At 44.1% G+C, this 111,736-nt stretch carries 132 protein-coding genes, 9 tRNA genes and 1 other annotated feature (2 of these 142 only partly in view); of the genes, 125 read left to right on the top strand and 16 right to left on the bottom strand.

Annotated features, from left to right (window positions below; all coding sequences use genetic code 11):
• From QGT46_RS02580 to QGT46_RS02545, 8 genes are all read left to right on the top strand, one after another.
• A protein-coding gene (locus tag QGT46_RS02580; protein ID WP_301589437.1) for a helix-turn-helix domain-containing protein crosses the window boundary here: on the top strand, positions 1–1,067 show its 3' portion. Its footprint begins 43 nt before the window's first position; only the last 1,067 of its 1,110 coding nucleotides appear in the window; its start codon lies off the left edge, out of view; the stop codon is at positions 1,065–1,067.
• Positions 1,068–1,069: 2 nt separating this feature from the next.
• The gene (locus tag QGT46_RS02575; RefSeq protein WP_024726904.1) at positions 1,070–1,270 is read left to right on the top strand and encodes a PLDc N-terminal domain-containing protein; all 201 of its coding nucleotides are present in this window, start codon (positions 1,070–1,072) and stop codon (positions 1,268–1,270) included.
• Positions 1,270–2,187, top strand: coding sequence for an ABC transporter ATP-binding protein (locus QGT46_RS02570; protein ID WP_024726905.1), 918 nt, complete (start codon positions 1,270–1,272; stop codon positions 2,185–2,187). The genes QGT46_RS02575 and QGT46_RS02570 overlap by 1 nt, the downstream gene beginning before the upstream one ends.
• Positions 2,184–2,948 carry an ABC transporter permease gene (locus QGT46_RS02565; protein WP_270430302.1) on the top strand — a complete coding sequence of 255 codons (765 nt, stop codon included), beginning with the start codon at positions 2,184–2,186 and terminating at the stop codon, positions 2,946–2,948. Before QGT46_RS02570 ends, QGT46_RS02565 begins: the two co-directional genes overlap by 4 nt.
• A gap of 202 nt (positions 2,949–3,150) precedes the next feature.
• Positions 3,151–3,681 carry a dihydrofolate reductase family protein gene (locus tag QGT46_RS02560; RefSeq protein ID WP_024726908.1) on the top strand — a complete coding sequence of 177 codons (531 nt, stop codon included), beginning with the start codon at positions 3,151–3,153 and terminating at the stop codon, positions 3,679–3,681.
• Between the two features lie 165 nt (positions 3,682–3,846).
• On the top strand, positions 3,847–4,542 hold the full coding sequence (yqeC, locus tag QGT46_RS02555) for a selenium cofactor biosynthesis protein YqeC (protein ID WP_024726909.1): 696 nt from the start codon (positions 3,847–3,849) through the stop codon (positions 4,540–4,542).
• Between the two features lie 10 nt (positions 4,543–4,552).
• Positions 4,553–5,311, top strand: a complete 759-nt coding sequence (locus tag QGT46_RS02550) for a threonine/serine exporter family protein (RefSeq protein WP_024726910.1) — start codon at positions 4,553–4,555, stop codon at positions 5,309–5,311.
• The gene (locus QGT46_RS02545) at positions 5,308–5,793 is read left to right on the top strand and encodes a threonine/serine exporter family protein (RefSeq protein ID WP_148459958.1); all 486 of its coding nucleotides are present in this window, start codon (positions 5,308–5,310) and stop codon (positions 5,791–5,793) included. Before QGT46_RS02550 ends, QGT46_RS02545 begins: the two co-directional genes overlap by 4 nt.
• 95 nt (positions 5,794–5,888) lie before the next feature.
• On the opposite strand, the gene QGT46_RS02540 is transcribed toward QGT46_RS02545, so the two are convergent.
• Positions 5,889–7,310, bottom strand: a complete 1,422-nt coding sequence (locus QGT46_RS02540) for a phospholipase D family protein (protein ID WP_148459959.1) — start codon at positions 7,308–7,310, stop codon at positions 5,889–5,891.
• A gap of 197 nt (positions 7,311–7,507) precedes the next feature.
• On the opposite strand from QGT46_RS02540, the gene QGT46_RS02535 reads away from it, so the two are divergent.
• The 6 genes from QGT46_RS02535 (at position 7,508) to QGT46_RS02510 (ending at position 12,353) form a co-directional block, all read left to right on the top strand.
• Positions 7,508–8,125 (top strand): TetR/AcrR family transcriptional regulator, encoded by a 618-nt coding sequence (locus QGT46_RS02535; RefSeq protein WP_024726913.1) that lies wholly within the window; start codon positions 7,508–7,510, stop codon positions 8,123–8,125.
• Positions 8,122–9,012 carry an ABC transporter ATP-binding protein gene (locus QGT46_RS02530; protein ID WP_148459961.1) on the top strand — a complete coding sequence of 297 codons (891 nt, stop codon included), beginning with the start codon at positions 8,122–8,124 and terminating at the stop codon, positions 9,010–9,012. Before QGT46_RS02535 ends, QGT46_RS02530 begins: the two co-directional genes overlap by 4 nt.
• On the top strand, positions 9,005–9,814 hold the full coding sequence (locus tag QGT46_RS02525; RefSeq protein ID WP_148459962.1) for an ABC transporter permease subunit: 810 nt from the start codon (positions 9,005–9,007) through the stop codon (positions 9,812–9,814). Before QGT46_RS02530 ends, QGT46_RS02525 begins: the two co-directional genes overlap by 8 nt.
• Before the next feature lie 81 nt (positions 9,815–9,895).
• Positions 9,896–10,771: a methionyl aminopeptidase gene (locus QGT46_RS02520; RefSeq protein ID WP_148459963.1), complete on the top strand. Its 876-nt coding sequence runs from the start codon at positions 9,896–9,898 to the stop codon at positions 10,769–10,771.
• Positions 10,772–10,782: 11 nt separating this feature from the next.
• Positions 10,783–11,769, top strand: a complete 987-nt coding sequence (locus QGT46_RS02515) for an XdhC family protein (RefSeq protein ID WP_301589427.1) — start codon at positions 10,783–10,785, stop codon at positions 11,767–11,769.
• Positions 11,770–11,771: 2 nt separating this feature from the next.
• Complete coding sequence (locus QGT46_RS02510; RefSeq protein WP_148459964.1) at positions 11,772–12,353, top strand: nucleotidyltransferase family protein; 582 nt, start codon at positions 11,772–11,774, stop codon at positions 12,351–12,353.
• 47 nt (positions 12,354–12,400) lie between these two features.
• Here QGT46_RS02510 and QGT46_RS02505 read toward each other — a convergent pair whose 3' ends face one another.
• Genes QGT46_RS02505 through modA form a run of 3 tightly spaced genes read right to left on the bottom strand, consistent with a single transcriptional unit; the run spans position 12,401 to position 14,924 of the window.
• Positions 12,401–13,450, bottom strand: a complete 1,050-nt coding sequence (locus QGT46_RS02505) for a sulfate/molybdate ABC transporter ATP-binding protein (RefSeq protein ID WP_148459965.1) — start codon at positions 13,448–13,450, stop codon at positions 12,401–12,403.
• A complete protein-coding gene (gene modB / locus QGT46_RS02500; RefSeq protein ID WP_148459966.1) occupies positions 13,447–14,130 on the bottom strand; it encodes a molybdate ABC transporter permease subunit in 684 nt (227 codons plus the stop codon). Before modB ends, QGT46_RS02505 begins: the two co-directional genes overlap by 4 nt.
• The gene (gene modA, locus QGT46_RS02495; RefSeq protein WP_148459967.1) at positions 14,130–14,924 is read right to left on the bottom strand and encodes a molybdate ABC transporter substrate-binding protein; all 795 of its coding nucleotides are present in this window, start codon (positions 14,922–14,924) and stop codon (positions 14,130–14,132) included. Before modA ends, modB begins: the two co-directional genes overlap by 1 nt.
• 154 nt (positions 14,925–15,078) lie before the next feature.
• On the opposite strand from modA, the gene QGT46_RS02490 reads away from it, so the two are divergent.
• From QGT46_RS02490 to QGT46_RS02430, 14 genes are all read left to right on the top strand, one after another.
• Positions 15,079–16,830 carry a S8 family peptidase gene (locus tag QGT46_RS02490; protein WP_148459968.1) on the top strand — a complete coding sequence of 584 codons (1,752 nt, stop codon included), beginning with the start codon at positions 15,079–15,081 and terminating at the stop codon, positions 16,828–16,830.
• Positions 16,831–16,862: 32 nt separating this feature from the next.
• Positions 16,863–17,378, top strand: coding sequence for a restriction endonuclease subunit S (locus QGT46_RS02485; RefSeq protein WP_148459969.1), 516 nt, complete (start codon positions 16,863–16,865; stop codon positions 17,376–17,378).
• The gene (locus tag QGT46_RS16830) at positions 17,359–18,597 is read left to right on the top strand and encodes a DEAD/DEAH box helicase family protein (protein WP_330655707.1); all 1,239 of its coding nucleotides are present in this window, start codon (positions 17,359–17,361) and stop codon (positions 18,595–18,597) included. Before QGT46_RS02485 ends, QGT46_RS16830 begins: the two co-directional genes overlap by 20 nt.
• 17 nt (positions 18,598–18,614) lie before the next feature.
• Positions 18,615–20,468, top strand: coding sequence for a type I restriction endonuclease subunit R, EcoR124 family (locus QGT46_RS16825; protein WP_330655706.1), 1,854 nt, complete (start codon positions 18,615–18,617; stop codon positions 20,466–20,468).
• A 16-nt stretch (positions 20,469–20,484) separates the two neighbouring features.
• Positions 20,485–21,258: a RhuM family protein gene (gene rhuM, locus QGT46_RS02475; protein WP_148459970.1), complete on the top strand. Its 774-nt coding sequence runs from the start codon at positions 20,485–20,487 to the stop codon at positions 21,256–21,258.
• 466 nt (positions 21,259–21,724) lie between these two features.
• The gene (locus QGT46_RS02470; protein WP_148459971.1) at positions 21,725–23,104 is read left to right on the top strand and encodes an MATE family efflux transporter; all 1,380 of its coding nucleotides are present in this window, start codon (positions 21,725–21,727) and stop codon (positions 23,102–23,104) included.
• A gap of 239 nt (positions 23,105–23,343) precedes the next feature.
• Positions 23,344–24,000, top strand: coding sequence for a tetratricopeptide repeat protein (locus tag QGT46_RS02465; RefSeq protein ID WP_024726929.1), 657 nt, complete (start codon positions 23,344–23,346; stop codon positions 23,998–24,000).
• 218 nt (positions 24,001–24,218) lie between these two features.
• A complete protein-coding gene (locus QGT46_RS02460) occupies positions 24,219–24,641 on the top strand; it encodes a PTS sugar transporter subunit IIA (protein ID WP_148459973.1) in 423 nt (140 codons plus the stop codon).
• Positions 24,641–25,114 (top strand): mannose/fructose/sorbose PTS transporter subunit IIB, encoded by a 474-nt coding sequence (locus QGT46_RS02455; protein WP_024726933.1) that lies wholly within the window; start codon positions 24,641–24,643, stop codon positions 25,112–25,114. Before QGT46_RS02460 ends, QGT46_RS02455 begins: the two co-directional genes overlap by 1 nt.
• Before the next feature lie 27 nt (positions 25,115–25,141).
• Positions 25,142–25,972: a PTS mannose/fructose/sorbose transporter subunit IIC gene (locus tag QGT46_RS02450; RefSeq protein ID WP_148459974.1), complete on the top strand. Its 831-nt coding sequence runs from the start codon at positions 25,142–25,144 to the stop codon at positions 25,970–25,972.
• A 20-nt stretch (positions 25,973–25,992) separates the two neighbouring features.
• Positions 25,993–26,835: a PTS system mannose/fructose/sorbose family transporter subunit IID gene (locus QGT46_RS02445; protein ID WP_024726935.1), complete on the top strand. Its 843-nt coding sequence runs from the start codon at positions 25,993–25,995 to the stop codon at positions 26,833–26,835.
• A 23-nt stretch (positions 26,836–26,858) separates the two neighbouring features.
• Positions 26,859–28,121: a zinc-binding dehydrogenase gene (locus QGT46_RS02440; RefSeq protein ID WP_148459975.1), complete on the top strand. Its 1,263-nt coding sequence runs from the start codon at positions 26,859–26,861 to the stop codon at positions 28,119–28,121.
• Between the two features lie 13 nt (positions 28,122–28,134).
• The gene (locus tag QGT46_RS02435) at positions 28,135–28,983 is read left to right on the top strand and encodes a MurR/RpiR family transcriptional regulator (protein WP_024726937.1); all 849 of its coding nucleotides are present in this window, start codon (positions 28,135–28,137) and stop codon (positions 28,981–28,983) included.
• A 144-nt stretch (positions 28,984–29,127) separates the two neighbouring features.
• A complete protein-coding gene (locus QGT46_RS02430; RefSeq protein WP_148459976.1) occupies positions 29,128–29,943 on the top strand; it encodes an SDR family oxidoreductase in 816 nt (271 codons plus the stop codon).
• Positions 29,944–30,159: 216 nt separating this feature from the next.
• Here QGT46_RS02430 and QGT46_RS02425 read toward each other — a convergent pair whose 3' ends face one another.
• Positions 30,160–30,534: a DPCD protein gene (locus QGT46_RS02425; RefSeq protein ID WP_148458953.1), complete on the bottom strand. Its 375-nt coding sequence runs from the start codon at positions 30,532–30,534 to the stop codon at positions 30,160–30,162.
• Between the two features lie 551 nt (positions 30,535–31,085).
• Between QGT46_RS02425 and QGT46_RS02420 the strand changes: the two genes are divergently transcribed.
• The 13 genes from QGT46_RS02420 (at position 31,086) to QGT46_RS02360 (ending at position 43,553) form a co-directional block, all read left to right on the top strand.
• Positions 31,086–31,505, top strand: a complete 420-nt coding sequence (locus tag QGT46_RS02420; protein ID WP_148458954.1) for a transcriptional regulator GutM — start codon at positions 31,086–31,088, stop codon at positions 31,503–31,505.
• 40 nt (positions 31,506–31,545) lie between these two features.
• Positions 31,546–32,784 (top strand): GTPase HflX, encoded by a 1,239-nt coding sequence (gene hflX / locus QGT46_RS02415; RefSeq protein WP_148458955.1) that lies wholly within the window; start codon positions 31,546–31,548, stop codon positions 32,782–32,784.
• An 8-nt stretch (positions 32,785–32,792) separates the two neighbouring features.
• Positions 32,793–33,287: a CAT RNA binding domain-containing protein gene (locus tag QGT46_RS02410; RefSeq protein ID WP_024726943.1), complete on the top strand. Its 495-nt coding sequence runs from the start codon at positions 32,793–32,795 to the stop codon at positions 33,285–33,287.
• Between the two features lie 205 nt (positions 33,288–33,492).
• Entirely contained in the window at positions 33,493–33,756 is a 264-nt protein-coding gene (locus QGT46_RS02405) for an HPr family phosphocarrier protein (protein ID WP_006568975.1), read from the top strand.
• Positions 33,757–33,789: 33 nt separating this feature from the next.
• Positions 33,790–35,499, top strand: coding sequence for a phosphoenolpyruvate--protein phosphotransferase (gene ptsP, locus QGT46_RS02400; protein ID WP_024726944.1), 1,710 nt, complete (start codon positions 33,790–33,792; stop codon positions 35,497–35,499).
• Positions 35,500–35,644: 145 nt separating this feature from the next.
• On the top strand, positions 35,645–35,866 hold the full coding sequence (locus QGT46_RS02395; protein ID WP_148458956.1) for a zinc ribbon domain-containing protein: 222 nt from the start codon (positions 35,645–35,647) through the stop codon (positions 35,864–35,866).
• Entirely contained in the window at positions 35,863–36,771 is a 909-nt protein-coding gene (locus QGT46_RS02390) for an SPL family radical SAM protein (RefSeq protein WP_024726946.1), read from the top strand. Before QGT46_RS02395 ends, QGT46_RS02390 begins: the two co-directional genes overlap by 4 nt.
• Positions 36,772–36,783: 12 nt before the next feature.
• Positions 36,784–37,536: a copper homeostasis protein CutC gene (locus QGT46_RS02385; RefSeq protein WP_148458957.1), complete on the top strand. Its 753-nt coding sequence runs from the start codon at positions 36,784–36,786 to the stop codon at positions 37,534–37,536.
• A 101-nt stretch (positions 37,537–37,637) separates the two neighbouring features.
• Positions 37,638–38,222: a TVP38/TMEM64 family protein gene (locus QGT46_RS02380; protein ID WP_148458958.1), complete on the top strand. Its 585-nt coding sequence runs from the start codon at positions 37,638–37,640 to the stop codon at positions 38,220–38,222.
• 150 nt (positions 38,223–38,372) lie between these two features.
• A complete protein-coding gene (gene hydF / locus QGT46_RS02375) occupies positions 38,373–39,560 on the top strand; it encodes a [FeFe] hydrogenase H-cluster maturation GTPase HydF (protein WP_148458959.1) in 1,188 nt (395 codons plus the stop codon).
• A gap of 78 nt (positions 39,561–39,638) precedes the next feature.
• Positions 39,639–41,099, top strand: coding sequence for a glutamate--tRNA ligase (gene gltX, locus QGT46_RS02370; protein ID WP_148458960.1), 1,461 nt, complete (start codon positions 39,639–39,641; stop codon positions 41,097–41,099).
• Positions 41,096–42,952 (top strand): ATP-dependent helicase, encoded by a 1,857-nt coding sequence (locus tag QGT46_RS02365; RefSeq protein ID WP_148458961.1) that lies wholly within the window; start codon positions 41,096–41,098, stop codon positions 42,950–42,952. The genes gltX and QGT46_RS02365 overlap by 4 nt, the downstream gene beginning before the upstream one ends.
• 1 nt (position 42,953) lies before the next feature.
• Entirely contained in the window at positions 42,954–43,553 is a 600-nt protein-coding gene (locus QGT46_RS02360; protein WP_148458962.1) for a DUF1653 domain-containing protein, read from the top strand.
• A 38-nt stretch (positions 43,554–43,591) separates the two neighbouring features.
• Here QGT46_RS02360 and QGT46_RS02355 read toward each other — a convergent pair whose 3' ends face one another.
• From QGT46_RS02355 to QGT46_RS02345, 3 genes are all read right to left on the bottom strand, one after another.
• Entirely contained in the window at positions 43,592–44,860 is a 1,269-nt protein-coding gene (locus tag QGT46_RS02355) for an HlyC/CorC family transporter (RefSeq protein WP_148458963.1), read from the bottom strand.
• Between the two features lie 228 nt (positions 44,861–45,088).
• Positions 45,089–45,709, bottom strand: coding sequence for a response regulator transcription factor (locus QGT46_RS02350; RefSeq protein ID WP_148458964.1), 621 nt, complete (start codon positions 45,707–45,709; stop codon positions 45,089–45,091).
• Positions 45,706–46,794, bottom strand: coding sequence for a sensor histidine kinase (locus QGT46_RS02345; protein WP_148458965.1), 1,089 nt, complete (start codon positions 46,792–46,794; stop codon positions 45,706–45,708). The genes QGT46_RS02350 and QGT46_RS02345 overlap by 4 nt, the downstream gene beginning before the upstream one ends.
• A gap of 243 nt (positions 46,795–47,037) precedes the next feature.
• On the opposite strand from QGT46_RS02345, the gene QGT46_RS02340 reads away from it, so the two are divergent.
• The 3 genes from QGT46_RS02340 to QGT46_RS02330 are packed head-to-tail and all read left to right on the top strand — an operon-like array spanning position 47,038 to position 50,271.
• A complete protein-coding gene (locus QGT46_RS02340; RefSeq protein ID WP_148458966.1) occupies positions 47,038–47,979 on the top strand; it encodes an ABC transporter ATP-binding protein in 942 nt (313 codons plus the stop codon).
• A gap of 11 nt (positions 47,980–47,990) precedes the next feature.
• Positions 47,991–49,133, top strand: a complete 1,143-nt coding sequence (locus tag QGT46_RS02335) for an ABC transporter permease (RefSeq protein WP_148458967.1) — start codon at positions 47,991–47,993, stop codon at positions 49,131–49,133.
• A complete protein-coding gene (locus QGT46_RS02330; RefSeq protein ID WP_148458968.1) occupies positions 49,120–50,271 on the top strand; it encodes an ABC transporter permease in 1,152 nt (383 codons plus the stop codon). Before QGT46_RS02335 ends, QGT46_RS02330 begins: the two co-directional genes overlap by 14 nt.
• Positions 50,272–50,350: 79 nt before the next feature.
• Here the strand turns inward: QGT46_RS02330 and QGT46_RS02325 are convergent, their stop codons facing one another.
• The gene (locus tag QGT46_RS02325; protein WP_148458969.1) at positions 50,351–51,361 is read right to left on the bottom strand and encodes an ABC transporter substrate-binding protein; all 1,011 of its coding nucleotides are present in this window, start codon (positions 51,359–51,361) and stop codon (positions 50,351–50,353) included.
• 144 nt (positions 51,362–51,505) lie between these two features.
• On the opposite strand from QGT46_RS02325, the gene QGT46_RS02320 reads away from it, so the two are divergent.
• Positions 51,506–51,793 (top strand): YerC/YecD family TrpR-related protein, encoded by a 288-nt coding sequence (locus QGT46_RS02320; RefSeq protein ID WP_006568955.1) that lies wholly within the window; start codon positions 51,506–51,508, stop codon positions 51,791–51,793.
• A 16-nt stretch (positions 51,794–51,809) separates the two neighbouring features.
• On the opposite strand, the gene QGT46_RS02315 is transcribed toward QGT46_RS02320, so the two are convergent.
• Positions 51,810–52,418 carry a DUF1836 domain-containing protein gene (locus QGT46_RS02315; protein ID WP_148458970.1) on the bottom strand — a complete coding sequence of 203 codons (609 nt, stop codon included), beginning with the start codon at positions 52,416–52,418 and terminating at the stop codon, positions 51,810–51,812.
• 229 nt (positions 52,419–52,647) lie between these two features.
• Between QGT46_RS02315 and pcrA the strand changes: the two genes are divergently transcribed.
• The 9 genes from pcrA (at position 52,648) to QGT46_RS02270 (ending at position 56,260) form a co-directional block, all read left to right on the top strand.
• On the top strand, positions 52,648–54,855 hold the full coding sequence (gene pcrA / locus QGT46_RS02310; protein ID WP_148458971.1) for a DNA helicase PcrA: 2,208 nt from the start codon (positions 52,648–52,650) through the stop codon (positions 54,853–54,855).
• A gap of 68 nt (positions 54,856–54,923) precedes the next feature.
• Positions 54,924–55,187, top strand: a complete 264-nt coding sequence (locus tag QGT46_RS02305) for a DUF4366 domain-containing protein (protein WP_095142895.1) — start codon at positions 54,924–54,926, stop codon at positions 55,185–55,187.
• Between the two features lie 374 nt (positions 55,188–55,561).
• Positions 55,562–55,636: transfer RNA gene (locus tag QGT46_RS02300), tRNA-Pro, on the top strand.
• A gap of 4 nt (positions 55,637–55,640) precedes the next feature.
• Positions 55,641–55,711, top strand: a tRNA-Gly gene (locus tag QGT46_RS02295).
• 38 nt (positions 55,712–55,749) lie between these two features.
• Positions 55,750–55,823 (top strand) — tRNA-Arg (locus QGT46_RS02290).
• Positions 55,824–55,871: 48 nt separating this feature from the next.
• A tRNA-His gene (locus QGT46_RS02285) sits at positions 55,872–55,945 on the top strand.
• Positions 55,946–55,991: 46 nt separating this feature from the next.
• Positions 55,992–56,063, top strand: a tRNA-Gln gene (locus QGT46_RS02280).
• 3 nt (positions 56,064–56,066) lie between these two features.
• A tRNA-Lys gene (locus QGT46_RS02275) sits at positions 56,067–56,139 on the top strand.
• 41 nt (positions 56,140–56,180) lie between these two features.
• Positions 56,181–56,260, top strand: a tRNA-Leu gene (locus tag QGT46_RS02270).
• A gap of 31 nt (positions 56,261–56,291) precedes the next feature.
• Here the strand turns inward: QGT46_RS02270 and QGT46_RS02265 are convergent.
• The 5 genes from QGT46_RS02265 to QGT46_RS02245 form a co-directional block, all read right to left on the bottom strand.
• Positions 56,292–57,392 (bottom strand): site-specific integrase, encoded by a 1,101-nt coding sequence (locus QGT46_RS02265; RefSeq protein ID WP_148458972.1) that lies wholly within the window; start codon positions 57,390–57,392, stop codon positions 56,292–56,294.
• Between the two features lie 157 nt (positions 57,393–57,549).
• On the bottom strand, positions 57,550–57,900 hold the full coding sequence (locus QGT46_RS02260) for a PH domain-containing protein (RefSeq protein ID WP_148458973.1): 351 nt from the start codon (positions 57,898–57,900) through the stop codon (positions 57,550–57,552).
• 16 nt (positions 57,901–57,916) lie between these two features.
• Entirely contained in the window at positions 57,917–58,447 is a 531-nt protein-coding gene (locus tag QGT46_RS02255; RefSeq protein WP_148458974.1) for a DUF5067 domain-containing protein, read from the bottom strand.
• 48 nt (positions 58,448–58,495) lie between these two features.
• A complete protein-coding gene (locus QGT46_RS02250; RefSeq protein ID WP_301589398.1) occupies positions 58,496–58,927 on the bottom strand; it encodes an ImmA/IrrE family metallo-endopeptidase in 432 nt (143 codons plus the stop codon).
• A gap of 12 nt (positions 58,928–58,939) precedes the next feature.
• Complete coding sequence (locus QGT46_RS02245; RefSeq protein ID WP_148458975.1) at positions 58,940–59,356, bottom strand: helix-turn-helix domain-containing protein; 417 nt, start codon at positions 59,354–59,356, stop codon at positions 58,940–58,942.
• 186 nt (positions 59,357–59,542) lie between these two features.
• Here QGT46_RS02245 and QGT46_RS02240 point away from each other — a divergent pair, with 186 nt between their 5' ends.
• From QGT46_RS02240 to QGT46_RS17175, 57 genes are all read left to right on the top strand, one after another.
• Entirely contained in the window at positions 59,543–59,752 is a 210-nt protein-coding gene (locus tag QGT46_RS02240) for a helix-turn-helix domain-containing protein (RefSeq protein ID WP_148458976.1), read from the top strand.
• 250 nt (positions 59,753–60,002) lie between these two features.
• Positions 60,003–60,230, top strand: coding sequence for a hypothetical protein (locus tag QGT46_RS02235; protein ID WP_148458977.1), 228 nt, complete (start codon positions 60,003–60,005; stop codon positions 60,228–60,230).
• A 9-nt stretch (positions 60,231–60,239) separates the two neighbouring features.
• Complete coding sequence (locus tag QGT46_RS02230) at positions 60,240–60,362, top strand: hypothetical protein (RefSeq protein WP_270433514.1); 123 nt, start codon at positions 60,240–60,242, stop codon at positions 60,360–60,362.
• A gap of 11 nt (positions 60,363–60,373) precedes the next feature.
• Entirely contained in the window at positions 60,374–61,096 is a 723-nt protein-coding gene (locus tag QGT46_RS02225; protein WP_148458978.1) for a hypothetical protein, read from the top strand.
• Positions 61,097–61,225: 129 nt separating this feature from the next.
• Complete coding sequence (locus QGT46_RS02220) at positions 61,226–62,062, top strand: DUF1351 domain-containing protein (RefSeq protein WP_270433516.1); 837 nt, start codon at positions 61,226–61,228, stop codon at positions 62,060–62,062.
• 2 nt (positions 62,063–62,064) lie between these two features.
• Positions 62,065–62,700, top strand: coding sequence for an ERF family protein (locus tag QGT46_RS02215; protein WP_148458980.1), 636 nt, complete (start codon positions 62,065–62,067; stop codon positions 62,698–62,700).
• A gap of 3 nt (positions 62,701–62,703) precedes the next feature.
• On the top strand, positions 62,704–63,264 hold the full coding sequence (locus QGT46_RS02210; protein ID WP_148458981.1) for a hypothetical protein: 561 nt from the start codon (positions 62,704–62,706) through the stop codon (positions 63,262–63,264).
• Complete coding sequence (locus tag QGT46_RS02205) at positions 63,251–63,547, top strand: phosphoenolpyruvate carboxykinase (RefSeq protein WP_148458982.1); 297 nt, start codon at positions 63,251–63,253, stop codon at positions 63,545–63,547. The genes QGT46_RS02210 and QGT46_RS02205 overlap by 14 nt, the downstream gene beginning before the upstream one ends.
• Positions 63,538–63,879, top strand: a complete 342-nt coding sequence (locus QGT46_RS02200) for a hypothetical protein (protein ID WP_270433519.1) — start codon at positions 63,538–63,540, stop codon at positions 63,877–63,879. Before QGT46_RS02205 ends, QGT46_RS02200 begins: the two co-directional genes overlap by 10 nt.
• A gap of 67 nt (positions 63,880–63,946) precedes the next feature.
• The gene (locus QGT46_RS02195; protein WP_148458983.1) at positions 63,947–64,660 is read left to right on the top strand and encodes a hypothetical protein; all 714 of its coding nucleotides are present in this window, start codon (positions 63,947–63,949) and stop codon (positions 64,658–64,660) included.
• Position 64,661: 1 nt separating this feature from the next.
• Positions 64,662–65,066, top strand: a complete 405-nt coding sequence (locus tag QGT46_RS02190; protein ID WP_148458984.1) for a hypothetical protein — start codon at positions 64,662–64,664, stop codon at positions 65,064–65,066.
• Positions 65,067–65,264: a transposase gene (locus tag QGT46_RS02185; RefSeq protein WP_148458985.1), complete on the top strand. Its 198-nt coding sequence runs from the start codon at positions 65,067–65,069 to the stop codon at positions 65,262–65,264.
• An 88-nt stretch (positions 65,265–65,352) separates the two neighbouring features.
• Positions 65,353–65,484 (top strand): hypothetical protein, encoded by a 132-nt coding sequence (locus QGT46_RS02180; RefSeq protein ID WP_301589391.1) that lies wholly within the window; start codon positions 65,353–65,355, stop codon positions 65,482–65,484.
• A gap of 125 nt (positions 65,485–65,609) precedes the next feature.
• On the top strand, positions 65,610–66,536 hold the full coding sequence (locus QGT46_RS02175) for a hypothetical protein (RefSeq protein WP_148458986.1): 927 nt from the start codon (positions 65,610–65,612) through the stop codon (positions 66,534–66,536).
• Between the two features lie 64 nt (positions 66,537–66,600).
• Positions 66,601–66,798: a hypothetical protein gene (locus tag QGT46_RS02170; protein WP_148458987.1), complete on the top strand. Its 198-nt coding sequence runs from the start codon at positions 66,601–66,603 to the stop codon at positions 66,796–66,798.
• Between the two features lie 335 nt (positions 66,799–67,133).
• Entirely contained in the window at positions 67,134–67,316 is a 183-nt protein-coding gene (locus QGT46_RS02165; protein ID WP_148458988.1) for a hypothetical protein, read from the top strand.
• Between the two features lie 42 nt (positions 67,317–67,358).
• Entirely contained in the window at positions 67,359–68,108 is a 750-nt protein-coding gene (locus QGT46_RS02160; RefSeq protein ID WP_270433541.1) for a crAss001_48 related protein, read from the top strand.
• Entirely contained in the window at positions 68,056–68,406 is a 351-nt protein-coding gene (locus QGT46_RS02155) for an HNH endonuclease (protein ID WP_148458989.1), read from the top strand. Before QGT46_RS02160 ends, QGT46_RS02155 begins: the two co-directional genes overlap by 53 nt.
• Positions 68,407–68,424: 18 nt before the next feature.
• On the top strand, positions 68,425–68,685 hold the full coding sequence (locus QGT46_RS02150) for a hypothetical protein (protein ID WP_148458990.1): 261 nt from the start codon (positions 68,425–68,427) through the stop codon (positions 68,683–68,685).
• Positions 68,686–68,705: 20 nt separating this feature from the next.
• Entirely contained in the window at positions 68,706–69,359 is a 654-nt protein-coding gene (locus QGT46_RS02145; RefSeq protein WP_148458991.1) for a hypothetical protein, read from the top strand.
• A complete protein-coding gene (locus tag QGT46_RS02140) occupies positions 69,356–69,820 on the top strand; it encodes a hypothetical protein (RefSeq protein ID WP_148458992.1) in 465 nt (154 codons plus the stop codon). The genes QGT46_RS02145 and QGT46_RS02140 overlap by 4 nt, the downstream gene beginning before the upstream one ends.
• A 561-nt stretch (positions 69,821–70,381) precedes the next feature.
• Positions 70,382–70,465, top strand: a tRNA-Ser gene (locus tag QGT46_RS02135).
• 29 nt (positions 70,466–70,494) lie between these two features.
• On the top strand, positions 70,495–70,926 hold the full coding sequence (locus tag QGT46_RS02130) for a transposase (RefSeq protein WP_148458993.1): 432 nt from the start codon (positions 70,495–70,497) through the stop codon (positions 70,924–70,926).
• Positions 70,901–72,184, top strand: coding sequence for a PBSX family phage terminase large subunit (locus QGT46_RS02125; RefSeq protein WP_148458994.1), 1,284 nt, complete (start codon positions 70,901–70,903; stop codon positions 72,182–72,184). The genes QGT46_RS02130 and QGT46_RS02125 overlap by 26 nt, the downstream gene beginning before the upstream one ends.
• 12 nt (positions 72,185–72,196) lie before the next feature.
• The gene (locus QGT46_RS02120) at positions 72,197–73,564 is read left to right on the top strand and encodes a phage portal protein (protein ID WP_301589380.1); all 1,368 of its coding nucleotides are present in this window, start codon (positions 72,197–72,199) and stop codon (positions 73,562–73,564) included.
• Positions 73,561–73,734: a hypothetical protein gene (locus tag QGT46_RS02115; protein ID WP_301589378.1), complete on the top strand. Its 174-nt coding sequence runs from the start codon at positions 73,561–73,563 to the stop codon at positions 73,732–73,734. The genes QGT46_RS02120 and QGT46_RS02115 overlap by 4 nt, the downstream gene beginning before the upstream one ends.
• Positions 73,721–75,298: a minor capsid protein gene (locus tag QGT46_RS02110; protein WP_301589376.1), complete on the top strand. Its 1,578-nt coding sequence runs from the start codon at positions 73,721–73,723 to the stop codon at positions 75,296–75,298. Before QGT46_RS02115 ends, QGT46_RS02110 begins: the two co-directional genes overlap by 14 nt.
• Positions 75,299–75,300: 2 nt before the next feature.
• Positions 75,301–75,468, top strand: coding sequence for a hypothetical protein (locus QGT46_RS02105; RefSeq protein ID WP_301589374.1), 168 nt, complete (start codon positions 75,301–75,303; stop codon positions 75,466–75,468).
• A 67-nt stretch (positions 75,469–75,535) separates the two neighbouring features.
• The gene (locus QGT46_RS02100) at positions 75,536–76,042 is read left to right on the top strand and encodes a DUF5067 domain-containing protein (RefSeq protein ID WP_148458996.1); all 507 of its coding nucleotides are present in this window, start codon (positions 75,536–75,538) and stop codon (positions 76,040–76,042) included.
• A gap of 168 nt (positions 76,043–76,210) precedes the next feature.
• Positions 76,211–76,846 (top strand): DUF4355 domain-containing protein, encoded by a 636-nt coding sequence (locus tag QGT46_RS02095; RefSeq protein ID WP_148458997.1) that lies wholly within the window; start codon positions 76,211–76,213, stop codon positions 76,844–76,846.
• A gap of 15 nt (positions 76,847–76,861) precedes the next feature.
• Complete coding sequence (locus tag QGT46_RS02090; protein ID WP_148458998.1) at positions 76,862–77,791, top strand: hypothetical protein; 930 nt, start codon at positions 76,862–76,864, stop codon at positions 77,789–77,791.
• A gap of 13 nt (positions 77,792–77,804) precedes the next feature.
• A complete protein-coding gene (locus tag QGT46_RS02085; protein ID WP_148458999.1) occupies positions 77,805–78,053 on the top strand; it encodes a Rho termination factor N-terminal domain-containing protein in 249 nt (82 codons plus the stop codon).
• Positions 78,040–78,393 (top strand): phage head-tail connector protein, encoded by a 354-nt coding sequence (locus QGT46_RS02080; protein WP_148459000.1) that lies wholly within the window; start codon positions 78,040–78,042, stop codon positions 78,391–78,393. The genes QGT46_RS02085 and QGT46_RS02080 overlap by 14 nt, the downstream gene beginning before the upstream one ends.
• Positions 78,350–78,637 (top strand): phage head closure protein, encoded by a 288-nt coding sequence (locus QGT46_RS02075; protein WP_301589368.1) that lies wholly within the window; start codon positions 78,350–78,352, stop codon positions 78,635–78,637. The genes QGT46_RS02080 and QGT46_RS02075 overlap by 44 nt, the downstream gene beginning before the upstream one ends.
• A complete protein-coding gene (locus QGT46_RS02070) occupies positions 78,634–79,158 on the top strand; it encodes an HK97-gp10 family putative phage morphogenesis protein (protein WP_148459002.1) in 525 nt (174 codons plus the stop codon). Before QGT46_RS02075 ends, QGT46_RS02070 begins: the two co-directional genes overlap by 4 nt.
• A 3-nt stretch (positions 79,159–79,161) precedes the next feature.
• Positions 79,162–79,524, top strand: coding sequence for a hypothetical protein (locus tag QGT46_RS02065; RefSeq protein WP_148459003.1), 363 nt, complete (start codon positions 79,162–79,164; stop codon positions 79,522–79,524).
• An 18-nt stretch (positions 79,525–79,542) separates the two neighbouring features.
• Positions 79,543–79,977, top strand: a complete 435-nt coding sequence (locus QGT46_RS02060) for a phage tail tube protein (protein WP_148459004.1) — start codon at positions 79,543–79,545, stop codon at positions 79,975–79,977.
• A gap of 11 nt (positions 79,978–79,988) precedes the next feature.
• Positions 79,989–80,444 (top strand): hypothetical protein, encoded by a 456-nt coding sequence (locus QGT46_RS02055; RefSeq protein ID WP_148459005.1) that lies wholly within the window; start codon positions 79,989–79,991, stop codon positions 80,442–80,444.
• Between the two features lie 22 nt (positions 80,445–80,466).
• A complete protein-coding gene (locus QGT46_RS02050) occupies positions 80,467–80,754 on the top strand; it encodes a hypothetical protein (RefSeq protein ID WP_148459006.1) in 288 nt (95 codons plus the stop codon).
• Positions 80,755–84,525, top strand: coding sequence for a hypothetical protein (locus tag QGT46_RS02045; protein ID WP_148459007.1), 3,771 nt, complete (start codon positions 80,755–80,757; stop codon positions 84,523–84,525).
• A gap of 45 nt (positions 84,526–84,570) precedes the next feature.
• On the top strand, positions 84,571–84,933 hold the full coding sequence (locus tag QGT46_RS02040; RefSeq protein WP_148459008.1) for a DUF6711 family protein: 363 nt from the start codon (positions 84,571–84,573) through the stop codon (positions 84,931–84,933).
• A gap of 7 nt (positions 84,934–84,940) precedes the next feature.
• Complete coding sequence (locus QGT46_RS02035) at positions 84,941–87,229, top strand: hypothetical protein (RefSeq protein WP_301589360.1); 2,289 nt, start codon at positions 84,941–84,943, stop codon at positions 87,227–87,229.
• Between the two features lie 14 nt (positions 87,230–87,243).
• The gene (locus QGT46_RS02030; protein WP_148459010.1) at positions 87,244–87,777 is read left to right on the top strand and encodes a hypothetical protein; all 534 of its coding nucleotides are present in this window, start codon (positions 87,244–87,246) and stop codon (positions 87,775–87,777) included.
• 12 nt (positions 87,778–87,789) lie between these two features.
• Complete coding sequence (locus QGT46_RS02025; protein ID WP_148459011.1) at positions 87,790–88,509, top strand: hypothetical protein; 720 nt, start codon at positions 87,790–87,792, stop codon at positions 88,507–88,509.
• A gap of 132 nt (positions 88,510–88,641) precedes the next feature.
• Positions 88,642–88,905 (top strand): hypothetical protein, encoded by a 264-nt coding sequence (locus QGT46_RS02020; protein WP_148459012.1) that lies wholly within the window; start codon positions 88,642–88,644, stop codon positions 88,903–88,905.
• A complete protein-coding gene (locus QGT46_RS02015) occupies positions 88,902–89,099 on the top strand; it encodes a holin (protein ID WP_148459013.1) in 198 nt (65 codons plus the stop codon). The genes QGT46_RS02020 and QGT46_RS02015 overlap by 4 nt, the downstream gene beginning before the upstream one ends.
• 36 nt (positions 89,100–89,135) lie before the next feature.
• Complete coding sequence (locus QGT46_RS02010; RefSeq protein WP_270430375.1) at positions 89,136–89,930, top strand: N-acetylmuramoyl-L-alanine amidase; 795 nt, start codon at positions 89,136–89,138, stop codon at positions 89,928–89,930.
• A gap of 1,064 nt (positions 89,931–90,994) precedes the next feature.
• Complete coding sequence (locus tag QGT46_RS02005) at positions 90,995–91,675, top strand: F0F1 ATP synthase subunit A (protein WP_024726978.1); 681 nt, start codon at positions 90,995–90,997, stop codon at positions 91,673–91,675.
• 42 nt (positions 91,676–91,717) lie between these two features.
• Complete coding sequence (gene atpE / locus QGT46_RS02000) at positions 91,718–91,936, top strand: ATP synthase F0 subunit C (protein ID WP_006568949.1); 219 nt, start codon at positions 91,718–91,720, stop codon at positions 91,934–91,936.
• 22 nt (positions 91,937–91,958) lie between these two features.
• Positions 91,959–92,444 (top strand): F0F1 ATP synthase subunit B, encoded by a 486-nt coding sequence (atpF, locus tag QGT46_RS01995; protein ID WP_024726980.1) that lies wholly within the window; start codon positions 91,959–91,961, stop codon positions 92,442–92,444.
• Positions 92,441–92,944 (top strand): ATP synthase F1 subunit delta, encoded by a 504-nt coding sequence (atpH, locus tag QGT46_RS01990; protein WP_148459014.1) that lies wholly within the window; start codon positions 92,441–92,443, stop codon positions 92,942–92,944. The genes atpF and atpH overlap by 4 nt, the downstream gene beginning before the upstream one ends.
• Positions 92,945–92,949: 5 nt before the next feature.
• On the top strand, positions 92,950–94,449 hold the full coding sequence (gene atpA, locus QGT46_RS01985; RefSeq protein WP_301589349.1) for a F0F1 ATP synthase subunit alpha: 1,500 nt from the start codon (positions 92,950–92,952) through the stop codon (positions 94,447–94,449).
• 10 nt (positions 94,450–94,459) lie between these two features.
• Complete coding sequence (gene atpG, locus QGT46_RS01980) at positions 94,460–95,347, top strand: ATP synthase F1 subunit gamma (RefSeq protein ID WP_006568945.1); 888 nt, start codon at positions 94,460–94,462, stop codon at positions 95,345–95,347.
• 37 nt (positions 95,348–95,384) lie between these two features.
• Positions 95,385–96,785: a F0F1 ATP synthase subunit beta gene (gene atpD, locus QGT46_RS01975; RefSeq protein WP_148459016.1), complete on the top strand. Its 1,401-nt coding sequence runs from the start codon at positions 95,385–95,387 to the stop codon at positions 96,783–96,785.
• 9 nt (positions 96,786–96,794) lie between these two features.
• Entirely contained in the window at positions 96,795–97,208 is a 414-nt protein-coding gene (gene atpC, locus QGT46_RS01970) for an ATP synthase F1 subunit epsilon (protein WP_148459017.1), read from the top strand.
• Positions 97,209–97,459: 251 nt separating this feature from the next.
• On the top strand, positions 97,460–100,072 hold the full coding sequence (locus QGT46_RS01965; RefSeq protein ID WP_148459018.1) for a cation-translocating P-type ATPase: 2,613 nt from the start codon (positions 97,460–97,462) through the stop codon (positions 100,070–100,072).
• A 300-nt stretch (positions 100,073–100,372) separates the two neighbouring features.
• Positions 100,373–100,621 carry a transporter substrate-binding domain-containing protein gene (locus tag QGT46_RS17175; RefSeq protein WP_287517924.1) on the top strand — a complete coding sequence of 83 codons (249 nt, stop codon included), beginning with the start codon at positions 100,373–100,375 and terminating at the stop codon, positions 100,619–100,621.
• Positions 100,622–100,694: 73 nt separating this feature from the next.
• On the opposite strand, the gene QGT46_RS01955 is transcribed toward QGT46_RS17175, so the two are convergent.
• Positions 100,695–100,928, bottom strand: a complete 234-nt coding sequence (locus QGT46_RS01955; RefSeq protein ID WP_024726986.1) for an HPr family phosphocarrier protein — start codon at positions 100,926–100,928, stop codon at positions 100,695–100,697.
• A 157-nt stretch (positions 100,929–101,085) separates the two neighbouring features.
• Here QGT46_RS01955 and QGT46_RS01950 point away from each other — a divergent pair, with 157 nt between their 5' ends.
• From QGT46_RS01950 to QGT46_RS01885, 14 genes are all read left to right on the top strand, one after another.
• A complete protein-coding gene (locus tag QGT46_RS01950; protein ID WP_148459019.1) occupies positions 101,086–101,265 on the top strand; it encodes a hypothetical protein in 180 nt (59 codons plus the stop codon).
• A gap of 141 nt (positions 101,266–101,406) precedes the next feature.
• Positions 101,407–102,366, top strand: a complete 960-nt coding sequence (gene bioB / locus QGT46_RS01945; RefSeq protein ID WP_148459020.1) for a biotin synthase BioB — start codon at positions 101,407–101,409, stop codon at positions 102,364–102,366.
• Between the two features lie 8 nt (positions 102,367–102,374).
• Complete coding sequence (locus QGT46_RS01940; RefSeq protein WP_148459021.1) at positions 102,375–102,932, top strand: biotin transporter BioY; 558 nt, start codon at positions 102,375–102,377, stop codon at positions 102,930–102,932.
• Positions 102,933–103,051: 119 nt separating this feature from the next.
• Positions 103,052–103,966: an ABC transporter ATP-binding protein gene (locus tag QGT46_RS01935; RefSeq protein ID WP_148459022.1), complete on the top strand. Its 915-nt coding sequence runs from the start codon at positions 103,052–103,054 to the stop codon at positions 103,964–103,966.
• Complete coding sequence (locus QGT46_RS01930) at positions 103,960–104,724, top strand: ABC transporter permease (protein WP_148459023.1); 765 nt, start codon at positions 103,960–103,962, stop codon at positions 104,722–104,724. Before QGT46_RS01935 ends, QGT46_RS01930 begins: the two co-directional genes overlap by 7 nt.
• Positions 104,725–104,768: 44 nt before the next feature.
• Positions 104,769–104,993, top strand: a binding site (T-box leader).
• Positions 104,994–105,026: 33 nt separating this feature from the next.
• Positions 105,027–105,710, top strand: a complete 684-nt coding sequence (gene epsC / locus QGT46_RS01925; protein ID WP_024726993.1) for a serine O-acetyltransferase EpsC — start codon at positions 105,027–105,029, stop codon at positions 105,708–105,710.
• Positions 105,707–107,107: a cysteine--tRNA ligase gene (gene cysS / locus QGT46_RS01920; RefSeq protein WP_148459024.1), complete on the top strand. Its 1,401-nt coding sequence runs from the start codon at positions 105,707–105,709 to the stop codon at positions 107,105–107,107. The genes epsC and cysS overlap by 4 nt, the downstream gene beginning before the upstream one ends.
• Positions 107,092–107,523 carry a Mini-ribonuclease 3 gene (locus tag QGT46_RS01915; protein WP_024726995.1) on the top strand — a complete coding sequence of 144 codons (432 nt, stop codon included), beginning with the start codon at positions 107,092–107,094 and terminating at the stop codon, positions 107,521–107,523. Before cysS ends, QGT46_RS01915 begins: the two co-directional genes overlap by 16 nt.
• Positions 107,520–108,260 (top strand): 23S rRNA (guanosine(2251)-2'-O)-methyltransferase RlmB, encoded by a 741-nt coding sequence (gene rlmB / locus QGT46_RS01910; protein WP_148459025.1) that lies wholly within the window; start codon positions 107,520–107,522, stop codon positions 108,258–108,260. The genes QGT46_RS01915 and rlmB overlap by 4 nt, the downstream gene beginning before the upstream one ends.
• Before the next feature lie 7 nt (positions 108,261–108,267).
• Positions 108,268–108,846: a sigma-70 family RNA polymerase sigma factor gene (locus QGT46_RS01905; protein WP_024726997.1), complete on the top strand. Its 579-nt coding sequence runs from the start codon at positions 108,268–108,270 to the stop codon at positions 108,844–108,846.
• 21 nt (positions 108,847–108,867) lie between these two features.
• On the top strand, positions 108,868–109,572 hold the full coding sequence (locus QGT46_RS01900; protein WP_024726998.1) for a metallophosphoesterase: 705 nt from the start codon (positions 108,868–108,870) through the stop codon (positions 109,570–109,572).
• Between the two features lie 49 nt (positions 109,573–109,621).
• A tRNA-Thr gene (locus QGT46_RS01895) sits at positions 109,622–109,694 on the top strand.
• A 731-nt stretch (positions 109,695–110,425) separates the two neighbouring features.
• The gene (gene trpS, locus QGT46_RS01890; RefSeq protein WP_148459026.1) at positions 110,426–111,433 is read left to right on the top strand and encodes a tryptophan--tRNA ligase; all 1,008 of its coding nucleotides are present in this window, start codon (positions 110,426–110,428) and stop codon (positions 111,431–111,433) included.
• A 278-nt stretch (positions 111,434–111,711) separates the two neighbouring features.
• On the top strand, positions 111,712–111,736 hold the 5' end (the start) of the coding sequence (locus tag QGT46_RS01885) for a BMP family ABC transporter substrate-binding protein (RefSeq protein ID WP_148459027.1). Its footprint extends 1,130 nt past the window's final position; only the first 25 of its 1,155 coding nucleotides appear in the window; its start codon is at positions 111,712–111,714; its stop codon lies beyond the right edge, outside the window.

Raw genomic sequence — 111,736 nt, 5'->3', positions numbered from 1 at the left:
AAGAAAAAGGAATAACCCAGGATCAGCTGGCAGCCTATATCGGTGTCTCCAAAGCATCGGTATCCAAGTGGGAGACCGGGCAGAGCTACCCGGATATCACGTTTCTGCCCCAGCTGGCGGCCTATTTCAACATGAGTGTCGATGAACTCATAGGATATAAGCCGCAGATGACAAAGGAAGACATACGGAAACTCTATTTAAGACTGGCAAAGGACTTCAGTCAGAAGCCGGCGAAAGAAGTATTTGAGGAATGTGACGGGATCTTGAAAAAATATTATTCCTGTTTTCCTCTTATTATGCAGATGATTATTCTGTACATGAATCATTTTGTCCTGCTGGAGAAACCGGAAGAACAGAAGACCGTAATGAAAACGGCGGCGGATCTCTGCCGAAGAGTGAAAGAAGAAAGCGGTGATGTCCTTCTCTCCTCCCAGGCAAACTCTCTGGAAGCCAGAATGGAACTGCTGGAGGGACATCCTGAAAAGGTGCTGGAACTTCTGGACGAGGAAGTCAGGGCGAATTATTTTGATGAGGGCATCTTGTCGGAGGCGTACCGCATGCTGGGAAATGAGGAAAAGGCCAGGGAGACAGTACAGATCAGTCTGTATCAGAATCTGGTGGGCGTGATGTCATTTATGATACAGGAACTGACCCTGTATGAAAAAGATGAAGAAAAGTTTGAAATGCTTGTCCAGAGAGGCAGTCAGATCGCAGAGGCATTTGAACTGGACCTTCTGTACGTAAATGCAATGGCACAGTTATACTTTGCGGCCGCAGTGGGGTATATGGGACAGAAAAAAGAAGAAAAAGCACTCGCCATGCTTGAAAACTATGAGAGAGTCTGCCTGAACAATCTTCTGCCGTACACACTGCATGGAGATGATTTCTTTGATCTGGTCGATCCATGGCTGAATGAAATGTGTCTGGGAGTCCAGGCACCGCGGGAAGCAAAGCTGATCAAACAGTCAGTGATAGACGGGTTCAAACATCCGGCATTCGAGCCGCTCACAGGAAACCCCAGGTTTGAAGAGATTGTAAAACGCATACAAAAAGAATGGAGGTTATGACGATGAATGAGTTGATGGAATATATGCCTTTTTTAATCCCTGTGATCATATTGGAACTGGTGCTGATGGTGACCGCCCTGGTACATGTGGTGAGACATCCGGATTACCGGTTTGGGAACCGCATATTCTGGATATTAATTGTCATGTTTATACAATTTTTAGGACCGGTCGTGTATTTTGTGTTTGGAAGAGGGGATGAATGATGAATGTGCTGGAGATTCAACATCTTTCAAAACAGTTTGGAACCCATCAGGTGTTAAGGGACTTAACTTTTCAGGTGCCGGAGCACTCTGTATATGGATTTTTAGGCCAGAACGGAGCTGGAAAGACGACGACCATGAAGATCATCCTCGGGCTTTTAAAAGCTGACAAAGGGGAAGTGAAGGTGTTGGGAGAAACGGTTCGCTACGGTTTCGCAAAGACAAACCGCAGAGTGGGATATCTGCCGGATGTGCCTGAATTTTACGGGTATATGAAGGCAGAGCAGTACCTGCGTCTGTGCGGGGAGATCACAGGGCTTTCAGCAAAAGAGATTTGTTCAAGAAGCGAAGAACTTCTCAGTCTGGTAGGACTTTCAGAGGAAAAGAAAAAAATTCGCGGATACTCCAGAGGTATGAAACAGCGTCTGGGCATTGCACAGGCACTGCTCAACGAGCCCGGGCTTTTGATCTGCGATGAGCCGACTTCCGCCCTGGACCCTCTGGGACGAAAGGAGATCCTGGATATCCTTTCAAAAGTCAGAGAAAAAACAACGGTATTATTTTCAACCCATGTGCTGTCCGATGTGGAGAGAATCTGTGACCGGGCGGCAGTGCTCAAAGACGGAAGCCTGGCCCTTTCGGGGAGCCTTGAAGAACTGAAGGCACAGCACAGGAAAGACAGCCTCTGTCTGGAGACGGGCACACCGGGAGGACAAAAACTGCTGGAATCTGAATTTCAGAAGAAGGGCTATGTTTTCGGGGTAGAGAAAAAGAATGGAGTTTTAATTTTCCACACATCGGATATGGCCCGTTTGGAGACAGAGCTTATGATCTGCATGACAGAGCACAATATATGTCCGCTGAAAATGGAAGTGCAGAAGCCGACCCTGGAAAACTTATTTATGGAGGTGATATCATGAGGGCGTACTGGGCGTTTACGAAAAAAGAGCTGCTGGAAAGTATCTGCACTTATAAATTGCTGATCCTCGGATGTATTTTTCTGATGTTTGGTTTTATGAATCCTTTTATAGCAAAGATTACCCCGGAGCTTGTGAAAAGCTTTATGCCCGGAGGCATCAGCATTGATCTTCCGGCTCCCTCGGCGGCGGATTCCTGGATGCAGTTTTTCAAAAATGTACCTCAGATGGGGCTTGCGGTTTTAGCCATTCTCTTTTCCGGAATGATGGCAGGCGAGATCCAAAAAGGAACTTTGATCTTAATGGTCACCAAGGGGCTTTCCCGGACGGCGGTGCTCTGTTCAAAGTTTACGGTGGCAGTCCTTCTGTGGACAGTATCCTATGCGGTGTGCACGGGAGTAACCTATGGATATACAGTTTATTTCTGGAAAACGAAAGACATTGATCATCTGATGCCTGCGCTCCTGGGGGTATGGCTGTTCGGGGTACTGCTGCTGGCCTCAGACCTTTTGGGCAGCGTGATTTCAAAGAGCAGTTATTCTAGCCTTTTATTTACCGGAATTATGGTAGCTGTGATGTTTCTGCTGAATATCGTTCCCAGGATCCGGAAATTTAATCCTATGCGTCTGGTATCCGAGCCATACGGATTGATTACCGGGGCTCTCAAAACCTCGGATTTTTCCAGGAGCTTTCTGATGACGGGAGTACTCCTCCTGATCCTTTTGGTTTTATCGGGCATTGCCTTTCAAAAAAAACAGCTTTAAGGGAAAGCAGATGAATAAAGAAGGCTTTTGGAGAATAGCCCATTTTATTCGAAGAACACCTTTCCTGCAGATATTATGTCCATTTTCTACATGATTGGAGTGAGGCATTCTAAGAGCCAAACGGAAATCATGTGGAAAATGTCATGGGTTTTTCAAGGACTGTTGAAGAAAGAGCAATCAGAATTTGGTGAGGTAAACAGATATGAGAAGAGTTAGTTTGTTTATTGCAATGAGTCTTGACGGATATATTGCAGATAGCAATGGCAAAGTTGATTGGTTAGAAGGACAAGGCAGCAACAATGAAAATATTGATACTTATTCAGAGTTTGTAAAAGACATTGATACGATTTTGATGGGGTGGAATACTTATCATCAAGTAGTTACTGAACTTTCTCCAAATAAATGGATATATGACGATTATACAACCTATGTCATTACACATAACGAGCTTGCTTCATCTGAGAAAATCAGGTTTATAAATGAAAATCCTGTTGAGTTAATACATCATTTGAAAGAAGGAAATGGAAAAGATATTTGGATCTGCGGTGGTGCAAACCTGATTCAACAGTTCATAAATAAAAACTTGATTGACCGTTATTATATTACTGTAATTCCAACACTCTTGGGTTCAGGTACGCGTCTATTTGAAAATGGGAAACAGGAGATAAAGCTGAAGTTACTTAAAACACAATCATATAATGGCATCATAGATTTGGATTATATACGAAGATAAACTCCGATTTGCCGAGTAAAAAATATGAATTAAGCTACAAATAATGAACAATCATAAGTACACCCATAGGGCACACCGTATTTTATACCCTTCGGGTGGACGCGTTCCGCGCAATAAGCTAAAGTAAAAGGGAGGTTAGAAAATAAAACTTGGGAGAAACTAAGAATGAAAAGGATAGGAAAAGAGGAGCCGCTGTCCGAAGCCTTTGGAATCCGCGACGGTATCCTTTCCGTAGTGGGAGCCGGGGGAAAGACGACATCGGTATTTAAGATCGCAGGAGAACAGGAAGAGATGGGAAAAAGGGTCCTGGTGACGACCACCACTCACATGGAAATTCCGGGGAGGGAGACCGTGCTTTCCGGAGATGCGGATGATATTATACCGAGACTGAAGCCGGGCCGGACCGTTACAGCAGGACTCCGTGACGGAGAAAAGATGAAGGGGCTGCCAAAAGAAGTCTTTAAGGCAGCCTCCTCTTTTGCTGACGTTACCATAGTGGAGGCGGACGGAGCAAAGAGAATGCCGGTAAAGGCCAGAAATGAAACAGAGCCGGTCATACCGGAGGAAACGGACCAGATTCTGATCGTGGCAGGGATGAGTGCTCTCGGGAACCCAATAAAGGATGTGTGCCACCGGCCGGAACACGCGTGTAAAATTCTTGAAAAATCTGATGAAGAATTTCTTAATTATGAGGATATTATGAAGCTGATCCGTATGGAATATGTTATAATGCTCAGAAAACAATATCCGGATGCGGACCTTCTTATTCTGCTGAACCAATGTGACACAAAGGAGCGGATGGATCAGGCTGCCCGCATCGGTATCTGTTTTGACAGCCAATATCCGGTCATTTTACGTTAGAGGAGTTCACATGTTTTTAAAGCAGGTATTGATCCAGGCCATGGATCTCGGAAAAATGATGTTGATAAGCGGAGCCGGTGTTTCCAGAGTGGAAGACACTATCGAGCGCATCTGCCTTGCATACGGGGCGAGGGAAGTTGAGGCGTTTACGATCACATCCAGCATAGTGGTCACGGTGACTACGGAAGACGGAGATGTGTTTACCCAGACTAAAAGAATTAAATACTACAAGACGGATTTTCATAAATTAGACCGGTTAAATGATCTTTCCAGATATGTGTGCAGGGAGAAGCCGGATATTTCTTATCTGGAGGAAAAGCTTTCGGACATTCGTCAGGAGCACATTTACAGCCTGCCGGTGCAGTGTCTGATTGCATCTCTGATCGCAGGAACATTTGCAGTCTTTTTCGGCGGAGGATTTGTGGAAGGGATCATAGGGGCCCTATGCGGTGCGGCAGTCTGGTGGCTGATGGCTTTTCTTCAAAAGCTGGATTCCAATATTATGTTTTCAGACTTTACTGCAGCTTTTATGGTGGCCACTATTGCATATATACTGGCGCATCTGGGGGCCACCAGAGATTACGGCACGATCATCATAGGAAATATCATGCTTCTTGTGCCCGGGGTGGCTTTTGTCAATTCTATCCGGGATATTATAGGAGGAGACGTGATGGCGGGTATGATACGGCTTTGTGAAGTGGTGGTGACCGCTGTATTTCTTGCGGCTGGTTCCTTCACCGCACTTGTACTGTGGGGAGGTGTCTTATGATAGTACAGGCAGTCCAGATTCTTTCTTCGTTTATCGGAGCTCTCGGATTTTCTATTTTATTTAATATGAGAGGAAAAAAGTTATTCTTTGCAGGCCTGGGAGGCCTCGTCTCATGGACGGTCTATTTGGTCATGGCTTCCCTGACCACGAGTACATTTCTGCCGAACTTCGTCGCATCCATGGCGGCGACCGTTTATGCGGAGGCACTTGCCAGACTGGCCAAGAGCCCAGCCACTATATTTTTGATCGGGGCCATCATTCCCCTTGTGCCGGGAGGGCAGCTTTACTATACGATGAATTATGCAGTTGCAAAAAACTGGGGGCTGTTTGCCATGTATGGGCAGAGAACCCTGATCATCGCCATGGCAGTGTCCGGTGGGATTATGATGGTATCCTCCGTTTACCGATTGTACAATGGCCTGGTATTCAGCCGGGTCAAAAAGAAGAAACAGACAGGCAAAAAAGAAAATAATCCCGAATGACAGGGGTTGTTTTTTTTCTCAGGAAAGACCTTGTCACGCTAGTGCATGAAAGTCTTTCCCGAGAGATGAAGCGGGCTTGCCCACTTTCTTCTCCGCTACGCTAAGTACCGGAAAAGCTGAATAAACAGGGAACTGAATTTAAACAGCAGCTTTTTGGAATTCTCTGGTTCTTTTTGGGGCACTCCCTGTTTCGGAAAATACTGTTCTTTTTTATTTATTTCAAGGGACTGGTCCTTCAACTTGTCCATGTTTGTTCTGAGTTCTCTGTTTAATTCGGGGCTGTCCAGCACGAGCATAGTCTCAGTGTCCAGATATGTGCTCCTCATGTCAAAGTTATAGGAGCCGATCACTGACAGCCGGTCATCGATGGCAATGGACTTGCCGTGGCAGGAGTGGTCTCCGAAAAATTCGTAGACCCTGGGGCCTGTTTTAAGGACCTTTGAACGGTTTCTTGTATAGTCTGAGGAAGCGATGAAATTATCACCCACGGCTGTGGAGTTCACCAGCATTTCTACGTTCGGGACTTTCCCGGTCAGTTCCTCCATTCCCTTATACATATCTTTGGAGAAAACCGCATATGGTGTCTGGATCGTGACGTCTTTTTTTGCAGTCAGCATGAGCTGCTGCATCGTATACCACACATAAGGCTCCTTATTGCCGATATGGACCGGGTTTGTCACAAAGGAAGCCTTTTTTACAGGAACGGTCTGTTTTACCCAGTCCGTTTTCGAAGGAAGCTTCTTTTTAATGGACTGGTAACGACGAGAGAGATATTTGATCTCACTCTTTGTCTTTTCTCTCTGGGGATCTCCCTCAAAAACTGTCTTGCAGTCTGAGGAATTCCAAACTCTTTTAAAATAAGAAAGGACCTGTGGAATAGCCCCGTTCTTTTGTTCCGGTTTTTTGGAATACAGAAGCACTTCCCGGTCATAGCCGATGCTTCCCCGGCTGTCATCTCCGATGAAATAGTCAAACATGTTCCGCCCTCCCATCAAAAGGAGCGAATCGTCCGCAACCACATACTTGTCATGAAGCCTTCCATTGATTGTCCACGGCTTTAAAAAATTCGGTTCGTTATAAAACCGGATTTCTATGTTTGGATGGCTTCCTGCTGCCTGGAATACTGATTTGCCGTTCATGTGCAGCATTCCGTAGAGCCCGTCCACTAAAATCTGTACTTTGACCCCGCGGTCGGCGGCATTAATGAGAGCCGCAAATGTATCGTCAGTGCTCTTTCCTTCCCGTATGTCGAAGGTAGAGATGATGATGTTCTTTTTTGCTTCCCGGAACATGGCAAGTCTTGTGTCCAGAGCGCCCATGTTTGTCTCGACTATGCCGGCCCGCTCCCTGCCGGGGCCCGAACCGTAAAACGCCGGGACATCGACTGTTTTTTTGTAGGAATCGCTAACTGTCTTCTGGAATGCAAAGGGCAGGCATGCCCCTGCCGCCTCATAAAGAAGGATCAGCAGTATGAAAAGCAGAATCCATCTGCCTGTTTTTCTTTTTGTCTTCGTCATATGTTCACCTTTTTCTTTCGCATATTTTTCATCTATTGTACCGCACCGGATATGGTTTTACAATATTCCAAAAAAATGAGCTTTACAGCTTTGGCCTTATCTTTGTTTCTGGATAATACAGGGGGTTGTTTTTTTGAGTCAATGGCATATAATCAAACTAACTCATGAACCGGAACAGACAATGGAAGGAGGCTGTTTTGAACGAAAAGTTTTTGAAACTTCCCGAAGAAAAACAAAGAAAGATCATTTATGCGGCGATCCGGGTATTTGCGGAGAAAGAATATAAGCATGCCTCCACAGACAGGATGGCAGAACTGGCCGGCATATCAAAGGGACTGCTGTTCTTCTACTTTAAGAATAAAAAATCATTGTATCTTTATGTCTATGATTATCTGATTGGCCTGATCGTGAGGCAGCTGGAGGATATGGATTTCAAAGAAGAACATGACTTTTTTAAACTGTTTGAACTTTCGATACGGGTGAAATCCACTCTGCTGAAGGATAACCCATATATCCACGGGTTCCTTCTGAAGGCCAGATATGAAGAAAATGAGGCGGTGAGGCAGGAACTTTCAGATAGAAACAAAACCTTTTTAGAGGAGATGTTTCCGCGGTGGTTTCCGGAGGTGGATTTTTCGAAATTTAAGGAAGATGTGGACCCCTGGGACGTGTTTATGCTGCTCTACTATTTGGGAGACGGATATTTGAGAGAGGCGGTGTGCAGAAAAGATTTTGATCTTGACCGGGTGTGCGAAGACTATGAGCGCTGGATGGACTGGATAAAGAAAAGCGTCTACCGAAAGGAGTATCTATGAATACGATTGAAATGAAACACCTGACAAAGGATTATGGAAATCAGAGGGGTATCTTTGATGTCACATTTTCCGTGAAAAAGGGAGAAGTGATGGGATTCCTCGGTCCCAACGGAGCCGGAAAGACTACGACGATCCGTCATCTCCTTGGTTTTTCCACCCCGAATCACGGAACCTGTACGATCAACGGAATGGACTGTTTTCATAAGGCAAAGGATATTCACAGATCCCTCGGTTATCTGCCGGGAGAGATCGCATTTATGGATGATATGACGGGAAAGCAGTTTCTGAAGTTCGCCGCGGACCTGAAAGGCATGAAGAATAAGGGCAGGATGCAGGAGCTCATGGATATGTTTTCTCTGGACCCGGGAGGCAGGATCAAAAAAATGTCCAAGGGAATGAAACAGAAGATCGGCATTGTATGTGCATTCATGGATTCTCCGGATCTCTACATATTGGATGAACCTACGAGCGGGCTGGACCCTCTGATGCAGAATCAGTTTGTGGAACTGATCCTGGAGGAAAAGAAGAGGGGAGCGACGGTTCTCATGTCCTCCCATATGTTCGAGGAGGTGGAGAGGACCTGTGACCGCACGGCGATCATCAGAGAAGGAAGGCTTGTCGCCGTGGAAGACATGGGAACACTTGGAAAGAGCAAGCAGAAGGTCTTTACGGTCACCCTGGGTTCGAAAGCGGAGGCAGAGGCATTTTCCAGGGAGATGAACGGGGTGAGGCAGACCGGGGAGAACCGGGTCACGGTCGGTGTCAGGGGAGAACTCTCGGAGTTCATCAGATGTTTAGGAAAATACCGGGTCTTAAACCTGACGGAACAGAAGCAGACCCTGGAAGACTTGTTCCTGCATTTTTACGGAGGTGATTCTCATGAATAATATATTTGTTATGCCGCTCTTGAAACGGGAAATAAAATCCAATTACAAAGTGTTTCTGATCATCGCAGCCGTGGCCTCCATGTATATCAGCGTCATGGTCTCCATGTTTGAACCCGATCTCGGGAAAATGCTGGCGGAGTTTGAAAAGGCGATGCCGGGGCTCATGTCAGCCGCAGGGATGACAAATCCCGGGACGACTCTTCAGAGCTTTTTAAAAACCTATTTATACGGCTTTTTTATGTTTGTGCTGCCTATGATATATGAGCTGTTTACTGCCAATAAGCTGGTGGCCGGATATGTGGACAGGGGTTCTATGGCATCCATCCTCTCCGCGCCTCATTCCAGGAGAAAAGTCGTCCGAACACAGGGGTTCTTCCTGACAGCCAGCGTGTGCCTGATGATCTTATATATCACGGTGCTGGGCATTGTCTGCTCTGAGATGATGTTTCCGGGGGACTTGGGAATCGCAGAATTTCTCAGTTTAAATGCGGGTCTGCTCTGTCTTCATATATGTATCAGCGGATTTTTCTTTTTTATGTCCTGTATCTGCAATGATACTCGCAGGTCCACAGGTATTGGAGTCGGGGTATTTCTTGGTTTTTATCTTGTACAGATGCTCTCAAATATGGGGGATAAGCTGGAAAATCTCAAATATGCCACAATTTTTACTTTATTTGATGGAGATGCTCTTTTAAGAGGAGAAAGCCGGGCAATTGTCATGTCAGGGATTCTGCTGATGATTGGGATTCTGTTTTTTGAATTGGGGAAATACCGGTTTCAAAAAAGAGATCTGCCGCTTTGACAGAAGATATTTTCTTAACACGGCAGGACTCCAGTGATATAATAGGGGACAGAAAACAAATTTTAGAAAAGAGGAACTGACATGTTAGGAAAATTGGGAAGAAATGATGCCTGCTGGTGCGGCAGCAATAAGAAATATAAAGCCTGCCATATGGCTTCGGACGAAAAAATAGAGGCATTCGCGCGGCAGGGACATATTGTGCCGCCGAGATTTATTCTCAAAAACAGGGAACAGATCGAAGGAATCCGGGAAAGCGGAAAGATCAATACCGCAGTCCTCGACTATGTAGCAGAACATATCAGGGAAGGAATGACCACAGAGGAGATCGACCGGCTGGTTCACGATAAGACTGCGGAACTTGGGGGTATCCCGGCCCCTTTGGGATATGAAGGTTTCCCGAAAAGCGTATGCACTTCCATCAATGAGCAGGTGTGCCATGGCATCCCTTCTGAGGATATTGTGCTGAAGGACGGAGATATCATCAATGTGGATGTGTCAACGATCTATCATGGATATTTTTCGGATTCATCAAGGATGTTCTGCATCGGAAATGTAAGTGATGAAAAGAAGAAGCTTGTGGATGTGACGAAAGAGTGTGTGGAACTTGGGCTTGCACAGGTGAAACCGTGGGGCTTCATGGGAGACATGGGCCAGGCGGTCCACGATCACGCAGTCAAGAATGGATATTCGGTCGTGCGGGAGATCGGCGGACACGGTGTCGGGCTGGAGTTTCACGAGGAGCCGTTTGTCAGCTACGTCACGAAAAAGGGCACGGAGATGCTTTTGGTCCCGGGCATGGTATTCACCATTGAACCCATGGTCAACATGGGAACCGATGAAGTCTACACTGATGGAGGAGATAACTGGAGCGTCTACACGGCAGACGGCCGTCCGTCCGCCCAGTGGGAGATCCAGGTGCTCGTGACAGAGACGGGATATGAAGTACTGGCTTATTAGGAGGTGTCTGTTTGTCTGCATATGAATTGTTGTTTGAAATGCTCGGAGAGAGGGGAAAAGTTTTGAGTGCCACCATTGTCTCCGGCCCGATGGCAGGAGAAAAATGTATTTACACTCAGGAGGAGATGCATGGAGAGCATTTCTGGAAGGAATTTCTTCCTGAACTCAGGAGGGTGGAGCAGACAGAGACTGTTTCGATTGGGAAACGTGAGATTTTTGTGGAGCTCTTTCAAAAAGCCCCCAGGCTCGTTATTTTAGGAGGAGGCCATGTGTCACAGCCGGTCTGCCAGATCGGAAAGATTCTTGGATTTGACATAACGGTGGTGGATGACAGAGAAGAGTTTGTCACGAAAGACAGGTTTCCGTGGGCAGACCGGCTGCTCTGCTGTGATTTTGACTGTCTGCCGGATGAACTGTTCAGATATGAGAATACATTTTATGTGGCGGTGACCAGGGGACATCAGGGAGACCGGGCCTGCGCAAGAAAGGTCTTATCTCATCCCCATGCATATTTCGGCATGATCGGCAGCCGCACGAAAGTAAAGATTACAAAAGATGCCCTGTTAGAAGAAGGGTTATCCGGCGAGAAGGTAGAGTCTATGCACTCACCGATCGGTCTGCCCCTTGGTGGACAGCTGCCGGAGGAGATCGCCGTGAGTATCATGGCAGAGATCGTGAAAGAAAAGAACCGCCGCTATACCGGCTTTGCGGATATGGATGTGGCAAATGCGGTCCTTGGAGGAGAACACGGAGTCATGCTGACGATACTTTCAAAGAGTGGATCTTCCCCGAGAGGAACAGGCAGCAAGATGTTCCTGGGAGAAGGGGGAATATCTTATGGAAGCATCGGGGGAGGCAGTGTAGAGTTTACCGCATGCAGAGACGCCAAACACGTATCTGACGTACAGGTAAAGGAATATGACCTCTCGGCAAAAGATGCCTCTGACCTTGGGATGATCTGCGGCGGGCATGTCCGGCTCCTTTTTGAAAGGATATAGAGATGAAGATTCATATGATCCTGCTGGCCGCAGGGTTTGGCCGCCGCTTTGGGTCCAATAAGCTTTTATATGAGATCGGCGGTAAACCTATGTACAGGCACACACTGGATGTGATGCTTTCGCTGGCCCGGGAATTGAAAGACGCAGACGTGACTGTGGTGACCCGCTATGAAGAAATTTACCTGGATGCAAAAGAGAGCGGTGTGCTCTGTCTGATGAACCGACACAGTGAACAGGGGATATCGTCCTCTGTTCAGATCGGGCTGAAAGCCAATCTTCATCCACGGGAGGATGCATACTATCTTTTCTTTACGGCCGACCAGCCGGAACTGAAAAAGGAGACGGTCAGGGAATTCCTGTCTGCTTTTTGGCGGGCGGGAAAAGGAATCGGCTGTCTCTCGGAAGATGGAATTCCGAAAAACCCGTGTGTGTTTCACAGCTGTTACGTGAAGGAACTTCTCTCCATACAGGGAGACCGGGGAGGCAAGCAGGTCGTAAGAAGCCATCCTGAAGATGTGTTTATATTTGAGGCCGGAGGACAGGAACTGAGGGATATCGATACATTGGATCAGCTGGAAAATTAAAAAGTGGATTTTACAAAGGATAAAAGCCGTGTAAAATCCACTTTTGTTTATTTCATAAAAAGAAATTTGTCTTTCGGAAACCTGAGAAAGATCGTATCCTTTTTTATCTGGTCGTTCCAGAGAGTTTTAGGTAGTTCAAAGCGCAGTCCCGTCCAGTCTCCGGACTTTTTATTCTGCTTTTCCCGAAACAGAAGGATCATGGAGAAGGTATCTTCAATGATGTCCGTAACCGTACATTCTATCGTGTTGGGCAGAGATGCATCCGGTGCAATGGAAAAGTAATGGGCCCGGAAACCGGCGTATTTGATGTCTTTTGGAACAGAGACGGAAGATGTCAGGACAATGTTCCAGTCGGACGCAAAAAATGTGTGGTCATCGATATACTCTGCATGAGAAATATTTTTGCATCCTGTAAGAAGCGCGGCTTCCAGAGATTCCGGATTCTGAAACAATTCTTTTTTGCGCTGTACGGTCTTTAGGCGGCCATTTCCCATGACGGCGATCCGGTCGGACATCCGGTAGACTTCGTCTCTGTTGTGCGAGACGAACAGGGCGGTTCCGGGAAAGTCCCGTATGATGTGCATCAGTTCCTGCTCCAGCTGCCATTTCAGATAATCATCCAAAGCCGAAAAAGGTTCGTCCAGCATGATCAGAGAAGGCCTGGATGCCAGCATCCTTGCCAGGGCCGTGCGCTGCTGCTGGCCGCCGGAAAGCTGGGAGGGATAATGGTCTTCGAGGCCGGATAAATAGAACTTTTCAACCCATGAGCCCACAAAAGACCTGTCCCTGGAAGTCAGCCCACAGGCAATATTTTCACGCACCGTCATGTGGGGAAATAAGGCATAAGTTTGAAACAGATATCCTATCTTCCGGTCCCTCACGGGCAGATTGATACGCTTTTGGGAGTCAAATAAAACTCTGCCGTCCAGAACGATCCGTCCCCGGTCCGGTGTCTCGATTCCGGCAATGCATTTCAGAGTCAGGCTTTTTCCACAGCCCGAAGCCCCCAGAATAGAAAGTATTTCATTGCCTGCTTCAAAAGAAGTCCTAAGATGAAACCCAGGCAGATGTTTTTCAATATCTACATAAAGACTCATTTTGCTGCCCCTTTCCGCCGTGCAAAGCGCACCTGGAAAGATGTACAGAAGTTCATGGCGAGCATCATCACAAAGGAAAAACAGACGATGATCATGACCCAGAGATAGGCACTCTCACGGTCGCCTGCCTGCACTGCCGTGTATACGGCTACGGACATGGTCTGGGTTTTTCCGGGGATATTGCCTGCGATCATGATGGTGGCTCCGAATTCGCCGAGAGCCCTTGCAAAGGAAAGAATTGTTCCTGCAAGGATGCCCGGCCATGCCAGGGGGATGATGATCTTTCGGAATATTTTTCCCTCTGTCATTCCCAGGGTCCTGGCTGCATACAGATATTCCTGATCGATCTGTTCAAAGGCGCCGCGGACCGTGCGGTACATCAGCGGAAATGAAACTGCAGTTGAGGCGACGACCGCACCCTGCCAGGAAAATATAAAGGAAAACCCAAACTGAGAAAAGAACTGCCCTACCAGGCTGTTTTTTCCGAAAGCCAGCAGCAGGAAAAAACCTACGACTGTTGGGGGCAGGACTAAAGGCAGAGTAAACAGGCCGTCGATGACAGCCTGTCCGTGTTTCAGCTTTACAACGGTCCGGGCAGCACAGATACCCAGTACAAAGGTAAATATGGTAGCTGGAAGGGCTACTTTTAGAGAAATCCACAGTGGTGACAGATCGAACATTATTTTATCCTTTGGAAGCCGTAAGACTCGAACAGCTTCAGTATTTCATCGGTTTTTAAGTAATCTACAAACTTCTGGGCCTCTTTCTGATGTCTGCTGTCTTTTAACACGGCCACCGGATAGATCACAGGGTCGGCGGCTTTCTTCGGAGCCTCACAGACTACTTTGATCTTCTTCGATATTTTCGCATCCGTCATATAGACGACTCCGCAGTCCACTTCGCCGCTTTCTACCCATGTGAGAACCTGGCGGACATCGCTTCCATAGTTTGTCTTCTTCTTTATTTTATCCAAAATGCCAAGTTTTTGAAAGACTCCTTCTGAATATTGTCCGACCGGGACTGCTTTTGGCTCACCCAGTGCCACTTTTTTTACGCTTGAATCTGCCAGGTCTTCAAAGGTTTTAACGGATGTCTCGCTGCCTTTTGGGACGATCAGTACAAGCTTGTTTTCCAGCAGATCTGCCCGGGATTTTTTATTGATCAGGTTCTTTTTTGAGAGAGCATCCATCTGTTTTTGGGCAGCCGACATAAAAACATCTGCGTCCGCGCCCTCTTCAATTTGTGTCTGAAGTGCGCCGGAACTCCCATAGGAAAAGCGGAGTTCTACATTGGGTTCCTTTTCTTTATATTTCTCGGCGATGTCCTTTGTCACATCCGTAAGACTGGCGGCTGCGGGAATGGTCAGTGTGGCAGTTTTTTTCCCGGAAGTATTTTTGTCTTCGGAACTGCATCCGGACAGGGCCGCAGTTCCCAGCACTGCGGCAGCCAGCACAGCAAATATTTGTTTTTTCATTTAATATTGTATCCTCCTGTACTTCGTTTTTACATCTTTACTTTACCTGAAAAAGGAAAGCTGTTTTATTTAAAAAGTAAATAAAAGGTTGAAACTTCTTTTGGGAGGGAGACGCTGTGGTGAAATTCCAGCTATTCATAGATAAAAACTATAAATGAGTGAGGAGGCCGGGTTCATAGATTCAAATAACAGGGAAATTGCGGGGATTGATATGGACGAAAAAATAGAAAATCAGCTGAACCTTTCTCTGAGTCTGACTCCTGAAGAACGGGAGAAGAGCAGAGACTTGGATGTGGGTTATGACAGGCAGCAGAATCTGTGGGAATTGATTATCAGGTATATCGGTGATATTAGTCAAATTCCGGTTCCGGAAGGGGGAAGACTGGAAGCCTTGAGCAATGAATATGCCATAGTTTATCTGCCTGAGGAATCTATCGATACTTTTTCAAATCTTCCTCAGGTTATTTATATGGAAAAGCCTAAGAACCTTCTGCTGAGCGATCAGGCTGGGATTGCGGCCTCCTGCATCCTGTCGGTAAGGGATGGACAAAAGGGTCTCCACGGCGATGGAACTTATGTGGCCGTGATCGACACGGGCATTGATATTTTTCATTCGGATTTCATCGATGACCAGGGGAATACGGTGATTGAAACTTTGTGGGATCAGACGATTCCGGGACATCCGCCGGAAGGCTTCTATGAGGGAAGTGTATACACAAGGGAGGATATTAACCGCGCGCTGAAGGCACCGGCGGCAGAGGGCAGGGATATTGTACTAAGCAGAGATACTAACGGGCACGGGACCCATGTGGCTTCCATCTGTGCGGGAAGACAGGGAGTTGCAGACAGAGCCTCTCTAATCGTGGTGAAGCTTGGAAATGCGACGGAACAGGGCTTTCCCAGAACGACACAGCTGATGACGGCTCTGGAGTATGTGATCCGTTACGCTGAGACAAAGGGAAAGCCGGTCAGCGTAAATTTAAGTTATGGGAATAATTACGGAGACCACAGGGGAAATACTCTGCTTGAAACATATATCAGCCAGATGGCCGGTCAGTGGCAGACTGCCGTCTGCATCGGAACAGGCAACGAGGGAGCATCAGGCAGGCACAGACAGGGATGTTTAAGGCAGCCGGAAGATGTGATCTTTGCAGTGGCGCCTTACGAACAGAGCCTGAACCTGCAGCTGTGGAAAAACTATGTGGATGAATTCAGATTGTGGCTTCAAAGTCCCTCAGGAGAGCGAAGGGAGATTCAGGACCAGGAGGGAAGGACTGACTACCGGTTTGGGACGACAACGGTCTATGTCTATTATGGCTCTCCGACTCCGTATAACAGGCTTCAGGAAATCTATTTTGCCTTTGTACCGCAGGGCGGCGAAATCGAGAGCGGTCAGTGGACCATTGTGATGGAACCGGGAAGGATCGTCAGGGGGGACTATTACATGTGGCTGCCTGTATCCGCCGGGACCAATGAGGGAACCAGATTTTTAGAACCCAGCCTGGATCTGACTCTGACGATTCCTTCTACGGCAAGAAGTGTTATATCTGTGGGAGCCTACGATGTATTTTATAATTCTTATGCATCTTTTTCCGGAAGGGGAGACCTGAATATCTGCATGGAAAAACCGGATGTCACGGCACCGGGAGTGGGAATTCTGGGGGCAAGTCCCGGCGGCGGGAATACAAGAATGAGTGGAACTTCCATGGCAACGCCGTTTGTGACGGGCAGCGCGGCTCTTTTGATGGAGTGGGGGATTGTGAGAGGGAATGATCCCTTTTTATACGGAGAGAAGATCAAAGCATATCTGCAGAAGGGAGCAAGGGAACTTCCTGGATTTAGTGAGTATCCGAATTCGCAGGTGGGGTATGGGAAACTGTGTGTGAGGGACAGTCTGCCGATATAGAGTTTGTTTGTAAAAAGTCGGGGGGAAGGGGAATGACAGGAATAAAACGGGACAGTAAAGGAAATGATTTGACAGATGACTTGGTAGGGATAAATTTATTATCAGGGGAACCGAAAAAGATTAGAACCAGAGACGAAGTATCTATAGTATTCCCGCAGGATATCATATTCAGTTTAATATCAGGTACAGCAAGCATAGTTGGAAAAGACCATCAAGGTTACTTGTATACACAGAATTATGTTAGAATAAAACCCGATAAAAATATCGCTCCTAAATATTTGATCTATTTGCTAAATGAAAATAGAGCCATTAGAAAACAATTTCAATTAGGCTTACAAGGGACGACCGTTTTAAAATATACATTAGCCCAGTTAAAAGAAATTGAACTTCCATCTTTGCCGTCGTTACATGAGCAGCAAATAATCGGAGAAGTTTATTTCAAACAGTTACGGGTGCAGGCTTTGAGAAAACGGGTGGCAGATTACAAGATGACAGTTTTACTGAACAAATTAGAGGGGGTACTAGAGGATGAAAGAAGCTCAGTTTGAATCAGAATTAATTCAATATCTTTCAGGTGAAACAGATACAGATGTTGCAAAAGCTTCTGTTATGTGGGAAACACCAAGTTATATTGTAAAAACAAAATTTTGGGAATACAAGCCGGAAATAAAAACAACAGACGCACTTTGGGAGAACTTCAAGCAAATTCTGGAACAGCATAACCAAAAAACGTTAGAGCATCCATTAAGTGTTGTAGAGTTTAACCAGGTTAAAAAGATTATAAGTAATCTGCATACACCATATAAAGCCGGGCAGTTTTTATATGGTTTAAATGGCGTTTCTCAAATAGAAATTGATTTGGATGATGGCAGACACGTGTTCCTGACCGTATTTGATCAAAAGCAAATTGGAGCAGGCGATACCATATACCAAGTGGTGAATCAAATAAAACGTCCGGCAGTTATAGCAGGAAAAAAGGATAGGATATTTGATACGACATTGCTGATTAACGGACTGCCCATTATTCAAATTGAGGAAAAAAACGACCACCGGGATGTGGATGAGGCCTTAAATCAGATGGAACAGTATGTGGCCGAGAATCAATACCGGGATATCTATTCTACAGTACAGATATTGGTTGCCATTACTCCGAATAACGTGAAATACATGGCAAATACTACGGCGGATAAGTTCAATAAAGACTTTGCATTTCATTGGCAGAGACGGGAAGACAATACCATTGTCCGCAGCTGGAAAGAGTTTGCGGACAATGTGCTTAGTATTCCTATGGCACATCAGATGGCAACCAATTATATGATTCTGGACGGAACGAAGAATAAGGAAACGTTAAAGGTTATGCGTCCTTATCAGGTATATGCCACTCAAAAAGTAGTGGAAGGGATTAAACGGACAGATTTTGAAGCGGGAAATAACAAGATTGGGTATATATGGCATACAACAGGATCTGGCAAGACAATTACAAGCTTTAAGACTGCCTGGCTGGCAAGCCGTATGCCGAATGTGGACAAAGTCGTTTTTGTTGTAGATCGAATTGCTCTTACAAGGCAGACGAGTGAGGATTATAAGGCATATGACCCAGACGGTGAAATCGGCGATGAGACACGATTGGGAAGTGTCCGGGATACAAATAACACCAATGACTTAAGCCGCAAATTAAAAAGTAAAGATAATAATATTATAGTAACGTCTGTTCAAAAGCTGGGGACTCTGGTCAGCCGTAAGCTTTTAAGCAGTCCGCATGGATAGGATATACAGGGACGCCTATGTTTGATGAAAACGCTATAGGTATGAATACAGAGAGTATTTTTGGTCCGCTGCTTCACGCATATACCATTCGGGAAGCCATTGCGGATAGAAATGTACTGGGCTTTAAAGTAGACTTCGAGACAACAATTGATGAAGAGAAAATGAAGGAAGAATATCTTCCTGAATTTTATCGCCAACGATACCCTAAGTGGAGCGAGAAACAGATCAGAAATAAAATTCTAAATCTAACGGAAGAGGATATAGATGATGCGATAGAGCCCAGCTTCTATGATGAAAATATAGAGCACATAAAATTAGTGGTCGAAGATATATTCAAAAACTGGAAAAACCGTTCCGGCGAGGGAAAATATAATGCAATATTAACCACCCATGTAGGAGGCGGCAAAGCCAGTACACCAATGGCCATGATGTATTTTCGTGAATTTCAAAGAGTGAATAATAAGAATAAAAAACAAGGGAAACCGACATTAAAGGTGGCGATTACATATAGCCTTAATACCACAAATAATGACAGTCAGTTAGAGAGTAACCAGGGTCTTCATGAAGCCATGAAGGTATATAATGAAGAGTTTGGGACATTATTTGGCATGGACGATGTGTCAGGATATATAGAGGATGTAACAAGCCGGTTAAATAAGACCACAAAAGATAAAAATTATCTTGATCTTGTTATTGTAGTGGATCAATTGTTGACAGGCTTTAATGCACCGGAACTGAATACATTATATGTGGACAGAATTTTGAGAGGAGCAGGTTTGATACAAGCCTATTCCAGAACGAATCGGATTGCGGACATGCAGAATAAACCGTGGGGAAATATTGTAAACTACCGTTGGCCGTCATTAAATGAAACGCTTATGAACAAGGCACTTGCAGTTTATGCAAATAAGGATTCGGCAAATATTTCTGAAGAAGAACGAAAGCAGCAAAATGAAGAAGACGGAATTATTGCCCATTCTTTCCAGACAACCCATGAAGAAGTGAAAAAGGTGGTACAGGAGCTTAGAGCTATTACAAATCAATTTGAAAGGGTGCCGCCAAGTGAAAAGAAGAAAGAAGAAATGCTGCAGCTGTTACGACAGTATAACAGCGGTATGGCAAAATTAAAACAGTATGCCCCGGAAGTAGTGGATGGGAAAGAGGAAGGCTTTGATTATGAACAGCCGGATCAACTGCTGAAGTCGCTGGGAATGGAGCCGGAAGAAGAGATTATGCTTACTACCGTTCTGAGTAATGAACTAAAACAGCAACTGGCAAAAGAGAAGAAAATATCAATTCACCAAATTGAGTTGAAGATGACACATGTAAAAGACATAAAGGTTGACTATGATTACTTGACAGAGCTTGTGGAGAAACTTCTGAATCAGGTTCATGAAAGAGATGAACAAGGAGCCTGTGAAACAAAAGAAAAGATTTACCAGTTTGCGAATGGACTGGAAGATAGAAGATATGCGGGGAAAATTATCAATGCTGCAGAAGCGATCGCAAAAGGATTGTATCCAACAGATCCGGATTTTAAGTATCCGGCCAAACTGAATGCGGGAAGTGAACAGATCATTCAGGAGGCAAACGACATAAGTCTGGATCGGTTATTACAGGAATTTAGAATCAAGTGGGGAATTATCGATGTTGTCACAAGCGCTGAAATGCGTACATTCTTCGCCCGCCATAAATATGGGATACAAGATTTAGATGATACCGGCAGAATTCGGGATATTATTGCAAAAGGAAGCAGAGATTATGCCGTTTTATCCCATGATAAAGAGATACAGTCACTTTCCAGAATAAAATACCGCAACAAATTAAGGGAAGCTATCTATGATCTTGCAGACAGATTAGTAGAGAACTAAGATAAAGGAAAACAATATGAATGAAATTGAGTTTTTAATGTATGAGGCAGATGCAAAAATAGAAGTCATAGTTAAGGATGAAACAATCTGGGCAACACAAAAAGCAATTGCAGGACTATTTGATGTGGGCGTGCCAGCAATCAGTAAACATTTGAAAAACATTTTTGAATCGGGTGAACTGGATGAAAAAGTGGTTGTTTCCATTTTGGAAAATACCACTCAACATGGAGCTCTGCAGGGGAAAACGCAGACAAAGAATGTAAAATACTATAATTTAGATGCGATTATATCGGTGGGTTATCGTGTGAATTCAATTAAGGCAACTAGATTCAGGGTGTGGGCAACGAACATTTTAAAAGAGTACATTCAAAAAGACTTGGATACTGTAATTGGATTGCCTCCTAACCTGTTTTATGGGACAAGTATCCCGACAATTATATTGGTGTTAAAGAAAAACAGGAAAAAGAAGGATGTATTGTTTATTGACGCCAGCAAAGAGTTTGAAAAAGGGAAAAATCAAAACTACATCAGTGATGAAAATATAAATAAAATTTTAGAAACATACCGGGCACGTAAAGATGTCGATAAGTATGCCCATGTTGCATCTAATGAAGAAATAAAGGAAAATGAGTACAATCTAAATATTCCAAGGTATGTAGATACCTTTGAGGAAGAAGAACCTATTGATTTGCAGGAGGTAATCAAGCAAATAGAGGAAGATAATAAAGAAATTGAGCAGTTGGAAAGGGAAATTGCAGAGCAGCTTAAAATACTAGGGGTAGAAATATAATAAGATATCATTTTTCAGAGGTAAAAATGGTGCCATTTTTAGTAAAGGAAATGAAGTGATTATTCCTGTTTCAGGGGAAACAGTAGCGGATATAGCAAGAGCGTCAACCGTTATAAAAAAGTGGAAGTTACTTTTTCATTTAAGGGATACTAAATTTATTTCTCTTAGTTCTTGTTCAATCAATCCAAATGTAATATAATTCCTAAGTGGAGCATTATACCCGGAGCAGTAAAATTAAAATAGCAGCACATACAAAAGATAAAGCTGTTCCGGGTATAATTTCCCATGAATGTACAGGCACAGATAAAAAGTCGGAGAAGGATTTTCATTTGTTTTTTTTGTTTCATGCTTGACAGCTTCTTTTACTATATGCTATTCTGTCCCTGCTGTAAAAAAGCTATATATTTTTCTGTTTCTGATCACAAACAGAAAAATATATAGCTTTTTTACATGGAAAGGAGAAATTATGGATACTATTGCAAACCCAATGGGTACGAAAAAGGTATTTCCTCTGCTGATTTCTATGGCCGTGCCTCCTATGATCTCAATGCTGATCCAGTCGCTTTATAATATCGTAGACAGTATGTTTGCGGCCAGGCTTGGGGTGAATGCCATTACAGCCATCTCATTGGCCTATCCGCTGCAGAATCTGATCTTATCCGTCGGTGTAGGACTGGGAGTGGGCATAAATGCCTGTATTGCCATGAGTCACGGAACAGGGGATACCAAAAAAGCAGATCAGGCAGCTGCCCACGGACTGGTGCTGGCCGGTCTTCATGCATTGATTTTTATCGCTGCCGGCCTCCTGGGAATCCGTGCATATCTTGGAATGTTTACAAAGGACCCGGAAGTTCTGGCTCTTAGCAGCCAGTATACATATATTGTGGTGCTGCTGTCTGCCGGTTCCCTTGTTCACATATCGATCGAAAAGATTTTTCAGGCCATGGGAAACATGAAGGTGCCGATGTTCCTCCAGGGCATGGGTGCACTGATCAATATTATCTTAGATCCCCTGTTCATCTTTGGATGGGGCATCTTTCCCAAAATGGGAGTGGCCGGTGCAGCCATCGCTACGGTGATCGGACAGTGGAGCGCCTGTCTGCTCGCTGTTTTTCTGCTGTTTCGGAGAGAACATACCATCCATATCCGGTTTGGAGGATTTGCATTTGACAGAGAATTGCTGAAAAAAATTTATATGGTAGCAGTTCCGTCCGCCATCACCATGTCTCTGCCGTCTATATTGATCTCGATCCTGAATGGGATACTGGCCGGAATTTCAGAAGTGGGAATTGCAGTACTCGGCATTTATTTTAAAGTACAGACATTTATCTATATGCCGTCCAACGGTCTGATCCAGGGAATGAGGCCTATCATCAGTTTTAATTACGGGGCAGGAAGAGATGACAGAGTGAAAGAGACGATTCGGGACAGTCTTCTTGTCACCGGTGGGATTATGGCCGCAGGAACCGTCTTATTTGTTGTTTTTCCTGTGCAGATCATGGGATTGTTCCACGCAGGGGGTACGCTTTTTAAGATGGGAATCATGGCATTTAGGATCATCAGCATTGGTTTCCTGTTTTCTGCTGTGGGAGTAGTGTATTCCGGTGTCTTTGAGGCGCTGGGAAAAGGGAGTGCATCTCTGGCCGTGTCTACATTGAGACAGTTTTTCATCATTCCGTTTCTTTCTTTATTTCTGGTTTCTCGCATGGGGGTCAATGGAATTTGGGCTTCTTTTCCGGCAGCAGAGGCGGCAGCGGCTCTGGCAGCAGTCCTTTTATACCGGAAATACAGCTATAAGAAGAAAAAAACTGAAGATATACAGAATGCTGTAAGCAGACGGCAATAAAAGATGACATTTTGGCCAGTTTTCCGGATTGCTGTCTCAGAGATGTAAGATTTTCTGACTTTCATGAAAGCCTCTCCAGAAGTATCCATCGAACAAAAGAAGCCATTCAACGATCGTTTTTTATCACTATTGGAGGAGCGCATTTTAAAGCGTGACGGAAATAGTGGTAAAAAACTCATGAATTTTCGGACGTGTTGTGTTAAAATCTAAATGACTTGAAGTGAAAAGGAGAATATGACATGGATAAGAAATTAAAAGCAGTCCTGATCGCGGTCCTGGTTATTGTCGTCGGCGGTGCGGGATTTCTCGGATATGAGTATGTGACTCAGAAACTTACGGCAAATGACGGAATTGAGCTGCTCTCCAAGGGTGAATACCAGAAAGCGTATGAAGCATTTGAAAAAGCAGGCAGTAAAAAGACTCTTTTGTGGACAAACCAGAAAAATGATGTGATGTTTTATCAGGCGGAAGCTCTCTGCCGGCTGAAGCGTTATAAAGATGCCATTCGCATTTATGACCGGATCATAGAGAAAAAGCCGCAGGGCAGGGCTTATGAATGGAAAGCACTTTGTTACGTGGGATTAGGACACGAAGAACAGGCACTGGAGGTCTGCAGTGAAGGGATACGTTCTCTCCCCTCAGAAGGAGAAAGTTATTATGCCAAGTATAGTATTCTTGCAAAGCAGAAGAAGTACGATGAAGGACTTTCTGTTGTAAGTGAAGCTTTGAAACAGAATCTTACCACCAAGAAAAAAGAGCTGATGTTTGCAAGGATCAGCCTTTATGAAGCTAAATTTGATTTTAAAACAGCATACCATTATGCAAAAGAATATGTAAAAGCCTATCCGGACGATGAAAAAGGAAAAAAAGAGGCTACATTTCTGGAGACCAGATAGATGATCTTCAAAGCAGTGTAAAAATGGAGTTCCGTAAACGGAGCTCTTTTTTTGTGCAAAAACGACAAATTCCATGGATAAAATTTGTGTGAAATAAAGTTTTGTTTCTTGAATAAAAGTATTGACAAAATAAAATTTTATCGTTAAAATATAAACATAAAATAAAGTTTCACAAAAAGTGATGAAGCAAAACTAAGTTACTCTAAAGGAGGATATGTATGAAACTGATCATCGCTGCCCACGGGCAACTGGCACAGGAAGTGGTCAATTCAGCGAATATGGTTTTCGGCGGAATTGAAAATGCTGAAGCTGTTACCTTCGTTCCTGGTGAAAATGTCGACGATCTGAAACAAAAGTACGAGGAATGTATGACAGAGGGAGAAGATGTACTGTTTTTGGTGGATCTGTTCGGAGGAAGCCCGTATAATGCGGCATTTCAGATCACAGCACAGACTGAAAACACAGATGTGATTTCCGGACTGAGCCTTCCGATGCTCCTTGATGTGGTTGGCATCAGAGAGACATGCAAAGAGATCCGTCCATGGGAAGTGTATGACAAACTTGGAAAAGACACTTACATAAAATCATGCAGAAGTTTATTAAAACAACAAAAAGAGGAAGAAGAGGAGGATGAATTATAATGAAGATTAATTTATGCAGAATCGACGACAGACTGATCCACGGACAGGTCGCAACTGTCTGGGCAAAAGAGGCAAATGCGGAAAGAATCATCGTGTGCAGTGATGAGGTGGCAAAGGATGATATCAGAAAGACCCTGCTTTTACAGGTGGGACCTCCGGGAATCAAAGTCAGCGTAGTTGATATCGCCAAAGCAATCCGTGTTTACAACAATCCTAAATATGAAAATGATACTGTGTTTTTATTATTTACATGTCCGCAGGATGTGCTAAGGATGATCGAAGGCGGGGTTCCGATCACGAGTGTCAACATCGGAGGAATGGCTTTCAAAACAGGGAAAGAACAGATTACAAAAGCTGTTTCTGTGGATGAAAGCGATAAGGATGCTTTCCGCAAGATGCATGAGAGAGGCGTAGAACTGGAAATTCGTCCGGTAGCTACAGACAACAGAATCGACTTAATGACTAAAATCTGATAGAGGAATGAAAAGGGAGGAACTATTATGGGATTATCAGGAATTCAAATTGTATTGCTGTTTATCGTATCTTGTATCGTAGGAATGGGAAGTGTGCTGGATTCTTTTCAGACACACAGGCCACTGATTGCATGTACATTGGTGGGAATCATTCTCGGTGATGTGAAGACCGGAGTTATGCTTGGGGGTACTCTTGAGATGATCGCTCTCGGATGGATGAATATCGGAGCAGCACAGTCTCCGGACTCTGCACTTGCCAGTGTTATTTCTACCATTCTCGTTATCGTAGGAAATCAGTCTGTATCTGCAGGAATTGCCATCGCCCTTCCGGTTGCAGTTGCAGGACAGGTGCTGACTGTGCTGGCAAGAACCGTCACAATCTTCTTCCAGCATGCGGCAGATAAATATGCGGAGGATGCAAACTTTAAGATGATTGACATCTGCCATATCACTGCTCTTGCAGTCCAGGCACTTCGTGTTGCGGTTCCATGTCTTTTAGTATCTATGGTTGTCAGCCCGACAGGGGTTCAGAGTATGCTGAACATGATCCCTGACGTGATCACAACAGGACTTTCCGTAGCCGGAGGATTCATCGTAGTCGTTGGTTATGCAATGGTGCTGAACATGATGGGAGCAAAATATCTTATGCCGTTTTTCTTCCTTGGATTCGTCATTGCGGCATTCACAGACTTCAACTTAGTTGCTTTTGGAATCATGGGTATCGTATTCGGGCTTATTTACATACAGCTAAATCCAAAATTCAATATGCCGAAAGCTGTGCCGGCAGCCGCTGCTCCGGCAGGAGGGGCATCCATGGATGCAGATTTAGATGACGACTTAGACGACGAATTAGATTAGGAAAAGGGAGGAAACAGGATATGAGTGAAGAAATCAAGAACACAGAAAATACATTGACAAAAAAAGACCGTGTCAGCATGTTTTTAAGGAGTAATTTCCAGCAGGCATCCTTCAACTTTGAGCGTATTCATGCTCTCGGATTTGCATTCGACATGGTGCCGGCCATCAAACGGCTTTATCACACAAAAAAGGAACAGTCAGAAGCATTAAAGCGCCACATGACCTTCTTTAATGTAACACCGGGCTGTGTCGGACCGGTACTCGGAGTAACCGCGGCCCTGGAAGAGACAAAGGCAAATGGTGCAGACATCGACGAGGGAACGATCGGAAGCATCAAAATCGGTCTGATGGGACCTCTGTGCGGAGTCGGCGATCCGATCTTCTGGGGAACCCTTCGTCCGATCACAGCAGCGATCGGTGCATCTATGGCATTGACTGGAAATATTTTAGGACCTGTATTATTCTTTGTACTTTTTAACGCTGTCCGTCTGGCCGCTTTATACTTTGGATTGGAGTTCGGTTACAAAAAGGGACTGGATCTTGTAAAGAATCTGGCAGGAAACATGCTCCAGAAAGTTACAGAATGTGCTTCCATCTTAGGACTGTTCGTCATGGGTGCTTTAGTTTCAAAGTGGACCACGATTAATGTGCCGTTGGTAGTGTCTAAAGTCACTGCAAACGGAAAGACAACGGTCACAACGGTCCAGAATATTTTAGACCAGCTTATGCCGGGACTGTTAGGACTTGTTTTGACTTTAGTTGTATGCCGTCTGTTAAAGAAGAATATCAGCCCGATTCTGATCATCTTTATCTTATTTGCAGTCGGTATCATCGGCTATGGATTGGGCATTTTAGGAGCATAAAGATTCTCTGGGAGGAGTGAAGAATGAAGACAAAAGCAGTAAGACTGTATGGACAGGAAGATATAAGACAGGAAGAATTTGAACTTCCTCCGATCAAAGAGGATGAGATTCTTGCTGAGGTTGTGACAGACAGCCTGTGCATGTCCAGCTATAAGGCAGCGATACAGGGCGAAAAACATAAAAAGGTGCCGGAAGATATCAAGGAGCATCCGATCATTCTGGGACACGAGTTCTGCGGGGTAATCCTTGAAGTAGGAGAAAAGTGGAAAGACCGGTATCAGGCAGGAGATAAGTTTGTGATCCAGCCGAACATCGGGACAAAAAACGGATACGCGCCGGGCTATTCCTATCCTTATGCAGGCGGAGACGCAACAAAGATCGTACTGATGAATCAGATCATGGAAAACGGTTCTCTTTTGAAATACAACGGGGAGTCCTTCTTTGAAGGCTCCCTGGTGGAACCGCTGTCCTGTGTGGTGGGGGCTTTCAACGCACAGTACCACCACAAGAAAATGTACAGCTATGAACATGTCATGGGGGTCAAAGAAAATGGAAATATGGCGATCTTAGGGGCTACCGGTCCCATGGGATTCCTGGCCATTGACTTTGCGCTGCACGGCCCGAAGAGACCGAAATTGTTAGCGGTTACCGGCAGGACTGAGTCTAAACTGGATCTTGCGAGGAAGCTGTATACAGAAGAAGAGGCGGAAAAACAGGGAATAAAACTTGTCTACGTCAATACGGGACAGATGGAAGACTTCAGCGGACCTTTGCGGGAATTAACAGAAGACGGACGGGGTTTTGACGATGTCTTTGTCTTTGCACCGAATGAGCAGATGGTAACCCAGGGAGAAAAGCTTCTGGCCTTCGACGGATGTCTGAATTTCTTCTCCGGACCTGCCGATACCGGATTTACGGCTCCTGTGAATTTTTACAATGTACATTATAATTCCACACATTTCATCGGTACAAGCGGAGGGAATACGGATGATATGAAGCAGTCTGTCGAGCTGATCGAAAATAAGACTGTAAATGTGGCAAAGATCGCAACCCATGTGCTTGGACTCGACCAGGTGGCTGAAACGACGAAGCGGCTTCCGAACCTTGGGGGAGGGAAAAAGGTCGTCTATACGCACAGGAAGTTTCCGCTGACCGAAGTTGACAAGCTCAGCGAAATAAGTGACAATAAATTAAAAGAAGGACTCGGTCCGATTCTTGAAAAACATGGTCACTTATGGAGCGCAGAAGCAGAAGCATACTTTTTAGAAAACGCTCCAAAGATTTGAAAGGGAGAGTTTTATGGCAAAGGAAGCAACGGTAAGGAATCAGATATTTTCCGCATATGACAGCTTGTTTGATGCCGAGAAGAAGGTTGCGGATTATCTGATGAACCATCAGGAAAAGGCGATTGAGATGTCAGTTTCGGAGCTGGCGGGTGCATGTGAGGCCAGCCAGGCGACAATTGTCCGTTTTTGCAAGAAGATCGGCTGCAACGGCTATCATCATCTGAAGATCAAGATGGCGAAGGAGATGCGGGAACAGGATAACCATGAGTTTTCTAACGAGATCAGCATCGACAATATCGAGCAGTCACTGATGAATATCATGGCCAGCAAGATGGAAGAACTGAAAGAGACTCTGAGCAGCATTGACGGAAAGATGCTCAGGGAGATCATAGATCTGATACTGAACGCCAATGTAGTGGAGTTCACGGCCATGGGAAATACGATCCCGATCGCGCTGGACGGGTCTTATAAGTTCAATCAGCTCGGAATCCCTGCAGTCGGCTCTACCATTTGGGAGACTCAGGAAGCTTATGCAAGGACCATGAGAAAAGGTGATGTCATGATCGCTGTTTCCGCCTCCGGAGCTTCCAGACATCTGCTCAATATGGCTAATATTGCCAAAGAAAACGGAGTGAAAGTGGTGGCTATTACCAACCAGGCAAAGTCACCCCTTGCGGAGGCAAGTGACTATACGCTGGTGACCGCAACAAGGGAACAGGTATTCCACGACCAGGTCAGTTTTACAAGAATGGCTGCCATGGCGGTGATTGACAGCCTTTTCCTGCTGCTGTTCTCAACAAAATGGGACTCTTTCAAAAACTTGACAGAACATGAGCAGTCAGTGGCGGAAGATAAGATTTAAGTTTTTTATCACGGTTTTCGTTTCATTTTAAAATCCCTCCTCCAATGAGTGATAAAAAACTTTTTATCATAAGATGTATTTTTACGGCATCAGAGCAAACAGAATGTAGTACGAAAAATAAGCTTTTAATTGGAGGATTTTTTTATGAACGAATCATGGTTGGGCCTTAACGGCAAAACAGTCATCGTAACCGGCGGAGCATCCGGAATCGGGAAAGCAGTTGCCCAGGAATTTTTAAACGTGGGATGCAATGTGGTTGTTTCCGACATGGCGCCGGAAGCGCCGGAGTTTGACACTGCAGCCGGCAGGTTCCATTACGTGAAGACAGACGTGACCAGTGCAAAAGATGTGGATGCCATGGCAAAAGAAGTGGTGGATACATTCGGAACCGTGGATGTACTGGTAAACAACGCGGGGATCAATATCCCGAGACTCCTGGTAGACCCGAAAGAGCCGAAAGGACAGTATGAACTGGACGAAGCAGTATGGGATAAAGTATGCAGCGTCAATTTAAAGGGAGTGTTCTTCTGTGCACAGGCGGTCGGAAGACTTCTTGTGGAAAAGGGAGAGGGAGTCATCATCAACATGTCTTCAGAGAGCGGACTGGAAGGGTCCGAGGGACAGAGCGTGTACGCGGCGACAAAGAACGCAGTGAATTCCCTGACGAGGAGCTGGGCAAAAGAATTAGGGAAACAGGGAGTGCGCGTAGTAGGCGTGGCACCAGGCATCATGGAAGCGACGGGATTAAGGACACTGGCGTATGAATCAGCGCTGGCGTACACAAGAGGGATCACAGTGGATGACTTAAGAGCGGGCTACAGCAAGACGTCAACAACACCGCTCGGAAGATCCGGAAAGCTCTCCGAAGTGGCAGACATGTGTGTATATCTGGCAAGCAAAAGATCTTCTTATGTACACGGTGTGACCATCAATGTAGCCGGCGGAAAGACCAGAGGATAAGAACAAAAATATATTTGAATAGCATTTATTTTTAAATAGGTGCCGCATGTTTAAATGTGGCACCTTTAGTAATTGTTTAGTTTATCAATCTATTTTCATATATAAAAATGAGGGAATCATAAATATGTCGGTTTTATTTATGATTCCCTTATAAACTATATTTGTAGCATCCCTATTGTATTAAAGATTATATTGTTATTTACATCAAATATTTTTTCATAAAGCATCTCCTTTCTTGGTGAAGTGAGAAATAATAGTATTTAGATATCCCCCTAAATAAAGGAAGAAAACTAAAAAATAATTATCAAAATTGCCGACAAAATTAGTTCTTATAAGGTAAATCCAAAGAATGATAGGAAGGAAGATGCTAAGCAAACATAATATAATTGTCATATTGTGCTTTAAAATAAATGGCAAACGTTTGGAAAAAAAGCAGATAAATAAACCCAGCAAAATAATAAAAATATACTTTAGAATATATATTTTAATAACAGATTCAGAATATAATGGAATTTGATCTTCTAAACCTGTAATTATATATGCCAATATATAAGAAATAATAGGAATAATAAATAAATATAATTTTTTCATAGAGATACCTCCTTATCTATTAAAGTGAAACCATTGTCATCTCACTTCAATCTAAACGAATAATAGTTAAAAATTTAAAAAACAACTAAATGGATAATTCAGTCTTTTTATTATTATATGAGATATGGGGAAATATTGCAATAGATTAGAATAAATTTGTAAGTTATTACAAAATAAATTTAATTAAATTAATTTATGGAATATTAATATATGTAATAAGTAATCGATCTATTAGGCTTAAGACATGGTAAATGTTTATAATTATACTTTCAATTTTTGTAATAATTGAAATGAAAGAAATCTACAAACAAAAAAAATTAAAGTGATTGTGAATATTGCCTAACTATGTAGTTATAAATTTGAATGATATATCTATTTTAAAAGATTAGATGTTGTTATTTTTAACCCTCTATTCTATAATCATAAACAAAAGTAAGATTAGAATGATATTTAAGTGCACAGGTAAAAACAGAATAGTTGTTATTTACACTCAGTATATTAGGAATTTGGAGATGATTACATTTAGAGGAATAAAAAAGGGGAGGCAATATATGATTATGGAAATAGTGATAGGAATCATTATAGTCGTGGGAATTCTGGCATTTATCGGATATTCTTATATGATCAAGCAGCAGTCAGATGAGGTGAGAAAACTGTACGCAGATTTCAGGGAGACTTATGGAAAAGATTATCAGATTGGGTTTGGGTTGTGTAAGGGAACCATTTTTAACAAAGAATACATAGTGATCCTTGCTGCAGACAAGGACAAAAAAGTGATTGATGCCGTGTCGGCGGAAGGATCCGGAATGGAATGGAGCCATGGGACCGCTTCTGAGTATATTGGCATGGATATCTCAAAATATAAAACAGAGCAGGAAGAAAAGAAAAAGAAGCAGACGCTGTATGAAAAAGGGGAACAGGAAATGACTCCAAAGGAAAAAGCATTGACGATGGCTGTGAAAAATATTTAAAATTTGAGTGTTAGAAGCAAAGCGGCAGGAAAGGAACAGAATGGAAGAAATACTGGAGCAGAAAAAAGAAAGAGTGATCCTGGTGGGTGTGTGTCTGGGAGAACCCAGGGAAGCCGAGGAATCCCTAGAAGAGTTAGAAGAACTTACAAGGACCGCAGGAGCTTTAGTGGAAGGAAGCATTCTCCAGGCCAGAGAACAGGTCCACCCCGGTACTTATGTGGGAAAAGGTAAGATAGAGGAGATCCGGGATCTTTTATTTGAGACAGAGGCAGACGGTATTGTGTGTGACGATGAGCTCTCACCGGCACAGCTTGCAAATCTCTCACAGATATTGGATATCAAGGTGATGGACCGGACACTGGTGATCCTGGACATTTTCGCTAAGCGTGCCAGGACAAAAGAGGGAAAGATCCAGGTGGAACTGGCCCAGCTCAGATACCGCGCCACAAAGCTGACCGGAAAGGGAGTAAGCCTTTCAAGGCTAGGCGGCGGTATCGGCACGAGAGGGCCGGGGGAAAAGAAGCTTGAGATGGACAGGCGTCTGATCCGCACACGGATATCCCATTTAAAAGCTGAACTTTCCGGGGTGATCAAACACAGGGAAGTCCAGAGAAAGCAGCGGCAGAGAAACCATACACCTGTGGTCTGTATTGTCGGTTATACCAATGCCGGGAAATCCACGCTGTTAAATTACTTTACGGATGCCGGAGTCCTGGAAGAGGACCAGCTGTTTGCCACACTGGATCCCACCACAAAAAGTGTTGTGTTAAACAGCGGGCAGACCATCCTTATGACGGATACGGTTGGATTTATCAGAAAGCTTCCGCATCATCTGGTAGATGCATTTAAGAGTACACTGGAAGAGGCTAAGTACAGTGATGTGATCCTTCACGTGGTTGACTGCTCCAATCCATGTATGGAGCAGCAGATGGAGGCTGTCTATGAGACATTAAATCAGCTCGGCATCAAGGATACGCCTGTGATCACGGCATTTAATAAGATAGACCAGGCAGATAAAGGCATTCTTTTGAAGGATGTCCATGCGGATGAAACTGTAAAGATTTCCGCCAAAGAGGGTACAGGAACCGGGGATCTCTTAAATGTGATCGAAGACGTCCTGAGCAGACAGAAAATTTATTTAGAGAAAAAATACGGTTATGACGAGGCGGGAAAGATCCAGGCCATCAGAAACCACGGACAGCTTATAAAAGAGGAATACCGGGATGACGGCATTTACGTGGAGGCTTATATACCAAAAGAAATATTAGGAATGGTGTAGGAGGACGTATGATTATACAGAAAGTGATTAACAATAATGTGGTCAGTACCTTTGATACGAACAACCATGAGGTTATTCTCATGGGAAAGGGCATAGGATTCCGGAAAAAGGCAGGGGATGAACTCGACAAGACAAAGATCGAGAAGATTTTTACACTGGATCAGCGGGAAAAAAGTCCATTTATCCAGGAAGTGCTCGCTATTATCCAGGAATTTTATGAGATCAGTTTCAAGACAGAGCTGCCTGCCTATCAAAGATTTATTACGCATCTGGAATATCTGGAAAACAGCATCAAATCCGGAGAGTCACATTCTGTGGAAGATGAAGAGGATGATGTGGAGTTTTATGAGAGAAATCAGAAGAAATATCCGGAGGCTTATATATGCAGCCAGAAAATTGTCGAGCATATTGAAGGACATTACGGCTATACCCTGTCCGTAGATGAAAAAATGTACCTGATCATCTATGTAAAACGGCTGATCCTGGAAGCCGGCATCCAATAGGAATTTGTTGTGGTTTCAGTTGACATTTGGACGGGTTTTTGATAAGATTTAGACATTGAATATTGGATTGTGACTGGTAATGCAGGCAAGACCTTTTTGATAGATGTAAGCTGAGATTCGCGCATTTATTAAGGGGTCTTTTTGTTTTTTTCAGCTCAGTCCGTCATTTATTAACTAAAATTTACAGAATGAAGGAGATTTTATTATGGTATCTAAGAAGTTTGTAATTGAAAACGAGCAGGGATTACACATGAGACCGGCAGGAGTTTTAGCAAAGGCAGTAACAAAGTTTGAATCTGATGTCACCATCGTTTTCGAGGACAAGAAGATCAATGCAAAGAGTCTTCTGAACATCATCGGAGCATGTATCAAATGTGGTTCAGAGATTGAACTTGTATGTGAAGGTCCTGATGAGGAAGCAGCTTTAGCTCATGCGACAGAATTAATTGAATCTGGTTTAGGTGAATAATTAATCTCATTTTACAAAGGGGACAGGTGGCATATGTATAAAGGTATTGGAGCATCTGCGGGAATCGGCATCGGTAAAGTTGTTGTGATAAAGGAACAGAGCCTGGATTACAAAAAGGAGACAATTACAGACGCCGAAGCAGAAAAGAAAAGATTAAGCGAAGCGATCGAAGTGTTCATCGATAAGACAACCAAGATGGTGGAAGCCATGAAGGTGACTGCCGGGGAACAGGAATCTGAGATTCTGGAGGGACATATCCTCATGATCCAGGACCCTGCGATCAAAGAGCAGATCGATGCGAAGATCGATGACGAAAAGATCAATGCGGAAGCTGCCGTCGAGGAAGCATGTGATTTCTTTGCACAGATTTTTGCCATGGCTGAAGATGAATTGACCCAACAGAGAGCATCTGACTTAGGAGATATTAAAACAAGATTAATCAAGATCTTATTAGGGATCGAGGAAGTAGATATCAGCGCTGTTCCGGAAGGAACTGTCCTGGTTGCGGAAGATTTGACCCCGTCCATGACTGCCGGCATCAACCCGGCCAATGTCGAGGGTGTACTGACAGAGATCGGAGGCAAGACTTCCCACTCTGCGATCATCTGCCGTTCCATGGAGATCCCGGCAGTACTTAGTGTTGAGAATATCGTTTCCATCGTTAAAGACGGAGATGTTGTCGTATTAGACGGAGCGACAGGAGAAGCATATGTAAATCCTGAAGATTCTGTCCTGGAAGATTACAAGGCTAAGAAAGCGGCATATCTGGAAGAGAAAGCGGCTCTGTCCAAGTTCATCGGACAGGCGTCTCAGACTGCTGACGGACGTGTAGTTGAACTGGTTGCCAATATCGGCGGGCCGGACGAGGCTGCAAGAGTTGTTGAGTGCGACGGAGAAGGTGTGGGACTGTTCCGTACAGAGTTCTTATTCATGGACCGTGACAGCGTTCCTACCGAAGAAGAACAGTTCAAAGCATACAAAACAGTTGCAGAGACTCTGGAAGGAAAACCTGTGATCATCCGTACTCTGGATATCGGAGGAGACAAGGCACTTCCTTATCTCGGATTAGAGACAGAGGAAAACCCGTTCCTTGGTTTCCGTGCAGTGCGTTTCTGCCTGAAACGTCCTGACATTTACAGACCTCAGCTGAGAGCTTTATTGAGAGCCAGTGCATTCGGAAAGATCCGCATCATGGTTCCGCTTGTAACATGTGTGGACGAACTCCGTGCTGTAAAAGCACTGCTTGAAGAAATCAAAGGAGAATTAGACGCAGAAGGCATTGCATATAACAAAGACGTAGAAGTCGGCGTTATGATGGAAACTGCTGCTGCAAGCTTAATTGCCGACATTTTGGCAAAAGAAGCAGATTTCTTCAGCATCGGTACCAACGACCTGACAGGATATACTATGGCGGCTGACAGAGGAAACTCTGACGTGGCTTACCTGTACTCAGCATATAACCCGGCAGTACTCCGTTCAATAAAGAACATCATCGGGGCTGCAAATAAAGAGGGTATTATGGCTGGTATGTGCGGTGAAGCTGCCAGCGATCCGCTGCTCGTACCGGTACTTCTTGCATTCGGACTGAACGAATTCTCTGTTAGTGCAACTGCGATCCTTGCCACAAGAAAAGTAATGTCCTTATGGACTATGGACGAAGCAAAAGCTTTGGCAGAGGAAGTTATGCAGCTGACAACAGAAGCAGAAGTAAAAGCTTTATTGGAAGAAAGAGCCAGAAGCTAGGCTTTATAATGTATGATAGATTCTCAGGAGATATGATCTGTATACAGACATATCTTCTGAGAGTTTTTTTGTTTACGCGAACCTGTTTTTTTACTATAATAGATAGTAAGAAATAATTAGAAAAGCTTTGAAGGGAGCATTAATTATGGATCAAAATATTGAGAGAAGACAGTTTGTCTGTCCCAAATGCGGATGCAACTCCTATGAACATGATCAGTTTCAGGCCACCGGAGGGAATTTTGCCAAGATTTTTGATATACAGAATAAAAAGTTTATTACCATCAGCTGTACCCGCTGCGGATTTACCGAGTTATATAAGAGCCAGACTTCAGAAGGTATGAACATTCTGGATTTTCTTATGGGATGACCGGAAAAGTGCAGGAGAACGAATACAGAGAGATTCAATGTTCCGCGGCCTGCAACCGGGTCCGTGGAAGATTTCCTTACCACTGGGATTTGAATATATACAGGGGATGTGCCCACCGCTGCCAGTATTGCTTCGCTCTTTATTCCCATCAATATATGGAGTCGGATGATTTCTACCATGAGATTTTTGTCAAGACGAACATAGCAGAGCGGCTGGAACGCCAGTTAAAGAGCAGGAACTGGGATCATCAGGTTATTAACCTTGGAGGTGTGACAGACAATTACCAGCCGGCAGAGGAGCAGTACAGGATCATGCCGGAGCTTTTAAAGCTTTTGATCCGATTTGAGAATCCGGCTATCATTTCTACAAAGTCTGATTTAATATTGAGAGACTATGACCTGATCGATCAGTTATCCAGAGTAGCCTACGTAAACATTGCGGCGACGGTCACCACCATGGACGAAGACATAAGGAGCGTATTGGAGCCGGGAGGGGTTTCTTCCTCACGGAGGTTTGATGTTCTCAGTGAATTTCGAAAGACAAATGCGTCCACGGGTGTCCATATGATGCCTGTTATTCCAGACATTACAAGCACCAGAGAGAATCTGGAGGCTGTATTTTCTGAGACAAAACAGAGAGATATCCATTATCTGATCACATCGAATTTGAATTTAAAGGGACCAACCCGCGCCGTATTTTTTAACTTTGTAAGAGAAGAATTTCCGCAGTATGAACAACGTCTGACCAGGCTGTTCAGTTATGGAAAAGAATATAAGGATTATAAAAAAGATTTATTTCAAAGGATTTCGGAGGTCCGCACCAAGTATGAAGTCCAAACGGATTTCAGAAGCATTATAAAAGAAAAAAATGCCCAGTTTGAGGCAGAACAGCTGTCATTTTTCTAGGAGGTAATGACTATGGGAGAGATTATGTTGGAATGTTGTGTAGACTCTTTTGAGTCCGCAAGGGCAGCAAAAGAGGCAGGGGCAAAGAGGCTTGAACTCTGTGCTGACCTGATGATCGGCGGGATCACACCCAGTCCTAAATTATTGGAAATGATCAAGATACGGCTCGACATCCCAGTCCATGTGCTCATCCGGCCAAGGTTCGGAGATTTTTTATACACTGATGATGAGTTTTCTCTCATGAAAAGTGAGATCCACCATTTCCGGGAACTTGGGGCAGACGGCGTGGTGTTCGGATGCCTTACAAAAGACGGACGGCTGGATATGAGACGTATGGAAAGCCTGATGCAGAAGACGATGGGGATGTCCGTCACACTGAACAGGGCATTTGATATGTGTGTGAATCCCTATGAGGCGATGATCCAGGCGATTGAACTGGGCATTGACGCCGTACTTACATCCGGGCAGAAAAATTGCTGTACTGATGGAAAGGAACTTCTGAAAAGCCTTCTGGAAGTGGCAGGAAAAGATATCACAGTTATGGTCGGATCAGGAGTTAACGCAGCAGTGATCGAAGAATTTTTAAAAGAAGCTCCTTTTGAAGCATTCCATATGTCTGGCAAGAAGACGGTTCAGAGCGGGATGGAATACCGAAAACCGGATGTCAGCATGGGACTGCCGATGATGAGTGAGTATGAACGTTTTGTCACCGATACAGAGGAGATTAAAAAAGCTGCGGCTGTGATAGAGAAGTATATTTCATAGCTGATCCGATAGAATTGTAAGAATTTTGTTATGTATTTGTCTGCCGGATTTCAGAACTGTCCGCTATGATAGAGATAGTAAAAGAAAGGCGGTGTCAGTTTATGAGCAGACAAGCAGTAAAAAAAGCGACAAATTTCACAACTCTGGTGTTGATCGGAGCGTTGATCATATTTTCAGTTTACGGTTATCAAAAAGGAATTTTTACAAACAGAGATCAGCTGGAACTGTTTATACGGCAGAGCAGTTTTTGGGGACCGCTTCTGTTTATTGTGATCCAGCTCACACAGGTTGTCATAGCGGTAATTCCGGGAGGACTGACCTGTCTGGCAGGAGTCGTCTTTTTCGGACCCTGGTATGGTTTTTTATACAGTGCTGTCGGGATACTCATCGGTTCCTGCATTAATTTTTACCTGGCAAGACGATATGGAGAAAAATTCATCAGGCTTTTTGTAAACGATGAGACATATGAAAAGACCAGGAAAAAGTTTTTGACCGGAAAAAAGTTTGACGTTGTGTTTACAACTGCGATCCTTCTTCCGTGTGCACCGGATGATGTACTGTGTATGCTGGCGGGGCTTACGGATATGTCATGGAGAAAGTTTTTAACGATTCTTTTTCTGGGGAGGCCGGTCACGATCGTGGTATACAGCCTGGGAGGCGCCATGCTCCCGCTGCTGCTGCGGTAGACTCAAAATCAATAAAGATAAAAGGTAACAGGCGGGACAGCATAAGACTGTTCGGCCTTTTATTATTTTTGTTCTATTGATTCAAAACATCCGGTGGTATATACTGAAAAAGAAATCAGCCGACGAAGAAAGAGATAAAGGAGACAGACGATGGGTTTAAACGAGACGCCGAGAGGAGACAGAATTCATATCGCATTGTTTGGAAGGAGAAACGCAGGAAAATCCAGCATAGTTAATGCATTGACCGGTCAGGAGCTGGCTATTGTTTCAGATGTGAAAGGTACGACCACAGATCCGGTCTGCAAGGCAATGGAACTTTTGCCCCTGGGACCGGTTGTGATGATCGACACCCCTGGGCTGGATGATGAGGGTGAACTGGGAGAAAAGAGGGTGAAGAAGGCGAAAGAAGTGCTGAGAAAGACAGACATCGCCCTGGTCATAGCGGATGCGAAAACAGGCCTTACGGAGTTTGAACAGGGAATCCTTGATCTGATCAGGGAGAGAAAGCTGCCCTATCTGATCGTATATAACAAGACGGATCTGGCAGGCAGAGACAGGGTGGAAGATACAGATCATACCTGTTTTGTCAGCGCGGTGACAAAAGAAGGCATCTTTGAGCTGAAAGAGGCTATCGGAAAGCTTCTCCCAGAAGAAGAACAGCCAAGACAGATCGTGGGCGACCTGATCTCGCCGGGAGACTTTGTGGTTCTTGTCGTGCCCATCGACTCGGCGGCTCCAAAAGGGCGGCTCATCCTTCCGCAGCAGCAGACGATCCGGGATATTCTGGAGCATGATGCCTGCTCTGTTGCAGTCAAAGAATCTGAACTGGAGCACACACTTAAGCATCTTGGGAGAAAGCCTTCTCTGGTTATTACAGACTCTCAGGCATTTGAACAGGTGGCCGCCATCGTGCCGGAAGATATTCCTCTGACATCTTTTTCGATCCTTTTTGCCAGATACAAAGGGGATCTTTTGGAGGAAGTGAGGGGAGCGAGGGCTGCCAAGCATTTAAAGGACGGTTCCAGGGTCCTGATCGCGGAAGGCTGCACCCATCACCGTCAGTGCGATGATATCGGAACGGTCAAGATACCCGGATGGCTTACAGAATATACAGGAAAGCAGCTCATCTTTGAGACGTCCAGCGGGAGCACATTTCCGGAGGATTTAAGCGGCTATGATCTGATTGTTCACTGTGGGGGATGTATGCTGAATCCGAAAGAAATGAAGCACAGAATAGCGTCCTCTGTAAAAGCGGAAGTGCCTATTGTAAACTATGGAGTCTTGATCGCCGACATGAAGGGAATTCTAAATCGGAGCCTTCAGCCTTTCGGACTCTGAAAATCCGGAGGGAGTCTTGACCGGAAGCGGGGTTCTTGAGATAATAGACAAGATAACGAAAGAAAGGATTTGAAACAGATGAGTAAAGTTAGAACCAGATTTGCCCCGAGCCCTACGGGAAGAATGCATGTAGGGAATTTAAGAACAGCATTATATGCCTACCTGATCGCAAAACATGAAGGCGGAGATTTTTTGCTGCGCATAGAAGATACAGACCAGGAGCGTCTCGTAGAGGGAGCCGTCGACATTATTTATAATACCCTTGCAAAAGCAGGACTTGCCCATGATGAAGGGCCGGATAAGGACGGCGGATGCGGCCCTTACGTCCAGAGTGAGCGTCAGGCGGCAGGCATCTATATGGATTATGCAAAGAAGCTGATCGACAAGGGAGAGGCTTATTACTGCTTTTGTGACGAGGAGAGGCTTTCTAGCCTGAAGGTCAAATCAGGAGATGTGGTAGTCAGCCATTATGACAAACACTGCCTGAATCTGAGCAGTGAAGAAGTGGAAGAAAAATTGAAATCCGGCATCCCTTATGTGATCCGCCAGAACAATCCTACCGAGGGCACCACAACGTTTGTGGATGAAATTTATGGTGAGATTACGGTGGAAAACATGGAATTGGACGATATGATCCTTATTAAGTCCGACGGATATCCTACTTATAACTTCGCGAATGTTGTGGACGACCATCTGATGGGGATCACCCATGTGGTCCGGGGAAATGAATACCTTTCATCTACGCCGAAATACAACAGGCTCTACGATGCATTCGGATGGGAGAAACCGGTCTATGTACACTGCCCGCTCATCACGGATGAGGAACACAAAAAGCTGAGCAAACGGAGCGGACATTCTTCTTTCGAGGATCTGCTGGAGGCAGGGTATCTGCCGGAGACGATTGTAAACTTTGTGGCCCTGCTCGGATGGAGTCCGGGAGGGGAAAGAGAGATCTTTACGCTGAAAGAACTGGAAGAAGCATTTGACTATCATCATATGTCCAAGACTCCGGCCGTCTTTGATATGACGAAACTTGCATGGATGAACGGGGAATATATCAAGGCTATGGACGATGATAGATTCAAAGAAATGGCCATGCCGTATGTGAAGGAAGTCATCACAAGAGATGTGGATACTGATAAAATCCTTTCTATGGTCAAGACACGGATCGAGCTGTTTACAGAGATTAAGGACCATATTGATTTCTTTGAAAATGTGCCGGAATATGACAGTGCCATGTACCAGCACAAAAAGATGAAGACAACAAAAGAGTCTGCGCTGGAAGTGCTGAAAGAAATCGTGCCGGTATTTGAAGCGCAGGAAGATTTCAGCAACGATGCCCTCTATCAGACACTGCTTGGATTTGCAAAGAGCCACGAGGTCAAAAACGGCTATGTCATGTGGCCGGTCCGCACGGCTGTGTCAGGCAAGCAGATGACTCCCGGCGGGGCATCTGAACTCATGGAGATTCTGGGGAAAGAGGAGTCTGTAAAAAGGCTTTGTGCTGCTGTTGAAAAATTAGAGGCAGAGCTTTCATGACAGAATGGAATGAGGCCCAGACAAAGGCCATCACCCACAAAGACGGCCCGATGATGGTCCTTGCCGGGCCGGGGTCCGGGAAAACTACAGTCATCACAGAACGGACAAAATATCTGATCGAACACTGCGGGGCAAACCCCTCCAATATCCTGGTCATCACCTTTACAAAGGCAGCGGCAGCTGAGATGAAGGAACGTTTCTTGAAACTGGCAGGGAGATCCCTGCCAGTTTCTTTCGGTACCTTTCACGCAGTTTTTTTTACGATCTTGAAGCATGCGTACAGCTTTCGGCCGGGGTGTATTCTGCCGGAGCATAAAAAGTATGATCTGCTCCGTGAAATTATCACGGACCGGAATCTGGAAACAGGAGATGAACCGGATTTCCTGCGTTCCTTGATCAGTGAGATCAGCCTCGTAAAAGGACAGCTTCTTTCTATGGGTTATTATCACAGCCAAAGCTGTGCGGACAGTATATTTCAGCTGATTTACAAGGAATACAATGAAAAACTCCGGAAAAACCAGTGGATGGACTTCGATGACATACTGGTCTATACGTACAGCCTTCTGAAGGAGAGAGAGGACCTGCTGGCTGCCTGGCAGAACAAATTTCAATACATTCTGATTGACGAATTTCAGGATATCAGTCCGATCCAGTATGAGATCATAAAGATGCTGGCTGCGCCAAAAAATAACCTGTTTATTGTGGGGGATGACGACCAGTCTATTTACCGGTTCAGGGGTGCGAAGCCAGAAATTATGCTTGGATTCCCCAACGATTATAAAGATACCGAAATGATCCGGCTGGACATCAATTACCGTTCCAGTCCGGAAATCGTGGAGGCATCGCAGAAAGTGATCCGTGCCAACAAAAAGAGGTTTGACAAAGAGATAAGATCCTGCCGGGACAGAGAAATTCCAATAGAGCTCAGGACATTTAAAGACCAGCAGGAAGAATGTACTTATGTGGCAAAGAGACTCAGGGACGAATATCAAAAGGGACATCCCTATGAGGAGGCATCAATTTTGGTCAGGACTAACCTTGGAGCCAGGACCATGCTCGGAAAGCTGATGGAATTTAATATCCCTTTTACGGTGAAAGACGGGATTCCAAGTCTGTTTGAGCATTGGATCGCAAGAGATATCATAGATTATATGAGGATGGCGCTCGGTGATCGGAGACGGAGCACTTTTTTGAGGATCATGAACCGGCCCAAGCGCTATATCAGCAGAGAATATATAGATCAGCCGGAGATTTCCTTTGAGAATCTGAAGGAGAAGACAAGAAACAAGGAATGGCTTTATGACTATATCGAGGAGTTGGAGGAAGACCTGAGGCTTTTAAAGGATATGACACCGTTTCTTGCGGTCACCTACATAAGAAAGTCTGTCGGGTACAATGCATTTTTGGCGGAATATGCAAAAATACGGAAACTGAAGGAGGAAGAACTCACCGATGTGCTGGAGGAACTTCAGGAGACTGCCAGAGGATATGACACTTATGAAGAGTGGTTTGATTTTATAAGGCGTTATACAGAGGAGCTGAAGGCACAGTCCGAGAGCGGAGATCAGGAAAAACAGGGAGTCGTCATAAGCACGCTTCACAGCGCAAAAGGGCTGGAATACGAGAGAGTGTTTCTCATTGATGTCAATGACGGGGTAATTCCATATAAAAAGGCTGTGAAGACAGAAGAATTGGAGGAAGAGCGGCGGATGTTTTATGTGGGAATGACCAGGGCAAAGAAATATCTGCATGTCTTTTCTGTGGAAAAGATATATAATAAAGACAGTAAAGTGTCGGATTTTATCCTTCCTTTAGAGGGGAAGAGGAGAAAGCAGCAGAAGGGAGCGCAGTGATATGAAACAGAGGGCAATACCCAGACCGGGGGATTTTTATAAACATTTCAAAGATAAATTGTATCAGATTATAACGGTGGCCGAACACTCAGAGACCGGAGAGGCGCTTGTCATTTACCAGGCTTTGTACGGGGAATATAAAACCTATGCCAGACCGCTGTCCATGTTTCTGAGCGAAGTGGACGATGAAAAATATCCGGGAGTCAGCGCAAAATACCGGTTTGAACGCGTGGATGTCAGAACGTACCAGAGTATCACAGACCTCCACCAGATCAGCGATATTTTAGAAAGACACAGGGAGATGCCAAAACCAGAGGCGAAAGCACCGGAATCGCTGCCGGAAAAAGAGATGCCAAAGCCCGGGGGACACTGTCAGGAAAAAGAACAGCAGGATCTTCTGATCCGTTTTCTGGACGCTGAGAGCAATGAGGAACGACTGGAAATTCTTCGGAGGAATGAAGACAAGATCTCTGAGACAGTACTGGATTCCATCGGCCTTTCCATGGACTTTCCGTTAAGCGGCGATGACCGGGGAAAGAAGCTTCGTGAGCTGGAAGGCTTTATCAAGACGAAGATGAAGTATGAGAAGACAAGAAGATAAAAAAGAGGGAAAGCATGTGTGATCTGCTTTCCCTTTCGTTATATCTGCGGAGTTTTTTTGATGATCTGGATTTGTTCCAATCTGTTTTTTTCAACTTTTCGCACTTTGAAATCGAAGGACGCATCCGATGCGGTCTCTCCCTCGGACGGAAGATGATCCAACAGTTCTATCACATATCCGCCTACGGAATCGTAGTCTTCGGACTCGATCTCTGTATCGATTAAATCGTTTAAATCGTCAAGCTTTAAGGACGCGTTTACCAGATAGGAGCCGTCATCAAGTTCCTGGAAGCTTTCTGATTCATTGTCGTCGTACTCGTCCCGGATCTCTCCCACGAGTTCTTCTAAAATATCTTCCAGCGTGATCAGACCGGCTGTAATCCCGTATTCATCCAAAACGATGGAGAAGCTGACATTTTCCTGCTGCATCTGAGCTAACAGGCTGGATATCTTCTGGGTCTCATAGGTGAAAAACGGTTTTCTTAACACGTCTCTGATATGAAAGATTTCTCCGCGGTGCAGTGTGCGGTAGAAATAGATATCCTTTAAATATACGATTCCGATGACCTTGTCCTTCGTCTCCTCATATACCGGCAGACGGGAATACTGTGTAGCCATAAACAGCTCCATTACCTCGTCGTAAGAAGCGTCGGCAGATACAAACGTAATATCGATTCTCGGAATCATAATGTCCTTGGCAATGGAGTCTTTAAAATCAAAGACATTATAAATCATTTCTTTTTCATCTTTTTCGATAACACCGTCTTCATGGCTGGCGTCTACGATCGTTCTCAGCTCCCTCTCTGTCATGACCTGTTTTGACTGCTTTGCATCGATCCGCAGCAGCATCAGGAGGCCTGTGGAGAGCTTATTGATGACGATCACTACCGGGGTCAGGACTTTGGTCACATAGTAGATGACGGGTCCGAAGCGGAGTGCAAGGTTCGTATTTTTGATAGTCGCATAGGTCTTCGGAGTGATCTCACCGAAAATCAGGACGAGAATCGTAAGAACACCGGTTGCGATCCCTGCTCCTGCACTTCCGAAAACATCAATGGCTAATGTAGTGGCCAGAGATGTGGCAGAGATATTTACAAGGTTATTTCCGATCAGGATGCTGCTGAGCATGGCTGCCGGGTTCTCGATCAGCTGAAGTACTCTTTTGGCTTGTCTGTTGCCGTCTTCCACTAAAGCGCGGATGGTATGAACGTTTACTGTCGTAAGCGCAGTCTCCGACGACGAGAAAAATGCCGACAGAGCTAGTAAGATAATTAAGATACATAATCTTAATATGACACTGGGGTCCAAATAAAATCCCTCCTAAATGATATGGTTTATAGTGTGAGCTTTTTTACCGCTATTTCCGTCGTACTTTAAAATGCGCTTCTAGAATAGTGGTAAAGTCATTTTCAGGATACTGCCTTTTGTTTTCAGGTTGTCAGCTCCTGCGGAAAATGTTTTGTAGTTACGATAATTTTACTAGTCAAGCGGGGAAGTGTCAAGTTTTGCCTTGCCGGCCGTCTTTCTTAAAGGCGGTTATTTATGCTGATAGTAAAAAACAGCAAGCTGTGTCCGGTCTCTGAGCTCCAGTTTGTCAAGGATCACACTCAGATAATTTCTTATTGTTCCCTCGCTTAAAAACAGACATTCAGAAATTTCTTTATTGCTCATGCCTTTGGCTATGTATTCGATCAGGCGCAGCTCTTTTTCGCTGATGCCATAGTCAGAATAGGAAAAATGCTGTTTGTTTGAGATCAGATCTGGGATTTTTGAGATGATCTCATTTCCGAAAACGTTCTGACCGTTTTCCACCGCGTGGAGGGCAGGCAGGATGCTCTCGAAGTCCTGCTTCAGGATGTAGCCTTTTGCGCCGATATTCAGGGCGTCGATGATATATTCATCGTCAGAGAATGTCGTCAGGAACAGGATTTTAGAATCTGGATGTTTCCTGCGGATTTCTCTTGCAGCTTCGATGCCGTTCATGCTGTTCATCCGGATATCCATCAATAGAACATCCGGCTGATATGATTCATATAAAGAGACAGCCTCAGCACCGCTTGACCCCAGGGCCTGCACATGGACATCACCGGATGTCTCTAAAATTGTTTTCAAAGAAGCCGACACAAGTTTGTCGTCGTCGACGATAATGATATTCATGATTTACCTCCCGGCTGATAATATGCCGTATTGCGTGGAACAGTGATAAATATTTTAAAACCGCGTTCAAATGTAATGTTTATAGTGCCGTGAAAAGATTCGATCCGTTCTTTCATATTGAGCAGGCCCATACCGGAGGAATAAGATTCCGGTGCCGTGGACCCGTCGTCCTCAAATAGCAGCTGATAGAACGATGGATGTTCCCTCAGTACAAGACGAATCCGTGTTGCGTCGCTGTGTTTTACAGCATTTGTAAATGCTTCTTTTATGATCGCGGCAAAGCAAAACTGAAGGTTTTGAGGCGGAGGCTCGGATATATCATATTCCAGATCTACGCTGTACTCCGGATACCCGTGTATGATCTCGGCGACAGAGTCATGAAGACTCACAGATGATTCTTTAAGTCCGTGTACGCTGGTGCGGATACTGTCCATAGCAGTATTCAGAGTCTTAAGCAGTTCGGACAAAGGAGATGACAGCCTGCTGTCTTGATTCAGGACTTTGAGGGCGCCCAGCTGCAGGATCGAGCGGGAAAGCATATGCCCTACGTTGTCATGGATCTCTCTGGCAATCCGATTTCTCTCTTTCAGAGTTGCAAGGTGTATTTCCGTCTCTTGTTTTTCCATCAGGTACCGATTTTTCTTATTCAGCAAAAGATTCAGTTCCGTACTGTCATCTCTCAGTTTCTTAAACTTTTCCCTCATATTCTCAAGCTTTTGGGTGCGGACAGCCAGAAACAGGGAAAGCAGCAGACTGAGCACCAAATCGATGCGCAGGAAAAAAAGGCGGTTTATGAAATAAGGCACAGACGCCAAAATTAAAATAACACCGGGAAATTTTCGCCTGGTCCGGGTACAGTCATAACAAAACAGAGGCAGAAAAATACTGAAAACCGGGATAAAAAGACAGAGAACCCCATAGAAACCTGAGACTGTGAAAGACAGTTTTTCTTCATTTTTAAGGGAAAGAAAACAGGATGCCGTAAAAGCAGTAAGAAAAGCAATCACAGGCATCGTTCCTGGCTCTCTGGAAAGAAGGGGCAGAATAAAAAGCAGCAAAACAAATTTATCAATAAGTACAGACATAAAACCCTCCCACCTCAAAAATTACTTTAAGTATAACTTATCGCGCGAAGCGCGTCCACCCGAAGGTATATTCTACAGCGTGACGTGGTTTTTTCAGCACTATTGGAGGAGCGCATTTCAAAGTGCGACGGAAATAGTGCTGAAAAAATCATGACAAATGTCACCTCCACTCCTGACACAAGGCACTGTAACCATACAGCAGGATCAGGTAAAGTTAAAACATCAAATGAAAGGGGTGGAATTATGGAACAGTCTATTATTGAAATAAAAAATTTAGTTAAGAGATATAAGGATCTTTTGGCACTGGACCATTTAAATATGGAGGTCAGGAAGGGAGAGGTTTTCGGACTTCTTGGGCCGAATGGTTCGGGGAAAACTACAGCTATCAACTGTATATTGGGACTCTTATCCTATGATAAAGGTGAGATAAGAGTCTTCGGGAAACCCATGGAAGCCGACTCCTATGAGAGCAAGAGAGAGATCGGTGTGGTGATGCAGAACGTTGCAGTCTTTGATGAACTTACGGTCATTGAAAATATTGATTATTTCTGCGGACTTTATGTCAGAGACAAGAAGGAGAGAAAGAGACTTGTGGAAGAAGCTGTCCAATTTGTAGAATTGGAGGAATTTCGGAAGTTTTACCCGCCCAAGCTTTCCGGAGGCCTGTTAAGACGCCTCAATATTGCCTGCGGCATTGCTCATAAACCAAAATTGATCTTTTTAGATGAGCCTACGGTGGCAGTTGATCCCCAGAGCCGAAATAAGATCCTGGAGGGGATTCTTGAACTGAACCGACAGGGGGCAACTGTCGTTTATACTTCTCATTACATGGAGGAAGTGGAACGGATATGCAGCAGGATACTGATTATGGATAAGGGACGGCCCCTGGCCACCGGAACGAAAGAAGAGCTGAAACAGATGATCAAGATGGGAGAAAAGATCACGGTGGATGTATCTGACCTGAAGAGAGAGGAGCTTCAGGCAATACGTAATATGCAACATGTATTCCAGGTGGATTACACAGACGGAAAGCTCCATGTGCAGTGCAGCGGGGGCAGTCATAACCTGGTAAATGTTCTGGGATACCTGTCTGAAAGAGAAGTTTCTTTCGGCAGAGTTTATTCGGAGCTTCCTACATTAAATGACGTATTTCTGGAGATCACAGGAAAACAGCTGAGAGATTAGGAGGGGAAACTATGTTTTGGCATTTATATAAATATTATTTCAAAGCATCCATTAGAAATAAGTCCGCTATTTTTTGGTGTTTTGCATTTCCTCTCATACTCGCTTCCCTGTTTTATTTTGGATTCGGAAATCTTTTAAACGATTCAGAAGAACTGAAAGCAGTCCCGGTGGCAATCGTGGAGACGAAGGCGGCAAAAGGTGCAGAAGGGTTTAAGCAGACTGCGGAAGAGCTTTCAAAAAAAGGTGAAGATCAGCTTCTGAAAGTGCAGTACACATCTTTGAAGAAAGCCGAAAAGCTGCTCCAAGAGGGAAAGATTGACGGCTTTTATACTCTGGGAGACAATGTCAGGCTTACAGTAAAAGAAAATGGTATCAACCAGACGATTTTAAAAGAGGTCAGCGATCAATATATCCAGATGAATAACATGGTACGGCAAACGATAAAAGAACACCCGGAAGGGATGGAAAAACTGGTAAAAGCAATGTCACAAAATATGGTAGAGAATCAGCAGATCAGTCTGGGAAATGAAGATGCCAATATGATGGTGCAGTATTTTTATGCATTGCTTGCCATGGTATGTCTTTATGGAGGTTTTCTGGGGCTTCAGAGTGCCCTCCATGCTCAGGCGAACTTGTCGGATATTGCGGCCAGAAAAGCAGTTTCTCCAGCAGAGAAGCTGAAAAGTACAGCAGCTGACTTCCTCGTAGGCGTGACGGTGCAGTTTTTGGCATTCCTGGTGGCGATCGGCTATATGTGGCTGGTGCTGAAAATTGATCTTGGAAGCCAGGCAGGATTTATTTTGCTGGCCGGATTCTTCGGATGTTTTACCGGGGTGTCCATAGGGCTGTTCATCGGTTCGATCGGCCGGATGTCCAGAGATACAAAAAGCGGGCTCAACATAGGCATCAGTATGTTTTTCTGCTTTTTCAGCGGATTAATGGTAGGAAATATGAAAGACATTGTGGAAAAACATGTACCGATTTTCAACAGGATCAATCCGGCAGCGCTGATCACGGACTGCTTTTACAGCCTGAATATTTATGATGACCTGTCGGTTTATTTCAGAAGCTGTATTTCACTGATCATAATTTCTGTTTTACTTTGCCTTGGGAGCTTTTTCATGATGAGGAGGAAAAAATATGCAAGTATTTAAATGTTTTTTTAAGATTGTCAGAAGTAAAAAACTCTCAATGTCTATTTATGCCGGAATTTTTTTCGCACTGACAATCTTGTTTTCAAGCTTCGGAAAAAACAGTGATACCGGATTTCAGACAACAAAAATTAATGTAGGCATTGTAGATCATGACAAAAGCACAGTTTCCAAAGCGCTGAAAACGTTTCTTTCAAATGAACAAAATGTAAAAGATATAAAGGATGAGAAGAAAACAATGCAGAATGAATTGTTTTACAGAAATGTAGAATATATTCTGATCCTGCCGAAAGGATTCGGAGAGAGCCTGTTAAGTGAAAATAAAAAGGCACAAATAGAAAATGTAAAGGTTCCCGGCTCCACCAGCGGCTATATGATTGACCAGCAGGTAAATAAGTTTACAAAGATGGTGAGGAGCTATCTGGCCTCAGGATTTTCAGAACAGCAGGCGGTGGAGAGGGCTGAAAATACATTGAGGTCATCGGCAAAGGTGGACCTGATGGGAAGCAAAAAAGCCGGCGAACAGAGCAATACCGCATATTATTTCCAGTACCTTGCCTATATCTTTATTGCGCTGATCACAGTGGCAGTGAGCCCGGTATTCATGGTCTTTTATAAAAAAGATATCAGAAGAAGAAACCAGTGCTCCGCGGCCACAGAAAGATCCAGGAATCTTCAGCTGGCGCTTGGGACATTGACGGCATCCGTGGGCTGCTGGCTGGTGTTTATGCTGCTGGCTATGGCGATGTACCGGAATGAGATTTTTCAGAGCAACCTTTTGCTGTTTATGCTCAACGGCGTAATGTTCATAGGCGTTTCGGCAGGCATATCCTTTCTCGCGGGGCTTCTCGTCACCAATGATGACGCACTTCAGGGAGTCATAAATGTGGTGTCTCTTGGAAGTGCATTTCTGGGAGGGGTGTTTGTGCCGCTCGAGTTTATGAGCAAACAGGTGCTGACTGTCTCAAGATTCCTTCCGACCTATTGGTATATCAGGTCCAATAAGCTGATCGACCAGCTGGATGTTTTGGACATGAGCCATATATGGCCTGCGATGCAGGGAATCCTGATCCAGGCGGGATTTGCTCTGGCACTGTTTGCAGCGGCCATGCTTGTGAGCAAACAAAAAAGGACTGCATAGAAAACACCAGACAAAAAGACTGCAGACATATCACGAACTATTGTCTGCAGTCTTTTTAACAGGAAATCAAAAGACAGGTTTATTTTGCTTTTTCGGCAAAAGTATTGTCGACCAGTTTATCGAATGGGACAGTGTCATCTAATTCCCCTGCGTTTTTCAGGATATCCTGAAGAAGGGCAAATCCGTCTTCACTGAACACAGGATTCTCTTTGTAGGTATCCTGATCTTTGTAGCGTTTGATGATGGTGATCAAATCGTTTTTCGATACGTCAGGGAACTGTCCGCCGATGACAGCGGCAATCTCATCCGGAGTATGTTTATTTACGTATTGCTGGCCTTTTTTGATAGCATTGGTAAAGCCCTGTATGATTTTCGGATTCTTTTTGATATAACTCTTCTTTGCACAATAAGTCGTATAAGGAACAAACCCGCTTTCCACGCCTATGGATGCAACAACATATCCTGCACCCTGTGTTTCGAGAGCGGTTGCATTGGGTTCAAATTCCACCGTAAAGTCTCCTGTGCCGCCGGAAAAAGCCCCGGATGTGTTGGCAAAGTCAATATTTTGGACCATCCTGATATCTTTTTTCGGATCAATCTTTTGTTTCTTCAGAACATACTCAAAGATCATCTGAGGCATTCCGCCTTTTCGTCCGCCAATCACTTCTTTGCCCTTGATATCGTTCCATGAGAAGTTTTTGATCTTTTTTCTGGAAACGAGGAAGTTGCCTGCGCGCTGGGTCAGCTGCGCAAAGTTGACGGCATAGTCCTGGTTTCCTTCGTTGTACTGATAGATGCTGGCTTCCGGCCCCATGAAGCCTATGTCTGCATTCCCGGAGATCAGAGCGGTCATGCTCTTATCTGCACCGAATCCTGTATCAACCTTCAGGTCAATGCCCTCATCCTTGAAATATCCTTTTTCAATGGCTACATACTGGGGAGCATAGAAGACAGAGTGGGTAACTTCGTTTAAGGTGACCTTGGTGAGCTTTTTTGTCTCTTCTTCGGATTTAGATGTTCCGCATCCGGACAAAACGCCCAGAGCCAGTACAGAAGTCAGGAACACGGCAGCAAGTTTTTTTGCTTTCATAAAAACTCCTAAAAAATACTTTATTTCATAGAGTATGCACAGCGGAAAAATCGGTGCAAATCTTCTTTACTTTAACGCGCTGATGTTGTATATTAAAACTAATCAAGCATCGAAATTTCGAAGCAGGAAAAGGAGCAGCATATTATGAGCAAAAAGATTAAAACGGAAGCCGCTAAACGGCTGTTTCAGGCGATTCTTACGTTGGAGACAGAGGAAGAGTGTTTTACTTTCTTTGAAGATTTATGTACGGTGAACGAACTGGAATCCCTGGCGCAGCGTTTTGAAGTGGCTTCTATGCTCAGGGAAAAGCATACGTATCTGGAAGTGGCAGAGAAGACGGGCGCATCCACGGCTACGATCAGCAGGGTCAACCGTTCTTTAAACTACGGAAGCGACGGATATGATTTGGTATTTAACAGAATGAAGAAATAGGCTTTCGTCTATTTCTTCATTTTTTTCTCTTTTTTTCTTTTTCTGGATCGTCAGTATAGAAATTGTCGATCATTTTCTCAATCAGCTGTTTTTTAGCATAAATATCATAGCACAAAAGTGTGATGAAGGAAAAATGCTGAAGCAGATCCCTGTCCTTTTCGTCCTCCACGAAAGCAAAAGATTCCCTGGCCTTTTTCAGGTCATCCGCCACGGATTCCGCGATTACCGGTTTCTGTCTGTGTTCCAGCTGATAAATCTCCTCATAGATATCGAAAAACGACAGTTCCCTGTCATCGTCATAAAAGTGATTTTTCAGCGGGGCCAGAAGAGACTTGATGTCTGAGATAGACATGAAGTTTTTCAGGTAATAGATATAGATTAAAAGAATCATATGATTTCTGGAGTATTTCTTTTTGCTGGAAGGCGGCAGCAGATCATTTTTTGAATAATTATTGATCATTGTTTTGGTAAAGATCTTATCTCCCTTAAACCGTGTGGAATTTTTTAGTTCTGTGTCCATAAAAGTCGTGATCTGGTCCATATAAAGGTCGATATTTGGAATATCTTCCGGTAGAATATAGTCTAATTCCAGCCACTTTGAAAGTTTTTCTTTTAAATCATCCATACATCGTCCTCCTTGATTGCATGATAACTACATTATACGGTTTTTTAAACTATATGACAAGTCTCTGATATGACATTTTCCGCAGAATTTCTGTTCCGGAGGCGGGGTGTAAAAACTCAGGCACATTTATCGCTTCTTTGTTTTGACCGGATGTAGTATAATAGTAGTTAGTCTTACCGGAAAGGAAGGTTAAACAGAAGTAGAACAGAAGCAAGAAAGGATATTACATATGAGCATATATGATACATTGAATGAACAGCAGCGGGAAGCCGTATTTTGTACGGAAGGGCCTCTGCTTCTGCTGGCCGGCGCAGGCTCAGGCAAGACAAGGGTCCTGACCCACAGGATCGCCTATCTGATCGAACAGGGAGTCAATCCCTACCACATCATGGCGATAACATTTACCAATAAAGCAGCCAGAGAGATGAGAGAGCGTGTGGATGCCCTGGTGGGTTCCGGAGCGGAACATATATGGGTCAGCACGTTTCATTCTACCTGTGTCCGCATATTGAGGAGACATATCGACAAGCTTGGCTATGACAACAGTTTTACCATTTATGACAGCGATGACCAGAAGTCTTTGATCCGGGGCATCTGCAAGCAGTTCAGGGTGGACACAAAAAGTCTGCCGGAGCGTGCCGTGATGAATGCAATCTCCTCAGCGAAAGATGAGTTTATGACACCGGGAGAATACGAGACCCGGTATAATTTTGATTTTAAGAAAAAGAAAATTGCAGAAATCTATAAGGAATACCAAAAACAGCTGAAGGCCAACAATGCCTTGGACTTTGACGATCTTTTATTTAAAACAGTAGAGCTGTTTCAGTTTCACCCTGAAGTTTTGGACTATTATCAGGAACGCTTCCGCTATATCATGGTGGATGAGTACCAGGATACAAATACCATCCAGTTTCAGCTCATCAGCATGCTGGCAAGGAAGTATCAGAATCTCTGTGTCGTAGGCGATGACGATCAGTCCATCTACAAATTCCGGGGTGCTAATATCAAAAATATTTTAAACTTTGAAGGAGTATTTCAGGATGCCGAAGTAATCAAATTGGAACAGAATTACCGCTCCACGAAGAATATCCTGAATGCCGCCAATGAAGTCATCAAAAACAATAAGGGCCGGAAAGAAAAAGCCCTTTGGACAGAAAATGACGACGGAGATTCGATTGTATTTCACCAATATGGGACAGAATATGAAGAGGCGGGACAGATCGTCGAAGAGATCGGCCGCCTGGCAAAGGATGGTGTGAACTATAAAAATATCGCGATTCTTTACCGGACCAATGCACAGTCCCGTATTTTTGAAGAGAAATTTATGATTAAAAATATTCCTTACCGGATCGTGGGCGGAATGAATTTCTATCAGAGAAAAGAAGTAAAGGACGTGATCTGTTATCTGAAGGCTGTGGACAACGGCCTTGATGATCTGGCAGTGAAAAGGATCATCAATGTTCCCCGGAGAGGGATCGGCGCGACGACCATCGACAAGGTTCAGACCTATGCGATCGAGCAGAATATAGGGTTTTTGGATGCCTGCTTTGAGGCAAGACAGATAGAATCCCTTGCCAATGCAAAGAGAAAAATCGAAAAGTTTTCAGAACTCATTGCGGATTTCAGGGAACAGGCACAGAAGGGAAGCCTGGAAGACCTGTTTCACTATATTTTGAAGCAGACAGGGTATGTAACCGGACTTGAGGCCGAGGGAACGGAAGAGGCCCTGGCCAGAATAGAAAATATCAATGAACTTCTGAATAAAATCGTTGCATATGAAGAGGCTGCGGAGGACCCTACACTTTCGGGTCTCCTCGAGGAAATCGCTCTGGTAGCAGACATCGACAGCCTGGAAGATTCAGACAACAGGGTCATCCTCATGACACTCCACAGTGCAAAGGGGCTGGAGTTCCCATATGTATTTATGAGCGGAATGGAGGACGGGATTTTCCCGAGTTATATGACCATTATCTCTGAAGACCAGGAAGAACTGGAGGAGGAGCGGAGGCTTTGTTATGTGGGAATTACCAGAGCCAAAGAACGCCTTTATCTGAGTGCCGCAAAGCGCAGGATGATGCAGGGAAGAACTCAGTTTAACAAGGTGTCCCGTTTCATCGATGAGATCCCTCAGGAGCTTTTAAAGCTGGATTACGGCGTTAATCTAAATGACAAGCGTCCGGATCATGATATTTTTTCATCCAACCGAAGGACTCAGTTCCGAAAACCGTTCCAAAAACATCAATTTGCAGAACCAAAGGCAGAGTCGCTTTCTTATGGCGCAGGCGACCGTGTGAGCCATATCAAATTCGGCCAGGGTACCGTCATGGAAATCGTCTCCGGAGGCCGGGATTATGAGGTTACGGTAGACTTTGATAAACACGGTGTAAAAAAGATGTTTGCTTCCTTTGCAAAATTAAAGAAAACCGAGCAAAATTAGAAAAAAGATTAGTAATGAAACGGGATAAGTGATATAATAAAAAAAACACATAAGAAAGGGTGAATGACATGAAAAGTTTTGACGATTTACTAAGCGCAGCAAAAGTATCAGACATTATGCACAAGAAAGACAAAGAAGATAATAAAATTGTCTGGGCTCTGGCAATCATCGGTGCAATCGCGGCAGTGGCAGGGATTGCTTATGCGGTCTACAAGTATTTGACTCCAGATTATATGGAAGACTTTGACGATGATTTCGATGACGATTTTGATGATGATTTCTTTGAAGATGAAGATGATATAAAGTTATCTGCAAAAGAGGAAGAAGAATAAAATTTACAGAGGGCATCTCAGCTGTGGGATGCCTTCTTTTTTGTTGTTCAGGAAAAAAGTTGTAAAGTTATTCAAAGTGTGAGGATTGAGCAGATGAGGCGGCCTGACTGCTTCGTATCCGAAAATTGAAATTTAGGGGGGCAGAAGCGTTATTTGAAACTTCATAATATAAAACTTTTTTTAAAAAGTATGTATAAAACTGTGGAAGAATATGCCACAAAGCGCGCAGTTATGCGGTTTAGCCCAGTTTTAAAAAAATATAAAAAAGATGTTGACTTTTGCGCGCCTGTCCAGTATAATAAATCTTGCTTGTGAGAAAGAGGGCAGCCAAACAACAGCAGTTTTGGAAAGTCTTTCAAGAAGGAATTACATATCGGGGTGTGGCTCAGCTTGGCTAGAGCGCTTGATTTGGGATCAAGAGGTCGCAGGTTCGAATCCTGTCACCCCGACTTTGCGGGTGTAGTTCAATGGTAGAACTCCAGCCTTCCAAGCTGATCACGTGGGTTCGATTCCCATCACCCGCTTTCACTTTGCGAAGCAAAGTAAAGATATTTATGCATATGAGTCTGTAGCTCAGCTGGATAGAGCAACGGCCTTCTAAGCCGTAGGTCATGGGTTCGAATCCCCTCAGGCTCGTTTTTATTTCGCTCTTTTGAAATAATAGTTTTATAGTTTATGTTTATGGTGGGTATAGCGCAGTTGGTTAGCGCGCCAGATTGTGGCTCTGGAGGCCGTGGGTTCGAATCCCATTACCCACCCTTTTTGTTTTATCAATACAGGACTACTGGATTTCCTGAAAGATAATGGGCTATCGCCAAGCGGTAAGGCACAGCACTTTGACTGCTGCATTCGCTGGTTCGAATCCAGCTAGCCCAGTACGGGTGTGTAGCTCAGGTGGTAGAGCACTTGACTTTTAATCAAGTTGTCCGGGGTTCGAATCCCCGCACGCTCACTTAGTCATCTATCATTTATAGTATAGATGGCATTTTTTATGCGGATGTGGCGGAACTGGCAGACGCGCTAGACTTAGGATCTAGTTCTTCGGAGTGCAGGTTCGATTCCTGTCATCCGCATTACAAAACCATCGTATTTACGGTGGTTCTTTTATTTCTGTGTTGTATTCGTGTTGCATAATTCTTTAAAATAGTCATTTGCCTTCTGATTCATTTCGTTTTCTTTATTTTCCAAAGTGTGTCGGTATACAGATTTTAACACAGCATCAGATCCCCATCCACCTCGCTGCATAATGTAACTGTCCGGAATCCCTAATGCATGTTGTATGGAGGCGCAGTAATGCCTAAGATCGTGGAAACGGAAATGCGGCATTTTATGCTTTTTCAAAAGCCGCATAAACTGATTTGTGATTTGCGCTGGATTCAGCTTTACTATTTTTTCGTCACATTTCATCAGCTTCTTTATGATAAAATCCGGAAATTCGATGTATCTGTCTCCGGCATAAGATTTAGGGGATTTTAAGACCCATTCGTGCTGATCGTTTAAAACCATAGTCCAGTGAACATGAACAATATTTCCAGATATATAGCTTTTCGTTAATCCGCATATCTCTCCGCGTCGCATAGGGCCAAATGCAGCAAGTAATACCGGTATTTCTAACTTAGTGCCGGCTACAAGACCGATCAGGACCTTCACGTCGTCGTCAGTGGGCGTTTTCAGGTCTGGGCGTACTTTTTTAGGCAACGTAGTTCTAAGTATAAAATCTGGGCGGTATACAGCGAATACAGCAGACAGCAGACCGTGTTTGTTTCGGATTGTCTTAGGAGAATTTTTGATTGCCAGTTTATTGACCTCAACCTGTATTTGCTCTTGCGTGATTTTAAGTATATTCATATCCATAATGTCTTGAAAATCGTTTCTGGCAGCTCTGTTGTATTCTCTGACAGTAGAGGGCGATAAGATAGACTCCCTGTTTTTCACATAATCTTTATAGGCCGCCTTTAAAGTCATATTTGCTGCGGGGTTTTTTCTTACTTTTTTGTTTAAAAGGAAGTCATTGGCCATTTTCTCGGCCTCGATTTTACCACGCTTGGTGGTGTCATCAGATGTAAAAGATTGATAGATCCTCTTTTTCTTTGGCTTTCCATCCTTATCATATATAATATTTCCCATGTCATCGGTTGCAGTGATTGAATGGCTGTACGCCTGGCACCTCCAGGATCCAGATGGAAGTCTTTTTGCTGTTGGCATTTTATATCATCCTTTCTAAATTTGAGTATAAAAATAACACCTATTGCCAGAATAGATGCCGGGATGATATAATATGAGTGCGAATCGTATTATATCAGGCATCATCCTGATAATAGTATCTTATGTGCCGTCCGGTTGCCGCCGGGCGGTTTTTGATTTACAATAAATATTCAGATATTACTTTACAGATTGATTTTACATCTACTTTCCGATCAAGTTGAATACGGAGATCACCTGCTTTTGTTTGCAATTCAATAGTAGAAGCAACTTTCCCTGATTCAACAGAATATAAAAGAATACATTTATATGGGATCACGTAAATCTTTGACTTCTTACCGGTGATTCCTTTTGCTATTCTAACGACCAACCTTTTATTTGTAAATGAAATGATATTAGTCACATCATTATATGAATGGACTATACACTCGCCATGGATCAATATACCTTGAATATCCTCATGAACTTCACATTCTTGTGAAAACACTATATTTTCTAATTCTTCAAACATTTATGTATTCCTCTGTTTATTTAAGTGCTAATAATTGTTCTTGATAAATGTCATTTGCAAGTCCATCTGTAGATTGATCAGATACCTTTAATGTGACATTATGTTTTTTATCCTGTAGTTTATATATGAAAGCTACAGTTTCACTCGTACCTTTTTGTAGCTCCTTAGAAAGATTTTCCTCTGCTTTGTTCGGAGTATCAAAATCTCCCATAGTAAAGTCACATTCTTTACCGTTTTGGAATACCTGTGGATAAAAAGTGCTTTGCGCAGACTTTGTGTCGTCTGATTTATTTGTGTATTTAAAATATATTCGAACAGCAGGTTTACCTTCACTGTCTTTTGCAACCTCATGTTTTTTGTAAACAAGGCTGCCCTCGGAATTATCAAGATTTATTTTGTCCACACCTTTTTTCTGCTCTTCCTTTTTTCCCTCTGTAGTTTTTGTTGGTTTAGTGGCTGTTGTTTTTTTATCACCAGAACTGCCACAAGCAGTTAGTGACAAGGCCATAACAGTAGCTACCCCTAATACAATGATTTTCTTTTTCATGTGTTCCTCCTTATTGTGCAGTTAATTGTTACATCCCTCTTAAGTGTATTAATAGCTGTATTGAAATTTTAGCTTTATTATTTCCTCACTGTACCCGAGGAGGGCAGAAAGCTGCCCTATTGTAAAATCTTGATATTCATAGATTATGTTATCAGAAATAATTAACTCAGTTGCAAATTTATTTGCTTGATTTTCCATTTTGTCGACAGAAATAAAGGTACTTTTCCTGAGAAATGGAGTGTTCGACCTTGGGTGCAGTACAGCATGCCCAAGTTCATGAGCACATGTTAATGTTTGTAAGTGATCTGGAAGGTTGCAGTTGATATGTATCTGTTTCATTCTCAATGGATTATTGTAATATCCATATATTTCTCCAAGATCTTCATAAAGAATACATATGTTCATAGATTTTGCAATTTCAAACGGATTTGAGGTTTTATATTTCTTTCTTAAACCTACCACAATTTCCTTAATGTTCAATAAACCACGTCCTTATTTCCTGTATTTCTTTGGTGTAAACTTCTTTTTTGCATTGATCTTTGCTATTTCTAGGCTGCTCCTTAGACTAGCTTTCAATAATTCTCTGGTTTCGTCGTCAAGGGCTTCACCAGAAAACATCAGTCCATCTTGACTTTTTTCTAAATCCTCTAATGTTTGCGTTAATAGTTTTTCAATATCTTTTTCATCTTTTCTATTTAGAGACGGATTGTAATTGCTCCCTTCCCCTGTGATAAGATATTCAACTGATACACCTAAAAACCTCGCTATTTTAATCATTTTTTCTGTGTTCGGCTTACTTTTTCCTTTTTTCCATTCTGAAAAAACTGGCGACTTTATACCAGTTCCTCTGGTCACATCAGCTGCTTTCAGCCCTTTTTCTTTTAATAATCTTTCGAATATTTCGTACATTCTTTATCACCTCTCAGGATATCTAGGAAATTCTAAAAAAAAGTGCTTGACAATATAGAGTATCCTAGATATAATGAGGATACAAGTTAGGAAATCCTAGATTTACTTAATATAATTTATGGTGATTTATATTATATAGGATTTCCTATCTAAAATCAATAAAAAAGTTAGAAAAGGAGGAATTTCATGTTTTCTTACAAAAAATTTGCAGACTTATTGTTAAAAAACAACATAACGGCTTACCAAGTAGCAAAAGATACGGGATTATATTCAACATTATTTTATGATTGGAAATCCGGGAAAAGTAACCCCAAAATCGACAAAATAAAAATTTTGTCTGATTACTTCAATGTTCCCCTTGAGTATTTTCTTGAGGAAGAAACAACAAACCAATAATAGAACATTTGTTCTATTAAATCAATGTTAAAAATTGTATGGAGGTGATACAGAAATGACAATAAGAAACTTACTCATTGATCCTATTTCATCCTTAGCTTCGACAAAATGAGTGTCATATCCATTTATGATTATTGGCTTAGAATCCATATTTCTTACTCTCCTTCCTTGTGTACTCAGCTCACCATGGCCTGTACTTAGATTATAAGGAGAAAAGGAAATATTTACAAGAGAAAGCGAGGTGATCAGAATGCCGAGGCTAGCATTATCGGACGCAGATAAAATTATCTGTTCCAAGCGGGGAGTCCTGGAAGAATACATGATGCTCCGACAAATGGATAACAAAAAGATGGCAATAAAGCTTGGAATCTCAGATGTAGCATTTAAGTATAAGCGGGAAAATCCAGGGAAATTTACCGGGATGGAACTGGCAAAGCTAAATGTTATTTTACAGATCCCAAAGGAAAAGTATATATAAGGAGGACTTATGGCAGAACAGAGAATGTCACAGGCCCTATATGCCGCTGGCTGTCTTCTGGCTCTAACCGGATACAAGACATTGGCAGTGTGTTGCTGGGCGGCAGGAGTAGCATGGAGATCAAAAATTTAGGAGGAACAGATATGAACATAGATATAACAGAGATTGTCAAAAAGAGAATAGATACTTTGGAGGCAGAAGGGACTATAGAAAAAAAGATCGCTGAAACTTTTGAAAACACAATTGTGAAAGCAGTTGAAGATTCGCTTGGCAGTTATAAACTGAGAAATACAATTGAACAGAAAATAACAGAACAGGTGTCAAAGGTCGCTGCTGATCTGGATTTCCAATCATACAACGCATTCATGATTGAGAAAATGTCTCAGATCATGAATGAGACGTGCAGGGAAGATATGTGCAAGAAAGCAGAGAAGAGATTTAGGGATTTATTCCTTTGTCAAACAAAGGAAATTAAGTTATCCAGTATTTTTGAAAAGTACAGGAAAATTGCCTGCAAAGAGGTTGAGGAGGAAGAGAAGTTTAACCGCATGGATGAAGGATGGCACTGTAAGTGTGAAATTAATGAGAAGTACGGATGGATTGACTGCGAGATGGACTACGATGACAGAGTGCACAGATATTCTTCTGATAGTGCAATTAGTTTTGCGGTGCATAAGATTCCATTTGGTTCGAAAGGAATAATAAAACACTTATATCTTGACGGACACGATATTAACGAAAGGTTTAGTTTTGGACGCCTGAATGACGTAGAATTAATGCTTGTGCAGGCTGTCATGAACGAGATCCCGATTATTATTGACGTTGAACATACATACGATATTGATAATTCATTTGATGTTAACTAGTGAGAAGGAAATATAAAAATGAAGCAAAAACTTAAAATGCCCCTTCGGAGCGGCAACTCCAACGGGGGCGGAACAAATAAAAAATATATTTATACAGTGCTATTGTAGCACAGAATGGAGGATTTAACAATGGCAGAACTTGCAGTACAGGTGAATCAAAAATTGGAAATCCAGTTTAACTATGAAGAAATAAAAGAAACGTTGGCGGCACAAATGGAACTTTATAAGGATGCGCAGTTTTCTGAGGATACTAAGAAGGATGCGAAGAAGGAAGTTGCGGCACTCCGAAAAATGAAAAAGGCCATCGAAGAGAAACGAAAAGAAGTAAAAAAACAGTGCCTTGTCCCTTATGCGGATTTTGAATCTAAGTGTAAGGAATTGCAAGGGCTTATTGACCAGCCGATTAACCTAATCTCTGGTCAGATCAATGCGTTTGAGGAAAAGAGAATACAGAAAAAAAGAGAGAAAATCCAAGAGATTTTCCAAGAGGTCTTTGAGGGGACAGAGATCCCGCTGGAGAAGGTTTACAACCATAAGTGGGAAAACAGCACCTACTCTATTCCAAAGATACAGAAAGAACTTGAGGATATGGCAGTTGAAATTTCTACAGAATTGAAGACGTTGGAAGCTCTAAATACAGATTGCAAAGAGGATGCCGTTGGAATCTACCTAAGCTCCCTGGATCTTACGGAGGCAATCTGTTATGTGAATGAATATGAAGAGACAAAACAGAAGGTGCTTCAAAAGCAGAAGGAGAAACAGAACAGTGTTCCATGGACAGAACCCATTCAGCAACCAGTGCCCGGCGAGGTGATCCAAGAGGCCGCAGCCAGCGCAGATGTACCTTTTGTGCAACCAAATACAAAGAAAGTTGCCTACACAGTCGTAGGCACAAATGAAGAACTTGAACAGATCGAAACCTATATGAATAGTGTAGGCATCTTCTTTGATCGTAGGGAGGTATAAGGATGGCGGAGAAAAAGACAATCGGGATACAGACGAAACTCCTAATGGTGCAATCGGATCTGAAAGCCCCCAAAAACCAGTTTAATAAGTTTGGAAACTACCATTATAGAAACTGTGAGGATATCTTAGAAGCGGCAAAACCATTATTGCAATCTGTTGGTGCCAACCTGCGCTTAACAGATGATGTTGTGCAAATAGGGGACCGTTTTTACATAAAGGCTACGGCGGTATTTACAGACATAGAAACTGGAGAAATGATTGAAAACGCTGCACTGGCAAGAGAATCTGTGCAAAAAAAAGGAATGGATGAAAGCCAGATTACAGGGGCAACAAGTTCTTACGCAAGGAAATATGCCCTGAACGGCCTTTTCTGCATAGACGATGTAAAAGATGCGGACCACGATGGAGGGGGACAGAAGCCACCGCAGGGGACGCAGAAGGTAAGCAAGGACATGGTGAATACGATCAATGCGGAGCTGAAAAGAACGAATATAGCAAGCGGAATTATATTAGAAACCTACAATATTAAAAAAGTTACAGATATGACAATCGAACAATTTAAAAACTTTATGATCCGAATGAAGAAAACACCCGACTATGTTCCTTCTGAAGAGGAAATACCAGATCCGAAGGAGTAACCTATGGAGTGCACGGGAAAACTTGGTGGCCTTGGCATAGATTATGCATCAGGCCACCAGAAACTTGAAATTGAACTGAATGAGGATGTGAGGCAGGAATATGATCGTTTGAAAGACAAAGAGAAACTGTCTGTGAAGATCGTACAATACAGAGAAAAAAGGAGCCTTAATGCAAATTCTTATTTTCATGAGCTAATCGGAAAAATTGCAGATGTCACAGGGCAAAGCAACGTTTACATAAAGAACCGTCTTATTTCCGAATATGGCGAATATGAACGGATTGGCGGTAATCTTGTGAGCTTGCCGCTTGACGATGATATAAACGCCTATGACGTAGAGTTTGCGCACCTACAGCCGACGACAGAGACACATATAAATAGCGCAGGGAAGGTGTTTCGTGTCAACCTTGTCATGAGAGGTTCGCATACATATAACACGAAAGAAATGTCACGGTTAATTGAAGGGACCGTACAGGAGGCAAAGGCGCTTGGAATAGAGACAGCAACGCCGGAAGAGATCAGGAAGATGGAGGAAAGGTGGGGAGTGAAGTTTGAAAAGGCTTAGAAGCGTATTTACAGAAGATATGGACCATTGCTATTTCACCGGGGCGGCCCCGGTAGAGCGGCATCATGTCTTTGGCGGAGCGAATAGAAAGCTATCAGAGAAGTACGGATTTGTTGTCCCTCTCCGCCCGGACTTGCATCCAAATGGGGCCATGGCTACATGGTCAGAAAGTTTAAAGAAATTGGATGACCATTTGAAAGCCCAGGCACAGAAATATTACGAAAGGCACTATGGAACCAGAGAAGACTTCCGGAAAGAGTTTGGAGGTAGATCATGGCTATAAACAGCAAAGCAAAAGGAAAAGCCGGGGAATTAGAACTTGCAAAGATCCTTAGAGAACACGGATACGGAGCACGTAGAGGACAGCAGTACTGCGGTGCTGACGGATCTGCAGATGTAATCGGTCTACCGTATATGCACATTGAGTGTAAAAGGGTCGAAAAACTAAACCTGGATATCGCAATGGCCCAAGCCAGGAGCGATGCCAGAGAAGGTGAGATACCATGCGTCATGCACCGGAAAAACCGGGAGCAATGGAAAGTTACCATGCTCCTGGACGACTGGATAGAGTTATACAGAGAATGGGCCGCAGGAAAGGATCTGATGGGAGAGTGATACTATCGACACGTTTATTAAGCTGTTCCGGAAATTTACCGAGTGGGAGTGGTATGACGATATTAACGTGAGCCGGGTGTTTCTTCATCTTTTAATCACTGTGAACTGGACAGATAAGAAATGGAAGGGGCAGGAGATTAAACGTGGGTCGATCGTATCCTCTTATGAAAAGCTGGCAACCGAAACAGGGTTATCTGTAATGCAGGTCAGGACGGCTATAAAAAAGCTAAGATCAACAGGCGAGATAACAAGCAAAAGCAGTAACAAAAATACCGTATTTATCGTAAATAACTACGATTTGTACCAGGGAGGTAACAAGCAAAATAACGAGCCAGTAACAAGCAAAGAACAAACAGATAACATTCAAATAACAACAACTAAAGAAAGTAAAGAAGTTAAGAAAGAAAAGAATAAAACAATATGCAAGGCTGACGCCAGCGAATTGTTTGAGCGATTGTGGAAACTCTACCCGCTTAAGAGGGGCAAGGGACAGATCTCCGATGCCAAAAAGATGCGGTTGCTTGATATCGGTTATGACGAGATGGAAAGAGCAATTAACCGATACAAGGCGGACTTGGCAAGGGATGATTGGAGAAAGCCTCAGAATGGCAGTACATTCTTCAACAGCGGATTCCTTGATTACCTTGATGGGAATTACGAGAAACCAAAGGCAGAGCATAGCACAAAGGACGTAAAGACCCAGTTCCATAATTTTGAAGAACGAGAGTATGACTATGACGAGTTGGAAAAACAGCTGTTTGAACAGCAGATAGGAGGATAGCATGGAGCAGATTAGCTTTTTCGGAGACATCGGCTGTAAGGAGCCGGAGCCGCCGAAGGAGAAGAAAAGGAAACGGAAGATTCCAGAAGACCTGCCGGACAGCGCAAAGAAATATTATGCGGAGAGGACAGCAAAGGAATGCCGCAGGGAGGGACTAAGCGCAGGAGATAAACTAAGCATGGAGAACCGGATTTATGCATGGCTTAAGGAACAAGGGCGAGATTTGTCTGCCCACCAGATTGCCATAGGCATGTGTTTAGATGGCGTGCATTACAGCAAAGAACGGCAGTCCGTGGCTCCTCGGTTAAAAGGATTAGAAGAGCGTGGATTGGTCGAAAAAACCGGGAAACGGGTCTTTGACAAAGAAACTGGCGCAAGTGCTGGGACATATAGGGTGGTGAAATAGATGGGCAGAACAGGAAAATACACAGAAGAGTTTAAACGGCAGGTGGCAAAAGACAGAGTAGAAAACAGCTTATCCGTAAGAGAGACGGCAAAGAAATACGGAATATCGAACGGAACTGTCTGTATCTGGACAGACATGTTTTACGACCCCCGGCAGAGTATAGCTCCTACCTGGCTCTCCGATGTCCCAGAGAGGTAAAAGAGCAAGTTGTGGCGGAATATCTAGCAGGGAAAGGGAAAAGACAGATTGCCAGGGAGTACGGAATTTGCAAGGATACCGTAGAAAAATGGGTGGAGCAACATTGGAAAATAGAAGAAAACCAAAGGCTAAGAGAAAAGCCAGAAAAGGGAGTATTCCGGCGGACAGAAAAAATCGTAAACGGCAGGAGATTGAAAACGGTGTATCCCACATCTGGTAGCGCATACGTCACCTGGGACAAATAGATATTTACCCATGTTGGGTCTATATATATCACACAGCAACTAGAAACCAGTTAGGCATCCTGTTTTACAGCCCGCTTCGGCGGGCAGGAAGGAGGTAAGAATGCCAAAAATTGCGTATATAACAAAGAATTTTAGATCAGAAAGTATAAAACTGATTGAAAAGATTAATCAGGTCATTGAAGAATACGAAAACCAGGGGTACAGTTTAACGTTGCGGCAGGTTTATTACCAAATGGTAGCAAGAGACATTATCCCAAACAACCAAAGATCATATAAGAATTTAGGGTCTTTGATTAATGATGCTAGACTTGCAGGTCTGATTGACTGGAATGCCATTGAAGACCGGACAAGAAATCTAAAAGGCCGATCCCATTGGGAGAAACCGGGCGAGGTAATAGATTCGGCAGCTTATAGCTATCATCTTGACTATTGGAAAGGCCAGGAGAATTATGTGGAAGTATGGGTTGAAAAAGATGCCCTGGTGGGAATCATCGGACAGATATGTGGCAGCCTAGACATTAACTATTTTTCTTGCCGGGGATATGTGAGCCAATCTGAAATGTGGCAGGCATCACAAAGATTAATGCAGAAACAAAAGGAAGGGAAAAACGTCATTATCCTGCATCTTGGTGACCACGACCCAAGCGGAATAGATATGAGCAGGGATATTCAGGACAGAAATACTCTCTTTGGAAACCAGTCTCTTGAGTTTCATAGGATTGCGTTAAATACAGATCAGATTGATTTATATGGCCCACCGCCAAACCCAACGAAATTGAGCGACAGCAGGTCGAACGGATACATAAGCAAATTCGGATACGAGTGCTGGGAGCTGGACGCATTAGAACCAAAGGTTATAAGCGACTTGATAAGCGAACATGTTGAGCGGTACAGAGATGAAGATGCTTATAGAGCTGTGAAGCAAAGAGAAAAAGAGGAGAAAGACGTATTGTATAGCGTAGCAAACAATTTCCAAGATATTTATGAAAATTGGGATGAAATCATGGAAGAGTATGTATATGGATAGGAACTCTTATAGGTTTGTTACTACGTGGAATGCATGTTTAGATTAGCATTTTAAGGAGGTAAAAATGAGAAATCTTAGAGGACGAGCGAAATTAAGAGGGATTCCGCTTGATGATGATTGTAAAAAAGCAAAAATATCACTTCATGAATATGGACCGGATGATAATAGAAAATTCTGCTATGGGGTTTATGAATTTCCGTATGAAATAGCAGAAAAGTGTAGGAAATGTGGGGCTTATGCTATTAATGCAGAGCCACCATAGAATTAATTTAGCATTTTGTGGAGGTACTGAGATGGGTGAAAAATGTATGAATTGCAAGCATTTTGTTAAAAGAAAACATGGAATACGCGGAGCCTTAAAGGGTTGTTGCGAGATTAGAATTTAGGGAGGAAAAATGAAGATGGTTGTAAACGTGGAAAAATGTAACAGATGCCCCGCTAGAAATGCCTGTATACTTGCGTGTGAACCAGGAAGCATAATGTGCAAAGTAAACCGTATGCGAAAAACACACGGTGATGAGATACAAGAAGCATATACGCGGTATTGCCCGCATTGTGGAAGACCAATAGATTAAAATTTAGGAGGATATAAAAAATATGAAAATATGTGAACTTGAAGAGTTTTTGAGAAATGTAAAAGATAAAAATAAGGACATTTATTTTTATTATGATGGTGATAACCCATTTGATTGTTGCGTTGGAATAGAAAACGCCTTTGAAACTTCCAAAGATGCTGCTAGCACAGGAAAATTTGAGGGCGTGTATCTAAAAGGAAATTAGGTTTTAGCTTCTGACCATTAAGTGTCGGAGAAAGAGGAAAGTATGAAGAAATATATTGGAACAAAAAGATTAGAAGCAAAACAAATGACACGTGGAGACTACAATAAGTACAGAGGATGGACGATTCCGGAAAATGAGAATCCGGATGACGAAGGATATTTGATTAAGGATTCAGATGGATATGAAAGCTGGTCCCCTAAAAAACAATTTGATGATGTATATAGAGTATGTAGTGATATGACCACTCTTCCGGATACTTCAATTCTAATGTGCAGTAATGATTATAAAGAGAGATTTAAAGCTGAATATATGCAGCTTGCAATCAGATATAGAGGATTACTGAATATGTGTGAAAAGTGGGATAGAAATGAATTAGCATTTACCCCAACTTGTCCAAGAAGCACATATGATATGCAGCTCAGAGCAATGAGAGAGTATATGGCAATTCTTGAAATGAGAGCAGTTATGGAGAGCATTAAGTTGGACATAAAAAAAGTAATTATGAAAAAAGAAAAGCAATCTGAAAAGAAATTTGGTTGGTATCTATGCAAACAAAATCTTAATGTAGAACTTACAGACGGAGCATATGGGAGTTTTTTAGAAGGTAAAAAATATTATTTGGAAACCGTCGGCAACGGATATTTTGTACGGGATGATTTCCAACAGTTAATAAAAATGCAGAAAGAATTGTTTAGAGAAAATTTTATACGAGTAGAATTAGAATTTAAGGAGGTAGAGCATGGAAGAAAAGAGAAAGACAATTCCGAAAAGTATAAGAGAAAAAGTATATAACAAATGCAATGGTCATTGTGCCTACTGCGGATGCGAATTGGAATATAAGAACATGCAGGTAGACCATGTTAAATCATTGCGCTGTGGCGGGACAAATGAATTAGATAATATGCTGCCATCCTGCCGTAGCTGCAATCACTACAAAAGGACGCTGGATCTGGAAGGGTATAGAAAGTACCTTGCAGGCATATCACACCGCCTTATGCGGGATAGCATCCCATTCCAGGTAGCCATAAGATTCGGGATTGTGCGGCACATAAAAGATGATGTGACGTTTTACTTTGAAACGATAGATTAGAATTTATAGGAGGATGACATGGAAGAGAAGATAGACTTTTTCTATATGGTCTCTAAATATGCTGGATTGGCAGAAGACGAAGATGGAAATCCATCAGAGTGTTACATGAAGCTGGGTTTTACTTTAAAAAATCCAATAAGCATTGAAGAAATTGAAGTTGAAAGGGAAAAGATGAAGGACGGTGCTTTAAAGTATGCTGCCAGGTCACTTAATGTAAACACATCACTTTTAACAATAGTTACTGAAGAAGAATATCAAAAGGGAACAGAAGACAACTGAAATTTAAGGAAGGAGGACGCATGAAACAAATATTATTTAATACCGATATGGTCCGGGCGATCTTGGACGACAGAAAGACAGAAACACGGCGGGCAATAAAGCCACAGCCGGACAAGGAGCACATATATCCGCTTGGATTCTGCATATGTGGAGAGAAAAAGAACATTGGGAGATTCAGATTTGGAACGGAAAAGCATGGCGGAAATATCTTCTATGCACAACCGCCATGCGGGATAGGAGACATTCTATATGTGAGGGAAACATGGGCGCAACCTGCGAAGCATACATACTGGTACAAAGCAGATTGTAAAGTGCAGAACATATTGTGGCGTCCGTCTATCCATATGCCTCAAGAAGCAGCGAGGATATTCTTGCAGGTTACGGATGTAAGAGTAGAGAAGCTACAGAAGATTACTATACAAGATGCAATCAAAGAGGGCATAAGAGCATTTGGATGTGATCCATGCTTAGAGATTAATGGTCGATGTATTCCGCAAAATCCATCTTCTTCATCCTGCGGAATTGATGAGATAGTAGAAGAAAAATTTATTGAACTTTGGGATTCTACAATCCCTAAAAAGAAAATGGCGCAGTATGGCTGGGATGCGAACCCGTGGGTGTGGACTGTTGAATTTAAGAGGATAGAGAAGCCGAGGGAGGAACAGGAAACGTGACTTTAGACAAGAGTATACTTATCCAGTACAGCGATATGAAAGAAGAAATAAAAGACCTTCACCGAAGGATTGAGCAGCTAAAGAGGGAACTATATAAAATGGAAGAAGAGGGGACGGTAAAGGATACTGTCACCGGGGGACTGGGTGGCACGCAGCACTTTGTTGTAGAGGGCCTGCCTGCACCGGCGATACGCAGAAAGGCATTGCAGATCAAGACCCGGAAGGAAAAGGCGGCAAAAATGGAAGGGGAGCTGTTAGAGCTTGTGTGCCAGGTAGAGGACTACATAAACAGCATGCCGACCAGTGAGCTGCGGATCATGTTCCGGCTCTATTATGTCGACAATCTGTCATGGCCACAGGTAGCCATGCGAATGAACAGCATGTTTCCAAAACGGCGGATTGCCTACACAGACAAGAGTTGTCAGAAGAAACATGAAAGATTTTTAAAAAAAGTTTCATAATGTCGCCCTGTGTCGCCGAAAAATATATTATATTTATTATAGAACGAGTAGGTCATATAGATCAATCGTTCCGCTTTTACTGCATAACATTATCCTTTTTGTAAGCTGGATGCCACGGCGGCGCCGCCGTGGCATCCAAGCTAAACACGATAAACAACAACGCAAGGCGTATTGAAACATTAAACCTCTAAAGTATTTACATTACTCCGGTATCTCTAAGGTATCGGAGTTTTTGCGTGGATGTTATGTCAATGGCAGACGGAAGGGTCGCTCCCTTTATCCCGGTTCGATTCCGGGACATCCGCTTTTTACACCTAGACGGCGGCCCAATAAAAATCCACGATGCGGGTCGCAAAAAACTCATTCGTAAAAAAGTTGTATTTACGTGGAAGATGCAACATGCGGATGGCCCTGGAGTTAATAAAATGAGTGCGTAAACGATGGGAAACGTGGGTACGAAACGAGGACGCACAGGTGGTTTTCAAGGGGCAACTGTAAATCGTAATGGGTCTTCTGTGTTCTGTCCTATACAAACCATAATTATTCTAAGAACACAGACCTGGAGAATTGGCAGAGTTGGAAATGCGCCCGGTTGCTAACCGGTACACCCTCCGGGGTTCGGAGGTTCGAGTCCTTCATTCTCCGTTATCCATTGTAGAAGGAGGTGAGCCTTTATGGCAAAAGGTAAATATAAAGAATGGCTTGAGCCGGAAGGCTTACTGAAAATAGAGGGCTGGGCCTGCGATGGGTTAATAGATGAGCAAATAGCACAGAACATAGGAATTAACCCAGCAACACTATATGAATGGAAAAAGAGATACCCCGAGATTTCCAAGGCCTTAAAAAAGGGGAAAGAGGTCGTGGACCGGCAGGTGGAAAACGCTCTCTTAAAAAGGGCTTTAGGATATGAATATGATGAAATAACGACGGAGTATGGCAAAGAAACCAAGAGAGTTACAAAGCAGGTTGTGCCAGACACCACGGCGCAGATCTTCTGGTTAAAGAACCGGAAACCGGATCAGTGGAGAGATAAGCGAGACATCGAGCATTCCGGGGAGATTGGAGGGGTGGTGATCGTTGATGACATCCCAAAGCCAGACAGTTAAACTTTCTGACCTGATTGCCCCCTCATTCTATGATCTGCACTGGGATATCAAAGAGCATAGACATACACATTATAAACTATATGGCGGGCGTGGTTCTACAAAATCCTCTTTTATCAGCGAAGAAGTTGTAAAGGGGATGATGGAAGATCCGGAGGCGAATGCCATCGCGATGCGGAAAGTTTGCCGGTTCCTTGAGGAGTCTGTTTTTGAGCAGCTTTTGTGGGCGATCAAAAAGCTTGGAGTATCGGATCAATGGAAGGTCCGATACAGTCCCTTGGGACTTACCTATAAGCCGTTTGGGAACCGAATTATCTTTCGTGGAGCTGATGATCCACAGAAGATCAAATCTGTAAAACTGAAAACAGGGTATTTCAAATTCATCTGGTTTGAAGAGCGTGCAGAGTTTGACGGTCCAGAGGAAGAACGAACCATCCTGCAGTCTCTGATGCGTGGTGGAACAGATTATGTGGTTTTTTACTCATGGAACCCGCCAAAATCAATCAATAACTGGTGTAATCAGGATGTAATGGATGAGCGGGAGGACACCTGCTGCCATCACAGTGATTACCGGAGTGTTCCCAGGGAGTGGTTAGGTGAGCAGTTCTTTCTTGAAGCAGAGCACTTGCAGCGGACAAAGCCTAAGGCATACGAGCATGAATACCTGGGCATTGCAACAGGAACCGGCGGCCAGGTGTTTGAGAATATTACAGTCCGCAAGATTGTAGATGAGGAGATCGCAAGGTTTGACTGGATCAAGCAGGGTTTAGACTTTGGTTATGGAGCAGACCCGCTGGCTTATTTAAAAATGCACTACGACAAGACGCGAAAGCGTCTTTTTCTATTTGGCGAGATCTACGCAGTCAAGATGGGCAATACTAAACTCGCCAAGGAATTAAAAAAGTTTAATCCATTGAATCGCATGATCACAGCGGATTCGGAAGAACCTCGGGCCATCGCAGCCCTGCAAGAACTCGGCATCCGGATCACTGGGGCAAAGAAGGGGCCTGGATCCGTAGATTTCGGTATGGAGTTTTTAGCGGATGAGATCGAGGAGATCATCATAGATCCGGAAAAGTGCCCAAATGCGAAGAGGGAGTTCACCGGATATGAATTGGAACAGGATAAGAATGGGAACTTCAAAGGAAGTTACCCAGACAAAGATAATCACACGATCGACGCCGCAAGGTATGGTTTAGAAGATGTGATGTCCAGCCGCAAGGCTAAAGTGAAAAAGAAAAGTCGCTACGGCATCCGATAAGGAGGGATAGAGTTGTATATTTTTACACTGCCGGCAGAGCAGTATGACGAGACGAACTTAAGTAAGCAGGTGATCCGGCATCTGATCTTGAAGCATCGAAGCTTTGCACTGGATTTGAGGAAAAAGAAACAGTATTACATAGGCAAACATGAGATCCTGAAAGAAAACAGGAAGAATAAGCTTGTATGTAACCATGCAAAGGATATTGCAGATACTGCAACCTCTTACTTTCTTGGGAATCAGATCGCATATAAGTCCGATCAGGATATTACAATCCTGACAGATGCCCTGGAATCGGCAGACGCAGATGAGACGGATGGAGACAATGGCCTGGATATGTCGATTTATGGCCGGGCATATGAGTATGTATATCCAGCGGAGGGCAAAACGATCCTTCACACAAAGAACCTGCCGCCGGAACGGACCTTCATGGTCTACGATGATACGATTGAGCAGAAAGAATTGTTTGCTGTCTATTATTACGCCAAGAAGGACGACTCGGATCGGATGAATACGGTTTATGTAGCCACGGTGCTGACAGAGCATTATAAGTACGTCCTTAACATCCAGGGTACGAATGAGTGGCAGCCGCTCAACGAACAGGCGGAGCCGCATTACTTTGACAGGGTTCCGGTGATCGAATACCGAAACAACAAACTTGGGATTGGAGACTATGAACTCCAGATCCCTCTGATTGATGCATATAACGCTTTAATGTCAGACCGGATTCAGGATAAAGAACAATTCATTGATTCGATCCTTGCTATTTACGGATCCCTGCTGGGTGATGACGAGGAAGAATCCAGCGAAGCGATGAAAGCTTTGAAGAAAGAAAAGCTTCTGGAACTTCCGAACGGCACTAAGGCGGAATATTTAACCCGTACATTTGATGAAAACGGAGTGGAAATATTAAAAAAGGCGATTGAGCAGGATATCCATAAGTTTTCCCACATCCCGTGTATGACGGACGAGAGCTTCGGCGGAAATGTTTCCGGTGTTGCCATGGAGTTCAAGCTTCTTGGCATGGAGAATATTACAAAGATCAAGACAAGGTACTACAAAAAGGGGCTAAGAAAGCGTTTACAACTCTTTGCAAACTATCTAGATAAAAAGGGACTCCACATAGACGTGACCGGCGTGATTCCTACGTTTACGAGAGGACTTCCTAAGAACCTTTTAGAAATTAGCCAGATCGTTGCAAATCTCTGGGGGAAAGTAAGTAAAAAGACTTTGCTTGCCCAGGTTCCATTTGTGGATAACGTGGATGAAGAACTTGCGGCAGTGGAGAAAGAAATCGAAGAGTCCATAAAACAACAACAGGCCATGTTCGGGAATCAGGCAAATGAACCCCCAGAGGACGAGGAGGTGGATGAGGAATGATCATGACAATACTCTTGATTGCACAAATTTTAATGGATCTTTTCTTTATGTACTGTATTCTTGAGTTGGGTTCGTTCCTCAATGATCTCTTTGAACTTTTGAATGCGATGGCAAAGCATATGGATGTTATGGATCGTAAGGATCGGGGTGGAAAGCGTGGCAAATCTTAATTACTGGAAACGCAGAAAGGCCCGGCAGATGTACAAGGCTATGGAACAAACAGAGTCCGTAGCTGACGATATCGCAAGGCTGTATTACAAAGCTTCCAGGTATATAGGATATAAGATGGAGCACATTTTTCGGAAGTATATGGATAAGAACCATCTTTCTGAGGAAGAAGCGTTTCATCTCTTAAATTCCCTGAATGATCCAACCTCTTTTGATGAACTGCGACAGGCTTTAAAGAATAATCCAGACAGCGAGGCAAAGGCAGCTATTCTTGCCGAACTGGAGGCTCCTTCCTACGCAGCGAGGATTGAAAGACTCCAGGAGCTGCAACAGCAGACAGATCTGATGATGCGGGGCATTTATCGGCAGGAAAAAGACTTTAATACCAGGCACTATGTGAATCTTGCTTACGATACTTATCACAGGGGGATCTTCGATATCCAGCAGCGTGCCGGATATGGATTCAGTTTTGCAGAAGTAGACCACAAGACGATTGACAGTATTCTAAGCTCAGACTGGTCTGGTGAGAACTACTCAAGCCGGATCTGGAAGAATACCCAGGGTCTTGCCCAAGAAGTAAAACAAGATCTTTTAATGGATGTTTTGACTGGTCAAACGCACAAAGAAGCGGCAGACCGAATCACAAAGAAGTTTGCGGGAGGAGCCAGCGCATCCAGGCGCCTGATCCGGACAGAGAGTAATTTTGTTCATGGGCAAATGGAAATGAAGTCCTATGAAGAGTGTGGAGTTAAGACTTATATCTTTGTGGCTACTTTGGATCTTAAAACATCGTCAAAGTGTCGTGACTTGGACGGAAAACGTTTTCCGGTGTCAGAACAGCAGCCAGGGGTAAACTGCAACCCAATGCACCCATGGTGTCGGTCAACCACGATCTGTGATATCTTTGACGCAGAACTTGCGGCAATGCAGCGTCGAGCATACGATCCAAAGACAAAGCGTTCCAGAACTGTCCCGGCAAACATGACATATGAGCAATGGTATAAGGAGTATGTTGAAAGTAATCCGGGGGCTTTGGTACAAGAAAAAATGGTAAAGAACCGGGGAGTGGATCGTCAGCAGCTACAAAAGTATAATAAGGTGCTTGGTCCGGATAAGATAAAAGATCTGGATGCTTTTCATGATTTAAAGTATAATAATAGTGAAAAGTATGGCTTTGTAAAACTGGATTATTCAAGGAAAAATCGTCTGCTCCAGCACTCAGAGATGAAACTGCCAAATGCAGAGCAGGCAATCATTCCAGAGCCGAAATTTACAAAGTATCTTTTTGGTGGTAACAAAAAGGAAGGACTTGCAAAAGGTCGAGCATTTACCAGTCGGCTGGGGTATGACGCAAAGAATTGGGAAAAGCTTGAATCAGAGATAAAGAGCCGTGCGGGGTTGTATCCTGCGACAGAAAAATTATCGGATCAATACGGGATTCGTTTTGAACAAAAGATGATTTTGTATGGAGAAAAGGATATGCCGGCCAATGTAATTGTGGGATGGATTTATAAACCAAATGGAACATTGTCAATGACCAGTGCTTATATTAAAGAGGTGAAATGAACATGAAGATAGAACAATATGACACCGTCCTGTTAAAAGACGGGCGGAGGGCAGTGATCGTGGAGGTACTTAGTCCAGATACTTTTATTGCGGACGTAGGATCATCTGAAAAGGACTGGGAAACGATAGACATAAAAATGAGCGATATAATAAAAATCCTTTCTGAATAGAGTTCTCTTATATGGTAAAATGTGTTAATATAAATAAGTACATAAAAATAAATGGGAGGATATTGTTATGAGAAGGAAATTGTTGTTTATTAGTTTTATTGCTGTTTTGTGTTTTGGGCTGACGGCCTGCGGATCAAGTGATTCGGATGCAGAAACTGAGAAAAAAGTAGACACTACAGAAAAGAAAGAGAAAAAGCCTGCAAGTAAAATTTCCGTAGATAATGACAGATTTTCAGTTAAATATTTGAAGACCGAAGTTGTGAAAGACGGGGATGGAAAACCTGCAGCTCTTGTATATTTTAAATATAAGAATAAGACAAGCAATGAGCAAACAATTGATGAAGTTTTGCAATTCAACTATTATCAAGATGGAGTTGAATGTGAACGTTACGCCATGGTGCAAACCAATAAATACCTCGAAAACGCAGATAAGAAGATTAAAGATGGGGCGGAATTAAAAGTTTGTCTTACCGTTTCACTTCAAAATGGAAAGTCAGATCTTGAAATCAAGGCAATGGATTTAGAAAAAGATATTAAGAATCCAGTAGCCGTTCAGACAATAAAATTAAAATAGTTATAAAAGCACCAGAAGTATCCTGGTGCTTTTATTGTGCAAAGAGTGATGATATTAAAAAGAGGCGTTGAAATACGCTTCTTTTTTGTGTCCGAAATGACGAAAAACTAAAAATTTATAATGCAATGGCCTGGGCTCAAGAACGGGCTGGGGCAGGAAAGGAGCAACATGAAATTAGAAAATTTAGAGCAGAGTAAATTTCAAATGAATCTTCAATTTTTCGCGGAAGGTGAAGGAGACGGTGCCGGGGGAGACCAAGGCGGCGGAGCCGGAGATACCGGAAACGGAGGTGGAGACGGAACCGGGGAAGATACCACTCCGTCATTCGACGATATCCTGAACGGTAATAAAGATTACCAGGCAGAGTTCGATCGAAGAGTCCAGAAGGGGATTCAAAAAGCGATCACCACGGAGAAAGAGAAGTGGGAGATTCTCACGGATGATAAGGTGTCCGAAGCTGAAAAGCTTGCAAAGATGACCAAAGAGGAAAAATCGCAGTATTTGCAGCAGAAAAAAGAAAAAGATATTCAGGCCCGTGAAGCGGCGATTACAAAAAGAGAGCTTGCCGCAGAAGCTAAGAACACTCTGGCGGAGAAAGGTCTTCCGGTTGATCTGGCTGATGTGCTGAATTACACAGACGCAGATACCTGCAAGAAAAGCATTGAGGCATTAGAAAAGGCGTTTCAGCAGTCCGTGGAAAAAGCGGTAGAAGAAAAGTTAAAAGGCGGACAGCCGCCGAAGAATCCACAGGATCAGGGTTCTGACTTACAAAAAGAAATTGAAAAGGCTATGATGGGCCTTTAAAGAAAGGAGCAACAAATGGCAATTAATACTTTAGCAACAGCAACTTTATTTCAGCAGACATTGGATAAAGTGGCAATTCAAGAAGCCGTTACCGGATGGATGGACGCAAACGCAGGGCAGGTGATCTATAACGGTGGGGCAGAGGTAAAGATCCCAAAGATGTCTACAGACGGTTTAGGGGATTATGACCGAGACCTTGGTTATCCGCAGGGCGGCGTTACCCTGGAGTACGAGACAAGGACGATGACACAGGACCGTGGCCGTAAATTCCAGTTGGATGCCATGGACATTAATGAGAATAACTTTGTCACAACAGGGGCCTCTGTTATGGGAGAGTTCCAGAGAGTCAGTGTCATTCCGGAGATTGATGCTTATCGGATCTCCTCATTGATTACAAAAGCGATCACATTCGACAAACAGGTAGAATACGGATACACAGCAGCGGAGGGAACTATTCTCCGCAAAATAAAAGAAGGGATTGCAGTGATCAGAGATCATGGTTACAACGGCCCGCTTGTGATTCACGCTACGTCTGATGCAATCATGGAATTAGAGATGGCTCTTGCAGGAAAGATCCGTGCAGTTGATTTTACAAAGGGCGGGGTATCTACAAAGGTTCCGGCCATTGATGATGTCCCGATCATCCCGACTGCTAAAAACAGGATGTATTCTGCAATCAAGATCCACGATGGAAAAACAGAGGGGCAGAAGAAAGGCGGATATGAAAAAGCCAGCAATGGTCTGGATGCGAACTTTATCATTTTGCCGACTTCTACGCCGATCGCAGTGACCAAGCAGGATAAGATGAAGATCTTTGATCCGGATACTAATCAGGATGCTGATGCATGGAAAATGAACTACCGCAGATATCACGACATCTGGGTATTGGACAACAAGTTGGATTCCATCTTTGTAAATATTAAAGATGCGAAGACATCTGCGTAGGAGGTAAAGACACATGGTAAAAATGAGACTCGCGAATATAGAACGAGAAGTACTGGCAGATCAGGTTTCTCGTTTTCGAGCAAAAGGGTATCATATCGTTGGCGGGAGCGATGAAAACACTGAGGAAAAGATTTCTCTTGCGGAACTGAAACTGGAAGAGTTGAAAGCGATGGCAAAGGAAAAGGGGCTACAGAACTACTCCTCTTGCAATAAAGAGGAGTTGCTGGCCCGTCTGGAAGGTGAGGCAGATGACGGATGTTGAGAAACTGAAAAAGCTGACGGGAGAGAGCGATGAGGAACTGCTCTCTCTTTTTCTTGAGTTTTCCGAACAAGACCTTCTCCGTGAGACGAAAAGAACGAGACTGCCGGAAGTCTTCACAGGGGCGGTCCTTGAGCTTGCGGTCATAAAGTATAACCGGATCGGAACAGAAGGGGAGACTTCAAGAAAACAGGGAGGCATCTCAACATCTTTTTCGGATATGCCGGCAAACACACAAAAGCTTGTCATGGATTACAGGCTTGCAAGGGTAGGTGGAAAGGTATATGAGGCTAAAGAACTTGAAACAGTACCAGGTGAAAACGAAGACCTTAACAAAAGATGAAGAACTAAATGATATCGTGGCTTATGAGCCTGCAGGCAGTATTCTCGCAGACATCCAGCCAATGTCAGGAAGGACTCAGGCAGAGCAATACGGTGTTAGGATCGCCTATATGCTTGTCGCATACACAAAGGACCGTGTGCAGGAAGAACAGTTCATTGAGATTGCCGGAGCTGACTACAAGGTTGTCCGGATTGCTGACTGGGGAAGTCACAAGGTCTTAGATTTAGAGAAGGTGATTGAATGAGCGGGTTTTCAGCAGAGATCCAAGGACTTGATGCGATGATTCGGCAATTCAATGCTATAGGCAAGGAAGTAGCAGAGCAGGCGGTACGCGAGACTGCGAAAAAGGCACAGGCACAGGCGAAACTACTGGTGCCGGCCGGTGGATCCGGAGAACTGCGGGAGAGTATTCATACGAAGTTTTCACGCAGCGGTGGCACATTTGAGGGCGTAGTATACACGAACAAAGAATATGCGCCCTATGTGGAGTTTGGAACCGGTCCGATCGGGCAGGAACACAAGCCGGAACTTCCGGAAGGCGTCAACATATCCTACCGTCAGGATGCCTGGTGGATCCATGAAAGCCAGATCGACGAGGAAGTGGCCAGCCGGTATCATTTCTTCCGGATCGAGACACCAGCCGGAGTATTTTATCGGTGCGGGGGCCAGGCAGCCCAGCCGTTCATGGTGCCGGCAGCAAACCTTGCGAAGCGGATTTTTCCGCAGGAAGTTGAAAAGGCCGTGAAAGAGTGGGCGAGGAGGTAAACCATGCAGAATTTTAAACCAGCGATTGCAGAACAGTTATCAAAGCTAACCGGTGTAAAACAGCTTTGTGCGGGATATCCAAAAGATTTTGCAAAGATGCCAACCGTTACTTACTCAGAAAATAATAATTCAGATGCCGGATATACAGAGCAAGAGGTCGTGACCGACCTGGAGTATCAGTTTGACATCTGGGCGACAGGAAGTACCTCAGGCCTGGCACTGCAGCTGGATGATCTTATCACACCGCTTGGTTTTCGCCGGGCGGGATCAAACGAACTTGTTGATACAAACACTGGATTAAACCATAGGATTTTAAGATACCGTGGGCGGTACGATTCCATCACGGGGCGGATCACCCAGGTATAAAAAGGAAAGGAGTTATAAATGGCAGATGAAGTAGTAAAAAATAAGGGGCTTGCCTCTATCGGTATTAAAGTCACCATAGGCGGTAAGGAGATCAAGTATGTTACAGAGATTCCGGAGTTGGGGGCAGCGCCTTCCGCTTTGGATACGACAACCCTAAAGGATAAGACCACCACAAGTGTTCCAGGAGTACAGGAACTGAAAGACATGGAGTATGGCATCCTTTATAACAATAAGGACGCAGATTCAGATTTCAGGATTTTAAAGGGCTATGAGACATCTGGAGAAGCCCAGACGGTGGAGATCACATTTCCGGACGGGACAGCATTTAGCTATGACGCTTATATCAGCGTCCGTACTAATGCGGCAAAGGTAAATGAGCTTTTAAGTGCAACCGTTACAACAAACCCGCAGACAGAGATTAAAACAACAAATCCAACAGCACCACAGTCATAAGGAGGAACAGAATGAAAAGCAATCAGATTACCATAGGCAAAGAAAAATTTAAATTGAGAATTACTGCGCAGGGGCAGAAAAATCTGATCCAGGAGCACGAAAAAACCTTTTTTGGGCTTGTGAGTGAGTCCATGGAGCCGGGAGGCGTGGGAATCATTGATATCCTGACCGAGGCCCTGAATTTTAAAGGGAATGACAACTCTGTCTCTGACGGAGATGAACTTTATGATTTGATGATTGATGCAGGCTATGATCAGGAGAAAATCTTTAAAACCGTGGTAGAGACCGGAAAGATCAGTGGGATACTGAGCGAAAAGGAAGCCCAAACTTTTTTGCGTGTGACAAAGCAGGTAAAGAGCGGAGTGTTCCAGAAACTTGAGGAAGCTGCCGACGATCTTGCAGGAACAGAAGAGAAAGATGTAGAAAAGGAACCCGAAAAAACACCCTCTGAACCAGTGGACGATTGATGACCTTGTCCACGAAGGCGTCATGGCTGGACTGGATCCCATCTCTGCATGGGATTACTCCCAAGGTGAAATCATTGAATTTATCCAGGGATATCGGGAACGTACAGACTTCTATAATAAAAATCTTGCAATGATTGCATATGGTCAGGTCATGGTTATAAACCATTCTATGGATGGAAAAGTGGGTGACGTATATGATTACTTCCCATTCTGGTCGGATCAAGAGATTACAGCAGCAAAGGTTGAAAAAATAAAAAGGCAGATGGTCCAGGTCGCAGAGACTTGGAACGCAGGCAGAAAGGAGGAATAGATGAACATTGAGGAAATGACCTTAAAGATCCGGGCAGATTTTTCTGAGATTCAGAACATGGGTGACCGGATAGCCGCAGAGTTTCGGAAGGTCAAAGAGGCGATTTCCAAGGCCTCTGAGGCTGGTGACGATCTGCAAAGACGAGCAAGACGGATGAGTCAAAGTATGGATCAAACGGCACGAGCGTCCCAATCATCTATGGGAAAGGCTGCACAATCAACAACAACCTTTGGAAGAAAACTTGAAAACTTAAAACGTCGGATCTTAGACATTGCTCGGTCGAGCAGCACAGTAGACCGACTGGGGGCGCAATTTCGCAGAGTTGGAAGTGTTGCTTCAAGTGTGGCCAATACGATGCGTTCTGGTTTCAGCAGGATTTCCGGTGTTTTAACGCCTGTAAAGAATAAAATCTCTGAATTGATTCAAAAGATCCGGTCGATTGGCAAAGAATCAAGGAATGCCGGGAGCCAAGCAAGCCGTAACATGGATCAGATCGGCGATTCAGCGGAACGGGCAGCCAATCAGGCAAACACAGGATTTGGGAGATTATCAGGACTTTTAAAAGGAGGGCTTGCGATCTTCCTAGGTGGAAAGGCAATCCAGGCAATCACACAGTTTGGAAAGTCCTGTATTGATCTTGGATCAGATCTGGCAGAAGTTCAAAATGTAGTGGATACTACGTTCCCGACCATGAGTGCCCAGATTGATCAGTTTTCAAAGGGGGCAATTGAGCAATTTGGTCTTTCAGAAACGGTAGCAAAAAACTACTCAAGTACTTTTGGAGCAATGGCCCGAGCATTTGGGTTTACAGAACAACAGGCCTATGACATGGGAACTGCTCTGACCGGTTTGTCTGGAGACGTTGCGTCTTTCTACAACATCAGCACGGATGAAGCTTATACAAAGCTGAAATCTGTGTTCACAGGTGAGACCGAGACTCTAAAGGATCTTGGTGTCGTTATGACTCAGAACGCTCTGGATCAGTATGCGCTGCAGAACGGATATGCAAGAACAACGGCACAGATGACGGAACAGGAAAAGGTTGCTCTGCGGCTTGCTTTTGTGCAGGAGAAACTTTCCCTTGCATCCGGAGATTTTGCAAAGACATCTGACAGCTGGGCCAACCAAGTCCGGGTTTTAAAACTTCGTTTCGATTCTCTCAAGGCAACTCTTGGTCAGGGGCTTATTAATATCCTGACTCCGGTAGTAAAGATTATAAACTCCATTGTGGCAAGACTGTCTGTACTGGCAGAGGCCTTTCTACGGTTTACGGAGATGATCACCGGTAAAAAAGCACAGAGCAATCCAGTCAGTAACGTAGCAGCCGGTATGAATGCTGCAACTGATTCAACAAATGATTATACAGATGCGGCCAATGGCGCGGGAGATGCTGCATCAAAAAGTGCAAACAAAGCAGAAGCAGCGGCAAAGAAGATCCAGAGATCTGTTATGGGCTTTGACAAGCTGAATAAGCTGAATGAGAAACCAAAGTCTGATTCTGGGAATACCGGATCGGGAGCATCAGGAGCCGGATTAACCGGAGCCATGAACGATGCCCTCAATAATACAGATCAGAAATTTGCTGATAGTGCAAAGAAAATTACTGATGCGCTGAACAAATTAAGGGAAACAGCTAAGCCTACTACAGAGGCAATGAAGAAACTCTGGAATGAAGGATTAAAAAATCTTGGTGATTTCACATGGGACACAATCAAGGATTTTTGGAATAATTTTTTGAAGCCAATGGGTGTTTGGATGCTCAGCGACAATGCAGGACTGCCACGATTTTTCCGTATTACGAATGATCTGCTCAATGCGATTGACTGGAATCGGTTAAACAAATCTCTTGAACAACTTTTTCTTGCACTGCAGAAACCTGCTAAATTCACTTGGAATGCCTTAATGGACTTTTATGAATACTTCTTGAAACCTGTTGCTGTATGGGCTGTTGGGGATGGACTAAAACAGCTGAGCGGTATTTTTACAGATCTCATAAATGCGATTGACTGGGATAAATTAAACAAAGCCTTATCAGATTTATGGAAAGCGTTGGCTCCGTTTGCCGTAAAAGTAGGGCAAGGTCTGATTGATTTTGCAAGGGACGTGGCAAAAGCCGTAGCACCATTTGTAAACACGGTAGGCGTCGGCTTTATTAAAGTAATTACGAATCTCGTAAAAATATTAATGCCGTTTGCTGACAAAATCGGATATTTAATTGGAATCAGCGTTGGACTAAAGGGTGTAAGTAAAGTAGTCAGCGGAGCATCAGGCGGTTTCAAATTATTAAATAAAATTCTTACCAGTTCAGGTATTGCAAAAGCAATCGGAGGAATTGCAAAAATTATTTCTGGTTCTAAAATTGCCGAAATGTTTAAGCTTGTTGCAGGGAAGGCAGGCACTCTGGGAGAAGCATTTACTGTATGTTTTCCTAAATTGGCATCATTCGCTGGCTCAATCGGCGGGGCCTTAAGTGGTGTAGTAACAGCCATAGGAACCTTCATTGCTGGTCTTAGTGGTCCGGTATTGCTTGGCATTGCAGCTGCCATTGCTGGAATTATTGCGATTGTTTGTAACTGGGATAAAGTCAAAGAGTTTTTTACAAAAACACTTCCAGCTTGGTGGACAGACACAGTCATCCCATGGTTTAAATCACTTCCTGCAAAGATAGCCGAAGTATTTAAAATTGACACTGCATTTATACAAAAAGGTAAGGACATAATCTCAGGGATCAAAGAAGGATACGAGGCATTCAAGAATGGGGAACTTTTATCTTGGGCTGGAAATAAGGTTGATGAATTTTTAAACCGATTTTCCTGGTATAAGAAGTTTAAAACAAGAGGAAAAGACATTATTTCTGGAGTCAAAGGAGGATATGAGGCATTAAAAAGTGGCACCTTCCTTTCTTGGGCTGGAAATAAAGTGGATGAATTTCTAGGGAAGTTTACCTGGTATCAGAAATTTAAAGACAGAGGTAAGGATATAATTTCAGGAGTAAAAGAGGGGTATGAAGCTTTAAAAGGTGGAAAACTATTCCCATGGATCGGAAACAAAGTCGATGAATTTCTTTCTAAATATAAGTGGTACAGCAAGTTTAAACAGAGGGGAAAAGATATCATATCCGGAGTAAAAGAAGGGTATGACAATTTTAAAAGTGGAAATTTGCTCCCATGGATTGGGAAAAAAGTACAAGAAGTTTTCGGGAAATTTAAATGGTTTAACGATTTTAAGGAAAGAGGCCGGGATATCATTAAGGGGATTAAAGACGGATATGACAAATATAAAAAAGATGGCTTATTTGGATCCTTATTTAGTCTTGGAGAAAATTTAGTAAAGAAATTTATTAAAGGCTTTGAGAACTGGCGTCTTCCAAAGTTTAAGATCTATGTTGACTGGAAGTTTCCAAAGGGAATCGTAGGAAAGGCTATGGATGCCATGGGTCTGCCTGGCATACCGCATTTAAAATGGAACTTTTATGCGAAAGGTGGTTTGCCTGACATGGGCGAACTATTCGTGGCAAATGAGTCTGGTCCAGAAATGATCGGTAAGATGGGACGACAAAACGTCGTAGCAAACAACAATCAAATTACAACAGGTATCAGAAATGCTGTTGTCGATGCGATGGTACAGGTGATGATGAATAATAGCTCTAATGAAGAGCGTCAGATCATTGTTGAAAATAAGTTTATGGTAGACAGTGAAACATTCTATCGGATGACTCAAAAAGGCAAACTGAAAGCAGATAGAAGGTATCATGTTGTAACTCAGATGTAGGACCTCAAAAAAAGAGGTCCTACTTTATTTAAAGGAGGAAGTTAGATGTCAACTTTTTTTGCTGTAGAAAAAGAAGAAATGCCAACGCCGTCCTCTTTGACATGGAAATTACAGGATATATCCCCGTCAGAATCAGGAAGAACTCAGGACGCAAAAATGAACAAGTCCATTGTGGCGCAAAAAAGAACATTAAGCGTCGCTTGGAATAACCCAAAACCATCGGATGTTTCTAAAATTTTAAAGGCAATCAATAAAAAGGTTTATCTGGATGTCACATACCATGATCCAATGGAGAACAAAATTGGTACAAGAAAGTTTTATGTCGGAGACCGGACAGTACCATTCAAAATCTGGACGGTTGATAATAAGAGGTATGAGCGGCTTGAATTTGAATTGATAGAACGATAAAGGAGATATGATGATAAAAACCAGCGATGAATATAAGAAATACATTCTTGATGACCGAAAATTCTATCATAAAGCAAATATAAAATTAAAATCTGGGGAGGTCTTGCTGGTTGATGATTCGAAGGTCATGGAGGGTGGAATAAAAATTGAGGACGCAACAAGTGCGTCAGGGAAATTTGATGTAGGGTCAGCGATCATTAATAAGCTTACTCTTACGTTAAACAATACAGATGATGAATATAGCCAATATGATTTTGAAGGAGCTGAGGTCCAACTTAAAATCGGCCTGCAGCTATCTGAAACAGTTGAATGGATGGAAAAAGGCGTTTTTACAGTTGATACACCAGCGTTTACAGATACACAGATTACGCTTGAGTGTTTGGATAACATGACGAAGTTTGAAACACTGCATAACACCGGATTGTCGTATCCTGCATCACTAAAAGAGATCTTTATGGATGCCTGCAACAGATGTGGAGTTTCTTATGCTAACGCTGATTTTCCCAATTCAGGTTATGTTGTTAATCAAAGGCCCACTGGAGAAAACTTGACATTCCGTGAGGTCCTGTTGTATGTGTCGCAACTGGCAGGTTGTTTCGCCCGGGCCGACCGATTCGGAAACATGGAACTCCGCTGGTATGCTTTAAGGGACTTTGAAAAAGAGGATTCCTTGGATGGGGGATCCTTTAATGATTTTGATGAGTCTTCTGCAGTGTACGAAGATGGAGACATCGCAGACGGCGGAGACTTTATCCATTACCGCGGTGGTCAGCAGTGGGATGGAGGAACATTTGAGAACCAGGACTATCATGTTATACACAGGCTTAGTGGCCCTTCCATAGGAACAGACGATATTATGGTTACGGGTGTTCGAGTCACAGAAGAATTTGAAGAAACAGAAGATGAGACTGATGAAAATGGAACAGTGATTAAGAAAGGGATAAAAAAGGGCACGGCATTTTTTGGAACAGAAGGATATGTGATAGAGATATCTGGGAATCTTCTTATCCAGCAGGGACAGGCAAAGGCAGCAGCGGAGTGGCTTGGAAAACGACTTATAGGCCTTAGGTTTAGGCCGATGACAACGCAAGCTCTATCTGATCCGTCCATTGAGGCCGGAGATATCGCAGTTATTGTTGACCGGAAGGCGAATGCTTATCAGACAATTATTACAAATCTGTCCTATCAATCCGGGAGTCTTGAAACTTTAGCAGCAGATGCAGAATCTGTAAGCTCTAATGGGGCAAGCAGGCAGTCAGAGCTTTCAAAGGCAATTTCGCAGGCCATGGTTCAGGAACGGAAGAATACAAAAGAAGATATATCAAACTACGATAAGAAGGTACAGCAGCTTACCGGAATGCTTTCTAATGCTCTTGGTTTTTATGAAACTACAGAAATTGCAGAAGATGGATCACGCATCAGCTACATGCATGATCATCCGGAACTACAGGATTCTATCGTAATCTGGAAGAAAACAGTAGAGGGATTTGGGATCAGTACGGACGGCGGAGAGACTTGGGAAACCGGGTTGACCAAAGATGGAAACTTGATTGTAAAGGTTCTCACGACGATTGGTATCAATGCAGACTGGATCACCGTGGGAGGAGAAGGAAATGTAAACGGTGTATTGAGTATACGCAACGATGCCGGAAATGAAATTGTTCGCCTGGGGAAAGAGGGGATTACTCTTGCAAATGGCGGAAAACTCATTGGAGGAAATGGGGTTCTAAGCACCTTTATGTTTTCTTCTGGCGATAATCAGAAAATCGGATATGAGCAGGATTATGCTATGCAGGAGAATCTTAAATCGAAGATCATCATAGATGCTCATATCCCAGACAAATTTGTTGTTACATCAGCCCATATAAAATTGTTTCATTTCCCGACTTCGACCGTTAAGGGCAGTGGAACAGTAACATGGGGATATGCAAGGAACCAGAGACTTTATAAGGCGCTATCCCCAATGGCTAAGTATTATGTGGAATATTGGATGTCTGAGGGCACTTCAACAGACTACAAAGGAACTCTGGAAGAAATTTCTGGTGCTTTTGGTTCCGGCGGATTTACCGCAAATTATGTTTCAAGCGCGACTAATGCGAATGGGCAGATTGCTGTGTCTGCAGAACTTAGTAGCCAAATCAAGTCTGGCTTTAATAGTTTTGTAATCCAGACTGCAGATTCTATTCCGGCCTGGCAGGGAAACACAACAGATGGTACTGCATATCAGAGTAATGCGTATATTAGGACCGGCTATGGCCGGGCAATTCTGTATGTAACTGGCTATATGGCACCATAGATAGGAGGTAGAAAATGGCAATACAGAATAGAAGAGGTCCGGTGATAAAGCTAGACCCGAACAAGCTGTTACCGGCAGAATTTGCGGCGGCATTAGATGCAGAGGAGTTACACTTTTGTTTTACTCCGGGAGAGACAAAACAAATTGTCTTTTTGGATGGCGTAATTGAGCTTATAGATGCCCATACTGGAGAGGTGGTGGCCACACTTACGGCAGATGTAAAGAAAGCTGTTGCAGATGCAGAATCGGCAACAACGTATGCAAATACATCCGCACAAAAAGCAGTAGAAAAATCTACACTTGCGGAGTCTGCGGCAAACAATGCAATTGCAGTGGCGGAAGATCTTGTAACCCGGAAAGATGCAGGCGAGTTTACAGGTCCACCGGGACCGCGGGGCGAACCAGGGGCAAACGGTACCGTGACGACAATGGAGGGGCAATACGGATTTGAAATCCGGGAAGGCCATTTGTATTTGGTATATCCGGACGGAACAACTCCGCCGGATCTAAAAATCAACGAGGCAGGTCATTTAATTTTAACAATTTAGGAGGTAAAAAGTATGGCAGAGATAGATTTAGGAAAGGTCGTAGGGGCGACTGGGGCGACTGGGCCAAAAGGGGAAACCGGAGAAGTTGGTCCACAGGGGCCCCCAGGACCAGAGGGCATTGTAGATGGGAATAGCACAATCAACTTTACAGTTCCGGAGGTATATCAAGAACCCCAATCTGGGGATTCTATCGCAAACCTGTTTGGTAGATTCAAGCGCTGGATTTTGGATATTGTTGAAAAGATAGGGGATTTGACATCTCTTAAGACTCCGGATAAAAAGAGTACCGTTGCGGCGATAAACGCAAATTACGACTCTATTACACAACTGGAGCAGGACATTGGAAATCCGGCTGATTTGACGACGGATGCAAAAGAAGTAGTGGGTGCAGTAAATGAATTAAATTCGGATTTAGCGAACAAGCAATCTTATCCAGACTACTCTAAAATTAAAATAGCTATATCCGGCGGAGTTGGTACAAAAACATACACGTGTACAGAAGATGGATTTATTCAGTTTATTGGGCATAGTGGTAATAATTCAGTAAAACCGGAAATCGACCTGAGAATAAATAATATTGGTGTATTCACATATAGAACTGGTTACCAAACAACTTATGTTAAAGCAACCTCTGGCTTATTTCCAGTAAAAAGTGGAGATGTTATAGAATGTATAATCCAAAGTTCTTTCATATCTAGTGAAAGTGTTAGATTTTACCCTTTGAGATATTAAATAGGAATTTAATTTAGGACCGGTAGGTTCTTTTTTGTTGCGATGTCGCATCAGTGAGGTATATATGGAGATACGAGCAGGACCGGAAACGGTCTTTTTCTTTATACAAATTTTTTAGAAAGGAGAGACGGGGTGACAGAATGGAACGTATACCTTGTCATTGTAAGTTTAGCTGGTACAGCTATTGCAATCGGAGCACCAGTCATAAAATTAAACACAACTATGACAAGGTTAATTGACAAGATTGACAGTCTTGGAGGGGATCTTTCAGATTTGGAGACGAGTAATAGAAGAAGCCATGAGCGGATTCACATAAAAAATGATGAGCAGGATGGAAAGCTTGCAGATCATGAGACACGTATCAAATTGTTAGAAGAGAAGGGAGAACAACTATGAGAGATTGGAAGAAATGGGGCAAAGCAGCAGGGGTCAGAGCGGTAAAGACTATGGCACAGACAGCAGTTGCTATGATGCCAGCAGCGGCAACAATTACGGCGGTGGATTGGAAAACAGTTGCCGGGACAGCGGTATTAGCCGGAGTAGTATCTGTACTTACATCTGTAGCGGGGTTACCGGAGGAGGGCGAGTAATCGTCCTCTTTTCTGTTTAAGAAGGGAGAAAAGAGCATGGGAAAGAAAAAAATAGCAATTTCAGTAGGCCACAGCATTCTTAAAAATGGCAACTGCACGTCTGCCAGCGGGTGTGTGAACGAATATGAGTACAACAAAAAGCTGGCCCCTCTGGTGCGGAAGTACCTTGAGCAGGCCGGATGGGATGCGGACGTGATCCAGTGTCCGGAAAAGAAGTTTGCAACAAAGGCAGAAGAGAAGACACACAAGCTGCCTCGGATCAATGGTGGCGGGTATGACTTAGCTATTGAATTGCATCTGAACGCAAGCAATGGCCAGGGGTACGGGGCAGAGGTATATTATAAGACCAGCTCCGGGAAGAAATACGCCAAGAGGGTGCAGAAGAAACTTGCTACATTGTTCCGGGACAGGGGCGCAAAGAAGGACGATCACCTGTATTTTTTGAACGGTACAAAGCCGCCTGCGATCCTTATAGAAAGCTTTTTCTGTGACAACAAGAGTGACTATGCAAAAGGAAAGGATTTGGAGAAGGTGGCCCGTCTGATCGCAGAGGGAATCTCCGGGGGAAAGATTAAGGAGAAGAAAAAAGCAGCAGCGAAACCACCGTACACTTCGATCACGAAGACGTCTTCTAAGGCGGCCGTGAAGTGGCTACAGGGCAAATTGAACACTTGCTATACTGGAAAGCTCCCGGATCTGGCCGTGGATGGCATCTGGGGTAGCAAGACACAGGAAATGTTACAGGCGTACTGGCGGCAGCTCGGATGGCGCAAAGGCAGCTATGCAGGGAGAAAGACATGCACGGCACTGTATAAGAATAGAAAGAAATAGTTTCAAGGCCGGGAGAGATCCCGGTCTTTTTTTGTGCCATAAAAATATGATAAACAATAAAGGAGAACTCGGAGAAGAATGACGATTCTCTCGATAGGTAGCCGGGATGATTGAATATTCTATTGAGATTCGTGTTGCATCTCGTGTTGCATTTTTATAAAAAGTCTATTTATATGCAAAACTATAAGGCATTATAAAAAGATATTTATGGATTGTAAATGGCTTAGATATGCGGAAATCTTATAAAGCGCATAAACAAACAATTCCTAAATAATGGCCTTTTTCGGGTTCGATTCCTGTCATCCGCATTCATTTATTTTTATAGGTTGAGGAAGAATAGAACGGTACATTTGGATGGAATGTACCGTTCTGTTTTTGTTTCATAGGAAAGCTCTACGACCTTCCCTATGAAATAAAAATGCTCCGCGGGTTGTGCACAGATGCGTAAGGAAATTATTTGCCTGCGGCAAATTGCATCAGGCACGCAAAGTTGTCAAGCCCCTCAAAGAGTGAGGGGTTGGGGCGTTGAAGTGGGCTTGCCCACTTTGTTCTATACGAGAGTCTGTGCGGCCGGCATTATCTCTGTGGAGACTCCGGTATCTAAGCCAGGGGACAAAGCCGTGTCAGAGGTGCTTATGAATATACGTTTGCATGCTTTAGCCGGTATTTGAGAAAAATCAGATTATTATAATTGATTATTGAATTATCAGTTTTAAAAGCACTGCATACACTAAGAATCAGAAGACAATAAAACGGGCAGGAACCGGGAAAATCGAGGTCAGAAAAATGAACTTCTTTTAATAAGAAGAAATCGAAAAATCTGACCTCTTTTTTGTGAAGAACAAAAGGGTAGTATGAATTGTACAAATACTAACATAAGATTCTTGAAAATATTAGATAAAACATATAATAATAATTGGTAGAACCAAAGAAAATTTTATTTCAAGAGGAAAATAAGTGATTTTTCTTGAAAAAAAGCATAAAAAAAAGGGTAATTTTTAGAATTGACAAAGTAATATAGGAGTATTATACTCACTACAAATTTAGGAAAGGAGGAGCAGTCGATGAGTTTATCGGAGAAATTGATGGAAGAGCTTGTGAGCAAGACAGCGTTCACCATTCCTCTCTTCGGCGGGATTCCGGTGCAGGAATCGGTTGTAGTCACATGGGGTATTATGGCTTTTGTCATCCTGCTGTGTCTGATCTTCGTGAGAAATTTAAAGCTTGTCCCTACAAGAAAGCAGGCCTGTATTGAGACTGCGGTGGGAGGAGTATATCGGTTTTTCCACGGGATTCTGGGAGACGAGGGAAAAGGCTATATCCCGTATCTTGCGACAGTCGGAATCTATCTCGGCCTTTCCAATCTGAGCGGTTTGGTCGGACTGACACCGCCTACGAAGGACATCAACGTAACAGCAGGGCTGGCGGTCATGAGCATCGTGCTGATAGAATATTCGGGGATCAGGAAAAAGGGCTTTAAGGGCTTCATAAAGAGCTTTACCGAGCCGGTTCCGTTTATCGCACCGCTTAACGTGCTGGAAGTCTTTATAAGGCCTCTGTCGCTGTGTATGCGGCTCTTCGGAAATATTCTGGGCGGATTCGTCATAATGGAACTCTTAAAGATTGTAGCGCCGATTCTGGTGCCGATCCCGTTCAGTTTTTATTTTGACGTATTTGATGGACTGATTCAAATGTATGTGTTCGTTTTCCTGACGGCCATCTTTATGAAAGAGCTTATGGATTAGAATAACAGAAACAATAAATTATAGTATAAGGAGATGTAGATTATGTCATTAGTAGCATTAGGAGCAGGTATTGCAGTATTATCAGGTATTGGAGCAGGTATAGGTATCGGAATCGCCACATCAGGTGCAACAGATGCGATCGCAAGACAGCCGGAGGCAACCGGGGAGATTAATAAGACACTGCTGCTTGGATGTGCGCTTGCAGAATCAACGGCAATCTATGGCCTGGTTGTTGCAATCATTATCATGTTTGTACTTTAAATAAAGCTTGGAGGCGGTATAGGTGTTAACATTTAATTCAGGGCTCCTGTGGACGTTCGTGAACCTCATTGTGTTTTTTATTATCTTAAAAAAGCTTCTTTTTCAGCCTGTTATGGGCATGATTGAGAAAAGGGAACAGATGATCAGCGGACAGATAGAGGATGCGGAACAAAAAAATACCCAGGCCGGGCTGCTGAAAGAAAGATACGAGGCCGAGCTTAAAAATGCCAATCAGGAGGCGGCCAGGATCGTAAAGACAGCCAAGGAGCGGGGCAAAGAAGAATATGAGAAGATTTTAAGAGATGCCGATGCGGAGGCGTCCAAAATAATTGCGGACGCAAGAAAAACCATTGAGACAGAGCGGGAAAAAGCAGTACAGGGAATACAGAATGAAATTGCCCAGGTGGCGATCGCGGCGGCTTCCAAAGTAATTCAGGAGAACGTTGACCAGGCATCCAATGAAAAAATACTGGATGACTTTTTGAGAGAAGCGGGTGCAGGCCAATGAATGAGCTGACAGATAATTATGCAAAAGTATTATTTGACTTAACGATTCCTGAAGAGTACATCCATGAGACGAAAAGGATCTGCAGTGAGTGCCCGGAATTCGTGAAAGCACTGGCAAGTCCGGTAGTCACAAAAAAAGAAAAACATGCGGTCATTGACAGAGTGATCCCAGGGCCGGTGCAGAGCTTTTTTAAGGTCGTCACAGACAATGGTGAGGCAGACAGCATCTTTGAGATATTTGCTTCACATGATGAATTAGTTTTAAGAAAAAATAAAGTAGTCAAGGCAGTCTTTGCTTATGTCACCAAACCGGATGACAGGAGAATTGAAGGCATAAAAAATATGATCTGCCAAAAATATCATAAAACAGGCGTTAATCTGCAGCTGAAAGAAGACCCGTCATTGATCGGCGGATTCATTCTGACTGTGGGTGATGATGTATATGACAGAAGTGTGAAGGCTTCCATTACAAAATTACAAAACAGCCTTGTGCGGAGGTGAAACAGTTGGGCAATATAAATCCGGAAGGAATTATTTCCGTTTTAAAAAGTGAGATAGAAGATTATGAAAATAAGATCGAGGTGCAGGAGGAAGGAACAGTCATCCAGGTAGGCGACGGTATTGCGGCCGTGCATGGTTTAAATCATGCGATGTACGGGGAACTGGTAGAGTTTGAGAACGGTACCAGAGGTATTGTGCAGAATCTGGAAATGAAGACCATCGGCTGTGTGCTGTTGGGAAGTGATCACGGGCTGATCGAAGGCTCCAAAGTCGTTAGAAGCGGCAAGCGTGCCGGAGTACCGGTCGGGGACGCTTTGATCGGGCGCGTGGTCAATGCGCTGGGCGCTCCCATTGATGGTAACGGACCGATCAGGACTGACGCGTATCTCCCGATTGAGAGAGAAGCGGCGGGAGTCATCGACAGAAAATCTGTAGACGTTCCGCTGGAGACAGGAATCCTTGCCATTGACGCGATGTTTCCGATCGGACGGGGACAGAGAGAGCTGATCATCGGCGACCGCCAGACCGGCAAAACGTCCATCGCTGTGGACACAATTTTGAACCAGAAGGGCAAAGACGTCATCTGTGTGTATGTAGCCATCGGGCAGAAAGCATCCACTCTGGCTAAAATTGTTTCCACACTGAAGAAGAACGACGCCATGGACTATTCAATCGTCGTATCCGCATCGGCAAGCGATGTGGCTCCGGTCCAGTATATCGCGCCGTATTCCGGCACGGCCATGGCAGAGTATTTCATGGACAAAGGAAAAGACGTTTTGATAGTCTATGATGACCTGTCAAAACATGCGGTGGCTTACCGTGCCATGTCTCTGCTCTTACAGAGGCCGCCGGGACGGGAAGCATATCCCGGAGATGTATTCTACCTGCATTCAAGGCTGCTTGAGCGTTCATGCAGACTGAATGAAGAACACGGAGGAGGGTCTATCACGGCGCTGCCGATCATTGAGACTCTGGCGGGCGATGTATCCGCCTATATTCCTACCAATGTCATTTCCATCACAGACGGACAGATATTCTTAGAGAGTGATCTGTTCTTCTCCGGCATCCGGCCGGCAGTCAATGTGGGTCTGTCTGTTTCTCGTGTAGGAGGGGCGGCACAGACTAAAGCGATGAAAAAAGTTTCGGGAAGTCTGAGGATCGACCTGGCTCAGTTCCGGGAGATGGAGGTCTTTACCCAGTTCAGTTCGGATCTGGACCCGCAGACCAAGGAACTCCTTGATCATGGAAACAGGCTTGTGGAATTATTGAAACAGCCGCTTTATCATCCGATGAGCCTGCACAAACAGGTCATTCTCTTATGTGCGGCCAATAACCGTCTGCTCATGGATGTTCCGACAGAAGATGTCAAAGCCTTTACGGAAGATCTGGTATCCTTCTTTGAGGCAAAATACGGGGAACTGGCCAGTGAGATCGACGAGAAGAAGGTATTGACAGATGAGATGGCAGAGAAGATCGTTCAAGCAGTAAAAGAATTTAAAAAGTAGGTGAGCATACATGGCAAATATGACAGAAATCCGCTCTAGAATGAAGAGTATTCAGGAGACCATGAAGATCACCAACGCAATGTATCTGATCTCTTCCACAAAGCTTCGGAAGGCAAGGGAAAAGCTGGACGCCACGGCTCCGTATTTTGAACTGCTCCAGTCGACGATCAAAGATATTCTGTTTCATTCGCCGGACATTAACCATACCTTTTTTGACCAGAGAAAAAAGATTAAGCCGGAGGATAAAAAGCGGGGATATGTGGTCATGACGGCTGATAAGGGGATGGCGGGAGCCTATAACCACAATGTGCTGAAGCTTGCACAGGAGCGCCTGGCACAGGGAAATGATAATACCCTGTTTGTCATCGGCCAGATGGGAAGGAAGTATTTTACGAAGAAGAATGTCAGGATTGACATGGAGTTTCTCTATACCGCCCAGGACCCCAGCATGTGGCGTGCCAGAAATATTGCGGAAACATTGGTCGATCTTTACAGGAAGGAAAAGCTGGATGAGATCTATATTATTTATACAAAGATGGTAACGCCTTTAAAGGCAGAGCCTGAGATTATCCAGATCCTGCCGCTGAAACGGCAGAGCTTTGAGGAAATGAATGTGGAACTCGAAAAGTATCACAAGATTGCCGACTATTCTCCGTCTCCAAAAGTGGTCATGGATCATTTGGTGCCCAACTATGTAAAGGGCCTGATCTATGGAGCTCTGGTAGAGTCATTTTCCAGCGAGCAGAATGCGCGTATGATGGCGATGCAGGGGGCCACGGAAAGTGCAAAAGACATGATCAGGGAGCTGTCACTATTGTATAACCGTGCAAGACAGGCGGCAATCACCCAGGAGATTACAGAGATTGTAAGCGGCGCGAAAGCGTTTCAAAAGAAATAATAATTGATTTAGATATAGAAAGAATTGTGGTGAAGATATGGAAAAGGGAAAAATCGTACAGGTTTTAGGTCCGGTCGTGGACGTAGAATTTGACGGCGGGTATCTTCCGCTGATCAAAGATGCGCTGACGGTAGAACTGAACGGCAAAAAACTTGTCATGGAAGCTGCCCAGCATATGGGGAACAATATTGTCCGCTGTATCCTGCTCGCATCCAGCGAAGGGCTGTCAAAAGATATGGAAGTGACAGCTACAGGAGCAGGAATTACGGTTCCGGTAGGCAGACAGACACTGGGCAGGATGTTCAATGTGCTGGGGCAGAATATTGACGGAAAAGAGCAGGTAGAAGGGGAAGAGCAGTGGGTCATCCACAGGGACCCTCCTACTTTTGAGGAACAGAGCCCGGTCGTGGAGATCCTGGAGACAGGAATTAAAGTCATCGACCTTCTGGCGCCTTATGCCAAGGGCGGTAAAGTCGGACTGTTCGGCGGTGCCGGAGTGGGCAAAACGGTGCTGATCCAGGAGCTGATCCACAACATCGCCACTGAACACGGCGGATATTCTATTTTTACCGGCGTGGGAGAGCGTTCCAGAGAGGGAAATGACCTGTGGACAGAGATGAATGAATCCGGGGTCATCGACAAGACAGCCCTGGTGTTCGGACAGATGAACGAACCACCGGGAGCCCGCATGAGAGTGGCACAGACCGGTCTTACGATGGCAGAGTATTTCAGAGACAGGGAACATCAAAATGTGCTGCTGTTCATCGATAATATTTTCCGTTACGTGCAGGCAGGCTCCGAGGTATCCGCACTGCTGGGCCGTATGCCTTCTGCCGTCGGCTACCAGCCGACGCTGGCCAATGAAGTTGGAGAGCTTCAGGAGAGGATCACGTCCACGAAAAACGGATCGATCACTTCTGTGCAGGCCGTCTATGTGCCTGCGGATGATTTGACGGACCCGGCCCCGGCAACGACCTTTGCCCATCTGGACGCCACCACGGTGCTTTCCAGAAAGATTGTAGAACAGGGAATCTATCCTGCGGTAGATCCGCTGGAATCCACATCCAGAATTCTGGAAGCGGAAGTGGTTGGGGAGGAACATTACGAGGTGGCAATGCAGGTTCAGGAGCTTCTTCAGAAGTATAAAGAGCTTCAGGATATCATCTCTATCCTGGGAATGGAGGAACTGGATGAAGATGATAAACTCGCGGTTTACCGTGCCCGAAAGATCCAGAAATTCCTTTCACAGCCGTTTCATGTGGCAGAGAATTTTACCGGCATGAAGGGCAAATATGTGCCGGTGAGCGAGACCATCCGCGGATTTAAAGCCATTATAAGCGGAGAGATGGACGAATATCCGGAAAATGCATTCTTTATGGTGGGAACAATCGATGAAGTCATTGAGAAGGCAAAGAGCGAAACGGCCAAGGAAGCGTAAGAAAGAGGGATGAGCATGGGAAAGACCTTTTATCTGGAGATTACGGCCAGTGACCGAAAGTTTTATAACGGTGAATGTGAGATGATGATCTTTCCGGCGATTGATGGTGAACAGGGCATCCTGCCCAACCATGAGTCCATGGTGACCGCGGTGAAGACAGGAGAACTCAGGTTCAAAGTAAACGGTGAGTGGAAAGAAGCAGCCGTGGGCGACGGCTTTGTAGAGATCATGCCGGAGTTCGTCGTTCTCCTGGCAGACACGGTAGAATGGCCGGATGAAATTGATATCCGGCGGGCAGAGGAAGCAAAAGAGCGCGCCCAGGAAAGACTCAGGCAGAAGGAAAGCCAGAAGGAGTACTATCACAGCAAAGCCGCACTTTCCAGGGCCATGGCAAGGCTCAAGGTGACGGGCAAGCATTTATAAGGCAAAATTCGAGCCGGAAAGTCGACAACAATTAGTTGACAAGCCAAAGAGAATCCGCTAATATAAACTTTAATAAAAGGGAGTAGCTGGCGAGCAAATCGTTTGCGGTGTCGTCAATCTCGATGAAGAATTCATCCGTATCGTAATGAAACAGCGAGACTTTTATTGCACGAAAGATGCAGTAAAAGTCTCGCTGTTTTTTTCGTCGGAAAAAGAAAGAAAATACATATAGAAATGGAGAATGATGAAATATGAAAGAGTTTTACCAACAGACAGCAGAAGAAGTCAGGAAGCGACTGAACGGCTCGATGGAACCTTTGAGCGCTGCACAGGTCACGGAACATCAAAAACAGTATGGGTACAATGAACTGGTCGAAGGGAAAAAGAAAAGTGTACTGCAGATCTTTCTCGAACAGTTTAAGGACTTTCTCGTTATTATTCTGATCATCGCAGCTACTGTATCAGGATTTCTGGGAGATGTGGAGAGCACCGCGGTTATTTTGGTCGTCATCACGGTCAATGCCGTCCTCGGTACCGTTCAGACCGTGAAGGCAGAACAATCCCTGAACAGCTTAAAACAGCTGTCGGCACCGACGGCCAAGGTGATCCGGGACGGGATCACCGTACAGATTCCGTCCAGAGAAGTGACTGTGGGAGATGAGATACTCCTGGAGGCAGGGGATTCCATACCCGCGGACGGAAGAATCTTAGAATCAGCCAGCTTAAAAGTGGACGAGAGTGCGCTGACCGGGGAAAGCCTGGGCGTAGAAAAGACCGCCGGCATCATCATCAGCCAGGTTCCGCTGGGAGACCGGACCAATATGGTGTATTCGGGAAGTTTTGTCACCTATGGAAGAGGGAAATTCCTCGTGACAGGGGTGGGAATGGACACGGAAGTCGGAAAGATTGCGGGAATGCTGAAAAATACAGAGGAAAAAAGGACTCCTCTCCAGGTCAATCTGGATCAGTTCGGACAAAAACTCTCCCTTTTGATCCTGGTATTCTGCGGAATCTTGTTTGGGATCAGTGTCATCCGGGGCGAGGATATGGGAGACGCATTTATGTTTGCCGTAGCATTGGCGGTTGCGGCAATCCCGGAAGCGTTAAGCTCCATCGTGACGATCGTTCTCTCCTTCGGAACACAGAAGATGGCCAAGGAACATGCGATCATCAGAAAACTCCAGGCAGTGGAAGGACTGGGAAGTGTGTCTGTCATCTGTTCCGACAAGACCGGTACGCTTACGCAGAATAAGATGACAGTGGAAGACTATTATGTGGGAGGTGTCAGGATTCCTGCCGCCCATATTGACCTGAAGAAACCGGCCCAGAAACAGCTGCTGGATTACAGTATGCTCTGCAACGACTCTACGAACGTCAACGGCGAGGAGATTGGAGATCCCACGGAGACTGCGCTGATCAATCTGGGGGACAAGCTGGGAAGGAAAGCCGAGAGCGTTCGGTGTTTCTACCCGAGGGTGGCGGAGATACCCTTTGACAGTGACCGGAAACTAATGTCTACGGTGCATGACATGGAAAACGGATATGTCATGGTAACAAAAGGGGCTGTGGACGTGCTTCTGAACCGGCTGGTATCTATTCAAAAAGGCGATAAAACCACAGTGATTACCAACTGGGATAAAAAACAGATTGAAGCCTGCAACCAGGAATTTTCACGGAACGGCCTGAGAGTTTTAGCAATCGCATACAAGACCATAGAAAAAGGGAAACGGCTCACGCCGGATGATGAAAACGGCTATACTTTCCTTGGACTGATCTCCATGATGGACCCTCCGAGAAATGAATCTAGGTCTGCGGTAGCGCAGTGCATCCAGGCAGGGATACGCCCGATTATGATTACGGGAGACCACAAAGTAACTGCCGCTGCCATAGCGAAGCGCATTGGGATATTAAAACATGAAAGCGAAGCCTGTGAGGGTTCTGAGATCGATCATATGTCCGATCAGGAGCTTGAAAAATTTGTGGAAGGGATTTCTGTTTACGCGAGAGTTTCGCCGGAACACAAGATCCGGATCGTACAGACATGGCAGAGAAAAGGCAATATCGTCTCTATGACAGGTGACGGGGTCAACGACGCACCGGCGCTCAAGCAGGCAGACATCGGTGTGGCAATGGGGATCACGGGAAGTGAAGTCTCCAAGGACGCTTCCTCAATGGTGCTTACAGACGATAACTTTGCGACCATCGTAAAGGCAGTGGAAAACGGAAGGAATTTGTACAGAAACATAAAGAATGCGATCCAGTTCCTGCTGTCGGGAAACTTTGCGGGAATCCTTGCGGTGCTTTATGCGTCTATCGCTGCACTTCCGGTTCCGTTTGCTCCGGTGCATTTACTGTTTATCAACCTGCTGACAGACAGCCTTCCGGCCATCGCACTCGGACTGGAACCCCACACCGACAAGGTGATGGAAGAGAAACCGAGGCCTGTGAACGAATCTATACTCACAAAAGATTTCTTGGTTAATATCGGGATCGAAGGATTTGTGATCGGAGTCATGACGATGATCGGATTTATGATCGGATACCGGGAACAAAATGCTCTTCTGGCAAGCACAATGGCATTTGGAACGCTCTGTATGTCGAGGCTGGTGCACGGCTTTAACTGCAAGTCAAATCATCCGGTGCTGTTTACAAGAAAATTTTTCGACAATATGTATCTGATCGGTGCATTTATACTTGGAGTAATTCTGATGACATGTGTAATGACTATACCTTCGCTTCATACATTGTTTAAAGTCCAGACACTGAATATTCAGCAGCTGTTTACCGTATATGGACTGGCACTGGCAAATCTTCCGCTGATCCAGCTGCTGAAAGCCATAAGAGTGAGAGTGCGGATATTATAAGTTGATGACAAAAGGAGCCGAATCCTAATTTTATTTTGGGAATCGGCTCCCTTTTTCTTGTTTCATAGGAAAGTTCTATGACCTTCCCTATGAAATAAAAACGCTCCGTGGGTTGTGCACAGATGCGTAAGGAAATTATTTGCCTGCGGCAAATTGCATCTGGCACGCAAAGTTGTCAAGCCCCTCAAAGAGTGAGGGGTTGGGGCGTTGAAGTGGGCTTGCCCACTTTGTTCTCAGAAAGAGAGAAAAGCTTTAAAATGAAGAGAACGGAATAGAGACAGTGATGATCAGAAAAAGGGGATATGCGAAAAAGATAAATACGGAAATTATACCGGGCTGACGCCGGATTATCTGAACGAGATCGCAAAATATACGAACTGGGAGTACGAATATGTTTCGACCACATCAGATACCTTTATACAGGATCTGGCCGATGGAAAGTATGATATATTGGGAGGCGCCTACTATGCCAAGGAATTGAAGCCTTATTTTGCATATCCAAAGTACAGTATGGGGAGCAGCCGTGGAGGAACGCATTTCAAAGCGTGACGGAAATAGTGGTAAAAAACTCATAAAAAAGCGCCGTACCCCAGAGAATAAAACGGGGATACGGCATTTCCTTTTAGTTTAAAATAAATGGCTCTAATGCATTTTCAATGTCTTCCAGTTCGTCTTCGCCGTAAACGGTGAGGAGCAGCGGTTTGGACAATTCCAGGCTGAAAATGCCCATAATGGATTTTGCATCGACAACATAGCGGCCGGACGCTAAATCTATCTCGGATTTAAACCGGTTGATCAAGTTGACAAAGTCTTTTACTTTGTCTATGGAATCTAACAATATTTTATAGGTTTTCATATCAAACACCCCTTTCTTCTTTGCTGATGCAATGTCATGGTACAATTTTTTGAGCGGAAAGTCAAATTTCTCATAAGAATATATTGACAAGAAACGGATAAAATGAATAAAATAAAGGTCAGCGAAAAGGGAGAGAAGCAAGCAGGGAGGAAGATGCATGGGACTTTTAACAAGAGTGACAGACAATAATCCATACAGTAAAGATATCGACGAATTGCTGGAAAAGCGTGCCGATGTACAGGAAAAAGATACGGAAGACGGACTTACCTATGAGGAATCTATGAAAAAGATTGAGGAACGGATTAAGGAATTAGGCATCCTTGAAGAGGAAGAATAAAATAGAATCTGAGACGTGCGTCATTATGCAGCGCACGTTTTCATTTAACTAAATTGTAAACCTATATAATTATTGTGGTTGACAATTTGGAATTCATAGCGTATACTTCATTAACGAAGCGGGAAAGAGAAAGGAGTTTATATGCTGGAGGAATTTACAAGACAGATCCTTTCAGGAGAACAGGGACAGACCAAAATAGAAGATGTATTGTTTTTGCTGGATGCGGATCTTGAGATGCTGTGCCGGTCGGCAGACAGGATCAGAAAGAATTTTTGCAAAGACCACGGCGATCTCTGTACGATCATCAATGGGAAAAGCGGAAAGTGCAGCGAGGACTGCAGGTTTTGTGCACAGTCATCCCATCACCGGACTCAGGCGGACGAATATGCATTTCTTCCGGCCGAAGAGATTTTGAAGGACTGCCGGATGCAGGAAAGAAAAGGAATACACAGGTACTCTATCGTGACAGCCGGAAAATCTCTTGAGGGAGAAGATTTTTCAAGAGCTTTAAAGGCCTATCGTGCTATGTATGAACAGTGCAGTGTTTCCCTTTGTGCATCTCACGGGTTTCTGTCTTATGAAGCTTTTTTAGATCTGAAAAGAAATGGAGTCACACGATATCACTGTAATTTAGAAACATCAAGACGTTTTTTCTCTGAGATCTGCACGACTCATACATATGTTGACAAGATCTCAAATATTGAGAGGGCAAAGAAAGCAGGCCTTGAGATCTGTTCCGGCGGGATCATCGGAATGGGTGAGACAGAGGAGGACAGGCTGTCTTTGGCCCTTGAACTCGCAGGACTCGGAGTTGATTCTATTCCGATCAATGTTCTTACGCCGATTGAAGGAACTCCTCTGGAAGGCAGAAAAAGACTCGGCGAAGAGGAAATACTGAGGGCAGTTGCAGTGTTCCGGCTCTTAAATCCCAAGGCAGAAATCCGTCTGGCGGCAGGGCGGAATTTGATGGAAGACTGCGGAAGAGAGGCGTTTTGTTCCGGGGCCAACGGAGCGATCACTGGTGATATGCTCACTACATCCGGCAACAGGGTGGAAGACGACAGAAAGATGTTTTCACAGCTTGGATTTTCATTGACATAAGGAGGAGAATGACTATGAAGAAACTAGAAACAAGGCAGATGACACTCATAGGACTGATGTCGGCACTCATGTGCGTTGCGGGACCGCTTTCTGTTCCGCTGCCGTTTACACCGATTCCCATTTCACTCACAAATCTGGTTATTTATTTGACGGCATTTGTACTTGGGTGCAAATCCGGCACTGTGAGTTATGTGATCTATCTGCTGCTTGGCACAGCGGGACTCCCGGTTTTTTCAGGATTTACGGGGGGCCTGTCTAAGCTTGCCGGCCCTACGGGAGGATATTTGATCGGATTCGTATTGACGGCTGCAGTCTGTGGATTTGCAGCGGATCATTCCGGAGGAAAAAGAACCATACAATTTGCGGGAATGGTGATCGGAACGCTGGCGGCATATCTGTTCGGGACTGTTTGGCTCTGTTCGCAGATGAACCTTACACCGCTCCAGGGCCTCATGGCCGGAGTCATCCCGTATTTGCCGGGGGACCTGGTGAAAATGATACTGGCTGCGGCGATAGGAAACAGCATCCGGCAGACGGTGAAGCAAACGGCGTCAGCGTCTTCATAGCAGAGAAAAGGCATGAAAAAGAAATTTTTTCATGTCTTTTTTATTGACAAATTATTTGTACCATCGTATTATTGTATTAAAAGATCAGTACAATAATACGATGGTACAAGGAGGATTCTATGGACACGATTGTGAATGCAGAGGAGATTACAAAATCCTTTGGAAAACAAATAGCAGTGAGAAATGTCAGTATGGAAGTAAAAAAGGGAGATATTTACGGATTTATCGGAGAGAACGGTGCAGGGAAGACCACCATGATCCGGATGATGGCAGGATTGGCCAAACCCTCTTCCGGCAGGCTTTCCCTGTTCGGTTCCTATGATCTGGTCAAGGCAAGGGAAAAGATCGGGACAGTGATTGAATATCCGGCGCTGATTCCCGGTATGACGGCCAGAGAAAATCTCATGGTGGAGATGAAGCTCAGGGGACTGAAAGATCCGAAAAAGATTGAGGAAGTCCTCATAAAGGTGGGGCTTGCAGATACCAAAAAGAAGAAGGTGAAAAATTTCTCCCTTGGCATGAAGCAGAGGCTGGCGATCGCCATTGCACTTTTGGGCGATCCGGAATTTTTAATCCTGGATGAACCTACCAACGGGCTTGATCCGGTAGGAATCCGTGAGATCAGAGAATTGATCCAGGAGCTGAATCAGGAACATCATATCACGGTTTTGATATCAAGCCATATTTTGGGAGAGTTATCGAAACTGGCTACCAGATACGGTATCATCCATAAGGGTGAGCTGATTCAGGAATTTACGGAAGAAGAATTAAACAGGCAGAGTCAGTCCAGTCTTACGGTAAAGATGCCGAAGGAACAGAGGGAGAAGGCGTGCAAAGTTATGAGAGAGCATTTTTCGGCAGAAGCATTCCAGATGGTAGGAGAAGAAGAGTTAAAGGTCTACGGATTTTTGGAAAAGCCGGGGAAAGTCAATAAGGTGCTTATGCAGGAAGGAATCCAGGTAGAAGAAATCTTTGTGGAAAATATGGATCTGGAAAAATACTTTTTAAGAGCAGTGGGAGGTGCGGCATGTTAAATTTAATTCGGGCAGATATTTATAAATTGTTAAAATCAACGTCATTTCGTGTATGCGGGGTCCTGTTCCTTTTGCTGATGGGATCTGAGAATTTCCTTTATCATCTTGTGGAAAAAATGGGCGGAGGTGCAGGGACGCAGACGACGGTCATTTCAAGGATACAGGGGACAGATATCTCTTATCAGATTTTGTTGGCGATCGTTATCTCTCTGTTCATAGGCAGTGAATATACCTGTGGAACCATTAAAAATCTGGCATCAAAGCATTATGAGAGAAATAAAATCTTTGCTTCCAAGTGGATCGTGAGCGTCCTGCTGGCAACGGTTTATTTTGCGGCGAGCGTTGTAATTGTGGGAATCACTGCTATGTTTTACTGGAAAACCGGGGATATGAGCGGGACTGTCATAAGCGATACCGCAGGCTTTTTGTTCACAAAATATATTCTGGTCCTCAGCATCACATCTCTGTATGTTATGGCCGCATTTATAATAAGGAAGACACAATTTGTCCTTCCAGTTGCCATCATTGGGCTGGACGTTATTGGAATCATTGCAGTATATGGGGATATGGGACTCACAAAACTTTTGGGGCATACGGTGCAGCTGTCAAAATACTGGCCGAGCAACATGCTGGCTCAGATCATACAGAGCGGAGTACAACATGCCGAACTTCTTCCCGGGATATTAACCGGAATCGTATTTCTTATCGCTGCCGCGGCCGGCGGAGTCATGCATTTTAAACAAGTGGATATCAAATAACCCGGTTGACATTTTTAAGGAAAGCGCATAAACTATATGGTAAGTGAAATGCGCAGAACAGAAAGAGTACCTTCACTGGAACTAACAGAGAGAAACTGTCACCGGCTGAAAGCAGTTTTTAGGAAATGTGTTGGGAATGCCTCTGGGAGCAGACAGGGCGAAGCGGCAGTAGTCCTGTACGTGGCCGGCGTTAACGGAAGGTTAAGGGAAAGCATCCTTAAGGATACTTTAAGTAAGAGTGGAACCGCGGATACAACTTCGTCTCTTTTTTTGAGACGGAGTTTTTTTGTTTGGAGGTAAGTATGGGCTTTAGAGAGTTTGCAAAAAGCCAGTTTGACATCATAAAGGACCGGGACCCGGCCCTTAAAAACCAAAAGGAAGTATATCTTTATCCTTATGTCAGGGCTTTATATTGGTACCGGATCACACACCAATTATATAAGGAAGGGAATTTTTATAAGGCCAGAAAGATTTCACAAAAGATTGCCAGGAAGACCGGAATTGAGATCCATCCGGGAGCACAGATAGGAAAAGGGCTGTTCATTGACCACGGACATGGGGTTGTCATCGGCGAGACTACGATTATCGGCGACAATGTGACCATTTACCAGGGAGTTACGCTGGGAGGCACCGGAAATGAAACCGGGAAGCGCCATCCCACCATTGAGGATAATGTTTTGATCAGCGCCGGGGCGAAAGTACTAGGATCGATCACGATTGGGAAGAATTCCAAGATAGGAGCAGGTTCGGTTGTGGTTTCCGATGTGCCGCCCAACTCGACAGTGGTCGGAGTGCCGGGCAGAGTGATCAAGAGAGACGGGACCAGGATTCAGAGTCTGGAACTTAACCAGATTGACCTTCCGGATCCGGTTGATATGGATATTGAGAAGCTGGCTAAGGAAAATGCTGAGTTAAGAAGTGCTCTCAATATATTTATGGAGCACTGCAAACGTGTAGAGGATGCTGCGAAAGGAGATAAAGAATGAAGATCTATAATACACTGACAAGACAAAAAGAGGAGTTTGTTCCGGTACATCCAGGGAAAGTGGGCATGTACGTGTGCGGCCCGACTGTTTATAATTACATTCATATCGGGAATGCACGGCCGATGATCATTTTTGACACGGTCCGCAGATATTTTGAATACAAGGGATATGATGTCAATTATGTCTCTAACTTTACGGATGTAGACGATAAGATCATAAAAAAGGCCAATGAAGAAGGAGTGTCTGCCACAGAAATCGCGGAGCGCTACATCAAAGAGTGCAAAAAAGATATGGAGGGTCTAAATGTAAAGCCGGCGACCCACCAGCCGAAAGCCACAGAAGAGATTGACGGAATGATCCGCATGATTGGGACCTTGATCGAAAAAGGGCATGCCTACGAAGTAAATGGTACGGTTTACTTTAAAACCCGTTCTTTTGACGGATACGGAAAACTTTCCAAAAAGAACATTGACGACTTGGAGGCAGGCCACAGGGATATTAAAGTCCGCGGGGAAGAAGGCAAACAAGATCCGCTTGATTTTGTGCTTTGGAAGCCGAAAAAAGAAGGTGAGATTGCATGGCCGTCTCCTTGGGGAGAAGGCCGCCCGGGATGGCATATCGAATGTTCCGAAATGTCGAAAAAGTATATCGGGGATACGATTGACATTCATGCGGGAGGAGAGGACTTGATTTTTCCTCATCACGAAAATGAAATTGCCCAGAGTGAAGCATGCAACGACGAATGTTTTGCAAACTACTGGATGCACAACGGGTTCTTAAATATCGACAATCAAAAGATGTCCAAATCGGCCGGCAACTTTTTTACTGTCAGAGAGATCAGTGAAAAATATCCGCTGCAGGTTATCCGGTTTTTCATGCTGAGCGCACATTACCGCAATCCGCTGAACTTCAGCGATACGCTTGTGGAATCTGCCAAGAACGGACTGGACCGTATTCTCACAGCCATTGAACTTGTAAGGGATCAGGCGGAAAAGACAGGATCAGCCGTGAACAAAGAGGAAGAAGAGCATCTTAACGAAGCCGGAAAACTGGTCGGCAAATTTGAAGAAGCCATGGAAGACGATTTCAACACGGCGGATGCCGTTTCTGCTATCTTTGAACTTGTGAAGCTGGCCAATACAACCGTAAAAGAGTCATCCTCTGATTATGCGGCAAAGCTTCTGGAAATCATGGAAACGCTGTGCGGAGTACTCGGGATCGAGACAAAGCAGGAAGAAGAAATTCTGGATGAAGAGATTGAAAGGCTGATCGAGGAACGGCAGCAGGCGAGAAAAGAAAAAGATTTCGCCAGAGCAGATGAGATCAGGGATGAATTGTTAGAAAAAGGGATTATTTTAAAGGATACAAGAGAAGGCGTAAAATGGAAACGAGCTTAATTGAATTTATGACAAAGGGGCTTGACCTGCCTGAAATCGATCCTAAGACTTACTCACCCCTCGGACTCGCCTATATCGGAGATGCGGTCTATGAGATCGCCGTTCGGACACTGGTTATCTCTGAAGGAAACATGAGCGTGAATAAATATCACAAAAAGTCCAGCAGTTTGGTAAAAGCTTCCACTCAGGCCAGGGTTTATGATAATATAAAAGAAAGGCTCACAGACGAAGAGACAGCCGTCTATAAGCGCGGCAGAAATGCCAAATCCGCTACGGCCGCAAAAAATGCTTCGATCGTGGAATACCGGATGGCGACAGGGATCGAAGCCCTGATCGGATATCTGTACTTATCCGGGAGGATGGCACGGGCTGTGGAGCTGATTAAAATAGGATTAGATGTAGGAGAAAATGAATGAGTTACGAAGAATATCTGCTGGCGGGAAGAAATGTGGTGCTGGAGGCACTGAGAGCGGGAAAGCCCATCGATAAGATCTATATTCTGGACGGATGCCAGGACGGTCCTGTCCGGACGATCGTCCGGGAGGCAAAAAAAACAGACGCAGTTCTGAATTTTGTAGAAAAAGAACGTTTGGATCAGCTTACAAAGGAACATCACCAGGGTGTGGTCGCAATGGCCGCGGCCTATGAATATGCACAGATAGAAGATCTGTTTGCCAGGGCAGAGGAGAAGAACGAAGATCCGTTTTTTATTCTTCTGGACGGTATTGAAGATCCTCACAATCTGGGAGCTATTATAAGAACAGCAAATCTTGCCGGGGCTCATGGCGTCATCATTCCTAAAAGAAGGGCAGTGGGACTGACCCCGACGGTGGCAAAAACATCCGCAGGAGCGCTTAATTATACCCCGGTGGTGAAAGTGACCAACTTGTCAAAGACGATGGAAGAACTGAAGGAGCGGGGGTTATGGTTTGTCTGTGCCGATATGGATGGAGACATCATGTACCGCCAGAATTTAACCGGTCCTATAGGACTGGTCATCGGAAATGAGGGCAGCGGTGTCAGCCGCCTTGTGAAGGAGAAGTGTGATTATACCGCTTCTATTCCGATGAACGGCGATATTGATTCTCTGAACGCATCGGTTGCAGCCGGCGTGCTGGCTTATGAGATCGTGAGGCAGAGACTTTTAAAATAGGGGAACTATGAAAGACTTTGAACATTATTCTGACAGGGACCTGTTAAATGAGATAAAAAGCGGTGACGATCAGGCGATGGATTTTCTGCTGAACCGGTATGGGGGACTGGTGCGCAGGGAATCCAGGAAGTTCTTTCTGGCCGGGGCCGATGAGGAGGACTTGATCCAGGAAGGGATGATCGGTCTTTTTAAAGCTGTAAAAAATTATGACAACGAAAAGAACGCTTCATTTTCCACATTTGCATCACTTTGTGTAAAACGGCAGATTTATACGACGGTGACGGCTTCCAAGAGAAAGAAACACGGTCCATTGAACAACTATATCTCACTGTTTAATGAACAGGGGGAGGAAGACCAGTTTATGGAAGAAGACACGAATCCGGAACAGGTTCTGATACAAAAGGAAAACATCTCTAACTACTATAAGAAAATTGAGACAAAGCTCAGCGGCTTTGAGAAAGATGTGATGGAACTTTATCTGAGCGGAGAAAATTATGTGGAGATTGCCGTAAAACTGGACAAACCGAAAAAGTCCATCGACAATGCGATTCAGAGGATCCGCAGAAAATTAGGGGAAGAAAGTTAATCACCCGGAGGGGGAGTATACATGCAGAATGTTTATGTGTTGTCCGATATTCACGGCCAGAGCCGGGCTTTTTTTGAGATGCTGGAGAAGATCCGGTTCTCTTCAGAGGATAAATTATTTATTATCGGAGATGTGGTGGACCGTGGGCCGGACGGCATCCAGCTGCTGGAATATATAAGGGAACAGCCGAATATGGAACTTCTCATGGGAAACCATGAAGACATGTTCCTAAGAACTATGGATGACGAGGAATCATGGTATGAGACGTGGCTTTTTAACGGCGGAGGGGTTACTTTAGCTTCTCTTATGTCGTTTCCGAAAGAAGAACAGGAGCAGTGTATCGAGTTTGTTCGAAAGCTCCCTCTTTACCGGATGATCACAGTAGAAGGAAAGCGTTATCTTTTGGTTCATGCCGGCATTGATGCAGCACTGGGAGATTCAGAGGAGAAGCTCTCAGAGATGGACCGGGATACTCTTCTGTGGACACGCAGGGAGTTTTTTAATGCCGTCCTCTCCTGTCCGTATACCGTCATTTTTGGACATACGCCTACAGGCGCACTGCTTTATTATGCGGGGACTTTGACGGAAGAAGCCAGGAAGCAGGCTGCCGCATTTCATATCGCAAAATGGGATCAAAGGATCGCTATTGACTGCGGGGCCGCCTATGGTGAAAATCTTGGCTGTCTGAGATTGAATGATCAGGAAGAATTTTATATAAAAATATGAAAAATTATTGACAAGAATCGATCGGTATGATAAATTTAATAACGGTCTTGCTGATGTGGCACAGGTGGTAGCGCACCTCATTGGTAGTGAGGAGGTCACGGGTTCAACTCCCGTCATCAGCTTATCGTAAGAAACGGCTCAAACTATGATTTTATAGGTTTGGGCCGTTTCTTTTACTAAAAACGTTCGAAAACTATATAATAACAATACATGAGACAAAGTCGAGAGGAAAAGCATATAGATACAATTTACAAGGTGATTTTGAAATCTATTTCGGAAGTGAATCCTGAGCCGGATAAGATTGAAGCAATCGCAGAGGCAAAAGCAAATAAAAGTGCTGCAATTTTGCATGAAGATATTCATTGGGATTAGTCATGTTAAACGTCTGTAGAAGCAGATTCTTTGTCACATGAGAAGATGGTAAATCAAAAACAATATTGTTATAAATAGTAAATTTTTATGCGGGTTAAGAGGCACTGAAACACAGGCGATTATGAGACGGGTTACTCAGCTACCCGTCTCTTTTTCTGCAAATGTTACGGATGGGAAAGGGTCTACCCAGGAACAGGTACTCGGAAAAGAAATCGAATACACAAGAACTATATCTACCACTGAAAAGGGAACCCACATAAATATACATATTCTGCTGCTTAACGGCAGTAAGTCTATAATATTTTAGGAATACATAAATAGAAATATGGAGGTAACACAAACTGGAACTAAAGATTTTAAAACAGGATTTTTCGGACTTGACTGAGAAGTTCTGTGAAAAGATTGCGCTGAACGTTTGGAAACTTCCCTGCAATATGATATGATGAATCCAGAGAAAATTTATGGAAGAAAGGAACGACAGATGTTAGACGGAAAGAAATCATTATTCAGTGGCATGCAGGCCACCGGTACTATTACATTGGGCAATTACCTGGGAGCATTAAAAAACTGGGTGGACATTGATAAGGATCAGTATATGTGTTTTTACAGTGTTGTGGACATGCATTCCATCACAGTAAGACAGGAGCCTTCGGAACTTAGAAAAAGGGCCAGGAGCCTTTTGGCACTCTATATAGCGGCAGGACTTGATCCGGTGGAAAACTGTATTTATTACCAGTCACACGTTTCGGCACACGCTGAACTCATGTGGATCTTAAACTGCTTTACCTATATGGGGGAAATGAACCGGATGACCCAGTTTAAAGATAAGTCTCAGAAGCATCCGGAAAATATCAACACAGGACTTTTCACTTACCCGGTACTGATGGCGGCAGACATTTTGCTGTTTCAGTCCGATGTGGTACCTGTGGGGAAAGATCAGACGCAGCATCTGGAGATCACCAGAGATATTGCAGAAAGATTCAACAAGATTTACGGTGATGTCTTCACGATTCCGGAAGCATACATCGGCAAAGTCGGACAGAAGATCATGAGCCTCCAGGAGCCGGAGAAAAAGATGTCCAAATCTGACGAGAATGCCAATGCGCATATACTGCTTTTGGACGACCCGGACACAATTATGAGAAAGTTTAAGAAGGCGGTGACAGACTCCGAGGCATGCATTGCATATTCTGAACAGAAGCCTGGCATCAAAAACCTGCTGGATATCTACTGTGCGATCAATGGGAAGAAACCCGAGGAAGCAGTGGCTGAATTTGATGGCATGGGATACGGCAGGCTGAAAGAGCGGGTCGGAGAGACGGTTGTAGAAGAACTGCGGCCGATTCAGGAGCGCTATAACGATATCATGAAGAATAAAGATTATTTGAATAAGATTATAAAAGATAATGGGGAAAAGGCTTCTTACTATGCGACGAAGACATTGAGAAAGGTACAGCACAAAGTGGGATTTCCCGACCGTATCCGCTGATATGTGCGGGATATGAGTATAAAATAGCAAGATCCGGTGTGAGCAGCTTTAAGAGGCTGTTTTCGCCGGATTTTTTGATGCATAAGGAAAGTTTATAATGAGCAACAGAAAACTGATTCGGGGATCATATTGCTCGCCATTTGAGGCCTGAATAGGCAGGCAAAAGTACCTTGCAGTGGACAGGCACTTTTGTTATAATTTTAATATCATTTAATGCGCGCAGGCGCAGTTTTGGCATCCGTGCACAAGACGGAAGCCAGGCAGAAGGAGGAAGGTTTATGAAGAAAAAAGTTTTGAAAGTCA

Origin of the sequence: Anaerostipes faecis (genome assembly GCF_910574135.1) — a bacterium.
GTDB classification, from domain to species: domain Bacteria; phylum Bacillota; class Clostridia; order Lachnospirales; family Lachnospiraceae; genus Anaerostipes; species Anaerostipes hominis.
Note: the sequence above shows the minus strand (reverse complement) of the source record. Positions and strands in the feature narration are given on the sequence as shown.

Bases quoted from the DNA above. Each gene is read 5' to 3' on its own strand.
- QGT46_RS02220 (WP_270433516.1), top strand. From the start codon at position 61,226: ATGGCAGAACTTGCAGTACAGGTGAATCAAAAATTGGAAATCCAGTTT.
- QGT46_RS02560 (WP_024726908.1), top strand. From the start codon at position 3,151: ATGAGAAGAGTTAGTTTGTTTATTGCAATGAGTCTTGACGGATATATT.
- QGT46_RS02305 (WP_095142895.1), top strand. From the start codon at position 54,924: ATGAAAAGTTTTGACGATTTACTAAGCGCAGCAAAAGTATCAGACATT.
- QGT46_RS02570 (WP_024726905.1), top strand. From the start codon at position 1,270: ATGAATGTGCTGGAGATTCAACATCTTTCAAAACAGTTTGGAACCCAT.
- QGT46_RS02405 (WP_006568975.1), top strand. From the start codon at position 33,493: ATGGTATCTAAGAAGTTTGTAATTGAAAACGAGCAGGGATTACACATG.
- QGT46_RS02150 (WP_148458990.1), top strand. From the start codon at position 68,425: ATGGAAGAGAAGATAGACTTTTTCTATATGGTCTCTAAATATGCTGGA.
- modB (WP_148459966.1), bottom strand. From the start codon at position 14,130: ATGTTCGATCTGTCACCACTGTGGATTTCTCTAAAAGTAGCCCTTCCA.
- QGT46_RS02325 (WP_148458969.1), bottom strand. From the start codon at position 51,361: ATGAAAGCAAAAAAACTTGCTGCCGTGTTCCTGACTTCTGTACTGGCT.
- QGT46_RS02460 (WP_148459973.1), top strand. From the start codon at position 24,219: ATGAAACTGATCATCGCTGCCCACGGGCAACTGGCACAGGAAGTGGTC.
- QGT46_RS02450 (WP_148459974.1), top strand. From the start codon at position 25,142: ATGGGATTATCAGGAATTCAAATTGTATTGCTGTTTATCGTATCTTGT.
- QGT46_RS02015 (WP_148459013.1), top strand. From the start codon at position 88,902: ATGAGAGATTGGAAGAAATGGGGCAAAGCAGCAGGGGTCAGAGCGGTA.
- QGT46_RS16830 (WP_330655707.1), top strand. From the start codon at position 17,359: ATGAAAGAAGCTCAGTTTGAATCAGAATTAATTCAATATCTTTCAGGT.
- QGT46_RS02420 (WP_148458954.1), top strand. From the start codon at position 31,086: ATGATTATGGAAATAGTGATAGGAATCATTATAGTCGTGGGAATTCTG.
- QGT46_RS02575 (WP_024726904.1), top strand. From the start codon at position 1,070: ATGAATGAGTTGATGGAATATATGCCTTTTTTAATCCCTGTGATCATA.
- QGT46_RS02160 (WP_270433541.1), top strand. From the start codon at position 67,359: ATGAAGAAATATATTGGAACAAAAAGATTAGAAGCAAAACAAATGACA.
- QGT46_RS02055 (WP_148459005.1), top strand. From the start codon at position 79,989: ATGAAAAGCAATCAGATTACCATAGGCAAAGAAAAATTTAAATTGAGA.
- gltX (WP_148458960.1), top strand. From the start codon at position 39,639: ATGAGTAAAGTTAGAACCAGATTTGCCCCGAGCCCTACGGGAAGAATG.
- QGT46_RS02490 (WP_148459968.1), top strand. From the start codon at position 15,079: ATGAGTGAGGAGGCCGGGTTCATAGATTCAAATAACAGGGAAATTGCG.
- ptsP (WP_024726944.1), top strand. From the start codon at position 33,790: ATGTATAAAGGTATTGGAGCATCTGCGGGAATCGGCATCGGTAAAGTT.
- QGT46_RS02175 (WP_148458986.1), top strand. From the start codon at position 65,610: ATGCCAAAAATTGCGTATATAACAAAGAATTTTAGATCAGAAAGTATA.
- QGT46_RS02330 (WP_148458968.1), top strand. From the start codon at position 49,120: ATGCAAGTATTTAAATGTTTTTTTAAGATTGTCAGAAGTAAAAAACTC.
- QGT46_RS02130 (WP_148458993.1), top strand. From the start codon at position 70,495: ATGGCAAAAGGTAAATATAAAGAATGGCTTGAGCCGGAAGGCTTACTG.
- QGT46_RS02395 (WP_148458956.1), top strand. From the start codon at position 35,645: ATGGATCAAAATATTGAGAGAAGACAGTTTGTCTGTCCCAAATGCGGA.
- QGT46_RS02105 (WP_301589374.1), top strand. From the start codon at position 75,301: ATGAAGATAGAACAATATGACACCGTCCTGTTAAAAGACGGGCGGAGG.
- QGT46_RS02065 (WP_148459003.1), top strand. From the start codon at position 79,162: ATGCAGAATTTTAAACCAGCGATTGCAGAACAGTTATCAAAGCTAACC.
- QGT46_RS02380 (WP_148458958.1), top strand. From the start codon at position 37,638: ATGAGCAGACAAGCAGTAAAAAAAGCGACAAATTTCACAACTCTGGTG.
- QGT46_RS02235 (WP_148458977.1), top strand. From the start codon at position 60,003: ATGCCGAGGCTAGCATTATCGGACGCAGATAAAATTATCTGTTCCAAG.
- QGT46_RS02050 (WP_148459006.1), top strand. From the start codon at position 80,467: ATGGCTGGACTGGATCCCATCTCTGCATGGGATTACTCCCAAGGTGAA.
- QGT46_RS02410 (WP_024726943.1), top strand. From the start codon at position 32,793: ATGATTATACAGAAAGTGATTAACAATAATGTGGTCAGTACCTTTGAT.
- modA (WP_148459967.1), bottom strand. From the start codon at position 14,924: ATGAAAAAACAAATATTTGCTGTGCTGGCTGCCGCAGTGCTGGGAACT.
- QGT46_RS02265 (WP_148458972.1), bottom strand. From the start codon at position 57,392: ATGCCAACAGCAAAAAGACTTCCATCTGGATCCTGGAGGTGCCAGGCG.
- cysS (WP_148459024.1), top strand. From the start codon at position 105,707: ATGAAGATCTATAATACACTGACAAGACAAAAAGAGGAGTTTGTTCCG.
- QGT46_RS01955 (WP_024726986.1), bottom strand. From the start codon at position 100,928: ATGAAAACCTATAAAATATTGTTAGATTCCATAGACAAAGTAAAAGAC.
- QGT46_RS02340 (WP_148458966.1), top strand. From the start codon at position 47,038: ATGGAACAGTCTATTATTGAAATAAAAAATTTAGTTAAGAGATATAAG.
- atpC (WP_148459017.1), top strand. From the start codon at position 96,795: ATGAGCATGGGAAAGACCTTTTATCTGGAGATTACGGCCAGTGACCGA.
- QGT46_RS02545 (WP_148459958.1), top strand. From the start codon at position 5,308: ATGATAGTACAGGCAGTCCAGATTCTTTCTTCGTTTATCGGAGCTCTC.
- QGT46_RS02025 (WP_148459011.1), top strand. From the start codon at position 87,790: ATGGCAGAGATAGATTTAGGAAAGGTCGTAGGGGCGACTGGGGCGACT.
- QGT46_RS02170 (WP_148458987.1), top strand. From the start codon at position 66,601: ATGAGAAATCTTAGAGGACGAGCGAAATTAAGAGGGATTCCGCTTGAT.
- QGT46_RS01905 (WP_024726997.1), top strand. From the start codon at position 108,268: ATGAAAGACTTTGAACATTATTCTGACAGGGACCTGTTAAATGAGATA.
- QGT46_RS01935 (WP_148459022.1), top strand. From the start codon at position 103,052: ATGGACACGATTGTGAATGCAGAGGAGATTACAAAATCCTTTGGAAAA.
- QGT46_RS02335 (WP_148458967.1), top strand. From the start codon at position 47,991: ATGTTTTGGCATTTATATAAATATTATTTCAAAGCATCCATTAGAAAT.
- QGT46_RS02035 (WP_301589360.1), top strand. From the start codon at position 84,941: ATGATGATAAAAACCAGCGATGAATATAAGAAATACATTCTTGATGAC.
- QGT46_RS02010 (WP_270430375.1), top strand. From the start codon at position 89,136: ATGGGAAAGAAAAAAATAGCAATTTCAGTAGGCCACAGCATTCTTAAA.
- QGT46_RS02200 (WP_270433519.1), top strand. From the start codon at position 63,538: ATGGCTATAAACAGCAAAGCAAAAGGAAAAGCCGGGGAATTAGAACTT.
- QGT46_RS02030 (WP_148459010.1), top strand. From the start codon at position 87,244: ATGGCAATACAGAATAGAAGAGGTCCGGTGATAAAGCTAGACCCGAAC.
- QGT46_RS02390 (WP_024726946.1), top strand. From the start codon at position 35,863: ATGACCGGAAAAGTGCAGGAGAACGAATACAGAGAGATTCAATGTTCC.
- QGT46_RS02145 (WP_148458991.1), top strand. From the start codon at position 68,706: ATGAAACAAATATTATTTAATACCGATATGGTCCGGGCGATCTTGGAC.
- QGT46_RS02085 (WP_148458999.1), top strand. From the start codon at position 77,805: ATGGTAAAAATGAGACTCGCGAATATAGAACGAGAAGTACTGGCAGAT.
- QGT46_RS02360 (WP_148458962.1), top strand. From the start codon at position 42,954: ATGAAACAGAGGGCAATACCCAGACCGGGGGATTTTTATAAACATTTC.
- QGT46_RS01965 (WP_148459018.1), top strand. From the start codon at position 97,460: ATGAAAGAGTTTTACCAACAGACAGCAGAAGAAGTCAGGAAGCGACTG.
- QGT46_RS02100 (WP_148458996.1), top strand. From the start codon at position 75,536: ATGAGAAGGAAATTGTTGTTTATTAGTTTTATTGCTGTTTTGTGTTTT.
- QGT46_RS02165 (WP_148458988.1), top strand. From the start codon at position 67,134: ATGAAAATATGTGAACTTGAAGAGTTTTTGAGAAATGTAAAAGATAAA.
- QGT46_RS01940 (WP_148459021.1), top strand. From the start codon at position 102,375: ATGACTATGAAGAAACTAGAAACAAGGCAGATGACACTCATAGGACTG.
- QGT46_RS02440 (WP_148459975.1), top strand. From the start codon at position 26,859: ATGAAGACAAAAGCAGTAAGACTGTATGGACAGGAAGATATAAGACAG.
- QGT46_RS02045 (WP_148459007.1), top strand. From the start codon at position 80,755: ATGAACATTGAGGAAATGACCTTAAAGATCCGGGCAGATTTTTCTGAG.
- QGT46_RS02005 (WP_024726978.1), top strand. From the start codon at position 90,995: ATGAGTTTATCGGAGAAATTGATGGAAGAGCTTGTGAGCAAGACAGCG.
- atpE (WP_006568949.1), top strand. From the start codon at position 91,718: ATGTCATTAGTAGCATTAGGAGCAGGTATTGCAGTATTATCAGGTATT.
- QGT46_RS02365 (WP_148458961.1), top strand. From the start codon at position 41,096: ATGACAGAATGGAATGAGGCCCAGACAAAGGCCATCACCCACAAAGAC.
- QGT46_RS02225 (WP_148458978.1), top strand. From the start codon at position 60,374: ATGAACATAGATATAACAGAGATTGTCAAAAAGAGAATAGATACTTTG.
- QGT46_RS02445 (WP_024726935.1), top strand. From the start codon at position 25,993: ATGAGTGAAGAAATCAAGAACACAGAAAATACATTGACAAAAAAAGAC.
- QGT46_RS02505 (WP_148459965.1), bottom strand. From the start codon at position 13,450: ATGAGTCTTTATGTAGATATTGAAAAACATCTGCCTGGGTTTCATCTT.
- QGT46_RS01900 (WP_024726998.1), top strand. From the start codon at position 108,868: ATGCAGAATGTTTATGTGTTGTCCGATATTCACGGCCAGAGCCGGGCT.
- QGT46_RS02040 (WP_148459008.1), top strand. From the start codon at position 84,571: ATGTCAACTTTTTTTGCTGTAGAAAAAGAAGAAATGCCAACGCCGTCC.
- QGT46_RS02315 (WP_148458970.1), bottom strand. From the start codon at position 52,418: ATGGATGATTTAAAAGAAAAACTTTCAAAGTGGCTGGAATTAGACTAT.
- trpS (WP_148459026.1), top strand. From the start codon at position 110,426: ATGTTAGACGGAAAGAAATCATTATTCAGTGGCATGCAGGCCACCGGT.
- QGT46_RS02125 (WP_148458994.1), top strand. From the start codon at position 70,901: ATGACATCCCAAAGCCAGACAGTTAAACTTTCTGACCTGATTGCCCCC.
- QGT46_RS02485 (WP_148459969.1), top strand. From the start codon at position 16,863: ATGACAGGAATAAAACGGGACAGTAAAGGAAATGATTTGACAGATGAC.
- atpD (WP_148459016.1), top strand. From the start codon at position 95,385: ATGGAAAAGGGAAAAATCGTACAGGTTTTAGGTCCGGTCGTGGACGTA.
- epsC (WP_024726993.1), top strand. From the start codon at position 105,027: ATGGGCTTTAGAGAGTTTGCAAAAAGCCAGTTTGACATCATAAAGGAC.
- QGT46_RS01950 (WP_148459019.1), top strand. From the start codon at position 101,086: ATGGGACTTTTAACAAGAGTGACAGACAATAATCCATACAGTAAAGAT.
- QGT46_RS02095 (WP_148458997.1), top strand. From the start codon at position 76,211: ATGAAATTAGAAAATTTAGAGCAGAGTAAATTTCAAATGAATCTTCAA.
- QGT46_RS02520 (WP_148459963.1), top strand. From the start codon at position 9,896: ATGTTAGGAAAATTGGGAAGAAATGATGCCTGCTGGTGCGGCAGCAAT.
- QGT46_RS02090 (WP_148458998.1), top strand. From the start codon at position 76,862: ATGGCAATTAATACTTTAGCAACAGCAACTTTATTTCAGCAGACATTG.
- QGT46_RS01930 (WP_148459023.1), top strand. From the start codon at position 103,960: ATGTTAAATTTAATTCGGGCAGATATTTATAAATTGTTAAAATCAACG.
- QGT46_RS02385 (WP_148458957.1), top strand. From the start codon at position 36,784: ATGGGAGAGATTATGTTGGAATGTTGTGTAGACTCTTTTGAGTCCGCA.
- QGT46_RS02185 (WP_148458985.1), top strand. From the start codon at position 65,067: ATGGGCAGAACAGGAAAATACACAGAAGAGTTTAAACGGCAGGTGGCA.
- rhuM (WP_148459970.1), top strand. From the start codon at position 20,485: ATGAATGAAATTGAGTTTTTAATGTATGAGGCAGATGCAAAAATAGAA.
- QGT46_RS02350 (WP_148458964.1), bottom strand. From the start codon at position 45,709: ATGAATATCATTATCGTCGACGACGACAAACTTGTGTCGGCTTCTTTG.
- QGT46_RS02425 (WP_148458953.1), bottom strand. From the start codon at position 30,534: ATGAAAAAATTATATTTATTTATTATTCCTATTATTTCTTATATATTG.
- QGT46_RS02190 (WP_148458984.1), top strand. From the start codon at position 64,662: ATGGAGCAGATTAGCTTTTTCGGAGACATCGGCTGTAAGGAGCCGGAG.
- QGT46_RS02155 (WP_148458989.1), top strand. From the start codon at position 68,056: ATGGAAGAAAAGAGAAAGACAATTCCGAAAAGTATAAGAGAAAAAGTA.
- QGT46_RS02465 (WP_024726929.1), top strand. From the start codon at position 23,344: ATGGATAAGAAATTAAAAGCAGTCCTGATCGCGGTCCTGGTTATTGTC.
- QGT46_RS02510 (WP_148459964.1), top strand. From the start codon at position 11,772: ATGAAGATTCATATGATCCTGCTGGCCGCAGGGTTTGGCCGCCGCTTT.
- QGT46_RS02435 (WP_024726937.1), top strand. From the start codon at position 28,135: ATGGCAAAGGAAGCAACGGTAAGGAATCAGATATTTTCCGCATATGAC.
- QGT46_RS02060 (WP_148459004.1), top strand. From the start codon at position 79,543: ATGGCAGATGAAGTAGTAAAAAATAAGGGGCTTGCCTCTATCGGTATT.
- bioB (WP_148459020.1), top strand. From the start codon at position 101,407: ATGCTGGAGGAATTTACAAGACAGATCCTTTCAGGAGAACAGGGACAG.
- QGT46_RS02215 (WP_148458980.1), top strand. From the start codon at position 62,065: ATGGCGGAGAAAAAGACAATCGGGATACAGACGAAACTCCTAATGGTG.
- QGT46_RS02530 (WP_148459961.1), top strand. From the start codon at position 8,122: ATGAATACGATTGAAATGAAACACCTGACAAAGGATTATGGAAATCAG.
- QGT46_RS02070 (WP_148459002.1), top strand. From the start codon at position 78,634: ATGAGCGGGTTTTCAGCAGAGATCCAAGGACTTGATGCGATGATTCGG.
- QGT46_RS02240 (WP_148458976.1), top strand. From the start codon at position 59,543: ATGTTTTCTTACAAAAAATTTGCAGACTTATTGTTAAAAAACAACATA.
- QGT46_RS02230 (WP_270433514.1), top strand. From the start codon at position 60,240: ATGGCAGAACAGAGAATGTCACAGGCCCTATATGCCGCTGGCTGTCTT.
- QGT46_RS02345 (WP_148458965.1), bottom strand. From the start codon at position 46,794: ATGTCTGTACTTATTGATAAATTTGTTTTGCTGCTTTTTATTCTGCCC.
- QGT46_RS02115 (WP_301589378.1), top strand. From the start codon at position 73,561: ATGATCATGACAATACTCTTGATTGCACAAATTTTAATGGATCTTTTC.
- atpH (WP_148459014.1), top strand. From the start codon at position 92,441: ATGAATGAGCTGACAGATAATTATGCAAAAGTATTATTTGACTTAACG.
- QGT46_RS01915 (WP_024726995.1), top strand. From the start codon at position 107,092: ATGGAAACGAGCTTAATTGAATTTATGACAAAGGGGCTTGACCTGCCT.
- QGT46_RS02525 (WP_148459962.1), top strand. From the start codon at position 9,005: ATGAATAATATATTTGTTATGCCGCTCTTGAAACGGGAAATAAAATCC.
- yqeC (WP_024726909.1), top strand. From the start codon at position 3,847: ATGAAAAGGATAGGAAAAGAGGAGCCGCTGTCCGAAGCCTTTGGAATC.
- pcrA (WP_148458971.1), top strand. From the start codon at position 52,648: ATGAGCATATATGATACATTGAATGAACAGCAGCGGGAAGCCGTATTT.
- rlmB (WP_148459025.1), top strand. From the start codon at position 107,520: ATGAGTTACGAAGAATATCTGCTGGCGGGAAGAAATGTGGTGCTGGAG.
- QGT46_RS02260 (WP_148458973.1), bottom strand. From the start codon at position 57,900: ATGTTTGAAGAATTAGAAAATATAGTGTTTTCACAAGAATGTGAAGTT.
- QGT46_RS02080 (WP_148459000.1), top strand. From the start codon at position 78,040: ATGACGGATGTTGAGAAACTGAAAAAGCTGACGGGAGAGAGCGATGAG.
- QGT46_RS02245 (WP_148458975.1), bottom strand. From the start codon at position 59,356: ATGTACGAAATATTCGAAAGATTATTAAAAGAAAAAGGGCTGAAAGCA.
- QGT46_RS02470 (WP_148459971.1), top strand. From the start codon at position 21,725: ATGGATACTATTGCAAACCCAATGGGTACGAAAAAGGTATTTCCTCTG.
- QGT46_RS02455 (WP_024726933.1), top strand. From the start codon at position 24,641: ATGAAGATTAATTTATGCAGAATCGACGACAGACTGATCCACGGACAG.
- QGT46_RS02550 (WP_024726910.1), top strand. From the start codon at position 4,553: ATGTTTTTAAAGCAGGTATTGATCCAGGCCATGGATCTCGGAAAAATG.
- QGT46_RS02320 (WP_006568955.1), top strand. From the start codon at position 51,506: ATGAGCAAAAAGATTAAAACGGAAGCCGCTAAACGGCTGTTTCAGGCG.
- QGT46_RS16825 (WP_330655706.1), top strand. From the start codon at position 18,615: ATGTTTGATGAAAACGCTATAGGTATGAATACAGAGAGTATTTTTGGT.
- QGT46_RS02180 (WP_301589391.1), top strand. From the start codon at position 65,353: ATGGGTGGAGCAACATTGGAAAATAGAAGAAAACCAAAGGCTAAGAGA.
- QGT46_RS02540 (WP_148459959.1), bottom strand. From the start codon at position 7,310: ATGACGAAGACAAAAAGAAAAACAGGCAGATGGATTCTGCTTTTCATA.
- QGT46_RS02210 (WP_148458981.1), top strand. From the start codon at position 62,704: ATGGAGTGCACGGGAAAACTTGGTGGCCTTGGCATAGATTATGCATCA.
- QGT46_RS02430 (WP_148459976.1), top strand. From the start codon at position 29,128: ATGAACGAATCATGGTTGGGCCTTAACGGCAAAACAGTCATCGTAACC.
- hflX (WP_148458955.1), top strand. From the start codon at position 31,546: ATGGAAGAAATACTGGAGCAGAAAAAAGAAAGAGTGATCCTGGTGGGT.
- atpG (WP_006568945.1), top strand. From the start codon at position 94,460: ATGGCAAATATGACAGAAATCCGCTCTAGAATGAAGAGTATTCAGGAG.
- QGT46_RS02255 (WP_148458974.1), bottom strand. From the start codon at position 58,447: ATGAAAAAGAAAATCATTGTATTAGGGGTAGCTACTGTTATGGCCTTG.
- hydF (WP_148458959.1), top strand. From the start codon at position 38,373: ATGGGTTTAAACGAGACGCCGAGAGGAGACAGAATTCATATCGCATTG.
- QGT46_RS02565 (WP_270430302.1), top strand. From the start codon at position 2,184: ATGAGGGCGTACTGGGCGTTTACGAAAAAAGAGCTGCTGGAAAGTATC.